The sequence below is a fragment of the Sorangium sp. So ce394 genome (assembly GCF_051474665.1).
Lineage (GTDB): Bacteria > Myxococcota_A > Polyangia > Polyangiales > Polyangiaceae > Sorangium > Sorangium cellulosum_D.
Genome location: NZ_CP150339.1, coordinates 2,592,253 through 2,707,595, shown reverse-complemented (window position 1 = coordinate 2,707,595; position 115,343 = coordinate 2,592,253). Strand labels below are relative to the sequence as shown.

Genomic DNA, 115,343 nt, shown 5'->3' with positions numbered 1-115,343 from the left:
TCGGTCGCGTGGAAGTTCAACGCCGACGGCTTCGGCCCGCCGCCGGAGTGCGACCCCAACACGCCGCCGTCGTTCGATCTGAAGGCGACCACGCCCGTGGACGATGGAAACGGTGGCGCGGGCGCGAAGGCGAGCTTCAAGGCGAACGCCAACGTGAAGGTCGAGGCGAAGTGAGCCGAGGGCCCGCGGCGGGTCGGTAGATCCGGAGGGCGGGGCTCGGGGTCGAGATCGTGGGGGGCGACGTCGCGCCTTGGCGGCGGAGCCCCCGCCTCCCGCTGGGACCGAGCGCGGCCCTGGCGTCGACGCGAGCGCGAGCGCCGGCGCGCGGGGCTCGCGCGCCGCGGGCGGGCGCGGCAGTGTGTCCGGATGCCCGCATGCATGTCAGGCGATGCTCTTCAGCGCCGCACGACAGGTCCCCGACAGCGCCCTGGAAAGGTCATTCACGGCAGCCCTGTCGGTGCCAGCCACGCGCACCCAAGCCGTCTCGCCGGCCCTTTGGCGAAAGGCGAGCGTCGTCGAAGAAGACTCCGCGCAGATCGTCACGGACTCAGAGAAATCGAGCTCACGGAGCCCTGCCGAGCGCACCACCTCGCGAACGTTCGCTGACAAATTCGTTAGATCTGTGCTCGTATACACGAGCTCGTGAGGCAGCGAGCGCTGACGATACGACATGTAAGCATTTTGATGAAGGAAGTTGTTGAAGGACTCTGCCCATAGACAATACTTCTGACCTTCGCATCCTTCGAAGACACGGCCGAGCCCATTGCACTCAAGGTAAATTTGTTCGACAACCGCGCAGCCTACCGCAATTACGACACAGTCCTCCGCCACCGAATTGTCTCCGGAGGCGACGTCCTCCCGATAGAACGAGACGATGCTCGTTATGTCCGTATCCATACCCTCGTGGCTGAAGAGTCGACCGTCGTCGTGGCCCATGGCGGAGAGAAAACGCCTGTAGTCGGGGGGCAATGGATGGCCGGCGAGCTGCTCCAAAAAATCAATTTCGTCGGGCGTCGCACCACGAATGCGCCCCAAAAATCCGGGGTCGTATCGCTCGACGTATGACGTGATATCCTCCATCGGCGCGCCTCCTGCATCCTCATACATTTTAGGCCACAATTAAGCGCTAACGCGGCACCTCGGGGATGAGCTCGGCGCCGAGGCGGAAGATCAAGAAGTCCTTGGTGACGTTGCCGGCGCTGCCGCTGGGCCACAGGAACGGGCTGCCGGCGCTGCGGTCCGGCTCCCACTCGTACCACATCCACCGAGCCTCCTCGTCGATGCCGCAGACGACGGGAAACTCGTTGCCGGGCTCCGGGATCTCGCGGGCGGTGTCGTTCGCTTCGCCGAACACGACGTGGCCGCGCGCGGACGCCTCGGTCGTCACCCAGCCGGCGCTGCTCGTCTGCGGGTCGAGGTCGCCTCGGTTGCAGCTCGCGAGGTGCTGGTTGATGGTCTCCAGCGTCGGCCCGTGCGAGCCGAGGTCGTAGTCCTCGCCCGTCGCGCAGACCTCCCACCCGCCGTTGCCGGTGAAGACGGGCTCGGCGCCCTCGCGGAAGAACTGGCCGATCACGCCCTGTGTCGTGAGCTTGTCGGCGTACGTGATGATGTAGAGGTAGTGCCCGGCGTTCGCGGACTCCGACGGCACGGTGTACGACTCGGGCCCGTGGCCGATGGGACAGGAGAAGATCTCGTCGGCGAGGTTGTTCTCGATGCCTCCGAAATAGTTCAGGAGCTTTTCGCCGGTCCCGTAGCCGAAGCCATACGCGTTGTCGGCCGTGATGATCACGCTCACCGCGCTCGGGAGCCCGGTCCCCCCGCCGCCGCCGGCGATCTCCCCGGGACCGCCCTCGTCGTCGCCGCCGGCGCCCCCGTGACCGGCGCCGGCGCCGGCGTCGCCGGGATCGGAGCCGGCGTCCGAGCACCCGGATGCAGGGAGCGCGATCGCGAGGGTCAAAGCTGAAAGAAGACGTAGGTTCATCGCGTCAAGATCGTCGAAGCGGCGCCCATCGTGAAGGCTCGTCGGATTACCATTTTGCGCCATCCTGGCGTCGCGCAGGATCCTGGCTCGGCAGCGGCGGCCTCGGGGGCGCGGCGCGGGCCACCTGCAGGGTCCGCCACACGGTGGCGCCGAGGATGATGGCGCCGCCCACGGTCGACCAAAACCCGGGGCGCTCCCCGACGAGGAGGAGGGCCCAGATGGGGTTGAGCACCGGCTCCACCAGCGCCAGCAGCGAGGCCTCGACCGCCGGCGTGTGACGCACGCCGCGGCTGAACAGGGCGTACGACAGGCCGATCTGGACCGCGCCCAGGAACATCAGGAGCCCGAGGTCGACCAGCCCCGGGCGGGCGGCGCCCGCCAGCGCCATCGGGAGCGCGCAGAGGCACGCGAGGAGGTTGCCCGAGACGAGCACCGCGGCGTGGTCGTCCGGGAGCGCACGGAAGCTCATGAGGCACAACCCGCACGCGAGCCCGGAGAGGAGCGCCAGGGCGTTGCCGACGAGCTGTCCCGCCGAGAGCTGGTCCACGAAGAAGAGCCCGAGGCCCAGGAGGAACACGGGGACGGCGAGCTTCTCGTTGCGAGAGGGTCGCTCCCCGAGCAGCCGGGGGCTGAGCAGGAGGACGTACACGGGCGAGGTGGACTGCAGGAAGATCGCGTTCGCCGCCGTCGTCAGCTTGGTGGCCAGCACGAACAGCACCATCGTGACGGCGTAGAGCGCCGCGGCGCCGAGCGCGTTCCGCGACGGCCAGCGGCGCGCCCCCGGCATGACCAGGCCCAAGGTCAGCGCCGCGATGAGCGCGCGGCCCGCGATGATCTGCCACCCGTCGAGGGAGATCAGCTTGATGGCGGCTCCTCCGGTGGACCAGAGGACCGCGGCGGCGAGGATCATCAGTCGAGAACGGACCATGAGGACGAGGGCGCCGAGCCTACCCGAACCATCGGCCAGATGCTCAGGCGAGCGGCGTCGCGAGCGCCACCCGCGCGACGGGGCGCAGCTCAGGGCACGATCTTGCGGACGCTGCCCTTCCGCCGCCGAGGCCGCCACCGCCGGGACCGACGCTGCTACCGCCGAGGCTGCCTGTGCCCGGCGAGCGGGCGAGATCGGACGAGCAGGCGCATCAACCCATCACCGCTCATCACGCCTCATCCGGCGAAGAGGCGGTCCGCGCGCGTCGCGCGCGATACGCGCGACGATCAGGCGCAGCTTGCCCGCGCGCCTCGCCGTCTCCGGTCCGCGGCGCTGCCCTGCGGGCCTTGCCAAGGTGAACAGAGCACCCAAGGTTGGATCGGTTCATGGAGCTCAAGCGAAAGCTCGCGATCCTCGCGGACGCCGCCAAATACGATGCCTCGTGCGCCAGCAGCGGCTCCAGCCGCCCCGCCCTGCCGCAGGGGATCGGCAGCACGGAGGGCATGGGCATCTGCCACAGCTACACGCCGGACGGCCGCTGCGTGTCGCTGCTCAAGATCCTGCTGACGAACGTCTGCATCTACGATTGCCAGTATTGCGTGAACCGCCTGTCCAGCGACGTCGAGCGCGCGAGCTTTTCGCCCAGAGAGGTGGTCGCGCTCACCCTCGATTTCTACCGGCGGAACTACATCGAAGGGCTGTTCCTGAGCTCGGGAGTCCTCAAGAGCCCCGATTATACGATGGAGCAGCTCGTGGCCGTCGCCCGGTCGTTGCGCGAGGAGCACCGGTTCGGCGGGTACATCCACTTGAAGGCGGCGCCGGGCGTCTCGCCCGAGCTCCTCGACGTGGCGGGGCGGTACGCCGATCGCCTCAGCGTCAACGTCGAGCTGCCGACGCAGCGGGATCTCGCGGCGCTCGCGCCCGAGAAGACGATGCCGGCCATCGAGGCCGCCATGGCGGAGATCCACGCGAAGATCGCCGAGGCGCGCGACGACCCGAGCCCGCGCAGGCCCGCGTTCGCGCCCGCGGGGCACAGCACGCAGATGATCGTGGGCGCGACGCCGACGAGCGACCAGGAGATCCTCGCCACCGCCTCGCGGCTGTACACGGCGCACGGGCTCCGGCGCGTCTACTACTCGGCGTTCAGCCCGATCCCGCATGCGGACGCCCGGCTCCCGGCCGAGTCCCCGCCGCTCGCGCGCGAGCACCGGCTGTACGAGGCGGACTGGCTGATCCGGTTCTACGGCTTCTCCGCGGGCGAGCTCCTGAGCGCGGCCTCGCCGAACCTGGATCTGACGATGGATCCGAAGCTCGCCTGGGCGATCGCGCACCGCGAGTTCTTCCCGGTCGACGTGAACACCGCGCCCCGGGAGGCGCTCCTCCGCGTGCCCGGGCTCGGGGTGCGGACGGTGAAGCGCGTGCTCGCGATGCGCCGCCACCGGGCCGTGCGGATGGCCGACCTCGCCCGGCTCCGCGTCCCGGTCGGCCGCGCGGCGCCGTTCCTGGTCACCGCCGACGAGCACCGCAGCGCCGCGCGGGATCTCGACCGCGCCGGGCTCGCGGCGCGGGTGCGCCCGCCGGCGCAGCTCGGGCTGTTCGAGGCGCGCGAGGTGGCGCGCTCCGGGGAGCTGTGATCCGCGCGCCCATCCCGCCGACGTTCGAGGCCTTCCGCGACGCCGCCCGCGCGCTGCTCGCCCGCCATGCGGCGCCGGAGGACGTCTTCTGGGAGGACGTGGTGGAGGGCCAGGGCGTCCTCTTCGACGCGGCGCGCCCCGCGCCGGCCGCGGGCGCGCCGTCCTCCCCGGCGCCGGGAGCGCCGTCCTCCCCGGCGCCGCGCGTCCCGGCCGCGTTCATGAGCCTCGCGAGCGCCGCGGCCTGCCATCGCGATCCCGGGCGGTTCGCGCTGCTCTACCGCGCGCTGTTCCGCCTGACCCACGGCGAGCCCTACCTGCTCGACGTCGCCGCCGATCCCGACGTGGCGAGGCTGCGCGCCCTGGAGCAGGCGGTGCGGCGCGACGTCCACAAGATGCACGCGTTCGTTCGCTTCCGGCGGGTCGAGGACGCGGGCGGCGGCGAGCGCTACGTGGCGTGGTACCGCCCGGATCACCGGATCGTGCGCCTCGCCGCGCCGTTCTTCGAGCGGCGCTTCCCGTCGATGGCGTGGTCGATCCTGACGCCGCACGAGTCGGCGCACTGGGACGGCGCGGAGCTCCGCTACGGCCCGGGGCTGCCGCGCGACGCGGCGCCGCGCGAGGACGAGCTCGAGGAGCTGTTTCGCACGTATTACCGGGCGATCTACAACCCGGCGCGGGTGAACCTCCGGGCGATGCGCGCGGAGATGCCGGCGAAGCACTGGAGCACGCTGCCCGAGACGTCGGTGATGGGCGAGCTCGTGCGGGACGCGGCGTCGCGCGTCGACGCGATGCAGGCGGGCCGCAGCGGGGCGGCGAGCGCGGCGGCGGCGTACGTGCCCGGCGCGCGCGAGCTCCCGGTGCTGCGCGAGGCGGCGGCGTCCTGCCGGGCGTGCGCGCTGTGCGAGCGGGCGACGCAGACGGTGTTCGGCGAGGGTCCGGCGGGCGCGGCGCTGATGCTGGTGGGGGAGCAGCCGGGCGACGAGGAGGACCTCTGTGGGCGGCCGTTCGTCGGCCCTGCGGGTCGCGTGCTCGACGAAGCGCTCTCCGGAGCGGGCCTGTCGCGGGGCGGCATCTACGTGACGAACGCGGTGAAGCACTTCAAGTGGGAGCCGCGCGGCGAGCGCCGTCTGCACGCGAAGCCGGTGGGCCCGGAGATCCAGGCCTGTCGCGCCTGGCTTCAGGCGGAGGTCGAGGCGGTGCGGCCGCGCGTGATCGTGTGTCTCGGCGCGACGGCGGCGCGCTCGTTCCTCGGCGGTCGATTCAGCGTCACGCAGAGCCGCGGGCAGGTCTTCAAGACGCCGTGGGCCGAGGCGTGGATGGCGACGTACCACCCGGCGGCGCTGCTCCGCATGCCCGACGAGGCGGCCCGCGCGGCGGCGCGGGCGCATTTCCAGGCGGATTTCGTGAAGGCGGCGAGCTTGGTGGCGGGTGGAGCGCAGGGGAGCGGATAAGGGCGCTGCGGGGCGTCGAGAGCGATGTCGGCGGCGTGCGTGCCAGATGACTTACGGGGACGGCGTTGTTTTCGTTCGAGGATTGAGTTCTTCGTCATGCGTGAGCAGGCGCCGCCGAGAGCATCATTCCCCGCGCACCATGAGCCGCACAGCCCCCGCGCCGGGCCCGACGCGAGAAGAACAGCTCGACGCCGAGGCAAACGATGAGAGAACCGAACCACAGAGGGCACAGAGGACAGAGAAACAAGGGAACAAATGTCTGGCCTTCCTCTCCCCCTCTGCTCTTTCCCTTCCCCTTTCTCCCCTCTCCTCTCTCCTCTATGCCCTTTGCGCCTCTGTGGTTCAATTCTTCACGTCCATACCTCCATTGCTCGCAGCTCCGGCAGGATTGCGGCCTCCAAGCGCCCGCCCCATGAGATCCCCCGAGCATCGCTCTGCAATGCGGTGCACCAAGGGGGGAATCATGAAGAGTTCACTCGTCGCGCTGGTCCTCGGCGCGCTCTCGTTGTCTGCCGTGCTGTCCAGCAGCGAACTGGCGCAAGCGCAACGACGGCCGCCGGAGGGCTCCTATCTCAGGACGTGCAGGGACGTCCGGGTGAATCGAGGCACGCTGCAAGCGATGTGCAGGGACCGGAGGGGGAACTATCAGAGGACGCGCATGGTCGATTTCCGGCGGTGCCGCGGAGACATCGCGAACGACAACGGCCACCTCCGCTGCGGCCACCGCTGACGCGCGCCGCAGCCGGACAGGGCGCCCGCCGCGCGGCGGGCGCCCTCAGCGGCGAGGGAGCGGGGCCCCCGCCGGGATCCGGCCCTCCTCCACGGCGACCACGTACGGCGGCAGGCGGCCCGCCCGCACCGCGCGGACGTCGGCGCGCATCGTCGCCGCGTCGGGATAACGCTCGACCTTGTGGAACGCGAGGGCGCGATCCACGACGTCGCACACCTCGGAGGGCACGCCCGGCGCACACAGCGCGAGCGACGGCGCCCGCTCCGTCGCCGCGGCGATGAGCAGGCGCGCGTCGGCGACGTCGCCGTGGATCGCGCGGCCAGAGAGCAGCCGGAACATCGTGGCGCCCAGGCCGAAGACGTCGGTCCGGCCGTCGATCTCGCGGACCATCCCCGTCGCCTGCTCGGGCGCCATGTACTCGCTCGTGCCGAGCGCCACCCCCGTCCTCGTGGCCGTCTTCTCCGGCAGCTCCCCCATCCCGAACGGCAGCGGATCGAGCACGCGCGCGATCCCGAAATCGAGCACCTTCACCCGCCCGTCGTTCCCGATGTGCAGATTCTCGGGCTTGATGTCCCGGTGCACCACGCCGTGCGCGTGCGCCACGACGAGCACATCGAGGACCCGCTCCGCCAGCGCCATCACCTGGCCCACCGGGAGCGTCCCCGCGCGGGCCATGCGGTCGAAGACCGTCTCGCCCTCGAGCACCTCCATCGCCAGGTAGGCCGCCCCGTCGTCCGCGATGCCCGACTCCAGCACGAGCGGCAGCCCCTCGCAGAGCGGGCCGACCGCGGCCAGGGCGCTGCCGATCGGGCCCTCGCGCAGGAAGCGCTTCCGCAGCTCCTCGATCTGGCTCAACGACGGGTGCAGGACCTTCACCGCCGCGACCTGGCCGTCCGCGCGCCGCCCGAGGAAGACGCTCGCCATCCCGCCGCCCCCGAGCACGCGCTCCACCCTCCAGGTGCCGATCCGCGTGCCGATGCGCTGCGCCGCGAGCTCCTCGTCGTCCATCATCGCGCGCGGAGGTTACCAGACCGCCGCCGGCCCGATCGGGAAACCCCGCCAGCACCGCGAAACACGCCCGCTCCCGCCCCGAGCTACCCCTTCCGCTCCTTCCACGGATCGTCCTGATACAGGTAGTTCGGCTTCAGGATCTTGTTCTCCATGTTGGTGTGGAACACCGCCATGGTCGACGCCGACATCGGCGGCACGATCCACGACCAGTCCGCGTAGACCGGGCGCTCGCATTGCCGCTCCTGCTGCTCGAACTTCTTGAAGTACTCCGAGAGCGTGTGGTGGTCGAGCATCCGCACCTTCGCCTGCCGGAACGAGTGCAGCACCGCGATGTTCAGCTCGACCAGCGCGGCGTCCTGCCACAGCGTGTCGCTGCGCGACCGGTCCAGCCCGAGGCGATCCGCGATCAGCGGCAGCTGGTTGTACCGCGTCACGTCGCTCAGGTTGCGCGCGCCGATCTCGGTCCCCATGTAGAAGCCGTTGAACGGCGCCGCCGTGTAGTGGATCCCGCCGAGATCGAGGGCCATGTTGCAGACCGCCGGCAGCGCGTGCCACTTCAGCCCGAGCTCGGCGAACCACGCGTGCCGCGGGTGCTCGATCGGCACCTCGAGCACCCGCTCCCGCGGCAGCTCGAACCACCGCGGCCGCGCGTCGCCGATCTGGATGATCAGCGGCAGCAGATCGAACCGCGTCCGCTCCCCGCCCGGCCACCCCAGCGAGAGCGCCTGGTCCGTCAGCTCCACGTTCGCCGGATCGCCCAGGATGCCCCCCTCCGGGAGCCGGTAGCCCGCATAGCGGGCGAGCTGCCCGTTCCAGATGCGGATCCGCGGCTCCCCCGGCCGGAACACCGACATCGTCGCCCGGATGTCGCCCCCGTTCGTCGCCAGATCGAGGTGCTCGACGAGCGCCTGGAAGATCTCCTCCTCCGTCGTCAGGTGCCGCAGGTCGCGCACGTGGAGCGTCGACCAGAAGAAGCGCCCGATGCACCGCGAGCTGTTCCGCCACGCCAGCCGCGCCCCGTAGGCGAGCTCGTCGGGCAGGTGCGTATAGGTCCCGTGCTTCTCCAGGCTTGCCCGCACCTCCTGCCAGCGCTCGTCCACGGCCGACGGCACGCCGAGCTCCGCGTAGCACTGGCGCAGGAACGCCTCGGCCTCGGTCAGCGCCGCCGCGGGCGCCGTCGGGGTCAGCTGAAACGACCCGTGCTCGACCGGACAGACGCCGCCGGCCGCACGAACGGCGCCGGACCGCCGGAGCGGCGCCTGCCGGATCGTGCCCGCGGCGTCGACGTTCGAGGTGAACAGCTCCCGCTGGATGGCGTCCGCCGGCCAGCCCGCCGCGCGCAGGTGCTCGTGCGCGTCGCGCATGAAGCCCTCGGGCCCGCACACGAGCGCCCGCGAGCCCGGCCGGTACGGGTACAGCTCGACAACGTCCTCCGCGGAGAGCCGCCCCTCCGCCTGCGTCGCGCGCAGGCGGAGCGCGGCGCCGGGCGTGCGGCCGGCGATCGCGCGCAGCTCCTCCTCGAAATAGAGGAAGTCGGCGGCGCGCGACGCCGACCAGTCCAGGAGGAAGGCCCGCGCCTCGGGGCGGTCCGCCCTCCCGTCGAGCGCCCGCAGCATCGCCATCGCCGGCGTGACGCCGATCCCGCCCGCGAGGAACACCACCCGCTCCACCGGCGGCCCCGGCAGCACGAAGCTCCCCCGCGGCGCCGAGGCGCGCAGCAGCGAGGCCGCGGCGCGCTCGCACAGCCACCGCGAGAACACCCCGAGCTCCTCGCGCTTCACCGTGATCTCGTAGTCGCCGCCCGCGCGCGCCGGCGCCGAGAGCGTGTACGCGCGCGCCACCCAGCGCCGATCGAGGTAGCCCTGCACGAGCACGTGCTGCCCGGGCACGGACGCCGCCGGCGCGCCGCCGACCGGCGACAGCGCGATCTGGAAGATCCCGGGGGCGAGCTCCCGCGCGCCCTTCACCTCGGCCTGCACCAGGCTCGACCCGCCGAACATCTCCTCGATCGCCGGGACGCAGCCGCCGCAGATCTGGCCCGCCCGCGTCCGCTCCGACAGCTCGGCCACCGTCGCGCACCCGCCCTCGATGAGCCCCGTGATCTGCCCCCGCTTGACCCCGGCGCAGTTGCACACGACCTCGTTCGGCTCGCACAGCGCCGCGGACTGCTCGAGCTTCAGCTCGCCGAGCTCCCGGAACGTCGCGAGCTGCCAGCCGGGCAGCGGGGCGCGCGTCATGAGCTGCCGCATCGCCGAGGGGAGGCCCTGCCACTCGCCCTCGACGTGCACCCCCGCGAGCTGCCCGCCCGACACGAGCAGCGCGCGGCGCTTGTCGCGGTCCCCGCACGTCACCCACCGGAGGCTCTCGGCGGGCGCGTCGAGCCACCGCGCCGAGACGCCGCTCCCGTCGAGCGCGCGGAAGAGCGTGAGGATCCGGCCGCCGCCGTCCACGATCGACGAGACGGCGGCCTGCTTGCCGGCCAGCGCGCCCATCGCGGCGCCGTCCTCGACCGTCGCCTCGCGCTGCGAGAGGAGCCCCTGCCCGGGGAGCAGGTGGACGTTGACGTAGTCGAGCGCGTGCCGCTCCGCCCACGCGTCGACGCTCGCGGGCGGGAGCTCGAGCCAGGCCTCGGCCGGCCCCTCGGGGATCCCTTCGGCGGCCACGCTCGCCCAGCCCTCGACCAGCGCCTCGGCCGCCGCCCGCCGCAGGCCCGCCCGCACCAGCGCGGCGACGGCCTTGTCCGCCGGCGTGTCGACGTACCGGATCTCGAAGGTGTCCTCGCGGAGCAGCTGCTGGACCAGGTTGTCGAGCCGCCCCCGCAACCCGGCGGTGAACTCCTCGAAATCGAGCGTCCCGTCCCCGGTCGTGTCCGCCGCCACGAGCAGCGCCCTCGCCTCGTCGGCCGGGATTCCGAGCCCGGTGAGGTAGGGCAGGAGCTCGTCCTCGCTGAGCGCGCGGTTGTTGTCGCGATCGATCTCCTCGAACCTGCGCCACGCGAAGCGCTCGCTGGCGAGGGCGGCCCGGACGGCGCGGGAGAGCGCGGCCGCCACCTCGGCGCCGGTGCGCGCGGCGGGGCCGCGGACGACCGGCGCCTCCACGCCGGGCTGCTCCAGCGCGCGGATCGCCATGCGGGCCACGTCGGCCGGCGCCACCCAGGGCAGCGCGGCGCCTCCGAGCGGCAGCGGCAGCGTGCGACGGAGCCGGATGTCCTCGCGCCAGAGGTTGAGCGCGCTGAGCAGCGGCCCGTGCCACACGGCCGTCACCCGGTGGCCGGAGGCGCGCACGAACGCCTCAGCGTCGCGGATCTGCTGCCCCAGCGGGCTCGAGGGAGGAACGTAGGGCGCCACCCAGAGCAGGTGCGACGCGCCCACCTCCTTCGCCGACGCGACGAACGTCCGCGCGGCGACGTGCGGATAGGCGAGATCCGCGGTGCTCAGCACGAGCGCGACGACCGGCTCCGCGGGCTCGATCGGCAGCGACTGGAGGAAGGAGGCGAGGTCGTTCTTCGGCTCGGAGCAGACGATTTTGAGGAAGCTCATGGTGCTCGGCAGGGGCAGCGCGGAGGAGCGGAGCTCGCCCTTCCGCGCGCCGGTCGATGTCGATGGATGCGGGCAGGCGCGCGATCCCGCCCGCCAGGATACGGCGCAACGCCCGCGTTCCGCGGGCGAAACGTCGGCCCGGCGCGTCAACGCGAAACGTCAGCTCGACGCGTCGCACAGGGTGGCGTCAAGTCGCCAAAACACGCGGAGCGTCAGGGCATCCCGCATTTTGAGTGAAGGGAATCCGTCCGCGCGTAACAATCTGCCCCATGGGGCACTTTGGCGCCCCGGTCAGCGCTCTCACCGTGTCGGGCAGATGGCGCTCCTGTGACCACCGCGCGCAGGTCCGCTCCGGATAGCCGCTGACGACCACCGACGGCCTCGCGCGCTCGCCCGCGGTTTCGGGTCGACGAACTCCGCTGGATTCGCGGGAAATCACGCGAGCGCGGGCGCGGTGGACGAGCGCGCCTGCGGCGCTGGCGCGCGCTCGAGCTCCGCCCGGCGCGGCTCACCACACCTCAACACGGTGTACGACTGCGAACCGGACATACGGGCACGATCCTTGAATTCGCTCGCTCAGCGCAGCCATGAAGACCCTTACTTCCGACCGGCCCCTCGCGATGGTGAGCAAGCAGACGCGGTCCTCTGCCGCGTGCCGTCCCGCGGACTCCGCCGCGCGTCACGCCATCCTGCAGGGGGTGACGATGAAGCCGGCGAACGTGGCGGAAGCGCTGGTGGCGCTGGAGACGGTCGCGGCGCGGCTGCGCGAGAGGAACGACCCCCGGGCGGTGTTCCCCGACGTCTACGCCGTGATCACGCGCCGCGTGAAGGAGGCGGTCGTCGACGGCACGGATCAGAGGTTCCTCGAGCCCGCGTGGATCTCGCGCCTCGCCGGGATCTTCTGCGAGTACTACCTGGCGGCGCTCGCGGCGTCGCTGGACGGGCGCTCGACGGGCGTGGAGGCGTGGGACGTCGCCTTCCAGTGCAGCCGCACCGACGGGACGGCGGCGGCGGTGCACGCGCTGCTCGGCATCAACGCGCACATCAACTACGACCTGGCCCTCGGGCTCTACCGGAACATCGTCCAGCACGGCGCAGCGCAGGACGCCCGCCTTCTCCACCGCTACCGGCACGACCACGATCTTGTGAATGAAATTCTCGCGGCAGCGATGCCGGAAATCTTCGCGATCCTGAGCGATCGTTATGGCTGCCCGCTCGCCCGGATCGCGACCTTTACCAAGGACGTGCAGCGCACGGTGTCGAGCGTCGTGCTCTTCCTGCTCAAGGGCTGGCGCGACCGGGTCTGGAGCGACCTGCTCTCCTTGCTCGACACGGTCGAGGCGGCCGACGCGATGGCCAAGCGCGCTGTGGTCGTCCGGATGAACCAGCACTCCGGGAAGGTCGCCCGCACGTTCGCGGCGGGCAACGGGGCGCTCCGGGTGGGCGCGCCGTTCGTCCGGAGCGCCGCCCTCAAGCTGGCGCTGGCTGCCTGACGCGGGCCATCCCCGCGAGCTGGCCGCAGGCGCCGCCCACGTCGCGCCCCCGCGGCCGCCGCACCAGCGTCGTCACGCCGTGGCCGGACAGCCGCGCCACGAACGCGTCGAGCCGCTCCGCGGACGGCGGGCGCAGCGCCGGATCCGGGCCGGGGTTGCAGGGGATGACGTTCACGCGGCAGCGGAGCCCGGCGACGTACGCGGCGAGGAGGTCCGCGTCGTCCGGGGCGTCGTTGTACCGATCGAAGAGCACGTACTCGAACAGCACGCGCCGGCCCGGCGGCAGCGATCGCGCGAGCGCCTCCTTCAGCGCCGCCATCGAGAAGCGCGCGTTGACCGGCATGATCGCCTGCCGGCGCGCGTCGTCCGGGGCGTTGAGGCTGACGGCGAGCTCCGCCCGCGCCTCGCGGAAGAACGCCTCGATCTTGTCCGCGACCCCGACGGTGCTCACGGTCACGTGCGACGGCGCGAACCGGAACGCGCGCGGGTCGGTGAGCAGGCGGATGGCCTTGAGCACCTCGCCGAGGTTGTCGAACGGCTCGCCCATGCCCATGAAGACGAGGTTCCGGAGCGGCGCGCCGCGGCGCGTTTGTCCTTCGGCGAGCGCGAGCGCCTGCGCGATCCGGACCTGATCGACGATCTCGCCGGCGGCGAGCTGGCGCGCGAGCCCGAGCCGGCCCGTCTCGCAGAACGCGCAGGCCCGGGCGCAGCCGACCTGGCTCGAGACGCACAGCGTGGTGCGGGCCGGCCCGGGGATGAGCACCGACTCGATGAGCGCGCCGTCGCGCGCGCGCAGGACCAGCCGGAGCGTGTCGTCCTCGGACGGCGCCCGCTCGGCGACCTCGAGCGACAGGCCGGGCTCGAGCGCGAGCAGCGCCTCGTGCGCCCACGCTCCGACGCCCAGGGCGGCGAGCGCGGCCGCGTCCCACGCCGGCGCGGGCCGCTCGGCGCCCGGCTCCGCGCCGAACGCGTGGCGCACCACCTTGCCGGCGACCGCGCGCGCCGCGGACGCCGTGCCGCCGGCCTTGCGGAGGAGCTCCGCGAGCGAGGCCGCGTCGTGATCGGCGAGGCGCGCGCGCCAACGTGGGGCGCGCGCGCTCCTCCGGATCAGCGGTCGCGCCGGGACGGGCGCCGGCGGCGGCGGATCGCCGGCGCGGAGGGCCGGCGCGCCCTCTTCGGGGATTTCCGGAACGCGCATGCGCACCAGCTAGCACGCCGCGCGCGGCGCCGCGCGGCCCTGCGCTCGCCGCCCCCGCGCCCGGCGCGGCGCCCGCGTCCGGACGGCCGCCAGCGGGCCGAGCACCCCGGCGAGGCCCCAGCGGCCGCCGGGTCCGCCTCCACAGGTCGTCACGCGGCTGTCAAGGAAGACCCGGCATCCGGACCCGGCCATCCCCTTCGGTGCCAGCAACGGGGACGAAATCTGCCCCCTGTCTGGGGTCATCGGGTGGCCAAGCTGTGGACAAGCGGTTGGGCTTTCAAACACGGCTCAGATGCGTGATTTTTGGGTTGCAGATCGGGCTCGGAGGAGGGAGTTTAGCGCCCGGAAGTTCTGCGGCGCGTCGGGCCGCGGAGTGCCCGAGATCGCAGAAAAAAATCGGTGGCATCGGTGTGGGCGGCGCGTCCATGCCCGGGCTGGCGTTGGCCGGCGCCGGCGCTTGGAGGAGCTGCCGCCGCGAGCGACGCAGGACCCGGCAGCTTCCCAGAAGATGTCGAGGGCCCCCGTCTGGGTATTCCACAAGCTGGGAACAACCTGTGGATTATTTGTCCGTGGTGCGCCCTCCGAGCGGCGGAGGCCGGCTGGGCGGTACACCTGCCGCGGAGTTTTTGTAGCGCTCGCGGCCACACCGGTGGGCTACGTTGCGGGCCGATGCCCCTACGCAACGGCTCCGCTCTCCGCGCGCCGCGCGCGCTGGTCGCGATCGCGGCGGGGGGGCTCTCCGGGTGGCTCGTCGCGGGCGCGGCGGCCGCGCAGGCGCCTCCCCGGGATGCGCAGGCGGAGGCGGCCCTGAACGAGGCGATGGGGGTCGACTACTTCGAGACCCGGTTCGATCAGGCGGAGCGCAAGCTGCGGGCCGCCATCGACGCCTGCGGCGCGTCGGAGTGCTCGCCCGCGATGAAGGCCAGGCTGTTCGTCGCGCTCGGCTCCGTGCTCGCCCAGGGCAGAAAGGAGCTGGGGGACGCACGCGACGCGTTCGCGGACGCCCTGCGCATCGATCCGTCGGCGAAGCCGAGCCCGGATCTCGCGACGCCTGAGGTCTCGTTCGCGTTCGAGCAGGCGCGGGCCGCGACCGGCGTCGCTGCGCCCGCGGCGGCCGGGCCGCAGCTCACGATCGCGCCGCCGCCCGAGCAGCGCATCCGCACGCCCGTCCCGATCTATGTCGAGGTCCCGGCCGAGCTGCTGCCCAGCGTGAAGCAGGTGACGCTCTGGTACCAGGCGCCCGGCGAGCGCGAGTACCGCCCGCTCGTCATGAAGAAGCTGCGCGGCCAGGGGTTCGGGATCAACGTGCCGTGCGCCGCGACCTCCGCGGAGGGGACGCTCCGCTATCACGTCGCGGCCGTCGACGAGGACGGCGCGATCCTCGCGAGCGCGGGCGCGCGCGACGCGCCGCTCACCACGGAGATCGAGGCGCGCATCGCGTCGGCGCCGCCCCGCTGGCCGGGCCACGCGCCGCCGGCGATGTGCGCGGCGCCGGAGCGGGAGCGGCCGCGGCAGTGCCTCGACGACCGGCAGTGCAGCCGGGGGCTCGCCTGCGTCCGCGGCGCGTGCGTCGAGAGGCCCCCCGCGGAGGTCGCGCCCAGCGTCTCGCGGAACTGGGTCGGGCTCACCTTCTCCCCCGACGTCGCGCTGCTGTCCGGCAGGGAGGTGTGCTCCCTCGCGTCGCAGGAGCGCGGCAACTTCGTCTGCCTGCGCGGCGACGGGACCCGGTACGACGGCGCGCCGACGCCGGACGTCGCGAACGACGTGAACCTCGGCTTCGCGCTCGCGACGTCGCGGGTGGCGCTCGCCTACGATCGGCTGGTCCTCGACAACCTCACGGTCGGCGGCCGCGTCGGCTTCGCGGCCGGCGGCACGACGGGCGGCGGCGCCTCGTTCCTGCCGCTCCACCTCGAGGCGCGGGCGCAGTACTTCCTCATGGCGCGGCCGTTCGAGCAGCTCGGCGCCCGCCCGTTCGTGCTCGCCGCGGCCGGGGTCGCGCAGGTCGACGCCGAGGTCGACGTGGAGGTCCTCGAGGACGCGGCCGCGTGCGGGGCCGATCCTGACGACATCACGAGCCCGTGCACGAGGCCCGGCCGCAGCGGCAGGGTCGAGGAGCGCCAGCAGACGCTCGCCGCGACCCGGCAAGCGGGCCAGGGGTTCGCGTCGCTCGGCGCGGGCGTCGCCTATGCGCCGCTCGAGGCCGTATCGCTGAACCTCGCGCTCCGCGCGAGCCTCACCTTTCCTGCCGTGACCGCCGTCCTCTCTCCGGAGGTCGGCCTCTCCCTGGGGTTCTGAATGGCCGATACGTCGGATCAGCGCCGGGGCGCGACGCCCCCGGGCGCGCTGCGCAACCCGAAGATCGACGCCGCGATCGAGCGCGCCGTGCAGCTCGGCGACCCGGCCGAGCTGCTCGCGCTGCTCGATCGCAGCTCCGGGCTCCCTGCCCGGCGCGGCGGGGGGCGCGCGCCCGGGCCCGACCTCGGCCCGAACGCCCCCTTGCCGCGCGTGAACCTGGATCTCGCGCGCGCGGTCGGCGCGGCGATCGCGGACCGCGGCGCGCCGGCCGAGCGCCTCGTGCGGGCGCTCTGCTCGAGCGCCGAGGAGTACGCGCTCATCGTGGCGGCGCAGGCGCTCGCGGCGATCGCGGCGATCGCGACGAAGGACGCGCAGGCGGAGGGCGCGGCCAGGTCGGGGCGGCCGCCGCGCGCGCGGGGCGGCCGGGGCGGGCTCGATCCGCTGGGCGAGCTCGGGCAGCTGGCCGAGGATCCGCGGCGCGTCGTGCGCGACGGGGTCGTGGCGGCGCTCCGCGCCGTCATCGCGGCGCGCGGCGACGCGGTGGTCGGCGAGCTCTCGTCCTGGACCGACGGCTACTTGCAGGCGTACGTGGCGCTCGAGGCGCTCGCGGAGCGCACGCTGCTCACGGGGCTCTCGGCGGGCGCGGAGGTGGTCGCGCGGCTCGAGGAGGCGTTCGCGATCTCGGATCGCTCGCCTCGGGCCGACGAGCGGCTGCAGGGGCTGCGCCTCCTGCGGCAGGGGATGCCCGCGCAGATCGCGACCCTGGCGGGGCGCTTCCCCGAGGTGGTGCGCTGGCTGGAGGAGAAGGCGCAGGCGGAGCGCCCCGAGTCGCGCGACGTCGTGGCGCAGGCGATCGCGGCGCTCCGGAAGGGGTCGTTCTCGGACGCGGAGACCGATCGGCTCGCCGCGGCGCTCTCGGCGACCGCCCCGCCGCCGCGCGACCCGTCGCGCATCGTCCAGGGGACGCGCAAGCGGAGCAAGGGGCGGCGGTAGAGGGGCCGGGGCAGCTGCGAATGGGAGCGGTTGTCGCCCGAGACGGCTGACTCGACGACGCTGGGCCGCTCGTTGTGGCTTTTCAGGAGTGATCCACGAAGGCGACAACGAATCGGGATCCCGGGGGCAGCCGCATGCTCACCAGAGAGACTGTTGCCATGGATGCCCAGCCAGCTCCTCCCGTTCTAATATCGTTGATTGGCCGTGAGTATCATGAGCAGCAGCGTCAATCGATTTCGACACCTACGGCAATTCCCATTCGAACTCGCACTCTTCACAGCGTAGACACAGATTCTCTGAGCCGTTGCCCCTGGCGACATCGAGCCTACCCTGGCCGCAGATCAGACAAGCCCAAATAGCAGCGTAGCTCTGCGTGATTTTTGCGCCCGCGGACCATTCCCACGAACCCCGGCAATCATCTGGTTCGTACCTGACTGCGTAACGATGATTCTGAGTTGAGATGGTGGATCGAGCCTAGCCGACCGCATGAGCCGAGGTACGCCGGGCAGCACGGTCCGGAAAGCGCCTGAGTTGCACGAACAGGCCGTCCGATCCGACCTCGGCGTGGAAGGGCCCTCCCTCGCGTGAGCAGGACGACCGAGAATCGTCGCACGCGATCGTGCGTCGCCGCGAGGAGCGTGCTGCGTCGCCCGGCCCCGGCCGTTCGTAGCGTGGCCCGACCGGCGCACGCCCCGACGCTCAAGCCGCCTGCTGCGACCCCTCCGCCCCGCCGGCGCCCCCCTGCCGCTCCCCGGCGGCCTCGGCGAACAGGAACTGCAGCGCTCCCGGCGCGCGCCGGCGCCACGCGTCCTCGGAGTGCGTCCCGCCCTCGTCCGGGCAGAAGAGCAGGTTCGGCTCGCCGTAGCCCCGCTCGCGCAGGTGCTCCACGAGCCGCGCGGCGTCGCGCAGCACCGAGCCGCCGTCCTCCTGCGCGCCGGCGTCGACGTACAGCCGCGAGCCCGGAGGGACGGGCTGCGACGCGATGAAGTCGAAGATCTTCCGCTCCGCGAACCAGAGCGACGGCGACATGCAGAGCGCGGCCCCGAGCACGTCGGGGCGGCGGAAATGCGCGTAGAGCGCCGCGAGGCCCCCCATCGACGAGCCGCCGATCGCCGTGCCGGCCGCGTCGCGCCGCACCGGGAAGCGCTCCCGCACGGCCGGCACGATCTCGGACGCGATCCAGCCGAGGAAGTCGTCGAGCCTCCCCTCGCTGCCGTCGCCCGGGAACGGCGACAGCTCGGTCAGCCGTTCGCTCCCGCCGTGATCGATCCCCACGAGGACCGGCGCCACCTGGCCTCGATCCGAGAGATCGCGCACCGCCTCGTGCAGGTGCCAGCCGCCGCTGTAGGAGGGATCGTCGTGAAAGACGTTCTGCCCATCGAACAGAAAGAGCACCGGCGACGGCGCGGCGTGCGCCCCCTCGCTGGGCAGATAGACACGGACGTTGCGCTCCCCCTGGAAGCCGGGAATCCGATACGGACCGAGGAGATAGATGATGTGTTCCGACATGGGCTCTTCCAGACGGAGGACCCGCGCAGCCCGATCGATCGCCCGAGCACACCGCCCGTCCCCAGGAAGACGGGAAGTCCTGGATCTGCTTCCGACTTCCCGCCTTCCTGGGAGCTGCCTCCCGATCCACGCGGGGTACCTGCTCCCCACGCCGATCGGAGCCGCTGAGGGCGCGCGCTCGCCGAGCTGCGCGAGCCAGGCCCCTGGACGGCCGAGTCCTGCGGTCGTTCGCGATTCTTCGCCTGCGCGGAGGTCCGTTCCGCCGCCCCCGGTGTGAAGCAATCGCCAGGCCGCCCCTCGTTCGCGGCGTACCGGCCGTGGCACGCGGCGCGGACCTGGGCCGCTTCCGCCCAGATCGCGCCGCGCCGCCGTGGCAGAACGCCTCATGCGTGACAGGCTGCTCCGCGCCGTCAGCGGCCGCGCACGTGCGCGGCATCACGGGTGCTCGGCGCTAGTTGCAGCTCGCGTCGGACGCGCCGCCGAACATCGTGGTCCAGTAGGACCCGTACGTCCCGCCTCCGGTCGCCCGTCCGATGCCGATGACCTTGTAGGACGACCCGAGCATGTTCTTGTTGTGGCCGTCCGAGTTCTTCCACTGGGTGAACGTCTCCTGCGCCGCCGATTTGCCCGCGGCGATGTTCTCGGCCATGGCGGTCCTGCCGGCGGACGCATAACAGGCGTTGGCCGCGCGATCCCACGGCGTCCGGCCATCCTGGCTCGCGTGATCGAAGTAGTTGTGATCGCGCATGTCCTCGCTGTGCCCCTGGGCGGCGCGGCTCAGCGCGGTGCACGCCGAGAGCGCCCCGAGGCCGTTCTGCGCGCGGTACTGGTTGATGATGGACAGGAACGCCTGCTCCTCGGCATCGAGCGGCGTGGTGCTGGGCCCCGCGCCGCCGCACGTCTCGCCGCCTGTACCCGTCGAGCCGCCTTCGCCCGTCGAGCCGCCCACGCCCGTCGAGCCGCCCACGCCCGTCGAGCCGCCCTCCCCCGTCGAGCCGCCCTCCCCCGTCGAGCCGCCCGTGCCCGTGCCCGTCGAGCCGCCGTCCGGCGCCGCGGGGGCGCACGCGACCTGAACGTACATCCGCTTCGCGCTCCTCCTGCACGGATCGCCGAAGGTCGCGTTGTTCGCCCGCACGGTGCAGCTCGACTGCCCGAGGCACGCGCGCTCCACCACCGCCTTCGACGTCGGCGCGTTGCACGAGGTCGCGCGGTAGCTGCCGCAGACCCCCCGCGGCGTGCCGTAGCTCGCGAACTCGACCGCCGTGATGACCTCGCCGGCCGGACAGGAGAGCGAGATATCCGAGCCCTCCGGAGCGGTATCGCAGACCGCCCCCTCGACCGGCTCGGACGCCTCGCCGGAAGGCTCGTGATCGACCTCGGTCGATGCGAGACAACCGACGGCAGAACAGCCAGCGATGAAGGCGAGGACCAGCGTCCGGTGCAAAGCGCTCATATGCATGCTCCTTGTGATTAAGCCCGTCTGAGCTCGGCCCGCCCCGGCCCCGCGGCTCGCGCCGGCAGGTACGCCGGGGCACACGGCGCCATGGCGGGCCACCCCAGTACAGCGTTGTTCAGGGGGCGGAGTAGCGCCCAGCGCGATCCCGCGCAGCGCAGCGCCTCCCTTCAGTTCGCTGACAACACGGTGTCACCTGACCGCTGGCATGTCCAGATACGAAACACCCCCAACCGCATGATTTACCGCCGAATCACTGAACCTTTCCACGACGCGTGGAATCGACCTTCACAAGGCTCCATGAGACAGGATTTCTTCACTCGAGGCCGGTGCGCGACAGGGCGCCAGCAGGACACCCCATCTCCCTTGAGCCGAAGGGTAGGTGTTCGTGCTCCGAGAGGAGACCGAGCCAGCGATCCGTCGATCGATGCCGGCAACACCGTGTCAGCGAGACCACGACTGACCTGCTGGACAGGGCCCCTCCAGCGGCCGACGCTCGACGGGAGCGGCCTTTCCCGGCCCGCGCGGCCCCGTCGCCCATCGGCGCGCTGGACCGAGCCGGGCGCCGCAGCGTCGCTCGGCCGCCACAGCCCGCATCCCGCGGCCCACCTCGACCGCCCGGCGCGCTCGTCCGGGGCGAGCTGCGCGCCATGCGTTGAAAGCCCCCTGACATCCGAGGCTCCCGGCCGATCGTCGCCGCGTCACCCTGCGCCCTTCGGAGCCCTCGCCCGCTCCCGTCCACGGCAGAGCCTGTCCTTGCGCCTCGTGTCGCGCGCGGCGTGGCGTCGCGCGGCGTGGCGTCGCGCGGCGTGGCGGACGGCCGCGCGCGATCACGCGATCACGAGATCGCGCCGCGGGCCCGCACCCTCGCCGGGTCCTGTGCTATGACCGCCCTCCATGCGCCTCAAGGACCGCGTTGTCTTCATCACCGGAGCTTCCCGCGGGATCGGTCGGGCCGTCGCCCTCGCCTGCGCGCGGGAGGGCGCGGATATCGTCGTCGCCGCGAAGACGGAGGTCGCCGAGAACCCGCGCCTGCCGGGCACGATCCTCGACGTCGCCCGCGAGGTCGAGCAGCTCGGCCGCCGCGCGCTGCCCGTCAAGCTCGACGTGCGCGACGACGAGGCCTGCAAGGCCGCCGTCGCCGCGGCCGTCGAGCGCTTCGGGCGCGTCGACGCGCTCGTCAACAACGCGGGCGCGCTCTGGTGGGCCGACGTCGTGGACACGCCCATGAAGAAGTTCGACCTCATCATGGGCATCAACGTGCGCGCGTCGTTCGCCCTCTCGCAGGCCGTCCTCCCCCACATGATCGCGCAGAAATACGGCCACATCATCATGATGTCGCCCCCCGTCGAGCCCGAGGCCTGCGCCCACCACGGCGCCTATGCGGTCTCGAAGTTCGGCATGACGATGATCGCCAACGCGATCGCCGGCGAGTACGCCGAGCACAACGTCACCGCCCACGCCCTCTGGCCCGCGACCGCGATCGAGAGCTACGCGACCATGAACTTCGGCCTCGGCGGCCCGGAGCTCTGGCGCAAGGCGGACATCATCGCCGACGCCACCTTGGCGCTGCTCGCGCGCGAACCGTCGGCCCGCCCCGGCAAGGCGTGGATCGACGAGGCCCTGCTCCGCGAGGAGGGCGTCACCGACTTCTCGAAGTACCAGTGCGTGCCCGGCGTGGAGCCGCCGCACTTCCCCTTCAGCGCGATCCCCAAGGCGACGACCACCAAGAAATGAGGCGCGACGCGTGAGCCGCGACGACGACGAGGACGACGAGAAGGCGCGCCCCGGTGCCGGCGGCGGCATCGATCCCGGGCCCGAGGTCGCCGCGGTCTTCGACGATCTCGAGACGCTGCTCAAGAACGGCGACGTGATCGCCGCGCTCACCGCGCGCGGGATCAACGCGAGCCTCGCGCTGCTCGCCGCCGACGCGCTCCGCGCCTACCTCGCGGGCCGCAAGGCCGAGGCGGCCGAGGACTTCGCGACCGTCGCCGAGGAGATCCGCGGCCGGCTCGCCGTGAACGCCGAGGGCTCGGGGACGGACGCAGGATCGCAGGGGGAACCGTCACGCTCGAACGGGAGGCGCTGAATGAGCACGAGCTTCGAAGCAGAACAGAGGTCGCAGCAGGCAGGCGACGGCGCGCGGCTCGCGCCGCCGTGGGCGCCGGCCGAGGCCATCTCCGGCGCGGACTACTCGGCCGTCGAGCTCGCGCAGGGCGACGACCGCGTGTTCCTCCTCGAGCAGCGCGACCTGCCCGAGCGCGAGCGCTACGTCACCGCGACCGACGCCGCGGGCGTCGCCGAGGCCATCCGGACGATGGTGGTCCGCGGCGCCCCGGCGATCGGCATCGCCGCCGCGTACGGGATGGCCCTCGCCGCGCGCGCCGCCCGGAACGAGATCGCCTCCGGCTACGTCGCCGCCATGCGCGCGGCGGGGGAGCAGCTCGCCTCCGCCCGGCCCACCGCCGTGAACCTCGGGTGGGCGGTGCGGCGCGCCCTCGCCCTGGCCCTGGAGCACGCGGGGCGCCGCGGCGAGGAGCGCGCGCGGGAGCTCGCCGCGCTCGCGCGCGAGATCCACCGGGAGGACGTCGCCGCCTGCCACCAGATGGCCCGCGCCGGCGCCGCGCGCCTGCCCGAGTCGGGCACGGTCCTCACCCACTGCAACGCCGGCGCGCTCGCGACCGGCGGCTACGGCACGGCGCTCGGGGTCATCCGCGCGGCCGTCGCCGAGGGCAAGAACATCCGCGTGCTCGCGTGCGAGACCCGCCCGTACCTCCAGGGCGCGCGCCTCACCGCCTGGGAGCTCCAGCGCGACGGCATCCCCGTCGAGGTGATCTCCGACTCGATGGCCGCGTGGTTCATGCAGAAGGGCGAGATCGGCGCCGTGGTCGTCGGGGCCGACCGCATCGCGCGGAACGGCGACGTCGCCAACAAGATCGGCACCTACGGCCTCGCCTGCCTCTCGCGCCACCACGGCGTCCCGTTCTACGTGGCCGCCCCGTGGAGCACGATCGACCTCGCGACCGACACCGGCGCGTCGATCCCGATCGAGGAGCGGACCCGCGACGAGGTCGCCGTCGTCGGCGGCCGCCGCGTCGTCCCGCCCGGGGTGCCGGTCCGCCACCCGGCCTTCGACGTCACCCCCGCGGAGCTCATCACCGCCATCTTCACCGAGCGCGGCAAGCTGACGACGCGCGAGATCAGCCGCTCCGTGCCGCCGGGCGGCTGACGCCGGCCGCCTCCCCCTCGCGCGCACGCGCCGCATGGGCTAAGGACACCCCTGATGGCGCAGTTCTCGCCCAAGCCTGAATGGCTCAAGGTCCGCGCTCCTGGAGGCGACACCTACCACCACCTCAAGGAGACGTTCCGCAAGCTCGATCTCCACACGGTCTGCGAGGAGGCGCGCTGCCCGAACGTCGGCGAGTGCTGGCGCGAGGGGACCGCGACGGTGATGCTCCTCGGCGACGTGTGCACGCGCGGCTGCCGCTTCTGCGCGGTCACGACCGGCGACCCGCGCGGCGCGGTCGACGTGCGCGAGCCGGAGCACGTGGCCCGCGCCATCGCCCGGCTCTCGCTCCAGTACGTCGTGATGACGATGGTCAACCGCGACGACCTGCTCGACGGCGGCGCCGACCACGTCGCCCGCACGGTGAGCCGCCTGCACGCGCTCCGCCCCGACCTGCTCATCGAGACCCTGGTCGGCGACTTCCAGGGCCACATGAGCGCCGTCGACACCGTCGTCGACGCCGGGCCCGACGTCTTCGCCCACAACGTCGAGGTCGTCCGCCGCATCACCCGCGTCATCCGCGACGTCCGGTCGAGCTACGACCAGTCGCTCGCCGTGCTGCGGCGCGCGAAGGACCGGCAGCGGCGCCTCGCCGCGGACGCGGAGGGGCGCGGCGCGCCGGCGCCGCGGCGGCTCACGAAGAGCTCGATCATGGTCGGCATCGGCGAGACCGACGACGAGGTGCTGGAGGCGCTGCGCGACCTGCGCGAGGCGGGGGTCGACATCGTGACCATCGGCCAGTACCTCCGCCCGTCCTCGAAGCACGCGCCCGTGCAGCGCTTCGTCGAGCCGGACACGTTCGCCGCGTTCGAGCGGGCGGCGCTCGAGATGGGCTTCCTCTACGCCGCCAGCGCGCCGCTCGTGCGATCGAGCTACAAGGCCGCGGAGGTCTTCGTCCGCAGCCTCGTCGACCGCCGCCCTCCGGCGTCGCAGGACGGCGCCCCGGCGGGCGAGGCCCCCGCGGGCGCGCACGTCGAGGCGCTCCTCGAGGAGCGGCTCGCCGTGGCGCGCCGCGAGGCCGCCCGGATCGAGGCGGAGCTCGCGCCCGACGACGACGAGCCCCGCGCGCTCGGCGCTCCGGCGCCCGCCGCGCGGCTCGTCCCGGCGGCGTCCCTCGTCCGCCGCTAGTCCCGCGGGCCGGGTCGGACGAGAAACCGAACGGATTCGCCGCGCGCTGCGGCGGCCGGCGCAAGCGCCTTGACGCTCCCCGGGGATTGTCCGAGCGTTGAAGGCGGCAGGAGGGTCAAAGACCACGATGTCCGCTCCCATCGACAGGCGCCCCCGCGGCATCGCTCCGGGCGGCATCGCTCCCGGCGCGTCACGCCTCGGCGCGGAGACGCCCCGCGCGCGCGTGGCTTCCATCATCGCCCAGGCGGCGAGGGCCTACAGCGCGCGACCCCCGATCGAGGACATCACGATGCCCACCGGCTTCGATCCGGCCGCCGTGGCGCTCTTCGAGACGATCATCGAGGCCGCGTTCCTCGTCGCGAACGCCGACGGCCACTTCGACGAGGCGGAGCGCAAGCGCTTCCAGGCCATCGTCGTGGACGCATGCCAGAACCTCGTCCACGAAAAGCAGCTCGAGGCGCTGCTCGCCGACCTCGGCGAGATGCTGGCCGAGGACGGGATGGAGAAGCGCGTCGCCATGGTCTCCCGCACGATCGGGCGGACCGAGCACCAGCGCGAGGTGCTCCGCGTGGCGGCGTTCATGGCGCAGGCCTCCGGCGGCGTGAGCTTGCACGAGCGCGGCGTGCTCGAGCAGCTCGCGCGCGGGTTCAAGCTCGACGCGGCCGCGGTGGACGAGGCGCTCGCGCAGGCGGCCGAGCCCGGGAACGTCTAGCCGGGACATCGACACCGCGGCGTGCGGTGTGCGACGTGCGGCGAGGCCGCGCGCGGGCCCGTGATCGCCGCGGCGAGTCAATCCGGCGGCGCGATCGCTGCGACGAGTCAACGTCGCGCGTAAAGCGAATGAGCGAACGCCGCGTCTCGGCACTGGTCTCGGGCAGCGCCTTTGATTAGTGTCCACGCGAGCCGATGAGCACCGCGACGTACTCCACCGACCGCCCGCCGAACGTCTCAGGGGCAAGCCTGGAGCCGCAGGCTGCCGTCGCCCGGCACCCGCTCGACACGTGTGCCGACGACGTGATCAAGGTCCTGCGCGACGACGGCTCGCTCGATCCCGCGCACGATCCGAAGCTCGACCCGTCGGAGGTGAGCGCCCTCTACAAGTTCATGGTGCGCGTGCGCCACCTCGACGAGCGCCTCGTGGCGCTGCAGCGGCAGGGGCGCATCGGGTTCCACGTCGGCTCGCTCGGCGAGGAGGCGGCGATCCTCGGCAGCGCCTACGCGACGCGGCCTCAGGACTGGTTGTTCCCGTGCTACCGCGAGTTCAGCGCCGCGCTCTGGCGGGGGCTGCCGCTCCAGCGGTACATCGACAACATGTTCGGCAACGCGAACGACACGGTGAAGGGGCGGCAGATGCCGGACCACTACACCTACCGCGAGGGGCACTTCGGCTCGGTGAGCTCGCCCATCGGCACGCAGATCACGCAGGCCGTGGGCTTCGCGTGGGCCGCGAAGCTGAAGCGCGACGAGCTCGCCGCGCTCGTCTACTTCGGCGACGGCGCGACCAGCTCGTCGGACTTCCACAGCGGCCTCAACTTCGCGGGCGTGTTCAAGGTGCCGGTCGTCTTCTTCTGCCGCAACAACGGCTGGGCGATCAGCGTGCCGACCGAGCGCCAGACGTCGAGCAACACGTTCGCGTGCAAGGGCGTCGCGTACGGCGTCCCCGGGGTGCGGGTCGACGGCAACGACCTGTTCGCCGTCGTGAAGGTGACGCGCGACGCGATCGCGCGCGCCGCGCGCGGCGAGGGCCCGACGCTCATCGAGGCGATGACCTACCGCCTGTCGGGCCACTCGACGAGCGACGACCCCAAGGCGTACCGCCCCGACGCGTGGCTCGACCCGTGGCGCCGGCTCGATCCGATCGCGCGGCTGCGGCGGCACATGGAGCGCGCCCACGGCTGGACCGAGGCGCAGGATCGGGAGATCGAGGCGGCGGTCGACGCGGAGATCAAGGCGTGCATCGCGGTCTCGGAGAAGGTGGCGCCGCCGTCGCTCGACTCGATGTTCGAGGACGTCTATGCGGAGCCGCCCTGGCACCTGGTCGAGCAGCGGGAGCAGCTCAAGGCGGGCCCGAGGCCCAAGGGCCACGGCGGCCACTAGCGCGTGCGGGCGCGGCGTGGACGACGGCGCGGTCGGCGGGGCGGCTCGCCGGGCGGCGCCGATGGCCGGGGTGGCGCCGCCGCCCGCGATCGATAGGGTCCCCAGGGGAGCGGGGGCGCCTGTGAGGTTGCATTCCCACCTTCTGGCCGAGAGACGGAGACGAAGAGCATGCCTCAGATGAACATGGTCCAGGCGATCAACGACGCGCTACGCCACGAGATGCGGCGGGACGCGCGGGTCGTCGTGCTCGGCGAGGATGTCGGCAAGGTCGGGGGGGTGTTCCGCGTTACCCAGGGCCTGTTCGACGAGTTCGGGGACGACCGGGTGATCGACACGCCGCTCTCGGAGGGCGGCATCGTGGGGACGGCGATCGGCATGGCGCTCTACGGGCTCGTGCCGATCCCGGAGATCCAGTTCGCCGATTTCATCTATCCCGCGTACGACCAGATCGTGTCCGAGCTGGCGAAGTACCGCTACCGCTCGGGCGGCGAGTACCCGTCGAAGCTCGTCATCCGCACGCCGGTGGGCGGCGGCATCCGCGGCGGGCACTACCACTCGCAGTCGCCCGAGGCGCAGTTCATCCACGTGGCGGGCCTGAAGGTCGTGTGCCCGTCGAACCCGGCCGACGCGAAGGGGCTCCTGCTCTCGTCGATCCGGGATCCCGATCCGGTGCTGTTCTTCGAGCCGAAGCGCATCTACCGCGCGGCGAAGGGGGACGTCCCCGAGGGCGACTACACGGTCCCGCTCGGCCAGGCGAGCGTGGTCCGGCCGGGCTGGCACGTGACGCTCGTGGTCTGGGGCGCGATGCTCTACGAGGCGCTCGACGCGGCGAACCAGGCGGCCGCGCAGGGCATCGAGTGCGAGGTGATCGACCTGCGCACGCTCTGGCCGCTCGACATCGACACGGTGGTCGAGTCGGTGAAGCGGACGGGCCGGTTCATCGTGGTGCACGAGGCGCCGAAGACCTGCGGGTTCGGGGCCGAGATCGTCGCGCTGGTCAACGAGAAGGCGTTCCTCCACCTGGAGGCGCCGCCGCTCCGGGTGACGGGCTTCGACACCCCCTTCCCTTACACCCTCGAGAACGAGTACCTCCCGCTCTCGCATCGTATCCTTCCGGCGATCCTGGAGACGGCGAGGTACTGACGCATGGGCAAGTACGAGTTCAGGCTTCCGGACATCGGCGAGGGCGTCACGGAGGGGGAGATCGTCAGCTGGCTGGTGTCGCCGGGCGACGTGGTCGTCGAGGACCAGCCGATGGTCGAGGTGATGACCGACAAGGCGACGGTGACGATCACGTCGCCGCGCTCGGGTCGGATCGTGGAGACGCGGGGCAAGGTGGGCGGGGTGGTCCCGGTCCACTCGGTGCTCGTGGTGTTCGATCTCGACGACCGGCCGGCCGCCGCGTCGCCGGCGCCGGCGCCGTCAGGCGCGGGGGCGCACGGCCGGCCTGCGGCGCCGTCGCCCGCGTCCGGGGCGGGGATGCGTCAGTCCGCCGCGAAGACCGGCCCTGCCGAGCCTGCGGCGACGGCGGTCGGCGACATCCGGGAGGACCTCCCGGGGATGAACCTGATGGTGCCGGCGCGGCCCGCGTGGGCGAACGGCAGCGCGGGCGCCGGCGCGGCGGCCTACTTCAACGAGAAGCCGCTGGCGACGCCGGCGACGCGCAAGCTGGCGCGCGACCTCGGGGTCGACCTGCGGCGCGTGCCGCCGACCGGCCCCGGGGGCCGCGTGACGAAGGACGACGTGCGGGCGCTGGAGGCGCCCGAGGCGGCCGAGGTGGCGCCCGTGACGGCCCCGGCGCTGTCCGAGGTGGCGCCGAAGCGGCCGGCGGGCGCGCCGGAGCGGGCGGCGGGCGCGGCGGCCGTGGAGGCCGAGCTGCTGGACGAGGCGCCGGTGCGCGTGGCGGCCCGGCCCGAGGGGGAGCGCGGCCGCGGGCAGCCGGCGGCGCCGGGCGACGAGCGCGTCCCGCTGCGCGGCGTGCGCAAGCGGATCTTCGAGGCGATGTCGCGGTCGAAGCACACGGCGGCGCACTTCACCTTCGTCGAGGAGTGCGACGTCTCCGCGCTGAAGGAGCGCCGCGCGCGCCTGCGCCCGCTGGCCGAGAAGGCGGGCGTCAAGCTCACGTTCCTGCCCTTCTTCGTGAAGGCCGTCGTCGCCGCGCTCAAGAAGCACCCGACGCTGAACAGCACCTTCGACGAGGCCGCGCAGGAGATCGTCGTCCGGAAGAGCTACCATATCGGCATCGCCTCCGCGACCGAGGCCGGGCTCATCGTGCCTGTCGTGCGCGACGCGGATCGCCGGAGCGTCCTGGAGATCGCGCAGGAGATCGCGCGGCTCGGCGAGGACACGAAGGCAGGGCGGGTGAAGCCGGAGGATCTCGGCGGCTCGACGTTCACGATCACGTCGCTCGGCCAGCAAGGCGGGCTGTTCGCGACGCCGATCCTGAACTTCCCCGAGGTGGCGATCCTCGGGATCCACCAGATGAAGCAGAAGCCGGTGGTGCGCGACGGGCAGATCGTGATCGGCGAGGTGATGCTGCTGTCGCTGTCGTTCGATCACCGGATCATCGACGGTCACGTGGGGGCGGCGTTCGCCTACGAGATCATCGGGTATCTGGAGGATCCGGATCGGCTGTTCCTCGAGATGAGCTGAGCGCATCCCCGCCTCGCCGCGCTCGCGAGCCCACCGGGTGGGCTCGCCTGCGCGCGGCGCCGAGCGAGCGCCCCCTGTCTCACCGGGCTCGCGAGCCCACCTGGTCGGCGTCTTCTTCGACGAGCCCTGTCACGATGTCATCGACAGGGCGGCGCCGGTGTGGGCGCGGCGCGCGCTGGTTCGCGGAGGACGGACGATGTCTGGCGCATCGCCCGCTCGAAGCGATGGGCGATGCGCGCCAACGCATGGCAGCATGCGTCGCGATGACCCGTAGCAGGGCGCCTGCGGACACCACCATTCCCGTCTTCTCCAATCACGGTGCGTCGTCCCGTTACGCCATCATCGCGGTCCTCTACGAGGGTTCAGACACCCTTCTTTACCGGGGCGTACGTGAGGGCGACGGCCTTCCCGTGGTGCTCAAGATACTCCGGCGCGAACACGCGAGCCGCCGTGCCCGCGAGCGGCTGCGTCACGAGTACGAGGTTGCTCGGGCGCTCGAGAGCACGGCGATCGTCAAGCCCTATGCGCTCGAGATGCTCGGCGATCAGCCGGCGCTGGTCCTGGAGGATTTCGGCGGCGTGTCGCTCGATCGGCTCCTGGACGGGCCGATGCCGCTCGAGCGCTTCTTCCCCCTCGCCGCCGGCATGGCGGAGGCGCTCGCCGCGGTGCATCGGCACGGCGTCGTTCACAAGGACATCAAGCCTCAGAACGTGCTCCTCCACCCCGCCACCGGCGAGGTGAAGATCACCGACCTGGGGATTGCGTCCCAGATACCCCGCGAGCTCCAGCATCTCGAGCACGTCGGGCTCATCGAGGGGACCCTGGCCTACATGGCCCCGGAGCAGACGGGCCGGATGAACCGCTGGGTCGACGAGCGGACCGATCTGTACTCCCTCGGCGTCACCTTCTACGAGATGCTGACGGGCGCTCTGCCGTTCCGGGCCAGCGATCCCGTCGCGTGGGTCTATTGCCACATCGCCCAGAAGCCGGTCCCGCCGCACGCGCTCGTCCCGTCGATTCCCCCGCTCCTGTCGGAGGTCGTGCTCAAGCTGCTCTCCAAGGCCGCCGAGGAGCGTTACCAGAGCGCGGCCGGCCTGCGGCACGATCTGGACGAGTGCTTCGCAAGGTGGCGGGCGAGCGGCGCCATTCCGCCCTTCGCGCTCGGTCAGCGCGACGTCTCCGACCGGTTCCAGGTGCCGCAGCGTCTGTACGGGCGCGAGCGCGAGGTGGAGGCGCTGCTCGCCGTGTTCGAGCGGGTGGTGACGCAGGGCCGGCCAGAGCTGGTGCTGGTGTCGGGCTATGCGGGCATCGGCAAGTCGTCGCTCGTCGCCGAGCTGCACCGGCCGATCGTGAGGGAGCGGGGGCTCTTCCTCTCCGGCAAGTTCGATCAAACCGCGAGGGACGTCCCCTACCGCGCTTTCCTTCAGGCGTTCCGGGCGCTCCTGCAGGAGATCCTCGGCGCGAGCGAGGAGCAGGTCGAGCGCTGGAGACAGCGCTTCCGGGAGGCCCTCGGCGAAAGCGGCAGGCTGCTCGCCGATGTGCTCCCCGAGCTCGGGCTGCTCCTCGGCCCGCAGCCGCCCGTGCCCGAGCTGCCGCCCACCGAGGCCCAGAGCCGGCTGCACGCGACCCTCCAGCGCGTCGTCGCCGCGTGCGCCCGGAAGGAGCACCCTATGGCGCTCTTCCTCGACGATCTGCAGTGGGCCGACGCGGGAAGCCTCCAGTTGCTCGAGCAGCTCGCCACCTACGCCGGGCCCGAGCACCTGCTGCTGATCGGCGCGTACCGCGACAACGAGGTCGGCCCCGCGCACCCGCTGCGGCTCACGCTGGCCGAGGCGCGCAAGCGCGGCGCCGCCGTCTCCGAGTTCGTCCTCGAGCCGCTCTCCGCCGCCCACGTCGAGGCGCTCGTGGCCGAGACGGTCCACGCGCCGCACGCGCCCGCAGAGCAGGTCGAGCCGCTCGCGCGGCTCGTCTACGAGAAGACGGGCGGCAACCCGTTCTTCGTGCTCCAGTTCCTGCTCGCGCTGCACCAGGAGGGGCTCGTCACCTTCGATGCGGAGGAGGGCAGGTGGCGGTGGGACATCGCCGCGATCCGCGACAAGGGGTTCACCGACAACGTCGTCGAGCTGATGGCGGGCAAGCTGTTGCGGCTCTCGGTCCCGACGCGGGACGCGCTCAAGCTCGCCGCGTGCCTCGGCAGCAGCCTGGACCTCGACACCCTCGCGATCGTCGCGGGCCATCCGGCGGCGGAGCTCCGCGATGCGCTCGAGGAGGCCGTGCGGGAGGGGCTGCTCCTCCGCAGAGACGGCGCCTATCGATTCCTCCATGACCGGGTGCAGCAAGCCGCTTACTCGCTCATCCCGGCGGGACAGCTCGCCGAGATGCACCTGGGGATCGGGCGGCTGCTCCTCTCGGCACAACGCGCGGAGGAGCGCGACGACGCGCTCTTCGACGTCGTCGGCCACCTCAACCGCGGCGCCGCGCTTCTACGTTCCCAGGCGGAGCGGGATGAGGTCGCGGCGCTGAACCTCCGCGCCGGCAGGAAGGCCAAGGCCGCCGCGGCATTCCAGTCCGCCGCCGCGCTCTTCGCCGCGGGCCTCTCGCTGCTCACGCCGGCCTCGTGGGAGGCGCGGCACGAGCTGACCTATGACCTGGCCTTCGAGCGCGCGCACATCGCGTACATCACCGGCAGCTTCGAGGAAGCCGAGCAGCGCCTGGAAGAGCTCATGGCTCGCGCGAGGACCCGGCACGAGACGGCCGCCGCCGCCGCGCTCGTCGCCGCGCTGAACGTCACCCGCGGGAACTACGCCCGCGCGGTGGAGATCGGGCTCTCGTGCCTCCGCGCGTGCGACGTTGATCTGCCGCTCCACCCCACCGACGCACAGATCGAGAAGGAGACCGAGAGCGTCTGGCAGGCCCTGGGCGATCGGGCCATCGAGGACCTGATCCGCCTGCCCCCCATGACGCACCCGGACATCAAGATCACGATGGGCGTCCTGCGGAGCATGTCCCTCCCTGCGTTCTTCGTGGACCCGAACCTGTACAATCTCGTCGTCATGCGCATGGTCAAGCTCAGCCTGCGCCACGGCAACGCCGAGCACTCCGCTGTCGCGTACGCCGCCTTCGCGATGGTGATCAGCTCGAGGTTCGGGCGATACCAGGAGGCTTACCTGTTCGGCAGGCTTGCCCAGGACCTGGCGGACGGGAGCGGCCTCCTGACCACGAAATCGGTGGTGGTCGTCCTCTTCGGACACCATGTCGTCTTCTGGACACGCCACTACCGAGAGACGTATCCGTACACGCGCGACGGCTTCGGCGCCGCGGTCGAGTCCGGCGACCTGAACATGGCGTGCACCAACTGCATCTGGGCCGCGCTGTTCCCGCTGCTCGCTGGCGAGCCGCTGGAGGACGTGCTTCACGAGGTCAAGGAGCGCCTCGATTTCGTGCACAGGGTCGGTTACCCGTTTGCGCACAACGCCCTCCTCGGCGGCCACGCCATGATCCAGACGCTGCGCGGGAGGCCGGTCCGCTTCTCGATGCTGGACGGGTCCGAGCTGGATCCGCCGGCCTTCGAGGCGCAGCTGGAGGAGGCTGGGAAGCTGGAGACCGCTCGCGACTTCTATTACAGCTTGAAGGCGCAGGCGCTCTTCGTGCTCGGCTCTCCCCGAGAGGCGCTGGCGGCGGCGACCCGCGCGATCGCCGAACACCCCCCCAGGGTCGTGCCGCACGCGGTCGTCGCCGAGAGCTTCTATGTTCTCGCGCTCGCGCTCGCGACCCTCTTCAACGAAGCGCACGAGGCGCACGAGGCGCAGCCGTCCCCGCTGGGGGCGCTGCCCGAGCGGCTCCTCGACTGCGAGCGGCAGCTCGGCGAGTGGGCCAGGAGCGGCCCCGACAACTTCCTCCACAAGCACGCTCTGGTCCGCGCCGAGATCGCCCGGCTCCGGGGGCACGAGCCGGAGGCCAGCCGGCTTTACGAGCAGGCCATCGCATCGGCGCGTGAGGCCGGCTTCGTCCAGCACGAGGCGATCGCCTGCGAGCTCGCCGCGGGGTTCTACCGCGCGCGCGACCTCACCACGCCCGCCGACAGCTACCTGCGAAGGGCACGCGCGGCCTACTTCACGTGGGGCGCTCACGCCAAGGTGGAGCAGCTCGATCAGCGTTATCCCCACCTCGCCCCGCGCAAGCCGATCGCCCCCACCATCACCTTCGCCGTGCGAGCCGAGCAGTTCGACGTCCTGCCGGTGGTCAAGGCCTCGCAGAGCATCTCCGGTGAGCTCAAGCTCCCGCGGCTGCTCGAGACGCTGCTGCGCACCATGGTCGAGCACGCGGGCGCCGAGGAGGGGCATGTGCTCCTGCTCCGGGAGGATCGCCTGTCGACCGCGGCGGCGATCGGGGCGCCCGGAGGCGCGGTACGGCTGCTCGGCGCGGGCGAGGCGCGGTCGGATGCGCTGCCGCAGTCCGTCCTCAACTACGTTCGCCGGAGCCACGAGCGCGTGCTGATCGACGACGCCGCCGCCCGGCACCCCTTCATGGAGGACGAGTATTTCCGGCGCAAGCGCCCGAGATCGGTGCTGTGCCTCCCGATCGTGCGGCAGGCCCGGCAGATCGGCCTGCTCTACCTGGAGAACAACCTCGTCACCGGCGCCTTCACCCCCGGCCGGCTCAGCGTCATCGAGCTGCTCGCCTCGCAGTCGGCGATCTCGCTGGAGAACGCGATGCTCTACGCCGAGCTGGAGCAGGAGAACGCCGAGCGTCGGCGGGCGGAACAGGCGCTGAAGGCCAACCAGGAGATCCTCCAGGCCATCGTCGATAACTCGGTGACGTCCATCTACGTCAAGGATCACGAGGGTCGATATCTGCTCGCCAACCGGCATGTGGGCACCTCCCTGGGCCTGCCGAGCGAGCAGCTCGTCGGGAAGACCGACGCCGAGCTCTTCCCTGCGCCCGTCGCCGAGATGATCCGCGAGCACGACCGGAAGGTGCTCGAGGCGGGCGCGCCGATGGAGTGGGAGGAGGAGGTGCCGCTTCAGGGCGGGCCGCACACCTTCCTGTCGGTCAAGTTCCCTCTCGGCAATGGGCACGCGCCCCGCGCGGTCGGCGGCATCTCCACCGACATCACCGAGCGCAAGCGGGCCGAGCAGGCCGAGCGCTTCCTGGCCGAAGCGAGCCGCAAGCTGATGATGCTGGGCTACGGCGCGACCTTCGAGAGCGTGGCGCAGCTCCCGGTGCCCGAGCTCTCGGATCAGTGTGTCATCGAGGTGCTCCTGGAAGACAGGACGCCGGGTGCGACGGCCGTCGCAGGGGTGCCCGGCGAGCAGCTGGGAGCGCTGAAGGACGCGCTGCGCGCTCTGGCAGAGGCGTCGCCGGCCGGATCCGCGGGGGAAGATGGCCGCGCCACGCCGCTGTTGCAGCAGGTGCATTCGCTCGACCCCCGGGTCAGGCCCCCCTGGGATCGGCTCGGCGTCCGTTCCTTCCTGCGGGTTCCGCTGCTCGCGCGCGACCGGTACTTCGGCGTCATGACCCTGCTGGCGACCGCGCCCGAGCGCCGTCATGGTCCCGCCGACCTACAGCTGGCCGAGGAGCTGGGGCGCCGCGCGGCGCTCGTGCTCGACAACGCCCGTCTGTATGCCGAGGCCCAGGAGGCGATCCAGCGGCGGGACGAGTTCCTCGTCGTCGCGTCTCACGAGCTCAAGACGCCGCTGACCTCGCTGCAGATGCAGGTCCAGGCGGTCGAGCGCGCCCTTCGCCGCCGCTCGCTCGCGGACGTCCCCCCGGAGCGGTTCGAGAGGATGTTCCAGACGCTCGGCCGCCAGACGTTGCGGCTCGGGCGCTTGGTCGACGAGCTGCTCGACGTCACGCGGCTGAACGCCGGGCGGCTGACGCTCGCGCGGGCGCCGGTCGATCTGACGGCGCTGGTGCGCGAGGTCGTCGACCGGATGCGCCCGCAGCTCGCGGACGCCCGCTGCCCGATCCAGCTCGATCTGGACGAGCCCGTGGTCGGCGACTGGGACGCGTCTCGCGTGGAGCAGGTCGTCATCAACCTCCTGTCGAACGCGATGAAGTACGGTGCAGAGAGGCCCATCCTCGTCGGCGTGCGGCGGAAGGCCGATCGCGCGCTGGTGGTCGTCCGGGATCAGGGCATCGGGATCGCCGAGGCCGATCAGGGCAGGATCTTCGAGCGCTTCGAGCGCGCGGTGTCGGTGCGGAACTTCGGCGGCCTCGGCCTCGGGCTGTACATCGTGCGCTCGATCGTGATGTCGCACGGCGGATCCATCCGGGTGGAGAGCCATCCGGGCGCGGGCGCGACGTTCGTGGTGGAGCTCCCGCTGAACCCGCCGGAGGCGGGCGAGCCCGGCTAGTCGGGTGCGCAGGGTCCCGATCGGCTGTTTCTCGAGATGAGATGAGCGCCAGGGCGCCGATCCGGGCGCTCGCGCCGCGGCGCCCGGGCGACGGACCCACCGCTCAGTGGCGCGTCCTGAGCAGATCGCGTTCGGTGGGCGCGTTCCTCGCGCTCGTTCCGCGTTCGCCGCGGTCGCCGCGGGGAGCGCGCGCGCTCCGCGGCGCCGGGCGGGGCTCGACCGGGCGCGAGGCCTGCTGCGCGGCAAGGGGGCGCGGCGCGGCCGCCGGGGCGGCGGCCTCCTCGGGCGCGGGGGCGGCGCCCCCCGCCGTCGCGGCGTCCCCCGATCGCGCGGCCGTGCGCGGGCTCGCCTGGGCGGCGATGCGCGCCTGCGCGGCGCGGACCATGGCCCCGGCGCGCGCGTCGACGCTCGCCGCCCGCAGCGCGCCGGGGACCTGGACCTGCGCCCACAGCGCGCCGGTCGACAGCACGACGCCGAGCGCCACGACGAGGCCGGCCGCGAGGCCCAGCTTGCCCCGGCGCGCGGGCTCGGCGCGCGCCGGCGCCGCCGACGCGCCGACCGCGGCCTCGTAGGCGGCGACCATGGCCTCGATCGAGGGGAACCGCTCCGTCGGATCCAGGGCGAAGGCGCGCGCGAACCAGCCCGAGAGCGCTGGCGGCGCCGCCGGGCACAGCGACGACCGCGGCGGCTGCGCGCTGGCCAGGATCGAGGCGAGCACGTCGCTCATGGTCTGGCCCGGGAAGGGCAGCTGGCCCGTGAGCGCCTCGTACGAGACGACCGCGAGCGCCCACATGTCCGAGTGCGCGCTCGTGTCCCCGTCGCATGCGTGCTCCGGGCTCAGGTACGCCGGCGTGCCCAGCACCACGCCGTCGGCGGTGCGACGGGGGAAATCGGCGGGCAGGTCCTTCCGGATCCACTTCGCGATGCCGAAGTCCGCGACCTTGGCGCGCACCTCGCCGCTCCGCTCCTCCTCGAGCAGCACGTTCGTCGGCTTGACGTCGCGGTGCACGATGCCGAGGCCGTGCGCGACCGAGAGGGCCTCTCCGATCTGGCCGAGGAGCGGGGCGAGCTCCGCCGGGGACATCGGGCCCCGCTCCTGCATGAGCTGCCTCAGCGACCGGCCTCGAACGTAACCCATGACGAGGTACGGACCCGCCTCGGGGTCGCTCCCGACGTCGCGCACGGCGACGACGTGGTCCGTCTTCTGCGCCAGCTGCGCCGCGACCTGGGCCTCGAACCGGAAGCGCTCCAGCGCGGTGCCAGCCTGGCTCTCGCGCTGGACGGTGAGGAGCTTGAGCGCGACGTCGATGCGCAGGGCCCTGTCGTGCGCGAGCCACACCTCGCCCATGGCGCCGCGTCCGATCAGCCGCAGGAGCTTGTACCGCCCGGCGACGACCTGGTTGCGCCGGGGGTCCTGCGCGACGTCGCCCCGCCCGGCTGCGGAAGAGGCGGGGCCGGCGTCGCCGGAGCGGCCAGCGCGCGCCAGAGCGGCGCGGGCGCTGATCGGGGGATTGGCGTCAGATTGTCCAACGGAAGCCGATGCTTGCCACACGAGCGGTACCCTCCGTGCCGTCGCCGTGTCCAAGCTCGTTGACGCGCTGATGCGACAACGCTCCTGGCCACCGAGACCGGGGCATGTCGTCTACGATACCACTGGGAGGGCGAAACCGGAATCAGGAATGGTGGAAGCGCCTCGCTCGGGAGTCGCCGGATCCACCATCATGTGCGCAAGGGTGGCGGGTGAGCGCCTGATGGCGGCGACCTCGCCCAGGTCGGAACGTGATCTTGTCGGCCGTGGTGGACGACCTCGATGGTGTTTCCGTCGGCATCGCGCGCGAGCGCAGCGGAGCGGTCAGGGCGGCATGGGCGCTCGCCGGGAGGGCCGGGCGCGCGAGGTGGGTATGCACAAGGGGGCTCGATCCCTTCGAATAGGAAGGACGATGTCTTTGATTGCGCATTGATCCCTTTGGGATTCCGCGACGGCGACAGACGTTACGCCGACTTCATTTCCTCCCGCGGAGCGGGGCATGGTCGCCTCCAGCCCCGCCATGGCGCCGCCACCCCCTGAGCTGGCGCTCTCCTCGGTTTTTCCCGTCATTTCGTGTCGGCATGGGGCGTGCTCGAGGCCGACCGTCATGCCGACGCTCGAGCACAACGCCCTCGTCGAGATGTTCCGTGAGGACCCGGCGCTCGCGCCCCGCTTGCTCGCGACGCTCTTCCACGTCGAGGTGCCGCCGCACGACTCCGCCGCGGTGGTCGAGTCGTCGCTCGACCAGCTCCTCCCCGTGGAGTTCCGCGCTGACCTGGTGCTCGAGCTTCGAGACGCGAGCGGCACGATCGTGCTGGCGATCGTCCTCGAGGTCCAGCGCGACATGGATCCGAACAAGAAGTTCTCGTGGCCGACGTACGTCACGGTCGTGCGCGCCAAGACGCGCTGCCGCACGGTCGTGCTCGTGGTGGCGCCGGACGCCGGCGTGGCTGCCTGGGCGGCGGAGCGCATCGACCTCGGCCTGGGCCTCGGCTACGTCGCACCGCTGGTGCTCGGCCCGGCCGTCGTCCCCGAGATCACCGATCCAGGCGAGGCGGAGGCGGAGACGGAGCTCGCCGTGCTCTCGGCGGTGGCGCACGGCAACGGGCCGAACGGGCTCGCCGTGGTCCTGGCGGCGCTCGTTGCCCTTGGCCGGCTCGACCAGGAGCACGCGATGGTCTACTTTCAGCTCATCTGGAACGCGTTGCGTGAGCCGATGCGGCAGGCTCTGGAGGCGTTGGTCATGGAACGGCAGATCGAAGGCGAGGCGGCGTTTCCCCCGTTCGTGCAGAAGCTCATCGATCGCGGCATGCGCGAGGGCGAGCTCAAGGGCATCCGTGAGGGCAAGCTCGAGGGCATCCGTGAGGGCAAGCTCGAGGGCAAGAGGGATACGCTGTTGCGGCTGCTCGCGCGTGCAGGGATGGCGCTCACCGAGGACGAGGGCGCGCGCATCCAGGCATGCACGGACATCGCGACCCTCGACCGCTGGATCGATAACGTCCTCGGGGCGAAGACTGCCGCCGACGTGCTCTCCTGACGGTCGAGGGATGCGGCCCGACAGGGCGATGAGCCAGACGGGCTTCACCCGCTGAGGATCGCCATGGCGTCAGGCCCCCTCCTCTTTCGCCGTCCCATCCCTGCCTCCTGGTGTCGTCGGGGGCGTCGACGGAAGCGGGGGAGGATCAGACGCCGGGCGGAGCTCGCCGGCGCGTCACGCGCGTCCGTACCGTCGTTGTCCGTGCACCACCACGGCGCGCGCCTCGCGCTCGGCGTCTTGCGTCTTGATGGCCTCGCGCTTGTCGTAGATCTTCTTCCCCCTCGCCAGCGCGATCTCGACCTTGGCGAAGCCGCTCTTGAAGTAGAGCCGGGTAGCGACGGCGGTCATCCCTTCACGGGCGATCGAATGGTCGATGCGCTGGATCTCGCGCCGGTGGAGCAGGAGCTTGCGCGCGCCCTTCGGCAAGTGGCCGAAGGCGGCGCCGGCCATCGCGGCGATGCTCACGCCGTGCAAGAACGCCTCGCCCCGCAGGACCGTGCAGAACGAGTCGGTCAAGTCGGCCTTGCCGTCGCGGAGCATCTTCACCTCGCTCCCCTTGAGGACGATCCCCGCCTCGAACCGGTCACCGAGATCGTAATCGAAGCCTGCGCGCTTGTTGCGCGCGATGAGGACCTCGCCCGGCCTGACCTTCTCCTTCGGCACGGAGGGACCTTAGCACGACGCTGCCGTCTCCCCCCCGGACCGTGGAGCAGCGCGAGCCCCCCTGCCCGGCTGCCTCGAACGGCGATGCGCGCACCATGGCTCCACCAGCGCGATCTCCGTAGCCGCGGGGCGGCCGTGGTTCGGAGCCGGGGGCCGCTCCGCGCAGCCGGGAGAGCGGATGCCGCTACCGCTGCCGAGCCGGAGTCGGCCAGCCGCGGAGAGAGACGCCGCCGTGCCCGGGTTCATCCCGATCTTCGCCCATCCGGGCAGCAAGCTGATCCTGCGAGAAACGCGCGTCATCACGGGCCCGGGCGGCGCCGGAGGCATGGGAGGCCGAGGCCGACACGGCGGGCAGGGCGTGCAAGGAGGCCCGCCGGGGCAGGCGCCGGAGCTGGGCGGCGAATGCGCGTGCGGAGGAGGCTACGGCGGCTGGGGCGGCACGGGCGGCTACGGCGGCGGGGGCTCCCGCGGGCCCTCGATCGGTATCGCGTATGCCGATGACGAGCAGCTCACGCTTCATGGGTGGTGAACGCTCGCGATGACCTCCGCGTACCGCTCGGCCCTAGCGCAGACCCGAAGAGCGATCTGGTAGTGATCATACTCCCACACGGCGAGAGGCGATCCCTCAATCTGCAACGCGCGCCGAAAGTCGCAGGCACGGCTCGCTTCTCCGATGTAGTCGGGCTCGGAGCACGTTCCAATGAACGGCGTAGGAGCTCACTTGGTCATCGCTGCCGGGTCCGCAGGCCCCGTCCCGCCTGTATCCTGCACCGACTGAATCACAATCCCGGCATTGGGAACGTACTTATACACCAGCTTCTTGTTGCAACCCGTCACGCCATACAACGACGAGCTGATGATCTTCACATCGATTTCGCTGGCAGGGCAGGACAGCTCGAATGCCACCCGCTCCCTCAGAGAAGCCCAGCTGCCGCCTTCGAGCGTCATCACATCGCTCTTCCCGCAGCCGGAGACGATCTCCGAGTACGTCGTGTTCGGCTGAATCGTGAGCTGATCCTCGCTACAGCCCAGCGACATCGCAGCCTTCGGCTTGGAAGACGGCCACCCGCACCCCGGCGCGGCCACGACGATCGTCGCTGCCGCAAGCGATAACAACGGCAGCCGCGAGGCCAAGACACGAAGCGCACGCCCAAGAAACGCTCGTCCCATACGAGGCCTATAGCAGCTCCCTGAATCGCGTGTCAACGATTCAACGGCAGGGCGAGCGCGTCAATCCGCGCGAGCATGCATGTGACGGTGCGCGCGACAGCTCGCTCCTCGGCCGCCGATTCCGGGTGAGCTCGGAGCTCGCGGGGCTCGGTCCGAGCGCGATGCTCGTCCTCGTCGCCGCGGTCGTCGCCCCAGGGCCAGCCGCCGCGTCGACGGCCGCGAGCTCCGTTCCGAAAGCGGGCAGGAGCTGGTCGACGTGGTGCTCGACCCGGTGCCCTCGCGACGGCCACCACCCAACGCGTCGCCTGGTCCCCCAAGGGCTGCGAGGCGAGCGCGCCGGCGGCCACCTGCCGCGTCGAAAAATTCCTCCCGAGCACGATCGAGCAGGCGCGCGCGACCATTGCGAAACCGACCCACCCCCCACGCGTAGCACCCTCGAACGACGCGCCACGGGCCATCGCAGGCCGAGGCGGGCGCCATGCTGGCGCCCGCGGCCGCTCCGGTCTCCGCGGCGTGCTGGAGGAGCGCCCACTGCCACGCGGCTCGCCGCGGCAAGGGCGATCCAGGTCGCGTCATCTCAATCACCGCTTCTGGAGGATGTTCATGAAGATTCGGAATCGCGCGCTGTCGGCCCTGCCCCTCGTCCTCACCCTCGCCGCCGCTTGCGGCGACAGCGACGGCGGCGACACCACCGGCGCCGGTGGCATGGGCGGGGGAGACGCCAGCGGGTCCGCCGGCGGGGATGCGGTCACGAGCTTCGAGGTCACCCTCGAGAACGTGACGCCCGCGCGGGAGTACCGGGTGGCCGGCGTGTTCAACACCCCCGTCGGCGAGAGCATGCCCGGCCCGCTCTTCCCCGAAAAGAGCTTCGAGCTCCGCGTCGGCGCCCTACCGGGCGACAGGCTGTCGTTCACGACCATGTTCGGTCAATCCAACGATCTGTTCTATGCGCCCGACGGCGCCGGGATCGCGCTCTACGACGAGAAAGGCGCCCCGGTGAGCGGCGACGTGACCGACCAGGTCCTCCTGTGGGACGCGGGCACCGAGGCCAACGAGGAGCCAGGCGCCGGGCCGAACCAGGCGCCCCGGCAGACCGGCCCCGACACGGGCGCTCCGGATCCGGACAACACGGTGCGGCTGGTCGACGATGACTATACCTACCCGCCGGTCGAGGAGGTCATCCAGGTGACCGTGACGCCGGAGCCAGGCAATGAGTTCACGATCCGGATCACCAACATGTCAAAGGCGGGGACGCTGATGCCCGAGGGCGGGGAGCCGGCCGCCGTGCCGCTGTCGCCGGGGCTCTTCGTGGTGCACACGATGGACAACCCGCTGTTCACGGTCGGAGAGGCGTACCCCGACAACGGCCTGGAGGCGCAGGCCGAGGACGGGAACCCGACGATGCTGCACGAGGGAGCCATGCCCCGCGCGGGGCTGACCTCGCCGGTGGCGCCTGGTGTCGCGGTGGTCCACGGGTCCGGAGCGCCCCTGTTCATGTCGGGCGAGGCGGACCGGGGCAAGGGCCTCGAAATGCTGGCCGAGGACGGGAACCCCACCGCGCTCGCGGCGTCGCTGGAACCCGAGGTCGGGGGCGAGAGCGGGATCTCGTCGGTGCTGGTCTACAACACGCCCGTGGGCGCCTCGATGCCGGGGCCGCTGCTGCCCGGCGCGAAGCTCAGCTTCACGGTGACCGCGCGGCCCGGCGAGCGGCTGAGCTTCGCGTCCATGCTGGGGCAATCGAACGATCTGTTCTTCGCGCCGAGCGCGCAGGGGATCGCGCTGTTCGACGCGAGCGGCGAGCCGGTGAGCGGCGATGTCTCCGACCAAGTCACGATCTGGGACGCGGGCACCGAGGCCAACCAGTGGCCCGGCGTGGGCCCCGACCAGGCGCCGCGCCAGGCCGGGCCGCAGATGGGCGCCGACGATCCCACGGACCAGGTGCGCCCCGTCGACGACGGGTATGCGTATCCCGCGTCGAACCAGATGCTGAAGGTGACCATCACCCCGGCGCGGTAGCGGGAGCGCGAGCCTCGACCCCGCCGACGTGACGTCCGACGAGGTAGCGCTCGGCGGCCCGGGCGAAGCATCCTGTGCCAGAACGGGCCAACGCTTCTCCGGATGTCAGGGAGCGGAAGGCCCGGAGCGCAGCGGCCCGGTCGCCCCGCGCGCATCGCCCCGGAAACCCACGCGCCCGCGATCGCGGGCCGGCGCGGCACGGCCGATGCTGGGCGGGGCGGCATGATGCGAACCCTCCGAACCTGCGCTCCGCTCCTCGCCCTGTCTCTGGCCGCGCTCCTCGGCTGCGAGACGTCCACCGAGCCCACCCCGAGCCCCGAGCCCGGGGACGAGGCGTGCCGCGACGGCGACAAGCCCGGATGTGTGGTCGCCTCGGACAAACAGCGCATCTCGACCCCGGACGTCCCTCCGGAGGACAAGACCGCGCTCGTCTCGGGCAACTCCGCGTTCGCGCTCGACCTCTACCAACAGCTCCGCGAGGAGCCCGGCAACGTCTTCTACTCGCCCTACAGCATCTCGACAGCGCTCGCGATGACCTGGGCCGGCGCGAAGGGCGAGACCGAGACGGCCATGGCCGACACGCTGCGCTTCGGCCTCGGGCAGGACAAGCTCCACCCGGCGTTCAACTGGATCGACCAGGAGCTCGAGAGCCGCGGTCAGGGCGCCCAGGGCGCCGACGGCGAAGGCTTCCGCCTCAACGTCGTGAACGCGCTCTGGGGGCAGATCGGCTACGGGTTCGAGGCGCCCTTCCTGGACACGCTCGCGCTGAACTACGGCGCCGGAATGCGCGTCGTGGACTTCGTGGGCCACAAGCAGGAAGCGGTCGATCTCATCAATGGCTGGGTCAGCGACCAGACCGAGGGCAAGATCGAAAAGCTGGTGCCCATCGACGCGATCACCGCCGAGACGGTGCTGGTCCTCACGAACGCCATCTACTTCAACGCGGCGTGGCGCACCCCCTTCGAGCCCACCGCGACGGCGGATGGGCCGTTCGAGAAGGCCGATGGAACCGAGGTGACGGTGCCCCTGATGCACGCCAGCCTGGAGATGCCGTACGCCGAGGGCGAGGGCTACCAGGCGGTCGCGATGCCCTACGACGGGGACGAGCTGTCGATGGTGATCGTCCTGCCGGCCAAGGGCACCCTCGACGCGTTCGAGGCGTCGCTCGACGCGGCGAAGGTCGACGGCATCGTCGGCGCGATGAGCGAGCACCTGGTCGAGACCACGATGCCCAAGTTCAAGTTCGAGTACGAGCTGAGCCTCAAGAAGACGCTGGAGGCGATGGGGATGGAGATCGCGTTCACGTCCGGGGTCGCGGACTTCACCGGCATCAACGCCGAGGGACAGCCCTACATCCAGGACGTCCTCCACAAGGCGTTCGTCGGCGTGAACGAGGCCGGCACCGAGGCGGCGGCCGCGACCGCGGTCATCGTCGGCGACGAGTCGGCGCCCGTGCCGGCGTCGCTCGCGCTCGTGAATCCCTTCCTGTTCCTCATCCGCGACAACGCGACGGGCAGCCTCCTGTTCGTCGGCCGCGTCGCCGATCCCAGCGCGAGCTGACCCGAAGGGCCCCGCTCCGGGCGCGTCCGCGCGCCAGGCGCCGGGCGCCCGCGATGGCGAACCGCCGCCATCATGGCTCCACCAGCGCGCGCGCCGCTCGACCCGCCCGCGCCCCCGCCGGCGCGGGGGCCCGCGGCCCGGACCCCGGGGCGCGGCCGCGCCGCCTCCCATAACATCGCGTCCGTCACATCCTCCGCGGGCCGGGTCTGCCTCAGCGACACCCGAAAGGAGACCCGTATGAGACGCGCAGCGCCGATCCTCCTGTCCATCACCACCCTGGGCACCCCCCTGGGCACCACCCTGGGCACCGCCATGGCCCTCGCCGCGTGCGAGGCCGCCGACGTCGAGCCGCTTGCCCCCCTCGCCGAGGCCCCCGCGCCGCTCCAGGCCGTGGCGCCGTTCTCGGTCGTCATCGCCTCCGATCCGCAATACTGGTGGAGCGAGGACGACCTCGTGGGCGAGGACGCCGCGGAGGCCAAGCTCTCGTCGGCGGACATCAAGGCCCTGGGCAACAAGACCAACCGGGATCAGGTCAAGGCGATCAACGCGCTCGTCAAGGGCGCGACGCCCCCAGGCTACAGCGCGCCAAGCGCCGTCGTCGTCAACGGCGATCTCACCTCGTTCGCCCGCCCCGACCAGTGGGCCGCGTACGAGGATCAGTATGAAGACGACCTCCTTGTCGACGTCTTCCCGGGGCTGGGGAACCACGACTACGGGAGCAACGTGCACGACAGCTGCGGCGCCTCGGCGCAGGACATCGCCGAGGCCTGCGGGTATTGCGCGGCGAGCCCCGGCTGCGACCTGTGCGAGCTCGTGGGCGCCTGCGATTGCGACAAGGGGTGCGCCGAGTGCGACCGGATGACCGGCGAGGGATCCAACTACTGCGGCAACGAGTCGCGGCGGTGGATGGAGCGCTGGATCAAGAAGCACCGCGGCCAGCTCGAGGCTTACGATCCGGGCAGCGTGGCCTACTCGTTCGTGAAGAACGGGATCCGCTTCATCCAGCTCCACAATCACCCCACCTACGAGGAGCCCGACTTCCACATCTCGAAGTCGATCGACTTCCTCCGGAACGAGCTCGCCGACGCGGTGGGCGAAGGGCAGCGCGCCGTCATCAACATGCACGATTTCGGCGACGACATGTCGACCACGGACGCGGAGTTCATCGGCGCCATCACCGGCTTCGAATACAACGTCCTCGGCATCTTCTCGGGGCACATCCACAGCCAGGCCGGCCACAGGGGGAACATCGCCGTGAACGGCGTCCAGATCCCGTGGTTTCGCACCGGCTCCGCGACGTACAGCTACTTCCTGCTCGTCCAGTTCGACGGCGACAGCATGGATGTGAGCGCCGTCCATAGCGAGGGCGGCGTCCCCGCGCAGGTCACGGCGTACACGACCTCGGACTGCGACCGTTACGGCGTGGGCAACTGCGCCAATGTCAAAGCGCCGTCGCACCACCCCTACCCCGTCAACCCTTGCCCGGGGGGCACCCAGCCCGACGTCGCGCCGGGCTCGGCGTCGAGCTACCGCTGCGCGGTGGTGCCGGCGCAGCGGATCACCGACGGCCACACCGAGGACAAGGCCGAAAAGGACGATCATTTCGGCCGGGCGTTGGCCACGGCGGACTTCAATGGAGACGGCTACGCCGACCTGGCCGTGGGCGCGCCCTACGAGGACATCAACGGCGCGGACGACGCGGGCGCCGTCAACGTGATCTACGGATCGATCCTCGGGCTGACGAGCGGCGGAGACCAGCTGTGGCACCAGGACTCGCCGGGCGTGGTGGGCAGCGCCGAGAACGACGATCGCTTCGGCTATGCCCTGGCGGCCGGCGACTTCAACGGCGACGGCTTCGACGACCTCGCGATCGGCGCGCCCGGCGAGGACATCGGCGGCGACGACGACGGCGGCTCGGTCTACATCCTCTACGGCTCTCCGTCCGGGCTCACGAGCGCCGGCAATCAGGGCTGGGACCAGGACAGCCCGAACGTGGCCGGCGGCGTCGAGGGCGGCGATCACTTCGGCTGGTCCCTGGCCACCGGCGACTTCAACGGCGACGGCTACGCCGACCTGGCGATCGGCGCGCCCGACGAGGACGTGGACGGCCACGACGACGGCGGCGCGGTGCACGTCTTCCGCGGTACGGCGGCGGGCCTGTCGGCCGCCGGCGATCCGATGTTCCACGAGAACAGCCCGAACGTGGCCGGCAGCGTCGAGGAAGGGGACCGCTTCGGCTGGTCGCTGGCCGCCGGCAACTTCAACGGAGACGGCTTCGACGACCTCGCGATCGGCGCGCCCTACGAGGATCTCGCCGGGCACGGCGGCGCCGGCGCGGTGCACGTCTTCCGCGGTACGGCGGCGGGCCTGTCGGCCATCGGCGATCCGATGTTCCACCAGGACAGCCCGAACGTCGCCGAAACCGTGCAGGACGGCGATCACTTCGGCTACGCGCTCGCCTCGGGCGATTTCGACGGCGACGGCAAGGCCGACCTCGCGATCGGCGTGCCGCACGAGGATTTCGCCGGGCACGGCGGCGGCGGCGTGGTGCACGTCTTCCGCGGCACCGCGTCGGGTCTCGCCGCCGCGGGGGATCCGCTGCTGAGCCAGGACAGCCCGAACGTGGGCAGCAGCGTCGCGGACGGCGATCACTTCGGCTGGGCCCTGGCGTCGGGGGACTTCGACGGCGACGGCAAGGCCGACCTGGCGGTCGGCGCGCCGCACGAGGACATCGACGGCCACGACGACGCCGGGGTGACGCACCTCTTCCGCGGCACCGCCACGGGCCTGTCGACCCTCGGCGACCCGGCGTACACGCAGGACAGCCCGGGCGTGGAGGGCAGCCTGGAGGACGATGACCGCTCCGGGTACGCGCTGGCCTCCGGCGACTTCGACGGCGACGGCAAGGCCGACCTGGCCATCGGCGCGCCCGGCGAGGACATCTCTCGCGGCGGCGACGACAACGACGGCCACGTCAACGTCCTGTATGGCTCGACCGCCGGCGTGGTGGCCGACCGCGATCAGGTCTGGCACCAGGCCTGGTGAAGGGCCCGGCGTGAGGCGGCGAGACCGCCTCCCCACGCCCGCGCTCGCGCCGGCCGCGCCTGCATCGTGAAGCGCGCCCACGGTATGCTCCTCCCCCAGGAGCCCCTGCTTGTCCGCTGAAGACCACCGATCCGAGCCATCCCCCGGCGTCACGGTCGATCCCCAGCCATCCCCCGGCGTCACGGCGGACGCCGCGCCGTCCGCCGGCGCCACGGCCGACGCCGACAGCCTCTCCGGCGGCGGCTCCACCGCTTCCTCGCCGTCCCTCGCGTTCCTCCGCCAGATCGCCCGCGTGCCCGAGGTCGTCCCCGTCGCCCCGATCGACGCCGACGAGAGCGGCGACTTCCTCGCCGCCGGCGAGGATCCGCCGCGCTTCGCGCTCCGCCGTCGCCTCGGGAGCGGCGGGTTCGGCACCGTGTACGAGGCCTTCGACCGGAAGCGCGGCGCGCTCGTCGCGCTCAAGGTGCTGCGGCGCCCGGACGGGCGGGCCATCGCCCTGTTCAAGCAGGAGTTTCGCGCGCTGGCCGGGATCGTCCACCCGCGCCTCGTCCGGCTCTACGAGCTGCACCGGGACGACGCGCGCTGGTTCTTCACCATGGAGCTCGTCTCGGGCACGGACGTGCTCACGCACGTGCGCCGCGAGGGAGGGCCGGACGAGGCGCGCCTGCGCGCGGCCTTCCGGGAGATCGCCGAGGGGCTGGCCTTCCTGCACGACGCGGGCAAGCTCCACCGCGACATCAAGCCGTCGAACGTGATGGTCGACGCGGCCGGCGCCGTGAAGGTCCTCGACTTCGGGCTCGTCGCCGATCTCAACGCCCCCACGGCGCCCGTGCGGGCGGGGACGCCGAGGTACATGGCGCCGGAGCAGGCCGCGGGGCTCGCGGTCGGGCCGGCCGCCGACATGTACGCCGTCGGCGTGATGCTCCACCAGGCGCTCACCGGCCGCCTGCCCGCGCAAGGCGCCATGGCGCCCGCGCCGGGGCCCGCCGCGAGGGACGCGCCCGAGGATCTCGACCGCCTCTGCCGCGAGCTCCTGGCGCACGATCCCGCGGCCCGACCCACGGCCCGCGAGGCTGCGGCGCGGGTCCTCGGCCAGGCCGCCGGCGCCCCGATCGCGCGGCGCCCGGCGCCGGCGGCCCCCTTCGTGGGCCGCGCGGCCGAGATCGGGCGGCTCCACGCGGCCCTCGACGAGGCGCGCGCGGGGCGCACGGTGGTCGCGCTGCTCCGCGGATCGTCGGGCATCGGAAAGAGCGCGCTCTTGCAGCGGTTCCTGGAGTCGGCCGGGGGCGAGCCCGGGGCGGTCCCGCTCGCGGGGCGCTGCTTTCAGCAGGAGTCGGTGCCGTACAAGGCGCTCGACGGCGTCGTCGACGAGCTCGGCCGGCTCCTCGCCCGCGCGGCGCCGGAGGAGCTCGCCGCGTGGCTGCCCGACGACGTCGTCGAGCTCGGGCGCGCCTTCCCGGTGCTGCGGGAGGTGCCGGCGATCGCGGCGGCCGCGCCGCGGGAGCGCGCGGCGCCGGACGACGCGGAGCGCAGGCGCCGGGCCTTCGCCGCGCTGCGCGAGCTGTGCGCGCGCCTCGGCCGGGCGCGCGCGCTGGTGCTCGCGGTCGACGATCTCCAGTGGGGCGACCTCGACAGCGTCGCGCTGCTCATCGAGCTGATGCGCCCTCCCGCGGCGCCGCCGCTGCTCTTCGTCGCCTCGTACCGCGCGGAGGAGGCCGAAACGAGCCCCGTCCTGCGCGCGCTGCTCGCGGCGCTGCGCGAAGGCCTCGCGGCGGACGTGCGCGTGCACGAGATCGACGTCGGCGAGCTGCCCCCCGCCGACGCCGCGGCGCTCGCGGGCGCGCTGCTCGCGGGCGCGGGCGCGCCCGGCGGCGCGGCGGCGCGGATCGCGGCGGAGGCCCACCACAGCCCGCTCTTCATCACCGAGCTCTCGCGCCTCGCGGCCGAGCGCGGCGACCTCGGCGGCGCCGTGCCCGACCTGCCCGCGCTGCTCGCGGGGCGCATCGAGCGGCTCCCCGCGCCGGCGCGGCGGCTGCTCGAGGTGGTCGCGGTGGCGGGGCAGCCGATCGCGCGGCGGACCGCGGCGCGCGCGGCCGAGGCGGAGGGCGAGGCGCTGGACGAGCCCGAGGCGCTCTCGCGGCTCGTCGCCGCGCAGGTCGTGCGCGTGCGGGAGGCGCACGAGCGCGAGGAGCTCCTGCCGTACCACGATCGCGTCGGCGAGGCGGTGCTCGCCGCGCTGCCGCGCGCGCGCCGCCGCGAGCACCACCTGCGCCTCGCGCGGGCGCTGGAGGGCCAGGGCGGCGCCGAGCCGTCCCTGCTCGTGCACCACCTCCGCGGGGCCGGGCTCGACGCGGAGGCCGCGGCTCGCGCCGTCGAGGCGGCCGCGCAGGCGCAGGCGGCCCTCGCCTTCGATCGGGCGGCGCGCTTCGCGCGCGAGGCGCTCGAGCTCGGCGAGCCTGACGCCGCCGTCGCCCGCGGCGCCCGGCTCGCGCTCGCCGCCGCGCTGGCGAGCGGCGGCCGGGCGCGCGATGCGGCGGAGGCGTACCTCGATGTCGCCTCGCGCGAGCCGCCGCGCGAGGCGCTCGCCCACCGGCTGCGGGCGATGCAGCTGCTCCTCGCGGGCGGGTACGTGGACGAAGGGCTATCGGTGCTCGACGGCGTCCTGGCCGAGCTCGGGCTCTCCAGGCCGGCGTCGACGCTCGAGGCGCTCGCGCAGGCGGCCGCCCTGCGCGCGCGGCTCTGGGCCCGCGGCCTCGCCTTCCGCGAGCGCGCGGAGCGCGAGATCCCGGGCCGCGACCTGCTCGCCATGGACGCGTGCCACGCGGCCGCGAGCCTGGCCGTGACGGCGCCCGTCCAGAGCGCGCCGTTCGCGGCGAGGCACCTGCTCCTCGCGCTCGACGCCGGCGAGCCGCACCGCCTCGCGCGGGCGCTCACCCTCGAGGCGATCCACGCCGCGCTCCGCGGCCAGCGCGACGGCGGCCGGCGCGCCGCCGCCTTGCTGGCGCTCCTCGAGCGGGTGGCCGCGCGCTCGCCGCGCCCGGAGGCGCGCAACTTCCACCTGCTGGCCGAGGGCGTGGCCGCGTTCGCCCGCGGCGAGATCGAGCGCGCCGAGGTGCTCCTCGGGCGGAGCAGCGCGGCGCTCGGGGCGCACGGCGGCGAGAGCGGGAGCGGCGGGAGCTTCGCGCACGCGCTCCTGGCGACGGTGCTCTGGCTCCAGGGCAAGATCCCCGGCCTCGCCGCGATCACGGCCGATCTCCTCGCCGAGGCGCGCGAGCGCGGCGACCGCTACCGCGAGACGATGATCCGCCTCAACGGCGCGTACCTGCTCGACCTCGCCGCCGATCGGCCGGCCTCGGCGCGCGCCACGGTGGACGCCGCGATGGAGCGCTGGTCGCGCGCCGGCTACCACCTCCAGCACTTCCGCGAGGTCCTCGCCCGCGGGCGGATCGCGCTCTACGAGGGCGACGCGGCCGCGGCGCTGCGCTTCGTCCTGGCGGCGACGCCGCCGCTCCTCGGCTCCGGCATGGTCGCGATCCCGCTGGTGCGGGGCGAGCTCCACTACCTGCGCGCCCTCGCCTCCCTCGCGGTCGCCGCGCGCGGCGGCGCGCGGGCGGTCGCCTTGCGGGCCCTCGCCCTCGCCGACGCGCGCGCGCTCGATCGGCGCGACGTCTTCTGGGGCCCGCCCGTCGCCGCGATGATCCGGGCCAGCGTCGCCGCGCAGCGCGGCCGCGCGGCCGAGGCCGCCGACCGCATGCGCGGCGCCGAGGCCGCGCTCGACCGGCTTGGCGCTGCCCTGCTGGCGGCCGCCGCGCGCCGCGCGCGGGGGGTCTGGCTCGGCGGCGACGAGGGGCGCGCGCTCGTCGCCGCGGCGGACGCGTGGATGGAGGCCCGCGGCGTGCGGCGCCCCGAGCGGTTCGCCGCCACGCTGGCGGGCTAGCGCCCAACGCACTTGCGAGGCCTCGTGCGTTCACCGTAGAGCGACGAACGGTAGTGGTCAACTTTGCCCAGAGAGAGTCCACATGAAGGCGGGAAGGCGAGAAGATCATTAAGGTTTTCTTCCCGACTGCCCGCCTTCATGTTCAAATTTTACCACCGCTCGACGAACGGGGTGAAACCGCTCGAAAGAGCAGAGCCAGCCCGCGGGAGAGGACGATCCATGAAACTGTACTTCAGCCGGAACTTGAATCCACGCGTCGCCGTCGCCGTGGCGCGCCACCTCGATGCTCCCGTGGAATACATCCACGCGGCGCCTCTCGACCCGTCGCAGCAGGAGAAGTTTCGCGCGCTGAACCCGAACCTGCGCGTGCCCATCCTGGTCGAGGGGAGCCAGTCGCTCTGGGAGACGGACGCGATCGCGTGCCGCCTCTCGCAGCTCACGGGCTCGGACTTCTGGCGCACGGGCGCCGCACAACCGGAGATGATCCGCTGGTTGAGCTGGGGCACGCACAACTTCGTCGCCGCGTGCGACAAGGTCCACTTCGAGCGCGTGACGAAGCAGCGCTACGGGCTCGGCCCCATCCGCGACGACCTCGTGGCGGAGGGGCTCTCGGGGTTCGCCGAAGCGGCGACGCTGCTCGACAAGGTCCTGAGCGGCAGGGACTGGCTCGTCGGGAGCGCGGTCTCGTACGCGGACTTTCGCATGGCGTCGGTGCTCCCGTTCGCGGATCTCGCCGGGCTGCCGCTCTCGGACTACCCGCACGTCGCAGCCTGGCACGCGCGCCTGTGGCAGCTCGACGCCTGGCGCGATCCGTTCGCCGGGCTCGACGCCCCGGAGCTCCCGGAGGTCCCGCGCTTCGACGCCGCCGGATCGAAGCGTTAGCCGCTCCCGCGCGCCCGCGGCGGCTGTCAGCGTCGCCCGGCGCGTGGCTCAGCGTGACACACGCCGCTCCCGGATCGCGGCCGAACCCGTCGCTCTCTTCTTCAGCGGAGCGGCATGGCGTTTGCCGAGCTCACCGCCATGAACACCATCTCTCGCTTCGGAGTGCTCTGCGCCACGGTGTGGATCGCGGCGTGTGGGACAGAGGTCTCGACAGGAGGGGATCCCCAGGGGCCCTCGATCCCCGATCCGCCTGGCGGGGCGAGCAGGCCGGACGACGCGCCGGGCGGCACCGATGGATCGGCCCAGGGCGCGTCCTCCGCGCTGCGGCTCCGCGTGCCCGGCGGCGAGCGCGTGACCGTCGACAGCCTGGTCGTGACCTCGGACGCCCCGGCGGTGCTGGACGTCGAGAGCGCGACGGGCCCGCTCATCACGCTGGCCACCGGCGACGCGGCGCTCGCGTCCGCGGTGGCGCTCGACGAGGGCGGCGAGGTGCTGGACGCGAGCACGGGCACGGCGGGGTGCTCGCTCCCGATCCCGGGCGAGGAGCGCGTGCTCGTGGTGCCGGACGCCTACCCGAGCATCCAGACGGCCATCGACGCCGCGGCGTATGGCGATACCGTCTTCGTCCAGCCCGGGGAATACCACGAGCACCTCCGCCTGCGCTCGGGCGTGAAGCTGGTCGGCGCGGGCGCGACGACGACGGTGCTCGACGGTGAGGGGCTGAGCGAGAACCTCATCGACTACACCGGCGCCCAGAACGCCGTCGTCCGGGGCTTCAGGCTGCGGAACGTGGGATCGGCGGGGGACTGCTCGCGCGACGTGCTGAATTGCTCGGGCAACTGGTACTCCGCGGCCGTCTACGCGGACGGCCACAGCGGGGATAACTGGGAAGAGTGCGCGCGTCCGTCGCTGCTCCTCACGCAGAACATCATCGAGGGCAACGAGGTCGGCGTGATGCTCTACTTCCACGCGCTCGCCGTGGTCCGCAACAACGTGTTCATCGGGAACGGCCATGGCTTCGTGGGGAGCCACCTGCAGGATCACGCGGTCGTCGCCCAGAACGTGTTCTACGAGAACCGCGATCACGCGATCGTCGCGGACGCCGCGGAGCTCGACGTCCTCAACAACGTGATCATCGCGAACGGCGCCGCGCTCGAGCAGGAGCACGTGCAGCGCGGGCGCGTGCGGTGCAACGTGCTCTTCGGGAACGAGCGCCTGGGCAACGTGATCGTGCCCGGTCAGGACGGGAACATCGAGGCTGACCCGTTCTTCGCGGACCTGCTCGCGGGCGACTTTCACCTGAGCGCCGGCTCGCCGGCGCTGACGGCCGGCTGCCTCGGCGACGACGGCGCCGAGCCCGTCGCCGCGGGCGCCCACGGCGGCGCGCTCGGCGCGTGGTAGCGCCCGCGGGCGGAGCGAGTCACCCCTCGCCCAGCAGCCCCGCGCGCCGGCCCGCCTCGACGAGCTGATCCTTCACGATCTGGAAGCGCTTGCGCAGCCGCTGCGCCTCCCGCTTCAGCGCGGCCTGGTCCACCGCCTCCTCGCCGAGCATCACCCGCGCCACGTCCTTCCACTCCAGCCCCTTGTCGAGGCGCAGCACGAGCAGCATCCGATCGTCCGGCGGCAGCGCCTCGCGCAGCTCCATGAGCTTGTCCTTCGCGTCGGTGCGCAGGTACGGCCGCGTCTCGGTGCGCACCTGCTGCTCGATCGCGCTCAGCTCCGTCGTCCCGAGCGAGGGGCGCACGCGCCGCTCGCGGGCGCGCCTGTCGCGGGCGTGGTTCTTCGCCGCGTTCCGCGCGATCGTGTAGGCGAAGGTGCGGAGCGAGCACTCCCACGCGAAGGTCGGCAGCCCGCGCAGGATGCGCTCGCACCACAGCGAGAAGACATCGTCGGGGTCCTCCTCGCGGCGGAGGAGCGCGGTCAGGAAGCCGAGGATCTCGGGCCCGTAGCCGCGGATGGCGAGCTCGGCGGCCCGGGCGACGGCGCCGCTCTCGCAGCGCTCGCGGACCTCGCGCTCGAGGTGCTCTCGGTCGAGGGACATCGTGGGGCCGAGGGTATCACCGTCCGCCGACGACCCGCAGCCGGCGATCCCGCCGTCCCGCGGCGGCGGCGCCGCAGGCCCACGCCGCGGAGAGAGGGTCGACGCGAAGCCGGAACGCGCGGCCGGACCGCCGTCACCGCGTCACGGCGCGAGCGCGCACCAGAGGCCGTCCGACGCGCGGCCGCACAGGTCGGCGCGGCCGTCGCCGTCGACGTCGCCGGGCTGCACCGTCGCGCCGTACCGCGCGGCGAGCCACCCCTGGGCATCGCCGAAGGCGCCGATCGACGCGGGGCGCGCCGCGCCGAAGCCGAGGCGGTTCGACAGGGCGCACAGCGCGCCGGAGGCGCCGCGGCCGCAGAGGTCGGCGGCGCCGTCGCCGTCGATGTCGCCGAGGCCGAGGCTCCCCCAGTGGCTCGGCGCCGCGTCGAACTCCGACCCGTCGCCGTAATCCGGCGCGCCCCCGCGGCTGTACGACCAGACGTGCGGCCGCACGAACCCGGCGCCGGAAGCGCTCGCCACCGCGCACACCACGCCCGACGGCCCGCGGCCGCAGGCGTCCGCCGCGCCGTCGCCGTCGATGTCGCCGAGCTGGATCGTGGCGCCGTACTGCTCGGGGAGCCAGCCGTTCGCGTCCGACATCTCGGCGAGCCAGAGCGCCGCCGCCCCGAAGCTCCCGGCGGTCGTGTTGATCGCGCAGCGCAGGCCGTCGGCGCCGCGGCCGCACACGTCGGCGTAGCCGTCGGCGTCCACGTCGGCGAGGTGGATCGAGCGGTAATAGCCCGGCGCGTCGTCGAACCCCTCCGCGTCGGAGAAGCTGTGCGTCCACCAGCCGCCGCCGGAGGCCACGAACGCGTCGCCGGCGGCGTTCGCGAGCTGGCAGAGGATGCCCCAGACGCCGCGGCCGCAGATGTCGGCCTTGCCGTCGCCGTCGATGTCGGCGAGCTGGATCGTGTTGCCGTAGCGCGCGGGTTGCCAGCCGTTCGCGTCGGAGAACTCCGTCGTGTACCGCTGCGCGGGGAGGAACCCGCCCGCGCCATTGCTGCGCGCGCAATACACGCCGTCGGCGCGCCGCACGCACGCGTCGGCCTTGCCGTCGCCGTTCACGTCGCCGAGCCGGACCGTGCGGGTGTAGGACTCGCTCGTGCCGATCTGCGCGTCCGAGAAATCGTTGCCGTACGACCAGCGGGTGGGCGCCGAGAGCTGGATCGCGAACCGCTGCGCCTCGGCGCCGCTGCAGTCGACCATCTGCACCGGCGTGCCGTTCGCGGCGTTGCCGCCGGCGACCGCGAGGCACCTCCCCTCCAGGCCGCGGATCTGCCCGCCGTCCAGCATCGTCCACGCCTGGCCTCTCGTGTCGGCGCAGCTCTCGAGCACCACGGGCGCGCCGTTCGACGCGCTGCCGCCGGCGACGCCGAGGCAGCGGCCGCCGGGGCCGCCGATGCGGTCCTCCGCGACGGTCCATTGCTGCGCCGCGGCCATGGAGCAATCGGCGAGGACCACGGGCGCGCCGCTCGACGCGCCCGCGGCCGCGAGGCATTTGCCCCCCAGCGCGCCGAGGCGGCCCGAGACGCCCGCGATCGCCGAGGCCACGTACCGGCGGCGCGCCCAGGCGCGATAGCTCGAGTTGTCCGGTTCGCAGGTGGTGCCGGTGCCGCACGCGCTCATGTCCGTGCAGGTGAATCGGTCGCATTGCGCATACCACCGGAACGCGTCCCAGGTGATGTCGAACTCCTCGTCGGAGACGTTCGCCTGCTCGTTCGACATGTCGTAGCCCCGGTAGGTCTGGAGCGCGTGCCCCGCGGCGTAGGCCTGCTGCGCGGCGAACGCGAACAGCGACGTGTGATAATGATCGGTGTGGTCGCCGGCGTGGCCGTGGTCGCTGTTCAGCGTGCCGACGCGGCTCGCGCGGAAATCGGACATCAGGCGAGCGAGGACGTCGATGAGCTCCTCGCGGGTGTAGTCGACGGGGAGCTCGTCGGAGGGGATCTCGCCGGCGGGGTCGTCGCACGCGTCGTCGGCGGGGTCGTCGGAGGGGCATTTGTAGTCGCACTCGTCGCCCGTGCGGTCGACGCGCGTCAGGGTCGGCGCGCCCCCGTTCCAGAGGTCGCTCAGGAGCGCCGTGTCCGGGGACGAGGGGAGCCGCAGGAACACGAGCCCGACGCGGCCGGCGCTCCCGTCGAGCGCGCAGCGCACGAGATCCTTGCCCAGCACCGCGGCCTCGGCGCAGCTCCAGCTGTTGGCGAGGCCGGCCATCGCCGCGTACGCGGCCTTCATCCCGGCCTCCCGCTCGCCCATCACGTCCAGGCAATTGCCGCCAAGGCCCGCGGTGACATAGACCGTCTCCACGGAATTCCCCGCCTGGATCGAGTCCGCGATGTCGGGGTTCATGAAGAGCAGATCGTCGTCCTGGTGCGCGACCACGTAGAGATCGCGCTCGGGCGCGGCGAGCGCCTCGCGAGCCGTGGTGGCCACGCTCTCGCGCTCCACGAAGAAGAGGTCCTGAGCGTCGCTCTGCCCGGCATAGAGGCTGTCCAGCGTGGTGTCGGCGAGCGTGCGGACGACGGCCGGCGGGGCCCCGGGGTCGATGCGGCGGCCGGCGCCGGATCCGGCCCAGATGCTCACGATCGCGCTGTACCGGCCGTTCGCGTTGGCGGGGCCGAACACGTACCGCGCGAGCCACGTTTGCAGCGTGGTCCCGGCGATGCCGCTCGTCGGGCCGGCGCCGTCGACGAGCAGGCCCGCGGGGCTCGACGTGTCGAAATGGAGGCCGGGGTGCTGGTGGGCGGTCGTCCAGGAGCTGACGCCCATGGGCACGTGGTACGCATAGGCGATCGGGGGCGCGGCCATGCGGCCGGTGACGGCGATCCACCGGGTGGCGTGCGCGGCCGACAGCGGGGCCGCGAACCGGCGGCGAACGTAGGCGGCGGTCTGCACGAGCTCGCCCCCCGCCCGCGCGAAGGGCCAATCGTCCGCCCAGCCGACGGCGCCGCCCACCTCCCCGTCGTGCTCGTCGTAAGCGAGGATCTCGGCACGCGCGCTGGCCGGGGCCGCCGTCGCGGCCAGCAGGCCGCCCAGCGCCGTCAGGGTCCGCGCCGCCTTGGTCCACAGGTGTGCTCTCAAATGGATGCGAGTCATGGCTCCGCTCCTCGGGTGAGGCCGGCCCTCCGCCGGCGTTCCCCGAGGCAGACCCGCGCCGGCGCGAGGTGTGAACCGAAATTCGACACGCCGGTGAGGCCGCGGCGGAGGGTGGTATCGAGCGGCTTGTCAGCGCCCCTGCGCGTCGCGGCGACGCGGATATCCCACCAGGTTGCCAGGCCCGCCCGATGTCGGACGCCGAGAGGAACCGCGTCGAAGGAGCCACTCGCGATCGGCGCGATCTCCCTCACCGGCGCTCCCCCGCATGGGCCTTGGCCGGCGCCGCGCCTTCTGGCACGCTCGTCGTGTCTCCTCGCGGCGGTGTCCTCACCGGCGATGCGCCCGCGCCAGCCGAGCGCGACGTGTCCAGTCCGGGTCCGCGCGCCCCGGGGAGCGAGGGGGGGCATGCCAACGAACGTCGTCATCGAGAGCGCGATCCGCCGTGCCGCCGTGCTGCTCGCGATCGCCGCGCTGGGCGCGTGCAGCGCGGAGACGCCGCCGTACGAGGACCTGCCGCTGCGCGACGCGCTGAGCGCCGCGCCGGAGGTCCTCGCGGCCTTGCCCGAGGAGGCGCTCCACGACGTCGCGGCCCGGCTGGAGGAGGCGCACCGCGAGCAGGGGGAGGAGACGCCGATCCTCGATGCGGAGATCGCGAGCGCCCCGGCGCTGGTCCGCAGCGCGGACGCGGCGCGGGAGGAGCTCGGGAAGGACGCGATCGTCCTCGGCGCGCTCGAGCCGTCCGCCGAGGGGTTCGTGCTCCGCTCCCTCGCTGCGGAGCGCGGGTCGGAGCGGCCGCTGGCCCGGCCCGTCCTCGCGGGCCAGCCGGCGTCGCCGGAGACCGCGGGGCTCGAGGACGCGGCGCTCGGCGGCCGGGCCGGCGCGATCGTGGCGGACCTCGCGCGGCGCGCGGGCGCGCGCGAGCTCGTCCGCGTCACCGGGCTGCCGGCGGGCGTGGTCGCCCAGGAGGGGGCGGTCTACGTCAACGCCGCGTGGCTGGTCGCGCTGAGCGCCCTCCCGCCCTCGGACGCGCCCGCGCTCGAGAGCCCCCAGGGCGGCGTCGCGCTGCCCGAGCTCCCCCGGAGCGAGCCGCAGTCGGTGCGCGCCAACCCGTATCACCTCCCCGGGTCGGTCGCGGAGTGCGCCGCCGGCGTGCGGGACGTGTGCACCTGCGTCGAGGCCGGGCGATGCGAGCACGAGCGCACGGATCCGCGCTTCGCCGACGCGCAGGCGGAGTGCGCGTGGGTCAACGCCGGCGCGATGAACGCCGAGGCGCTCTGCGTGCTCGCGCTGATGAGCATCGAGGGGGTGAAGGAGTGCGTCCTCGCCGCGGGCAGCGGCGCGTGCGCCGCGCTGCCGATCGCCGACCGCGACGGCGCGCTCGCCTTCGCCGCGGACGCGGGGTGCATGGCCGTGCTCGACCGCTGCCTCCAGTACGGCGAGCCGACCTCGCCGGCCGGCGTCCCCATCGGCGCGCCGAGCAGCTCGTCCGGCGACGGCGACTGCGGCACCTGCGGCGGCGGCTGCGCCGGCTGCAACGAGGACATCGCGGGCTGCAACGAGAACTGCAGCGACTGCAACCAGAACTGCAGCGATTGCAACCAGAACTGCCGCGATTGCAACCAGAGCTGCAAGGACGGCGATCCGACGGCGGGCAGCGGCTCGGCCACGAGCTGCCGGCTGAGCGCGGGCGGGCGTGACCTCGGAGGGGGCCGCCCTGGCGCGCCCGTGCCCCTCGGCGGCGCGTTCTGGCTGCTCGTGCCCGCGGGCTACATGCTGCTGCGCATCCGGAGGCGGGCGTGAGCCGGGCGCTGATGCTCTGGCTGGAGCGCCACGGCCTGCCGCCGTGGCTCGCGCCGACCTACGCGGTGATGGTCGCCGTCGCGGGGCTCCTCGGGTCGGCGGCGTTCTTCTGGCTGGTGCGCCGGGACCGGGGCGACGTCGGGGTCGAGGGTCGCGCGCTCCTCTGGGGCTACGTCGCCGCGCTCCTCGGCGGCTACGCCTTCGAGGCGCTGCGCGCCGTGCCCGAGGCGCTCGCGCGCGGCGCGTGGGGTCCGGTGCTCCACGCCGGCCGGGCCGCGTACGGGGGCCTCCTCGCGGGCGTCGCCGTCGCCGGCCTGGTCCTGCTCCGCCGCGGCGCGCCGGTGCTGCCGTTCCTCGACCGGCTCGTGCCCGGGCTCGGGATCACGTACGCCAGCGTGCGGACCGGGTGCTTCCTCGCGGGGTGCGACTACGGCCGCGTCACGGCGGGCGCGCTGGGCGTCCGGTTTCCCGCGGGCAGCCCGGCGGCGGCGGATCACGTCGCCGCCGGCTGGGTGCCCCTCGGGGCGCCGAGCCTGCCCGTGCACCCGACGCAGCTCTACGAGGCGGCGCTCGGGCTGCTGGCGAGCGCGATCGCCGCCCTCTGGCTCGTCCGGGGGCACCGGGACGGCCGCGCCTTCGGGACCTGGCTCGCGCTCTACGCTGCCGGCCGGTTCTTCGTCGAGCTCCTCCGCGGCGACGCGGGGCGCGGCGTGTACGGGGGGCTGAGCACCGCCCAGCTCGTCTCGCTCGCGCTCCTGCTGGGCCTCGCGGCGGCCGTCCTGCGCGCGCGCCGTGCCCGCGGGGGTCGCGGCGGCGCCGCCGCGGCCCCCGCGCTGATGGCGCTCGCCGCCCTGAGCCTGGCCTCGGGCGAGGCCGCGGCGCAGCCGGCGCGCTCCGAGCCGCCGCCGGCCGCGAAGCCCGCCGCGGCGGGCTCGGCGCCGCCCGTGGCGCCGCCGCCGCGGGCTCCGGCGGCGCGGCCGGCTCCGGCGCCCTACCCGTACCCGCCGCCTCCGGCGGGCGCGTATCCCGTGCCCTACCCGTATCCGCCGCCCCCGCCAGGCGGGTATCCCGCGCCTTATCCATACCCGCCGCCTCCAGCAGGCGGATATCCCGCGCCCTATCCGTATCCGCCGCCTCCAGCGGGCGGATATCCCGCGCCCTATCCGTATCCGCCGCCTCCGGCAGGCGCGTACCCCGCGCCGTATCCGTACCCGCCGCCTCCGGCCGGCGGGCCTCCCCCGCCCTACCCCTCCCCGCCGCCCTCGGCGGGCGGGTCCCCCGCGTCTCCCCCGCCCTCGGCCGCGGCCGCCGCGCGGCCGCCCGGGCGCACGCCGAAAGCGCCTCCGGAGCCCGCGGCCGAGGAGCCCGGGACAGGCCCCCAGGCGGAGGCCAACGCGCGCCGAATGGCCCTCTCGCTCGGGATCTCCGGCTACTTCGTTCCGGCGCGCTTCGCGGTCAAGGATGGCATGTCCGTGGATCTCGACGTGCTCGCGCGCCTGCGCCTGAGCGAGACGCGCCGCTTCGAGATCGGCGTCGAGCTCCGGAGCGTCTCGACCACCGACGTCGACCAGGTTGCGGCCGGCGTGCCGCTCCGGCTCGTGATGGGCGTCGGCTCGCATCTGGAGATGTCGATCGGGATCACGCCGGGCTATTACCGCATCTTCTTCGACTCGCCGTATTTCGAGAGCGTCGGCGCCTTCGGCGGCCGCTTCGCCTGGGGGATCCAGCTCCCGATCACGCCGCACCTGTTCGTCGGTGTCTCTCCGGTGAATTTCCTCTTGCTCGGCTCGAGCGACGTGGATGCGCTCGTGGCCTACGAGCCCGGGCTCTGGGTCGGCGCCGGGCTCTTGTGATGGAGCTCGCCGGAGCGCTCGGGAGCTGATCGAGAGGCCCTGATCGAGCCCGCCGTCACGGCCGGGGTGCGGCGACCTCTGGCTCTCCCTCGTCGCCAAACAGGAGCTCGACCCGGGGCTCCAGCGCTCGAGCTCCATTGCCGGTGCAGAACGTCTCATGGTATCGTCGAGCCCCGCCCGCTCAGCGGGGATGTTTTACCTATCCTCGCATCCGGCATACATCGGAACCTGAACCTCAATGAGTGACGATCCTCAGCTCGCACACTGTACAGCACGAATCGGAACGGTCCTCCGGGGCAAATGGCGCATCGATTCGCTCATCGGCGTGGGCGGGATGGCTGCAGTTTACGAGGCGACACACAGGATCGGCCGGCGCTGCGCGATCAAGATCCTCCATCCGGAGATCGCGGTCTCCAAGGAGCTTCGAGCCAGGTTCGAGCAAGAGGCGCTCGCGGTGAACCAGCTCGGCCACCCCGCAGCCGTCAATGTCGTCGACATCGATACGAGCGAAGATGGCTCGCCGTTCTTGGTGATGGAGTTGCTCGACGGCGAATCGCTCGGCAAGCGCGCCCACCGCTCCGGCGGCATCGAGGAGCGCGAGCTGCTCCGCGTCGCCTCGACCGTGCTCGAGGTGCTCGACGTCGCGCACGGGCTTGGCATCGTCCATCGAGACATCAAACCCGACAATCTGTTTTTGACATCGTCAGGCGGCGTCAAGGTCCTCGACTTCGGGATCGCTCGAATGAGGCAGGGCGGCTCCAATGTTCGCACGCGCATCGGCGCGATGCTCGGGACTCTACCTTACATGTCGCCCGAACAAATCGCTGGTGGCGAGATCGATGGGCGGGCCGACATCTTCGCCGTCGGCGCGACGATGTTTCGAATTTTAGCGGGACGCCGTGTGCACGAGGGCTCCACGGAGAGCGAGCTCCTCATCAAAATGGCGACGCAGCCCGCGCCGGCCCTGCGCACCGTTGCGCCCTCTGTCAGCCCGGAGGTCTGCGCCATCGTCGATCGCGCGCTCGCCTTCGATCTGTCGCGCCGCTATCCAACGGCCCGCGCCATGCGGGAGGACATCGAGCGAGTCTTGGGCGCCAGTGCTCCCCCTCACGCGCCGACCCCAGCGTCGATCCGAGCCGACGTGTCGTCTGCGATCAGCGTCGATGGCCCGACGATGGCCGCTCCTGCTCCCAGCCAAGCGATGCAGGCACCCATGGTCGTGTCCGTGCCGCCGCAATCTGTCGCGACCAGCCCACAAGCGGACTCGAATTCGCCATTCTTGATGATCGCAGTGATTGGCTCTTTCGTCGTCGCCGCTCTTCTTGCCGCTGTACTATTCGTCGTTCGTTCGCGAGGCTCCGCCGAAGACGCTCGCGAGAGCGCGGACGATGAGACATCTCAAGAGGACAAGGCGAGCGGCAGCTCTCGCACGATGGCCACGTCTTCCAGTACCAGCACGCCATCCTCCAGTACCAGCACACCATCCTCGACCGCTGGGCCCTCGCCGACATCCCCGACCGCTGCGCCCTTACCTACGCGCCGGCCCGCCCCCAATGGCAAGTATCGCCTCCTCATGAAGGACGGCAAGTATCCATTTTGCGTCACGTCGAAATTGAAATACGCCTATCCAGTACGCACGAATGATGAGGGCGTCAAGGTGTGCAGCGGCACCCCCGACGGGCCCATTCCGATTGACGGCCTCAAAGCCTACCACCCCTCCGAGCTCCAATGGGAATAGCTCTGTGAGGAGCGGCGGCCTCATCTTGTACCGTGTCGGCGTGCCGAAGAGCACGCCGCCGCCCAGCTCCCCGATCGCCCGCCCTCGATGTCTTCATCGCGCCTTCGGGGCGGGGCTGGAGGTCCCGACGATGCGGGCGGCGCAGAGACGGGCGGCGACCGGCGAGCTACGGCTCGATGCGCTGTGGTCATCCTTGTAGGCTGATGTCGGCGCACGGGACCAGGTCCCCGAACATCGCGGAACTGCACAGCTTTTCCGTGCGGTGGGCCGATTGTGCATGATGTCCACTCGGACGGCGGTGCGGTTCCTCCGCTCTCGGCACCTTTGTGCGTGTACACTCCTCGGCATGCCAGGGATAACTCCACCGAGGGGGCGCTCAAGCACCGACGACGTCACGGTGCCGATGCTCGGGAAACAACGCGACGCATCCGTCGTTGAGCTCTCAAGCTCGGCCCTTGGGGAAGAAATCGAGACTGCGGCACGGCCGTGGTCGGACGACGCACCCACGCTGGTGCGCTCGGACGACAAAGCGCCAGCGCTGATCGGGAGCTTGATCTCGGAGCGGTACCGCGTCCACGAGCTCATCGGGCAGGGCGGCATGGGAGCCGTGTACCGCGGCGAGCAGGTGCACCTCCGCAAGCAGGTCGCGATCAAGGTCCTCCACCCGAGCGCCCGGAACCTCCCCCAGATCGTGGCGCGGTTCGAGCGCGAGGCGATCGCGGGGGCGCATATCCAGCATCCGAACGTGGTCTCGGCAAGCGACTTCGGTCAGCTCGCGGATCGGTCGCATTTTCTCGTCCTCGAGTACGTCGAGGGCGCCCCGCTCCAGGACGTGATCGCCTCGGCGCCGCTCCCCGCGCGACGCGCGCTCCACATCGCGAGGCAGATCGCGTCTGCTCTGGAAGCGGTGCACGCGAAGGGGATCGTGCACCGCGATGTGAAGCCGCAGAACATCCTTCTCGACGCCCGTGATCAGGTGAAGCTCATCGATTTCGGCCTCGCCAAGGTGAACGTAGAGCTCCTGTCCACCGAAAGCCGCGAGGCCACGCGCAAAGGCCACGACCTCACCGCTGCCGACCAAGTCCTCGGCACGCTCAGGTATCTCGCGCCGGAGGCCGTGCGCGGCATGGATGCCGTCGATGCTCGCGCAGATCTTTATGCGCTTGGAATCATCTTGTACGAAATGCTGTCCGGGAGAGGCCCGTTCGACGCGAGCGACGGCCAATCTTCGTTCCGGCAGCGGCTCCTCGAGGATGCGCCCCCGCTCCGCCAGCGTGCTCCGGGATTAGGGTTCCGCCCCGACGTGGAGGCGATCGTGATGTGGCTCGTCCAGCGAGACCCAACCCAACGCTATCCGACGGCTACCAGCGTGATCGCGGCCATCGACGCGGCCATCGCGGCGATGGAGGGCGCGCCGAGGGAGCTCGAGCCGACCGTTACGATGCACCACGGCGCTCCGGGGCACCCGACGAGCGCGACATCGCGCGCGTCCGGGTGGACCTCGCCGGCGATGCGGCCGTGGCTCATTGCGTCCGTCGTCGTATCGCTCTTGCTCAGCGTCGCGCTCTTGATCGCCATCCTGCTCAGCTGACAGAGGCTCAAAAAGGCCGCATCGAGCCTCGGCACCGGCGTCACCAAGCCAGTCGGTGCGCGCATCGACTGGGCGAGCCTGCTCCGCAGGGTGTACCTCGTGGACGTGTTGGCCTGCGGGGTGGCAGGCGGGCGCGGCGTGGGGCCGGGCGGCCGCGGGCGATCACGCGGTCCGCTCCGCCTCGTGGAGCTCCGTGGTGAACCGCTCGACCAGCCGGTGGGGCGTCTCGTTGAACAGCAGCCGGAGCACGTCCGGGCGCGCGTAGTGTCCCGTCGGGTCGGCCGCCGCCTTGGCGAGCGAGATCAGGCCGAGATCGACGTCGGCGTAGATCAGGCCCTCTGCGCGCTCGTCGAGCGGCTCTGCGAGCGCACGGCCATCCGGGCCGTAGATCATCGCGAAGCCGCCGCCGGACACGAGGAGCTTGGCCCGCTCCGGCGAGTCGCAGAGGAGCGCCGTCATCTCCTCAGATACCGTGGCGCACGCGGCGACGACGAAGCACTGCCCCTCGACGGCGTAGATCCGGCTGGCGGCGGCGTTCACCTCGGGGCCGAACGAGTAGGCCATGTCCCGGTAGACCGAGAAGCTGGGCCACGAGGCCGCGTGCACCTGCTCGCCCTGGATGAACATCGCCTGCTTCACGAGCGGCTGGATGTGCTCCCAGCAGTTGAGCGCCCCGAGCCGCCCGATCGCGGTGGCGTGCACCTTCAGGTCGCCGCCGTCGCCCTCGCCGAAGACGGTGCGCTCGGCGTGCGTGGGCTTGAGCTTGCGCCGCGCGGCGATGAGCCCGCCGTCGGGGCCGAGGAGGGCCTGTCCGAGGTAGAGGCTCGAGCCGGCGCGCTCGCTGTAGCCCATCACCACGTGGATGCGGTGCCGCGCCGCGGCCTCGCGTAGCCGCGCCATATGCCGCTCGCCCACCTCGAGCGACTGGTCGGCGTAGCGCTGCACGAACTGCATGCCCCAGGCCGGTGATCCGAGCCAGATCCAGAACGGGTATCCGGGCAGCCACGCCTCCGGAAAGGCGATGAGCGAGGCGCCGTGGCCAGCGGCCTCGGCGATGAGGCGCACGGCCTTGTCCACGCCGGCGTCGAGATCGAGAAAGGCTGGGGCGGCCTGGACAGCCGCGGCCTTGAATCGGGGATGGGTCATGGTCATGGCCCATCCATAGCGCCCTCGCCGCCACGCCGCCGACCGGCGCGTGCGTCTACGCCAACGCCGACCGCGACGCGCGCCGCGAGCTCCTCGCCATGGCGCTGATGCTCATCGACACCTGGTCAGGCCGCGGGCCGCGTTTCCTGGCGCCGCAGGTGCCCATCCAGGGCGACTCGAGCACTTCCCACGACGCGTGGACGCGCGGGCTCGTCATTCGATGAGGCGCGCGCCAGCGTACTCGGGCGCGCCCTCCAGAAGCTGGCTGAGATCTCGCGCAGCGCCGGAGAGGAACCCCCTGAGCCAGGTGCGGCGCTCACGTAGCCTGGCGACCGGCGTCGGCGGCGGGAGGGCGCGCAGGCGGCCGCCCGCTCCCCCGCCCTTCGCGCCGGATCAGTGGCTCCAGCTCGTGCCTTCCGCGATCTTCTGACCGGCCGGGCCGAACGTCGTCTGGAGCACCGACTTGCCCTTGATGCGGACCTTGGTGACCGTCTTCGGGATGGACCAGCTCACGACGTCATCGCAGCTCGGCTGGATGAAGCCGCCGCCCGGGTAGTACACGCCGGCCTTGCTCTTCGTCGCGCCGATCTGCACCCAGCAGCCCTCGACCTCGTCGAAGCCGTAGAGCGTCGCCGTCGTCGTCGTGTGCTCGCAGACGCTCTTCGACTTGGGGGCGTTGACGCTGTACGCCATCGCCGTCTGGGTCGACGCGAACGCGTTCTTCACGTTCGTGACCTCGACGACGTAGTTGCCCTTGCTGCTGTAGTACGTGTTGTCCGGCGACTCGCGGAGGGTGAAGCTGCCGACGTCGCTCGAGTTCGACTGGGCCGCGGTCTGGTCGACCTGCAGGGCGGAGATATCGACGCACAGCGCCTGCGAGGTCTCTTCGACCTCCTCCGAGCCGGCCAGCTCCGCGTCGAGGTCCGTCGCGTCGGCGACGCAGCCCACGAGCGCGAACGAGGACACGAGCGACGAGGCGAGGAGGATCATTGCACGCTTCATGATTGAGCTCTCTTTCAGGTATTTAGTTGAACGACACGTGATCTGACGCGCGGGCGGTCCGCCGCGGGTGCGACGGAGTCGAGGCCATCCGTCGCCCGGGTCGCCCTGCTCGCCGCTTGGGCCGCGCCGAGCGTCACGCAACGCCTATAAACAGGAAGCGTGCCACTCCCCGATCCCGGCGCTCGGCCGCGCGCACGCCGGCATTTTCGCGCCTTCGCGCGCTCCGCGGCCCGGGCGGTCCGCGCCCGCGCCGGCGCGCTGAGGGCGCGCCCCCTCAGCCTGGAGGCGCCGCCCTCCAGGGCGGAGTCGTCAGGGGGAGATCGGAGCGCGCCGGAGCGCAGGCCGGCGTGGGACGGCGGGCGGCGGCGCCGGCGCTCAGGGCGCGAAGGACACGTGGAGCGTGTACGGCCGCCCGTCCGGCGTGCTCGCGCCGCGCTCGTCGTGGCGCGCCGCAGTGGGGGGCGCAGTGGGGGGGCGAGCGCGCACGCAGCGCCGGCGGCGGCTACCCCGGGCGAAGACGGTGCCGTAGGTGGTGCGGGGCAGCATCGGCAGGTCGATCCAGCTCACGCCGCCGCGAACGCGTAACTCGACGATCGCTCTGATGTCGTCTTCCAGGAGGCAGCAGATTGCATAAGAAATCATCAGCCATCTGACGCAAGCGTAAAGATTCGACCTTGACGCCCTCGAATTGTGTGCTTTCCATCTCCCCGAAACGACGCTCCTTCGTTTGCGTCGTTTCCCGATCCGTTTCGCTTCATTCCTGACGAGGTCAATCGGCAATGCGGCTACACCGTACACGCGCGCGTCTCTGGCTCCCGCTCTTCTTCCTTCCCGCCTGCGTATCTCTCGATTCGCCCGACTCCGACGAGGCGGTCGCGTCGCAACAAGCGGCCCTCACTGGCACGGATTTGACCCCGGCGTCCACGGTCGACGTCAGCGACATGCGGGGAAATCCCCCGGGGGTCGAGGGCATCGACAAGGTGCACGACGGCGACGTCAACACCAAGCTCTTCATGCCCCACCGCACCGACTGGATCCAGTACCGGATGCAGGCTCCGTCGATCATCGTCTCGTACGACATCACCTCGGCCAACGACTTCCCGGACCGCGATCCGAGCAGCTGGACCTTCGAGGGCTCGAGCGACGGCCTGAGCTGGAGCGTGCTCGACACGAGGACGAACGAGTCCTTCACCTCGCGGCACCAGACCCGGTCCTTCACCTTCTCGAACTCGAACGCGTACCTCTACTATCGCTTGAACGTCAGCCAGAACCTCGGCGGGGGCAACGCGCTGCAGCTCGCCGAGCTGCGCGTCGGCGGCTCGCTGGCCGCAGGCACCATGCCCGGCGCTCCGGTGCTCGCCGCGCCGAGCGTGGACTCCGACGCCGTCACGCTGACCTGGGCGCCCGCCGCGAACGCGTCCGGCTACTACGTCCAGCGCGTGAACGACGACGGCAGCGGCACCACGGAGATCTTCACGAGCTCCACCAGCTACACCGACACGAACCTGGCTCCAGGCACGAGCTATCTCTATCAAGTGCAGGCGGTGAACGGCGCGCTGCGCGGGTTCCCGTCCGAGGTCTCCGCGCGCGCCACGACGGCGGGGGTCGCCGTGCTCCAGGACATCACCGCGCTCTCCTCGTCCGTGCCCGTCGAGCAGCACCCTGGAAACGGGGTCGCCGGCGAGGATGTCACGAAGGTCACGGACAACAATCCGTTCTCGAAGTACTACGAGCCGAACGCCAGCACCTGGATCCGGCTCGAGACGCCGAGCGCCGTGGTCACCAGCTACAGCCTGACGTCCGCCAACGATTTTCCGGGCCGCGATCCGAAGGACTGGACGCTCGAAGGCTCGAACGACGGCACGAGCTGGACCGTGCTCGACACGCGGACCAACCAGTCGTTCACGAACCGCCACAGCGCGCGCACGTATTCCTGCAACCCCGAGCGGCTGGAGTTCAGCCGATACCGCCTGCACATCCAGGACAACCACGGCGCCGGTGACACGCAGCTCGCAGAGTGGCGGCTCTTCGGCACGAGCAGCGCCTCGCTCGCCGCGCCCGCCGCGCCGGGCAGCGTGAGCGCACAGGCCCTGTCGGGCAATCAGATCCGCGTCACCTGGACGGACAACGCCGGGCAGCTCAACCCCGAAGCGTCGTACCGCGTGGAGCGAGCCACGAACTCGAGCTTCACCTCCGGTCTCGTGGTCGGGACCACCGGCGCCGGCAGCACCGAGTTCCGCGCCACGGGCCTGGCGCCGAACCAGACCTACTATTTCCGCGTGAGCGCGCAGAACGCGGCGGGCAGCTCGATCGAGGTCGGACCCGCGAGCGCGACCACCACCGCGAACACGCCGCCCGCGTCGTTCGTGGAGAACGGCTGGTACGACGGCCAGAACCGCACGGTCACCTTGGCCTACTCGGACGCGAACCTCGCCGCGTACTTCGACCAGTACGTCCCGAACCCGTCCGGCGCCACCTGGGTGACCCCGATCGTCAGCGAAGCCTGGGGCTACGCGAAGGACACCTACGGCAGCATGGTCGACCCGATCCTTCACATGATCGGAAACCAGGACAACGCTCCGGGTGAGGTTCCCGGCACCCTGGCCTACAACGTCGGTGGAGTCGTGTACGCCTCGGACAGCGCCGCCTCCTATCGAAACATCATCTTCACCGTGAGCAGCGATTGGTCGGTGCCGGACTACGGCTGGGTCGTGCAGTCGCTGATCCACGAGATGGGGCACATCGTCGAGAGCAACAACAACGGCATCGCGGGCTCGCCCGCCTTCAATGCCTGGGGTGACAGCAAGTGGGCCGAGATCTTCGGCTACGACGTGTTCCTGCACCTGACCACGATCTCCCCGAACCTCGCGCCGGAGATCTACGCGGACAACGTGTCCCACACCGATGGATTCGGCGTTTATTGGTTCCGCGACTGGTACTATCCGCTCTATACTGGCGATTTCGGCAACACGGACGCGGACCACAAGGGCAGCCGGTTCCTGTCCAGGTTCTTCCAGCTCCTCGCCGAGCACCTGCCCACGATCAACAGCACGTACGGCAATCGCCCGCTCAACCTCGGCGAGTTCATCCACTTCTGCGCGGGCGCCGCGGGGGTGGATCTCGAGGACGAGGCCCGGCTCGCCTTCCGCTGGACGCCGCAGCTCGAGCTCGAGCTCGCCAAGGCGCAGACCGAGTTCCCCGGCGTCTCGGCGCTCTACCTCGGCAATCGCGCGCCCGGCTTCACGCTCGATCCGATCACGCGGAGCGCCACGCTCAACGTGGCGCTGTCCGGGCAGACGCTCGCGGGGACGGCGACCGATCCGGACCTCGGCGATACGCTGACGTACTCCAAGCAGAGCGGCGCGAGCTGGCTCACGGTGGCGAGCGACGGCGCGCTGAGCGGCACGCCCCCTTCCGCCGGGCTGAGCACGGCGGTCGTGCGGGTCACGGATCAGGATGGCCTCTTCGATACGGTCGAGCTCGTCTTCGAGGTGACGGACGGGACCTGCACGCCGGAGAGCGACGCGCAGTTTTGCGCGCGTCTCGGCGCCGGATGCGGCAGCCTGAGCGACGTCGACAACTGCGGCGCGCCGCGGAGCGTGAGCTCGTGCGGAAGCTGCACGGCGCCCGAGACCTGCGGCGGCGGCGGCACGCCGAACGAGTGCGGCGATCCAGGCGGCAGCACGCCTTGCGGCGGCCTCTGCTCGAGCCCCGTCGTGTTCTCGACGCAGAGCTACCACTCGGGCAACCTCGGCACCGCGGCCACCTGCCACGAGACCACCGTGAACCTGCAAGGGCTCAACTGCGGCAACTTCGCCGCGGGGCGGACGTTCCTCATCAACGGCGTGCTCGTGACCTGCAACGGCGCCAACGTCACCTTGCCGGCCGAGCGAAACGGCGGCTATTGCATGCAGGCCAGCGCCGGAAACCAGCCGTGGGCGTATTTCTCGACGTTCTGATCTCCCCCGGCGCGCCGCGATCGTCCTTCGGAGCTAGCGCGGGAGCACGCTCGCTGGGCGCCGGCCCGCCACACGGAACAGCGCGACGGCGGCAGCGGTCCACGCGATCAGCGTGACGACCGACCCCTCGACGCCGTAACCACCGCCGCTCAGCCACGCCGGACCGGCCGGCGTCACCTGAATCCAGCCGCGCGCCGCATGACCGGAGACGGGCACCGACATCATCGCATCGAACAGGTAGTTCCAGGCGAAGTGCATGCCCATGGCGATCCATACGCGGCGGGTGAGCAGGTAGACGCCGAGCAGGCCGGCGCCGGCCGATGCCGTGGCCAGCACCGCGAGGACGCTCACGTTGTCGTTCGGCAGGTGGGCAAGCGCAAACAGCAGTACGTTCGATGTCACGGCGATGCGGAGCCCCCACCGCTCCTCGACGATGCGGAACAGGATGGCGCGGAACACGAGCTCCTCGAAGGTCGCGACCATGATCTGCTCCGGCAGCGGCTTGAAGATGGCGCGCCAGTCACCCAGGCCCTGCATCTGCAGGGCGCCACACAGCAGCAACACGCCGGCCACACCGACCGCCAGCGCCGCGCCGACGCCGAAGCCCTTTCCCAGCTCCGGCAGGATGCGTGGCCCGGCAGCTTCGAGCGGCTCGCGCTTCTCCACGTTGCGCACGTAGAAGCGGTAGCCCGCCATGCATCCGGCCGCGGCCAGCAGCGTGGGCCACACCACGCGCATGGGTTTGGGCACGATCTCGGACAGCATCAGCAGCAGCGCCATCGTGCCGATGGAGGCAAGCACCGCGAGCAAGATGCGGACGAAGGTGTTTGCGAGAAGGCGCTTGCCCAGCGAAGGGCGGAGCGCTGCGTCAGGAGCGGCGGTGCTCATTGGTCCTCCTTGGTTGAAGTGCTCCGGAAACCCTCTGCGCGCCGCCCTCCGAGGTACCACATCCGTTCGCCGCGCCACACCTCCCTGTGCCCACGATCGCGCGTCTTTTACCGACGCGCCCGGTCGCCGCGCACGGCGTGAGGTGTCGTGCGCCGATGGGCGACCGGCCGTCGACGCGGCGAGGGGTAGGCGCGCGCCGCCGTGGGTGCGAGGCGGCGCGCTCAGAACATGGCGCGGGGGTTGGGCGCGTCGGCCGGGATGTCCTGCAGCACGTCCCAGTGCTCGCAGAAGCGCCCGTCGGCGACGCGGAAGATGTCGACCACCGCGACCCCGCGCGGCCGCCGCGGGTTCACGAGCTTGTAGTGCACCACGGCGTACTCGGCGTCGGCGATCATGCGCTGGATCTCGACCTGCGCGCCGTGAAGCGGCGTCTCGCCGTCGCGGAAATAGGCGATGAAGGCCTCGCAGCCGTTGGTCCCGGGCGCGGCGCGCGCGTCGGGGTTGTGGTCGACGAAGTCGGCGGTCAACAGCGCGCGGACGGCGTCCCAGTGCCTGCCGACCACGGCGTCGTACAGCTCGAGCAGCATCTGCTTGTTGCGTTCGGGGTTCATACGGAGGGGGCGTGCCTTTCTGCACCGGGGGCATGGTCGCTCGCCGGTGCGCGCTCACCCTCGCAGCGGGGCGCGCGGCGGGCTTGAATCTGCGCGCCAATCGTCGGCGCCGATCGTCGGCTGCCGCGCGCGCGCCGCGCCGTGGGCGCGTGCTAGCGCGTGCGCGCGACCGCGCGATACGCGCTCGGCGGCATGCCCGACGCGGCGCGGAACTCGCGCGCCAGGTGGGCCGCGTCGCTGAACCCGTACGCGTGCGCGATCTCGGTGAGCGGCCGAAGCGAGCCGGCGATCGCGACGGTGGCGTCGCGCGTGCGCACGCGGCGCGCGAGCGCCGAGGCGGTGGTGCCGTGCGCCGCGAGCCGGCGCTGCAGCGTGCGGACCGACTGCCGCGTGGCGTGCGCGAGGCCCTGCGGCGTCCACGGCGCGTGCGGATCGCGCGCGATCGCCGCGAGCGTGGCGGCGACCGGGTCGTCCGCGGCGCTCGGTGGGTGCAACGTCAGACGCGCGGGCGGCGCCGGCGCGGTCCGGCGCGACCACGCGAGGCGGAGCGCGACCGGCGGCTCGGCGAGCGACGCGGGCCCGAGCCAGCGGGCGTCGCAGGCGAGGTCCCGCCACGGTCCGCGCGCGACGCGCGCCGCGACGACGAGCTCGCCGTGGCCCATCCGGCGCAGCAACGCGGCGAGCACCCCGGTGATCATCACGGTCTGGCTCGCGGGGGCGAGCGCGCCGGCGTACGGCTGCGCCGCGAGCTGCAGGGCGCCGGCGCCGTCGAGCGCGAACCGCGTCTGGTGGCGCACGCCCCACGCGCGCTCGAGCGCGCTCCAGCGATGCGCGAGCTGCGCCACGCTCGCGGCGCCCTCGAGCAGGTAGAGCGTCGGCGAGAAGGTCAGCGCGTCGAGCCCGTCGCCCAGCGCGAAGACGGCGCCGAGCCCACCGACGCGTGCGCGCTCCGCGACGAGCGCCCGCAGCGGCGCCGCGGGGCTGAGGGCCTGCAGGGCGGGGTCGGGCGCGCGCGCGACGTGCGCGTCGCGCGGGCGGACGCGCTGCGCGAGGTGGATCAGCTGCAGGCTGACGTTCTGCGACACGGGGCGTGGGCGCAGCGACAGGCGTGTGGACGGCCGCGGGCGCTCGCGCGCGAGTGTGGCACCTGCGCGCGCTGGCCGCCACGGTCGCGCGCGCCCCTCGACGCATGGCAGGGGCCGCCTTCACTCCACAGCCTGCGGGGCCAAGGGTTTCGCATCTGGTGCAACCGATCTACATGCGACCCATTTTTGGACTCAAGTATTCCAGGAGATCACTCTCTCCGCATTCAAAAGAGATGGCCAAGAGTTGAACCATTGGCCACTCAAATTGTAGCTTTTGCGAATATTAAATTCCTCCTTGTCCAGCATGAGGCTCCGCAGGCTCGGCACATGCGTATGCGCGTGAACCCACAACCGAACTGGAACAAAATAAGACTCTGAACTATCCGTCTTCAAAGGATCCTTGGTGCCGTTGGCGATGACGTTCTCGCGGAACACCTGGAAGGTGTACTTCCTCGCAGAGCGCAGGATCGAAAACTCACCGAGCTCATCGATCACGCCATACCGCTGAAGCGCGCTCGGCCAATGGTCGTTCAAGTTGTTCCCGTCCTCGTCATCTGCGGGATCCGGTTTATGCCATCCTCGGCCCCATTTGTTCCTACCATATTCGTAGGTCACCGATTTTCCTGGGACCACTTGTATTACGTTTTCCAGTGACGAGGCGGGCCTCGTGTCGTTGTACTCGTCGAGGATGTGACCATGCTCGAAGACGACGGACCCTCGTCTCCCCGTGCGAACGCGATCGCAGTCCTTGAACTCGCCGAGATCGTAGAACTGCGCCTTGGTCCACCTCCGCTCGACATCGTGATTACCCGGCATCATCAGGTCGAAGAGCTTGGGTGAGGCTGCGAATCGGCTGCCCTCCCAGCGCGCCCGGACCCTCTCCATGGCGCGCTCGGACCGCTCGGCTCGCGCAATGAGGATTGTCTGCTCGGGTATCGTCGCGTACACCACCGGACCCGAGGGTCCCATGAAGAAGTCATTAATGTCTATTGGCCTGGAGTAACTACCCTCCTGGACGTAGACCTCTTCTCGCCCCGTCCATTCATAATAAATCCCCGGGGATGCCTCCGTCTCCCATATCTCGACGAAATCCCCGAGCTGGACGATTCGAGCCTTGCCTTTCGCGGCGACGCGGATCGTTTCCAGCGTATCGATGAGATGATTACAGCTTTCGGGCGCGCCCGAAGGCGAGAACATGTCGCCCTCGTCGCGAATACCAACATGACAATCGGGAATGAACACCAGCAAGACGTCCTTGCTGGTCAATATCTCGTCCGGGTACTCGCGCTCGTAATCGAACCACGGCTTGATGAATTTGTGCGCCTTGATTGAAGGAGACAGATTATTTTCCTTGAGCGCCGCGATCACGTCATTGATGAGTTTGTTCTCCCCGATGGTGATGTCGGCGTCGGAAGAATGCATGATCCGGCAGATCACCATCGTCGAGCCGCTCACGAGCCCGAGGAAGTATCCTGTCGCCGTCCAGTGACCGACGTCGAGCACGTAGGCAGATGGTGCGCGGTCGTCTTTACAAGGCCGTATGCTCGAAGGAGGGCTCGACGGATAATTTTGCCCGGACTCGTAGTTCTTGGACGCCCGATCCTGAACGCACACCATGGTCACAACCCTTTCTCCAGCGGTGCTCGAGCACCTCGGGTACCGATGTGCCGATCCCAGTACTGCATGCCGTCCGTCATGGTGGCGGCCTGCTCCCAGGCATGCTCGAACTGGGGATGTAACAGGACGTTGTGTTTTTCGGGCGTGGGAATGGATGGATTGGTGAGGACCCTGAAGATGTCGGCTTGCCGATGGTACTCCGGGCTGATCGTCACCATGTGGAGGACGAACGTGACGATGTCGTTCTCGAATTCGAATCCATAATCACGAGCGATCGCAATACAATGCTCGGCGACCTCTCGCGCGTGACGCCCGAGCAGGCCGTCGCTGGGGACGTGCTCGCGGATCGTCCCGGCGACGCGATCTTCGAAATCCGCCTCAGCGAGGATGTCGACCTGTCCTTGATGAACACGCATCATGATTGACAATCATATAACACGTAGAAACCGCCGCTGACAAGCGCGCAGACGACTCCCTGCGCACCCGAACGAACCGCCCCTCGGGAAAAGCGACGCAATATCAACGACCTATTCGCGCATCGAGTGGGCCGCCTTCACTCCACAGCCCGCGGGAGCTCGTCCAAAGGAGGTCGCCAGTGCGGACCGGTACCGGCATCACCAAGCCAGTCGGTGCGCGCATCGACGGGGCGAGCCAGCTCCGCAGAGTGTACCTCGAGACCTGTTGGCGTGCCCGTGTGGCGGGCGGCGGTGGCTCGCGGCCGATCGCGCGCTCCCCGCCCTTCGCGCCGGATCAATGGCTCCAGCTCGTGCCTTCCGCGATCTTCTGACCGGCCGGGCCGAACGTCGTCTGGAGCACCGACTTGCCCTTGATGCGGACCTTGGTGACCGTCTTCGGGATGGACCAGCTCACGACGTCATTGCAGCTCGGCTGGATGAAGCCGCCGCCCGGGTAGTACACGCCGGTCTTGCTCTTCGTCGCGCCGATCTGCACCCAGCAGCCCTCGGCCTCGTCGAAGCCGTAGAGCGTCGCCGTCGTCGTCGTGTGCTCGCAGACGCTCTTCGACTTGCCGGCGTTGACGCTGTACGCCATCGCCGTCTGGGTCGACGCGAACGCGTTCTTCACGTTCGTGACCTCGACGACGTAGCTGCCCTTGCTGCTGTAGTACGTGTTGTCCGGCGACTCGCGGAGGGTGAAGCTGCCGACGTCGCTCGAGTTCGACTGGGCCGCGGTCTGGTCGACCTGCAGGGCGGAGATGTCGACGCACAGCGCCTGCGAGGTCTCTTCGACCTCCTCCAATCCGGCCAGCTCCGCGTCGAGGTCGGTCGCGTCGGCGACGCAGCCCACGAGCGCGAACGAGGACACGAGGGACGAGGCGAGGAGGATCATTGCACGCTTCATGATTGAGCTCTCTTTCGGGTATTTAGTTGAACGACACGTGATCTGACGCGCGGGCAGTCCGCCGCGGGTGCGACGAGTCGAGTCCATCCGTCGCCCGGGTCGCCCTGCTCGCCGCTTGGACCGCGCCGAGCGTCACGCAACGCCTATAAACAGGAAGCGTGCCACTCCCCGATCCCGGCGCTCGGCCGCGCGCGCCGGCATTTTCGCGCCTTCGCGCGCTCCGCGGCCCGGGCGGTCCGCGCCCGCGCCGGCGCGCTGAGGGCGCGCCCCCTCAGCCTGGGGGCGCCGCCCTCCAGGGGGAGTCGTCAGGGGAGATCGAGCGCGCCAGAGCGCACGCCGGTGTGGGACGGCGGGCGGCGGCGCCGGCGCTCAGGGCGCGAAGGACCTCTCGTCGGCGACGTCAGCGCTTCTTCTCGAAGGACACCTCGGGGTACTCGGGCGAGGGGCCGTCGAGCAGCGGCGACGCTTCGCCGCGCACGTGCGCCTCGACGAAGGCGCGCGTGTACGCGTTCGTGATCTCGACCGCGCGGGCCGGAGCGAGCGTGCCCAGCTCTTCGGGGAGGGCGCCTGCGCCGAGCAGGTGCTCGATGACGACGGGCAGGTCCGAGAACGTGAGGTGGGCGGCGCCTTCGACCCGCGCGAGGTAGCCCTGGCCCTTCAGCGCGCCGTAGGTCTCGTCGACGCGCACGTCGTCGACGTGGCCCTCCGCGAGCATGATCAGGAACGGCTGCGCGAGGCTCCGGCCTCCGGCGCCGCTCTCCGGCCCGACGAGGGTGCCGTCGAGGTTGAGCCCGGCGTCGAAGCGGTCGTCGACGGCGCACGCCTCGGCGGCCATCGCGCCGCCGAAGGAGTGGCCGAGGACGCCGACCCGATCGAGGTCGAGCCGCCCGGTGAGCAGGCCCTCGGGGTCGCGCTGCGCGGCGGCCGTGAGCTCGTCGAGCACGAAGCGCGCGTCGTCGACCCAGACCGCGACGTGCTCGTCCATCGCCTCGAAGAAGGCGTCGATCTCCTCCGGCGTCGCGTCCATCCCCGGCGGCGTCCCGACGACCGAGCTGAAGGGCACCGCGCGGCCGTCGGGGAACAGCGCCAGCTCGGTGTCGTGGGTGTGGCTGATGGCGGCGACCACGAAGCCGTGGCTCGCCAGGTCCTCGACGAGGCTCGTGTAGTCGGCGCGGAGCATCCCGAACCCGTGCGAGAAGAGGAGCACCGGGTGGGGCGCGCCCTCGTCGGCGAGGGGGACGCCGGTGCGCGCGTGCGTGACGAAGCTCGCCTCGAAGCCGTCCTCGACCGGGAGGCCGGTGCTCGCGCGGCGGCTGTCGCCCTCCTCCGGCGCGAGGTACGGCGCGAGCTCGCCGGCGCCGCAGGGATCGGCCGGATACCAGAGCTGCACGAGGAGCTGCCGGCGGTCCTCGGGATCCTCGGTCGCCTCCTCGCCACGCGCGCCGTCGGTCAGCGCGCGGACCTGCGTGCCGACCGGGTGCGGCCCGGTCGGGCGGGGAAGCTCGAAGAGGCCGTCGCCGGGCGGAGCGTCGCCCCACCCGGCGCAGGCCGGATCACCGTCGCGCGGCGGCACGGCGTCATCGTCGCCGCAGCCGGCGAGGAGCGCGCAGGCGGAGAGAGAAGCGAGCAGCCAGGAGGCATGTCGAGAGAGGCTGTGATGGATCATGTTCGGTTCGTGCTCATACCGTGTTCGAGACCGGCGCGGCGAGCGCGATTGTGGCGGTGTGGCCCATCACCGGGCACGGCCATCTCGGTCCCCGACGGCCGCATCGCAGCTCGGCATCGGAGGCCACGCCGCGACGGCGCCACACACCTCGAGCCCGAGCCCATCCGTCCTTCCGGCGCGCCAGAATACGCGCGCCGTCCGGCGCGTTGAGCCGGGCGTGCCCCCGAAGCCTCGCCCGGCCCGGCCTCGCCTCGGCGCGTCGACCCCTCGACGGCTCGCCCATCGCACGCTCGTGGCCCTGGTGTCGCTGCTGCTCGTCGGGGGCGCTGCCCTGGCCGGCGCGCGCCTCTGGGTCCTGCGGTCGGCGCGCATCTACCGCGAGCTCGACGCCGTACCGCGGGGCGAGGTGGCCATCGTCCCGGGCGCGCTCGTGTGGCCGGACGGAACGCCGTCGGCGGTCCTCGAGGATCGGCTCGCCGCGGCCCTCGAGCTGTACCGCGCCGGCAAGGTGCGGCGCGTGCTGGTCTCCGGGGACCACGGGCGTGTCGGGTACGACGAGCCCAACGCCATGCGCGCGTGGCTCGTCAGCCGGGGCGTGCCTTCCGAGGACGTGTTCATGGACCACGCGGGCCTGCGCACGCTGGACACGATGCAGCGCGCCGCGCGCGTCTTCGGCGTGCGCGACGCGGTCGTGTGCACCCAGGGCTTTCACCTGCCGCGCGCCCTGTACCTGGCGCGCGCGGCGGGCTTCCCCGCGGTGGGCTACGCCGCCGACCGGCGCGTCTACGCGAACGCCGACCGCGACGCGCGGCGCGAGCTCCTCGCCACGGCGCTGACGCTCATCGACACCTGGTCAGGCCGCGGTCCGCGTTTCCTGGGGCCGCCGGTGCCCATCCAGGGCGACTCGAGCGCTTCCCACGACGCGTGGACGCGCGGGCTCGTCGTTCGATGAGGCGCGCGCCAGGGTGCTCGGCGCGCCCTCCAGAAGCTGGCTCGATGGCTCACGCCGCTCGAGGAGACGCCGCAGACGCCGCGGGCCTGCCGCCGGACCTCCCCATCGTCGCCTTCGATTTCGAGCCGCAGACCGTCGACTACATGCGCCAGGGTCGCATCAAGGCCACGCACGTCCAGCGGCAGTACTACACGGGGTATCTGGGGCCCTATATCGTCTACGGCATCAAGGCCCTCGGCCTCGCCGCGACCCGGCAGATGCTCGCGCCGCAGCTCGTCGACGGTACCCGGTTCGACCTCGGCGTCGACGTGGTTCCGGCGGAGAAGGTGGACGCCTTCTACGGCTTCCTCGACTCGATCGGCGCGGAACAGTAGCGCTGTCGTGGCTCGAGGGAGGCCTCGTGCGGCGCCGGGGCCGTCCCGCGCGCGGGGGGGGGAGCGCGCGCCGCGGCGGCTCGGACATCGTGCAGGTCGCTCCCTCGGCGATCTCGTTCGACCGCGGCAGAGAGCTCATCGCTGCCGTGCGCCTCACGCCGAAGGCCGTCTACCGCTGGTATGCGTGTGGCCTCGCGCGCTCGACGTTTGCGGCGCGGTTCCAGGGCCTCCTTACTTGCCGCCCTCGACCTGAAGCCCCTCGGCCCGCATCGCCCCCTGCACCGCCGGGCGCGCGGCCACCCGCCGCTGGTACGCGAGCAGATTGGGGAAGGCCGACAGGTCGATCTTGACGAAATTCGCCCAGTTCGTGACCGTGAACAGGTAGGCGTCGGCCACGGTGAACTGCTCGCCGAACAGGTAGGGCCCCTTCGCGAGCCCCGCCTCGATCACGCCGTAGCGCTTGCGCAGGTACTCTTCGCGCTCTTGCCGCTGCTCGGGCGACGTCTTCGGGGAAAAGAGCGGTCCGTAGGTCTTGTGCAGCTCAGAGTTGATGTACCCGAGCGTCTCTAGCACGCGGTAGCGAGCCATCGTGCCCGGCGGCGGCACGAGCTTCGCTTCGGGCTTCTGGTCGGCCAGGTACTGGACGATGGCCGGTCCCTCGGTCAAGACCTCGCCGCCGTCGAGCTCGAGCGCGGGGATGTACCCCTTCGGGTTGATGGCCCAAAAGTCGCGGCCCGACGACGTCTTCTTGGCCGCGAGGTCGACCTTGTCGAGCGTCAGCTCGATGCCGAGCTCGCGGGCGACGATGTGCGGAGACAGAGAGCAGCCACCGGGAGAGAAATACAATTTCATAGAGGCATCCTTCGAATGATAGCGTGTTGGTGAGAACCCCGAACGGCCCCGCCCCGGCGACGCGCCCCCGGGTGTCCGGGGCGGCGAGGGGCGGGCGGACGCGGGGGCCGGCGAAGGCCCCCGCGCGCCCCGGCGAAGCCCGTCGCTTCGGCGAGGGCCGCGGCGCGCCAGCCCGATCGCTCGGGCCGGCGCCGTCGAGACCAGCAAGCTAGCGCGCGAAGTTACTCCTGGATACTCGCTAGGTGCCAGAATCCTGAAAAAGGGGTATCTTCGGGGTTACCCATGGCGCTGCCGGTTCGAAAAAATCACGTCCCTCCGCCGCCGCTCTGCCCGCTGACGCTGTGCATGGCGCTCTTGCGCGGGGCCTGGGCGCCGAACGTCATCTGGTCGCTCAGCGGGCAGCCGCGCCGGTTCGGCGAGCTGCGCGTCGACATCCCGCAGATCTCGGCGCGGGTGCTGAGCGCGCGCCTGCGCGAGCTCGAGGCCAAGGGCGTGGTCAGCCGCCGCGTCATGCCCACCTCGCCGCCCTCGGTCGAGTACGAGCTCACCCCGCTCGGCCACGAGCTGGTGCCCGCGCTCCGTGCCATCGCCGAGGTCGGCGGAAAGCTCAACGGCCGAGGGGGGCCTCACGCCGTGCCGGGGCCCGGGGCACGCGCGCGCAGGCGCGCGGCCGCCCCGGCGCGAAGCCACGTTGCCTGAGCGCGGGCACGGACGCAGCAGCGGATCTCAGAACACCGTCGCAGCGAGCGACACGGTCGCTCCCCACCTCGGCCGCAAGCTCGCCGACGGCGCGCCGCCGAGGCCCACAGGATCATCGCGGTCGCTCCGCTCAATGAACGCAGACGCGCGCTGCGTGACCGCCCTCGTGAGCTCCCATTCCAACTGCGCCGCGACGCGCGTCATCAAAATCATATCCCCCGCCCGAGGCGCCCCTTCAGGCACGCCCAGATCGCTCACCACAACCCGCTCCGCCAGCACGACCGTGCCGCTGCCGCCTGCGTAGATTTCACGCGTGATCGCTACCCGCCCCTCCGCTGCGATCTGGCCCCCCACGTCGCCCGCGCTCCCTGTCGGATCGAGCCGCGAGAATGTTCCAGCGCCGATCGCCGCGCCAGGCCCACGCTCCCCAGCGACAACTCGGTCGAGAGAGCTCCAGCTCGGTACGAAAGGCAGCGCCGTCGACCGATAGACGAGATCCCCGAAGATCGTCGGCATCATGACGCTCGGGACGCTGTCCTTCTCGCCCTCCTCCGACGACGGCGCCTCCGCCGGCAGCGTGGCGTCATAAAGATGCGCCGGCACAGCGATGCCGATGCCGCCCCGCGCCCCGAGCGACAGCCGTCTCGACAGCGAAATGCCCGCGAGCGACAGCACATCAAGCTCGATCGTGAGCGCCGCCAGATTGGTACGCCCCTCCTCCCCCCGCTTGAACGGCGCGTCCTGCTGCGCCACGTTCAAATCGATGATCGCCGCATGGACCGGCCGCTCGGGGCTCCGGTCGAAGAACTCGACGATGACCATCTCGACCCCGAGATCGCGCCGCGTGGTTCCCTCCTCGTAGCGCAGCACGTCGGCCTCGACGGCGAGGCTCATCAGGTTCATCTTCGCCGGCAGCACCGTGAACATGCCCGGGAGCGCGAACCGGCCGCCCACCGACATCACGCCGCGCTGCGATCGCCAGAAGCGATCGGTAAACTCCACAGGCCTCTGGTACGAAAACCGCTGCTCCAGGACGACCGGCGTAAGCTGAAGCGTCGCGCTCTCCGCCGCGCGCCACTCGAACGCCCGAGCGCCGCCCGTCGATCGCGCCGCGGCGAGGCCAGCCGCGCCCGCGCGGACGATCAAGCCGCGGCGCGCGTCGAGCATCGAAGGCGAAAAGAGGCCCAGGCCTGGCGTCCTCGCGTCCGGCTCCGCGGCCGTCCACCCGATCCACCCCTCGCCGTCGATATACGGCCGCAGCCCGCCCCGCGCGCCATCGCCTCGCGTCCCCGCGGCGAGCGCGTCGACGCCCAGCGACAGCGACGCTCCCCAGCGCTCGTCCTTCGCGATCGCGATCGAGTGCGGAGAAGCCTCCTCGCCAGCCACGGCGCTCGCCCCCGGCTCGTCCTCGCCGCGCGCGGACCCGCCCGCGCCGATCTGCGTAAGGAGCGCGCACGCCCCGGTCAGCGCGATTCGCTGACGACGCGAAATCGACTGCGCACGCAGGCGCTTCTGCGCGGGGTCTGGACGCATCGACGTGGGGCCCAGAGGGCGCCTAACAACTCCCGTGCCCGCGCCGAGCCCGCCTCCTTCCCAGCTCCGCCGCGAGCGCACCCACCAGCGCCGCGACCACGCCTCGGCATCCGCGGGCCTGCGTTCCTGGCTGGACGCGCGCCGATCGCCGGAGCGTCTCCCGGCGGAGATGTCTTTTCAGCCAAGCAGTGCGGCGGGAGAGAGCCACCGGAAGCGGCAATCCTTGTCACAGCGAGGTCGTCGCTCATCTCGCCTCCTCGCCCCCTCGCCCCCTCGCCCCCTCGCCCCCTCGCCCCCTCGCCCCCTCGCCCCCTCGCCCCCTCGACCGCCCCCATCCCCCCAACGGAACGAGCCAGCGGGGGAGGGCGTGCGGCGCGGGCGGGGGGCGGCGGGGCAGGCCCCCACAAACCCGAGCGCCGGCCCGCGGCGAAGCGATTCGCCCCCCGATCGCCTCACCCGTTCCCCTGGCCATAGCCACCAAAAGGCGCGAGTTTGTGGGACCGCCCCGCCGCCCCCCGCCCGCGCCGCACGCCCTCCCCCGCTGGCTCCGCCGCAGCCGGCGGGGCCTCCGTCACCGTTGCCCCGGCTCCACCGCGATCTCGTCGAACCGCTCCGCCGCCGCGTGCCGGCTCCCCGGCTCCCGCGCCGTCCCCGGCCGCAGCAGCTGCACCGTGCGCATCCCCGCCGCCGCCGCCGCGTCGAGCTCCGCCGTCACGTCGGACAGGAACAGCACCTCTCCCGGCTGCACCCCGAGCGCCTCCGCGATCCGCTGGTAAGCGCCCGACTCCCGCTTCGGCCCGGTCGTCGTATCGAAGAACGCCGTGAAGAGCCCTGTCAGGTCCCCGGATGTCGTGTGCTGGAACAGGAGCTTCTGTGCCTCGACCGACCCGGAGCTGAACACCGCGAGCGTCGCCCCGAGCTCCCGCCATCGCCGCAGCGCCGGCGCCACGTCCGCGTACACGTGGCTCCGGAGCCCGCCCGACTCGTACGCGCTGCGCCAGATCTTCCCCTGCAGCGCCTTCAGCGACGTCTCCTTGCGATCCTCGTCGATCCACGCGCGCAGCGCCGCCGCGAGCTCGCCGTCGCTCACCGCCTCAGCGGGCGCGCCTCGCTCGCGCGCGACCGCGCTCCGGGCCGCCTCGACCTCCGGGCTCCCGGCGTGCGCCGACACGTACGCGGCCAGGTCCCGGCGCGCCACCGAGAACAGCGTCTCGTGGACGAAGCGCACGTCCGTCGTGGTCCCCTCGATGTCGACCAGCACCGCCCGCGCGGGTTGGATCGACGCCGTGATCACGCCGCGAGCCTCGGGAAGCGCGACGCGATGTCCGACCCGGTGTGCTCGGCGACCCACCCCCTCGGATCGGAGAACCACCGGATGCAGGTGAACGACGGCGCAGGCCCCATGTCGAACCAGTGCCGCGTCCCGGCCGGAACGCTGATGAGGTCGCCCTTCTCGACCAGGAACGAGAGCACGCGCTCCCCCTGATGGATGCAGAACAGCCCGCGCCCCTCGACGAAGAAGCGCGCCTCGTCCTCGGTGTGGATGTGCTCGTCGAGGAACTTCCGCCGGAGCTCCGCGTGGTTCGGCGTGCTCGGGGAGACCGAGATCACGTCCGCCGTGACGAACCCGCACGCCTCGGAGAGCTGCTTCACCGGGCCGGCGTACGCCTCGAGGACCTGCTCCGGCGACGCCGACGGCGGCAGCGGGCGCTCGGCCGACCAGCGCTCGAAGCGGATCTGCGACGCGGCGGCGACGCGGGCGATGTCCTCGAGCGTCGTGTATTCCTCGGCCTTCGTCGGATCGCTCTCCCGGTACACCCGCAGCAGGCTCATGAGATGCTCCCTTCCAGCAGCGCGCAGTCGAGCATGAACTCGAGCGCCTCGATGTGGCGGATCGTATCCGCGATGTCCGCGCCCCAGGTGTAGAGCCCGTGGCCGGCGATGAGGTAGCCGTGCACCGGCGGGTGCGCCGACATGAACGCCTCGACGTCCTCGGCGAGCTTCCGGATGTCCTGCGTGTTGACGAAGACGGGGAGGAGCACCGCGCGGTCGTGCGTCGTCACGCCGGAGAGCGCCTTCGCCACCTCGTAGCCCGCGAGGGTCACGTATCCCTCCTGCGCGCACCGGCGCGAGAGCACCGTCGCGGCCCGCGAGTGGGTGTGCGCGACGGCGCCGATGGCGGCGGAGCGCCGGTAGAGCTGGCAGTGCAGCGCCGTCTCGGCCGACGGGCGGCTGGCGGACGGCCCGACCAGGCGGCCCTCGGCGTTGACGACCACGATGTCCGACGGGCCGAGCGCGCCCTTCGGCCGCCCGGACGCGGTGATCGCGATGGTGCCTTCGCCGAGCCGGGCGGAGAAGTTGCCGCTCGTGGCCGGCGTCCAGCCGCGCTCGTAGCACCAGCGGGACAGCTCGATGAGCTCGGCTGCGACCGAGGAGAACGAGGTCAACGACGTCCCGCGCGCGCTCACCGCGCGACCATACCAAAGCGAGCCCGGCCGATCAACGCGCCCCCCGGCGGCCCGAGCCGCGGAGTCCGGGACAGCCGCGCTCGGCGCGCGCCTGCCCCCGCGCGCCCCCGCGCGCCCTCGCGCGTCACGACGTCGGCAGGCGGCCCTCCGCGCGCCGTCCAGCGCGTTCGCGGGCGCCGCGGAGCAGGCCGGCCCAGAACCCGAGCCCGTGCGCCGCGTGCATTGCGGGGAAGATGGCGCAGAGCAAGGGGAAATCGCCGGGCGAGGCGCGCCGCGAGAGCCGGAGCGACTCCGCGATCACGAGCGCGGCGTACGCGAGCGACGCGAGCGCGAGCGCGGGTCGGACGGACGGCAGGAGGGCGGAAGCGAGGGCGAGCAGCGCGGCGGCGGTCACCAGGAAGAACGGCAGCATCGGCCGGAGCGACAGGAGCCTCCGGCGGCGGAGCAGGGTGCGGGCGCGCCCCTTGCCATAAGCGAAGTACTGCCGCGCGAGCGGCGGCAGGGACGATCGCGGGTAGTAGTACGCGACGATCTCCCGGGACAGGTAGACGGCGCCGCCGGCCTCGATGATGCGCTGGTTGAGCTCGGCGTCCTCGTTGGTGATCGCGTCCGGGTCGTACAGGCCGGCGATCTCGAACGCCTCGCGCCGGAAGGCGCCGTTGAAGACCGACTCGACGAAGCCCTCGCGCGAGGGGTCGCGGTAGGCCGAGCCGCCGACGCCGAGCGGGCTCGAGAGCGCCGCGCAGAGCGCCCGCTGAAAGCGGTTCCGGTGGCGCGCCCGCGCGGCGCCGCCCGCGTTGAGGGCGCCGGTCCTCCGGAGCGCGGCGACCGACGCGGCCACGTAGTCTTCGGCGTACTCGGCGTGCGCGTCCATCCGGACGATCACGTCGCCTCGCGCTCGGCCAATGCCGATGTTCATCGCCGCGGCCTGGATCCGGGCGGGGTTGTGGAGGAGCGTCACCCGCGGCTCCTCCGCCGCGACCCGGCCGACGATCTCCCGTGTCCTGTCGCTCGAGCCGCCGTCGACCACGAAGATCTCGAGGAGCTCGGGAGGATAACGCTGCTTCAGGGCGCAGCGGAGGACGTCCTCGATGTAGCGCTCCTCGTTGTAACAGGGAATGACGATGCTGCACCGCGGCCGCTCGGCGAGCGGGCGCAGCGAGAGGCGGCCCGAGAGGGGCGCGCTCGCCGATCGATCCATGAACTCCCCCCGTCTCTCTCGGGTCGAACCGACCCGACGCTGGACTGTGCGAGAGGCGGATACAAGCGCGGGGCCAGGAGGCGCCGCGGGGCCGACCGGAGCAACCTGTGCGGCGCGGGAGGGCCGAAGACGCCGGTGAGCAGGCCGCTGGGCTCGGGCTGCACACCGGCGGGCGAGGTCTTGCGGAGCTGCCCGCTCGCGAAGGTCCCTCATCGCCATCGGCCTCACCACCGACGAGGCGGTGAAGGATTACCTCCGGGGACGGTTGGCGTCGCTACAGGAGGACTGACGCGCGCGGAGCGACGTCCTCTGGGCCGCGGTAGATCCAGGTGCGTAGTCCGACGGACGTGACGGCTCGTCCCGGAGCGACGCTCCGGCCCAGTCTGGCGTGACGTGGACCGGAGCGTCGCTGGCGCGCGCTCGTCTCCTCACCAGGGGAGCGGCCCTGCGTCGTCCGAGAAGGTGCCAGTCGGTCCATCGGGGCCGAGCAGCGCGAGCCGCACCGGCTGGCGCGCGCCTTCGGCGACGGTGCGCGTCCCGCTGTGGTTGTTGAGATCGGTCGCGACGTAGCCGGGGCACACCGCGTTGACCTTGATCGGGGTGCCGGCGAGCTCGTGCGCGAACGCGATCGTCACCGCGTTGAGCGCGCTCTTCGACGGGCTGTACGCGACGCCGCCGACGCCGCGGTACGGCGTGGCGGGATCGCTCATCACGGTCATCGAGCCGAGGCTGCTCGACACGTTGACGATCCGCCCGGCAGGCGCCTCTCGGAGGAGCGGCAGCATCGCCTGGGTCACGGCGATCACGCCGAACACGTTGGTCTCGAACACCTCGCGCACGTCGGCGAGCGAGGCCACGCTCGGCCTCCCGCTCCGGGAGATCTCCTCGACCGTGACCCCGCTCTGCGCGCTGCCCTTGGCGATGCCAGCGTTGTTGACGAGGACGTCGAGCCGGCCGAGCTCGCGGCGGATCCGCGCTGCGGCGGCCGCGATCGAGTCGGCGTTCGTGACGTCGATCGCGATCGCGCGCGCGTCGCCCGCGATCTGCTTCGCCGCGGCCTCGCCGCGCGCGAGGTCGCGCGCGCCGACGAGCACCGTGTAGCCGCGCGCCGCGAGCTCCTTCGCGATCGCGTGGCCGATACCTTTGTTGGCCCCCGTGACGAGGGCGACGGGTTTGTCGTTCATGTCCCCTGGATAGCGACCGCCGCGGGCGCTGCCTTGGCGATTCTTGGCCGGTCGAGAGGGCGCCAAGAACGCCCAAGCCGGCGGCCAAGAGCGCCCAAGCCGGCGGCCAAGAATGCCCAAGCCGAGGGGGCGCGGCGGTCGTAGAATGGGGGCGTGACGACCCGTGCCGACGTCCTTCCTGTCCCCGTGCCCGGCGTGCGCGCCACGCGCTGGTCGACCGACGAGCTCTACGCCGGCATGAAGGAAACGTACGCGATCGGTCGCATCGAGGTCGGGCGCTCGGAGTGGTGGAGCCGCGGGAAGGTGTGGAGCTGCGGCCCGGGCTCGCTGCAGATCCTGCAGCCCGGCGACGTGCACCGCGACGTCTCGCGCGACGGCCCGGGCACGGGCCAGTGCGTCACGCTCTCGGCGCAGATGGTCGAGGGCGCGATCGGCAAGGTCTGCGTCCATACACAGCTCGCCGCCGATGACGAGCGGGGCGCGGCGTTCCACCGCCTGCATCACGCGGTGCGCGCCGGCGCCCATCGTCTCGAGATCGAGGCCGCGGTCGCCGAGGCGATCGCCGCGCTCGCGGCGCTCGGTGACGCGCAGCGCGAGCACACGCGACCGGTGCGCCGCGCGATCGAGCTCCTGCGAGAGCGGCTCGCCGAGCCGGTGACGCTCGACGACCTCGCCGCGCACGCCGGCCTCGACAAGTACCACCTGAGCCGCGCGTTTCGCGCGCAGGTCGGCATGTCTCCGTACGCGTACCTGACGCGGCTGCGGATCATGCGCGCGAAGGAGATGCTCGCCGCCGGCGTGAAGCCGCGCGACATCGCCCCGAAGGTCGGCCTGTACGACCAGAGCCAGCTCAACCGGCACTTCCGGCGCATCGTCGGCACCACGCCCGGCCAGTACGCGCGCAGCGCCTAGAGCGGCGGGCACCCGCTTCGGATACGGGCCCATCTCGGCGTTCTCGGTGCTCAGCGCAGTGGAGTGCGCCTGCGCGCCGAAAACGCCGATCTGGGCCCGTCTCCTGTGCGGGTGACCGCCGCTCTGCGAGCGTTCGGGGCGCGAGGTCAGAATTGCGAGAAGAAGTTCCAGATGGCCGAGCTCGCGAAGCTCGGCTGCTGGTGGTCACCGGCAAACTCGCAGCGGTGCACCGGGTAGCCCTCCCGGCACCCTTGATAGGCCACGCACGAGCTGGGGCCCACGGGGGTCGTCTCGGTGCTGCAGCCGTTCTTGCGCACGAAGACGTCGAGCGCCGCCCTTCCGGCCGAGATGGGGACGACGCTGTCGGACACGCCGTGCGACATCCAGACGGCGACGGGCTGGGTGTTGGACTGGTTGCAGCCGCTGTAGAGGGCGCCGGACATCGGCGCGATGGCTCGGAAGACGTCGGGCATGTCACAGCCGAGCGCGTTCGACATCATCCCCCCGAAGCTCCACCCGGTCGAGAAGACGCGGCTCTTGTCGACGCACAGGTTGGCTTCGAGGTGGTCGACCATGGCGCGGGCAAAGGCGATGTCGCGCCCGTTCGTGTTGGCCCAGCCGTTGTCGATGCCGTTCGGAGAGACGAAGATGGCGCTGCCGTTCGCCAGCGCCTTGAGCCCATAGTACCCGTTGTTCACGACGTCATTGGCCGAGCCGCCGCGCCAGTGCCAGCCGAACACCAGCCGGTACGCCTTGTTCGGGTCGTAGTTCGCCGGAATGTCGAGCACGTACTGGCGCGTGGTGCCGTTGACGTTGATGGTGCGGTTACCGCTGGCGAGGGAGGTGGGAATGCCGCAGCCGGCGCTGCGCGTGCCGCCGGTGCTGCCGCCGCCACCGGAGCCGCCGCCGCCGCCGCCGGAGCCGCCGCTGCCGCCGCTGCCGCCGGAGCCGCCGGTGCCGCTGGTGCTGCTGGTGCTGCTGGTGCTGCTGGTGCTGCCGGTCCCCGAGCCCACGGGCGTGAGCCGGAATTGCTGATTGGTGCCGCCGTTCGACGCCCATTGGATCACGGCGGTGCCGTCCGCGGTGCCGCGGCCGTAGACGTCCAGGGACTTGCCGCTGTGGCGCGCGGTGATGCGCACGACGCCGCTGGCGACGTCCGTGAACGACCACTGCTGGTTTTGCCCCGTCCAGCAGGAGTATTGCTGGACGGCGGCGCCGTCGCCGGTGGAGGCGCCCGTGACGTCCATGCACCGGTTGCTGTTGACGTTGCGGATGCGATAGTAGCCGCCGCCCGCCGACTCCATGCGGAACTGTTGCCGCGTCGAGCCGTTGCAGCTGGCGATCTGGATGGCCGCTCCATCAGCGGTGCTGCCCCCAGCCACCTGCACGCATTTCCCGCTCTGGACGCCGACGATCGTGTAGACCGCGTTCGTATCGACCGTGATGGCGCCCTCGAGCGAGCCGTTCTCCTCGATCTCGGCGTCGTACGCCCCGTCGGGGCCGACGACGCACGACACGGCGAGGACGCCCGTCGCCGCCGCAATCAAGCCCTGCTTGGTTCCGAACCTCATCTTGTCCTCCTCGTCCTGTCAAGGATGTGAAACTGCCATCTTCTCACTGCTCGACGCTGCCCTCGCGTGGGTCGGGGTCGCTCGCCGCGTGCTCAAGGCTCCCGAGCGGGCCGCCGCGTCGGCCACTGCCGCTGCGGATGAACGTAGAGACGCGCGCAGGGTGGATCGGTTCGCTCTGCGCGCGCCAGGGTCGGTCGAACCGCCTTGCTCCGAGGAGCAAGGCGGTTCGAGAGCGAGCCACACTAGGGCAGGTTGGCAGAAGAGATCTGCCAGGTCCTGTCGGTGCAGAAGCGGCAGTTCGGGCCGACGAGCATGCCCTTGCCGGTGGCCGATTCGTCGCCCTTGAGCCACCAGTTGAGCCACGCCAGGTTGACCTGAGTGAACTCGCCGCCGTTCCGGGCCCACAGATCGCCCCCGTGATCCGCGCCGACCTTGGCGAACATCATGACCGGGATATCACCCAGGGCGGCGATGTTCTGGAAGTCTCTCGCGCCGTTCTGGTTCGCACCCAGGCTATCCGCCGTGCCGGTGACGATCAACACGGGTGTGTGGATCGAGTTGTAGAACGACTGATTCGCCGAGAAGGAGCCGCTGCTCGTGTGTCCCCAGGTCGTCATCCTGGGATCTGCAGCGGTCCCCGCCGCCATCAAGCCGCCGCAGGAGAAGCCGTTCGCGGCGACCTTCGTGGTCTCGATTTTCTGGTAGTAGGCGCTGCAAGGCTTCTCATTCTGGGCGATCACCCAGTCGACGTAGCCGCGCAGCACCTCGCCTCCGCTCCCGAGGTCGCGGTTGGGCTGCGTGTTTCCCGGTGTCCCGTCCGCCACCACGAAGTAGCCATGCGAGGCGATTTCGGCCATGGCCGCTTGATTCGCGAGGCCGTCTCGCGAGCATCCGCCCTGCCCCCAGACGAAGATCGGATACTTGGTGGCTCCGCTGAGATCCGCCGGACGGAAGATGGTGCCCTGGTTGATGCCCGGGTCTGCATTCGTCTCGACGATCACCTGATGAGGGCCGCTCCCCGACACGTTTCGACCAGCCGGTCGCGACGCGGTGCACGTGCCGCCGGTGCCACCCCCGCCGCCGGTGCCGCCCCCTGCGCCGGTGCCGCCGGTGCCGCCGGTGCCGCCGCTGCCGCCGCTGCCGCCGGCGCCGCCGCTGCCGCCGCTGCCGCTGGTGCTGCTGGTGCTGCTGGTGCTGCCGGTCCCCGAGCCCACGGGCGTGAGCCGGAATTGCTGATTGGTGCCGCCGTTCGACGCCCATTGAATCACGGCGGTGCCGTCCGCGGTGCCGCGGCCGTAGACGTCCAGGGACTTGCCGCTGTGGCGCGCGGTGATGCGCACGACGCCGCTGGCGACGTCCGTGAACGACCACTGCTGGTTTTGACCCGTCCAGCAGGAGTATTGCTGGACGGCGGCGCCGTCGCCGGTGGAGGCGCCCGTGACGTCCATGCACCGGTTGCTGTTGACGTTGCGGATGCGATAGTAGCCGCCGCCCGCCGATTCCATGCGGAACTGTTGCCGCGTCGAGCCGTTACAGCTGGCGATCTGCATGGCCGCTGCATCAGCGGTGCTGCCTCCAGCCACCTGCACGCATTTTCCACTCTGGACGCCGACGATCGTGTAGACCGCGTTCGTATCGACCGTGATGGCGCCCTCGAGCGAGCCGTTCTCCTCGATCTCGGCGTCGTACGCCCCCTCGGGGCCGACGACGCACGACACGGCGAGGACGCCCGCCGCCGCCGCAAGCAAGCTCTGCTTGGTTCCGAATCTCATCCCGTTCTCCTCGTCCTGTTAAGTAAGTGAAACTGGAATCTTCTCACTGCTCAGCGCTGCCCTTGCGTGGGTCGGGATCGATCGCCGCGTGCTCAAGGCTCCCGAGCGGGCCGCCGCGCTGGCCATTGCCGCGCAGAGTGGATAAGTTCATCTCGCGTGCGCCAGGCAACACGATGAGGGTATCTATTGTTCCGGGCTGGCAGGCCCGTCAAGCCGATTGTGCATCGCGAGCGGGCCTGATCCTCATAAAGGTGCGATAAGCTCAGATGCGGAGTCATGATGGCAACTCGACGCCGACATGGGGCCGAGTGCTCGACGGGCGCGAGCGCCAGGCGCGCGAATCTCGTGCGAATCTGGTCGAAGATCGCCTGCGACCAGCGGGCCGCGCCGGCCGCGCCGGCCGCGCTCGGCATGCGAGCGCGCTCGAAAAGCTGTAGTGAGATGGACGGCTGGCGTCGCCGTACGACACGACCAGATGTTGATGGTGCAGCCCCCCGGAGAGGCCTGCTGCTGGACGGGATACGCCGGGTCGATCCCGGGGTTCCCGCCGCTGCCGGCTGCACCGAGGTCCCACCACGGCTGGGATCGTTGGTGCAACCAGGATCGCCACTGGCCAGGACCGGGATCCCAGCCGCGAGCGACATGACCGATCGCTACTTCACGACCGTCTCCTGGATGCGCATGACGGCCCTTCCGGAGCAAAGCAAAAGCATGATGACCGCTCGGCAGTGTGAGCGTTCACATGCGGGATGTCAACGTCGATCGACCAGCCCGCCGCTCGGCGATCGAGGCACGCGCTGCTGTGAGCATTCACAAATTCACCCAGCCAGCGCGCTCGCTTGCTGAGCCCGGCACGCATCCAGCTCTCCCCTGCTTCCGCGCTCAGCGTGGGCCCCGGTCACTCGGCATAGGCATTGGCGGGACCATGCTGCACGAGGAGAGACTGCAAGAGGCGCAAGGGGACAGAGATGGAATTTTATTCTTCTCCTCCCCGCGCCCCTTGCGCCCTCGCGGTCCTCTTCTCCATGAATCGATGCTTTGCCGAATTTCGGCATGAGCGGCGCGCTAGCGCCCGCGGCGCACCACCCGCGCGATCTTGCGCGACAGCACGTCCGGCGCGACCGGGTAGCGGACCACGTCCGCGGCGCCCGCAGCGACGAGCGCGTTCATCCGGTCCGAGGAGAGCCCCGCCGCGCACACGACGGCCCGCACGCCGGGCGCCGCGCGGCCGAGCGCCTCCAGCAGCGCGCACGCCGCCTCCACGTCCGCGCCCGCGTCGATCACGGCCACCCCGAGCCCCGACTCGACGAGCGCGGCGGCGTCGGCCACCTCGGTGAGGTGGATCCGCTGCGCGTCGAGCCCGATCTCGCACGCCTCGCTGAGCCCCTGGCCCGCCGGCGCGAGCCGGATCAGCCCGACGGCGCGCTCCGGCACGGGCGCGAGCGCCGCCGTCTCGCCGAGCGGCCAGGGCGGCGCGCGCTCGCCCCGCTCCCCGAGCGGCACGCCCGCCTTGCGCTCGGGCAGCCGGCGCGCCTCCGCCTCCCGCGACATCGCCTCGTCGAGCCGCGCCCGCGCCGCGGCGGCGCTCTCCGGCCGCCGCTCCGGCAGCTTCGCCAGCAGGTCCAGCCGGAGCCGCTCCAGGAGCGGCGGGACCGGCGGCGCCCCGGGCGGTCGAGCCAGCGGCGGCGGGATCGAGAACATGTGCATCGCCATGAGCTCGATCGCCGGCAGACCGGTGAACGGCGGCGACCCCTGCAAGAGCACGGTGAGAATACAGCCGCACGCGTAGAGATCGGTGCTCGGGCCCACGGCGAGCGAGCGGCACTGCTCGGGGCTCATGTACTCCGGCGTGCCGGCGACCATGTCGTTCGAGGTGAGCGTCGGGCCGGCGTCGAGCGGGTCGTCGAGGTGCGCCAGGCCGAAGTCGACGACCTTGGCGACGCGCTGCCCGTCCTGCTCGGCCAAGAGCACGTTCTCCGGCTTGAGATCGCGGTGCACGATGCCGCACGCGTGCGCGGCGCCCACGCCGTCGAGGATGTCCCCGAAGATCTCCGCCACCTCCGCGAGGTCCATGACCTCGCGCGACGCCCGGAGCCGCGCGGCGAGCGACTGCCCCTTGAGCAGCTCCATCACGAGGTAGATCTGCCCGTCCTCGCCGTCCTCGTCGCCCCCGAGGTCGAGCACCTTGACCACGTTCCGGTGCACGAGGCGCGAGGCGGCGCGCGCCTCGCGGAAGAACCGCCGCCGGCTCTCCGGGAGCAGCGCGATGTGCGGGTGCATCGTCTTGACCGCGACCGGAACGCCGAGCAGGACGTGCTCCGCCTCGTAGACCTCCCCCATCCCGCCGGCGCCGAGCAGCCGCACGAGGTTGTACTTGCCGCCGAGGACCCGCCCGACGCCGGCCCGCTGCGGCGGGCCGGCCTCCGGCACGTCCGAGGGGAGCGTCTCCGCGTCGGCCATGCGGCCGGTGCGCTGGTGCGGGTCGGGCACGAGCTGGGTGCCCGGGGCGCGCGCGCCCTTCAGCACCGTGCGGCCGGGGTCCCCGTCCGGCGGCCGGCGCGCGTCCCCGTCCGGCGGCCGGCGCGTGTCCCCGTCCGGCGGCCGGCGCGCGTCCCCGTCCGGTGGCCGGCGCGTGTCCCCGTCCGGCGGCCGGCGCGCGCCGTCGCCGCCGCTCACGGCGGCGCCTCGCGGAAGCCCACCGCGATCTGCGCCGTGACCGGGCCCTCGCCCGCCTCGCGCCACGGGCTCACCCGCACCGACAGCGCCCCGAACAGCGCGCCGCCCGCCTCCGCGCCCGCCGACAGCCCGCCGAGCACGTCGTTCGCCCCGTCGTCCCGGTGGACGAGGTGCAGATCCAGCGCGCCGTGCAGCCGGAGCCACGGCGCAGCGTCGGCCGCCGCGCCCGCCAGCAGGAAGCCCTGCGACGGCGGCGCGGCCGGCGCGCCGCCGCCCTCGCCGCCCGCCGCGCCGCCCTCGCCGCCCGCAGCGCCCTCCCCGCCGCCCCCCGCGCGGATGCGGAGGCCCGCGTCGACCACCCACGTGAGCCGGCCCGCCGCGCCGCCGAGCGCGACCCCGGGCTCGATGCGGACCGGCGGGCCCCCGTCGGCCAGGGGCACGCCCAGGCGGAGCGTGGGGCCGAGCTCGAGCGCCGAGCGGTCGAGGCGCACGGCCCGGAAGCGCGCGCCGAGCCAGCCGGCGCTGCCCACCCCCTCGCCGTCGCCGGCGGGGTTCGAGCGCAGCGCGGCGTCGAGCCCCAGCGGCCCGATGGCGCCGCTCGCGCGCACCTGCCCCGCCGCGACCCAGCCGCCCCCGGCGCGCACCGCGGCCGCGCCCACGGCCACCACGGCGGGCGGCGTGGGCCCGAGCCAGAGCGCGTCCGCCGCCGCGGTCACCGGCAGGAGCGGGAGGTACGCGCCCAGCACGGGCGCGGCCGGCGGCGCCGGGACCGCGGCGCGCGCCGGCCCCGGCTCGGCCGGCAGCTCGACGTCGCTCGTGCCCAGCACGCCGCCGCGGCCGTCCGCGACGTCGAGCCGGACGCGCAGCGGCGCGCCGGGGCGCGTCGCCTCCGGGGGCAGCGGGATCCGCGCGGTCAGCGCGCCGCCCCGCTCGTCGCCGGTCAGCGCGGCGGAGCGCGCCCCGCCCGGCAGGTGGGCGACGATCCGCGGCGCCACCCGCCGCGCGACGTCGACCCCCGCGACCCCGTCGAGCGCCACCCGGGCCTCGAGCGCCGGCCCGCCCGCGGTCGCCACGCGCGCCGCCTGGATCGACGCGCCCACCGCCGTGTACCGGACCGGGAGCGACGTCACCGCGTCGGGCCGACGCTCCGCCTCGGCGCTGCCCCGCTCGCGCAGCCGCAGCTCGCGCGGGGCGCGCTGGAGGAGGTCGATGCGCTCGGGGACGGGGCCGAACGGCCCGTCGTCGAGCGAGAGCTCGAGCGCGGGCGACGGCGTGAGCTCGACGATCCCGTACGGGTTCGCGGTGATCTCCCGCGCCGCCGGGGCGACGCCCCCGGAGACGCGCGCGGCGACGAGGTGGAACCGGCGCACCGCGCCGACGCCCAGGTACTCTTCCCGATCGATGACCCGGACCCGGAGGAAATAGGCGCCGGCCGGCATCTTCTCCGCGCGGAAGGACACGACGTCCGGCTTCACCTCCTCGCGGACGACGAGGTCGTTGAGCTCCGGGTCGCGCGCGACCTCGACGCGGTAGCCGGCCGCCCCGGGCGCCGGCTTCCACGACGCCGACAGGACGCCGAGCCCCGCCGGGGCGAGCGCGATCGGCGCGACGTCCGCGGTCGTCCACTCGGGCGGCGGCGGCAGCGGCCGCGGGCGCGCGGGCGGCGCCCTGTCCGAGAAGCGGGTGCCATGGTCCTTCGGGACCACGACGGAGACGCCGCCCGAGCTGACCCCCGTCTTGCCGTCGAACACCGCGACCGTCGTCCGCTCCCCGCGCCGCTGCACCACGGTGTCCCGCGACGACGCGCTCACCCGGCCGCCCCCGCCCGTGGCGACCTCGACCGACTGGCCGCGCAGCGCGGCGAGCGCGGCTTTCACCTCGCCGTCCGCGAGCTCCACGGCCGCGGGCGGCGTCTTCGATACCCGCGTTCGGCTCGCCGTACCGTAGATGACGACGAGCGTATTGGGCGCGAGCAGCACCCGAGTCCGATCCACAAACTCGATGTCTGCCCGCCCCTCATCGAGCGTGTTGACGCTCGAGTTCGCGACGAGGGGCATCCCCGGCGCCGCGGGCGCCCAGCCGCCGCCCGCGGCCCGCGCGCGCACGTCCGGGTGCATCGCCCGGATCTTCGCGTCGGGGATGGACGTCACCTCGGCGGGGAGCACCAGCGTGAGGCCCTCCGCGAGCGCCGTGCCCGGGCCGCACGCGACGCGGTTATATCGCTGGATCAACCCAACATGCCTGGACGAGCCGTAGAGGACCTCTGCGATGTGGTCGCACGTCTCTCCGCGCTGCACGCCCCATTGGATGACCGCCTCTGGATATCCCGGCGTCGGCTCTTTGGCGCTCGACGCGCCGACGTAACCAACGTGGCTGGCACAACCGAGGAGCACCGCGATAGCGACGGACTGGCCACTTGACGATGCCACGCCCGGCGCACGCTACCGGATCGAGATCGGCGTTGCAAGAGACCAGGCAATGGGATACGAGCAGACCGATGGCGTTTTGGTCGGCGCGCGCCATCGCGCCCCTCCTGGCCTCCCCGCTGCTCGTCGCGGCCGCCTCGGCTTCCATGCCGGCCGCGGCGCAGGAGGCCACCGCGCTCGACAGGCTCGCTCCCGCGCCCGCGGGCGACGGGCTAACCACTGTCCCTTCTGCCGGCGTATCGGGCGAGCTCCGGCCGGCGGTCGGACTGCTGTTTTCCTATTCTCATCAACCGCTCAGCCTGCGCGGGACGGCGCCCGCCGGCGCGGTCGCGTGGGTGGACCGGCAGGCGATCCTCCATGCGCTCGCGAGCGTGGAGCTCTTCGGGCGGGTCAAGCTCGACCTCGACGCCCCGTTCGTGCTGGATCAGGGCGGCGCGTCCGGCGCGCTGGGGGACGTCCGCGTCACGGCGCCCGGCGGCGGCGCCGCGCTCGCCGATCTCCAGGTGGGCGGCCGGGTGGCGCTCCTGCCGCAGGAGGGGCTCTGGCCGGCGGCGGCGCTCGGGCTCTCGGTCTGGCTGCCGACCGGCGACGCGGCCTTCGCCGGCGCGGGCGCCGCGCGCTACGCGCCGCGGGTGATCGTGGGGGCGGAGCACCCGGGCTTCCGCTGGTCGGCCGCGGCGGGGGGCCGGTTCCAGCCGGCCTCGGCGGACAGCCTGACCGGGAGCGAGGTGTTCTTCGCCGCGGGCGCCGGCGTCCGCAAGGGCCCGCTGCAGCTCGGGTCGGAGCTCTCCGTGTGGGCGGCCGCCGGCGAGGCGTCGGCGCTCCGGGTGCCGGGCCGCGCGGGGGCGGAGCTCCTGCTCACCGCGCGCTGGTCGCTCGGCCCGCTCACGCTGGACGCGGGCGCCGGCCCCGGCTTCGGGCGGCTGCCCGGCACGCCCAAGGCGCGCTTCTTCGCGGCGATCGGCGTCGCCGCGGACGCCCTGCCGGCGCCGTCCTCGGCCGCGCCTCGGGCCCCCGCGGGCGCGCCTGCGGCCGCGGACGGCGGCCGCGGCGCCGCGCGCGCGCCGGCTCCGGCCGCCGATCTCGACGGGGACTCGGTCCCCGACGCGGAGGACGCGTGCCCCCGGGTCATCGGCGAGGCGCGCCCGCCGGCCGCGGCGGGGGCTCGGCAGGCGTTCCGGCGCGGCTGCCCGGCGGATCGGGACGACGACGGGATCTACGACGTCGACGATCGCTGCCCGGACGAGCCGGGGGTGAGCAGCGCCGCGGCCGACGGCGCGCCCGGGGGCGCGGGGGCCCGGCCGACGTCGAGGCACGGCTGCCCTGCGGACACGGACGGCGACGGCATCCCCAACGCGGCGGACGCCTGCCCCTACGAGCGCGGCAAGCCGAGCGAGGACCGCGCGACGCACGGCTGTCCGTTCGCGGTGCGCATCGAGGGCTCGCAGATCGTCATCCTGCAGCAGGTCCAGTTCCCGACCGGCAGGGCCGAGATCGAGCCGGAGAGCTTCGAGCTGCTCGCCGAGGTCGCGGCGGTCCTCGAGGAGCACCCCGAGATCGCGCGGGTCGCGGTCGACGGCCACACGGACAACCAGGGCACCGACCAGGGGAACCTGCGGCTCTCGCAGCGCCGCGCGCTCGCCGTGGTCGCGTGGCTGACCGCGCACGGCATCGACGCCCGCCGCCTCGAGGCGCGCGGCTTCGGCGCGCGCCGGCCCCTCGCCGACAACCGCACCCCCGACGGCCGGGCCAGGAACCGCCGGGTGGAGTTCCAGATCCGCAAGCGCACGGACGAGGGCGCGGCCGGCTGGAAGGACGGCCCCCTTGAGTGATCCGGCGCGCGCCGGGGGCGCCGCGTGAGGGCGCTCTCGCTCAAGGCGAAGGCGATCGCGCTGTTCGCGGGGATCGCGCTCGTCCCCGTGGCCGTCGCCGTCACGCTCCTCGCCGACGTGAACCGGCGCGCCGTGCGGACGTCCGAGGAGGCCTTGCAGGCGGCGATCCTCTCCGAGGTGGCCTCGGTCTCGATCCAGCTCGTCCGGGACGTCGAGAGCGACGTCGTCGCGGCGGCGGCCATCTTCGGTCATGCCGCGGGCGGCGCGATCCGGGACGAGGATGCGGTCGCGTCGGTGCGCGCCCTCGTCGCGACGCGCGCGCTTGTCGACGCGGTGCGGCTCGAGGTGCCCGACGCGGGGATCGGCACCGTGATCCGCAAGGCCTCGTCCGGCGCGGACGTCCCCGCGGCGCCAGCCGCGCTGCGCCGGCTCGCGGACGAGCGCGGGGTCGGCTTCGGCGTGGTCGGTCCGGCGCGGGGCCTCCTCGTGGCCCGCGTGCGGTCCTCCGGCGGGGCGGGCGCCGCCGGCGCGGCCGATGCGCCCGCCGGCGCGGCCGACGCGCCCGCCGGCGCGGCCGATGCGCCCGCCGGCGCGGCGCCGCCTTCCCCGGCCGGCCCTGCCGGCTACGTGGTCGCGGAGGTGGCGCTCGACGCGCTCGGGCGCGATCTCGCGGCGATCGCCGCGCGCCGCTTCGGCGGCCGCGAGGTGCGCTTGCTCATCGCGGGCCACGATCGCCGGGCGATCGCGGCGTTCGGCGTGCCGGGCGCGGCGCCGGGCGCCGACGTCTCGGCCTTGCCGCTCTGGGGCAAGCTCCCGCCGGGCGCGGTGTGGACCGACAAGATCAGCGTGCTCGGCCCGCACGACGAGGGCGGCCAGCGGATGATCGGCGCCATCGAGACGCTCCCCGACCTCGGCTGGGCGGTCGCGATCTGGCGCCCGGAGCCGGTGGCCTTCGCCGCGCTCGACGAGATGCGGCGCCGCGGCCTCGGGGTCGCCGCGGGCGCGCTCGCCCTCGCGCTCGTCCTCGCGGTCTTCACCGCCCGCCACGTGACGCGCCCGGTCCTCCACCTCGTCGCGCAAGCGCGGCTCATCGGCGCCCGGCGCTGGCGCGAGATCGCGCTCGGCGACGGGCTCCGCGGGCGGCGCGACGAGATCGGCGAGCTCGCCGCCTCGCTCGGCCGCATGGCCGCGGATCTCGAGCAGGGCGAGGCCGAGATCGCGCGGGAGGCGAAGCTCCGCGGCGATCTCGGCCGGTTCATGGACAAGGCCGTCGTCGACGCGATCGTGCGGGGCGAGCACCCGCTCGCGCTCGGCGGCAAGCGGGCGGCGGTGTCGGTGCTCTTCGCCGACGTTGTCGGCTTCACGCCGCTCGCCGAGTCGCGCGACGCCGAGCGCATGGTCGCCCTCCTCAACGAGCTCTTCTCGATGCTCACCGAGATCGTGTTCCGGCACGGGGGCACGGTCGACAAGTTCATCGGCGACTGCGTCATGGCCGTCTGGGGCGCCCCGCTCGCGCAGGCGGATCACGCGCGGCGCGCGCTCGCGGCCGCGGAGGACATGATGCGCTTCCTCGAGACGGCGAACGAGGAGTGGCGCGAGCGATACGACGTCGAGGTCCGCCTCGGCATCGGCGTGAACTCCGGAGAGGCGATCGTGGGCAACGTCGGCTCCGACAAGCGGATGGAGTACACGGTGATCGGCGACGTGGTGAACGTCGCCTCGCGGCTCGAGGCGATCGCGGCGCCGAACCAGGTGCTGGTCTCGGAGGCCACCCGGTCCCTCGCCGGCGACGCCTTCCCCCTGCGCGCGCTGGGCGAGCGCAACCTCACCGGGCGCAAGACGACCACGGCCGTCTACGCGCTCGACCCGGACTGACGCTCGCCCGGCGCGCCCGCGGGGCGCTCAGCCGTGCACCGCGTTGATGATGCCGTCGAAGAACTCGGCGCAGCCGATGGCGTCGAGCATCCGGCTCCAGCCGATGTCGTCGAACGGCTGCGGCAGGCCGTGGTTGGTCAAGAGGACGCCGATGATCTTGAGATCCGGATCGACCCACACGAACGTCCCGGCGCCGCCCGCCTTGCCGTACGCGCGCGGCGACAGGCGCATGCCGCCGTTCGAGAAGCGCCTCGTCCAGAGCTCCCAGCCGAGGCCCTTCGGGGTGAAGAGCAGGTTGTTGATGGGCGAGGTGTCGGTCGCCGCCGCCGTCACCTGGGGCGTGTTGTTCTTCTTCATCTTTCGCACGAGGTCGGGCCGCAGGACCTCGGCGCCGCCGTAGGCGCCCCCGTTCATGATCATCTGGCAGAACACCGCGATGTCCATCGCCGTGGAGAAGACGCCGTCACACCCGGTGACGCCGCCCAGCGCGAAGTCCTGCTCGTCCTGCACCTCGCCGCGGACGACGTAGCCCCGGAGGGGCGAGTACCCCGTGGCCGCGATGCGCTCGAGCAGCTCCGGGGGTGGGCAATACATCGTGTCGTTCATGCCGAGAGGCTCCCAGATCCGGGCGCGCGCGACGGCGTCCAGATCGTCCCCCGCGGCGGCCTCGATCATGCGCCCGAGGAGGCGGTACGTGAGATCGCTGTAGAGCACGGACGTGCCCGTCGCGTACTCGAGCGGCGTCTCGGCCATGATGCGCCACGCGGTCTCGTCGTCCGGCTCGTCCAGGCACTGGTTGTCCATCGGCAGGCCGGCCGAGTAACGGAGCATGTCGTAGACGGAGATGCCCCCCTTTCCGTTGGCGGCGAACTCCGGCAGGTAGCTGGCCACCGGATCGCTCAGCTCGATCACCCCCTCCTGCACGAGCGCGAGCGCCGAGGCGGCCGTCGAGAGCACCTTGGTCATCGATTGCAGGTCGAAGATCGTGTCGAGCGTCACCGGCTCGTCCGCGCCGGCGACCTTGCTCCCGAAGGCCCGGTGCCCCACGACGACCCCGTTCCGCGCGACCAGCGCGGTGGCGCCGGGGAACAGGCCCTCGCTCACCCGGCGTTGAATCCGTGCGAACACGTCCTCGAGCCGTTCGGAGCTCATGCTCACGTCCTCGGGCTGCCCCGGGGTGAGCGTGGTGCAGGTGGCGCCTCTCCACGGGTCCGAGCCGAGCGCGGGCGCCGCGGCGGCGACCGCGGCGAGCTGGGTCATCCCTTGCAAGAAGTGCCTGCGGTTGAACGCTCGTCGTTGATCGATCATGGCTCTTCCCAACCTTGCTTTCATAAGGAACGAATGGTTCCACGGTGTCGCCTCGGCGGCGCCGGGCGCATTCAACGTGGGCGTCTGTCGCGAGGAGTCGCAATTTACACGCCAGCGTTGCCTGTTTTCTTCCCCTCCTGCTGCATCGCCGACGAGATCGACTATCTCGCTGCCTTTTCAGCCGAGCGGCTGGGCGCGTCTCTGCCATTTGGGTTGGCACGGCGGCAATCGAAGCGCAATCGATTGCGGGATGACGCAAGCCGATGTGCGCTCCCCGCGACATCCAGGACGCCCCTGGAGGAGCGTGGACGAATGGACAGCACGTTTTCGACCGCGCTTCGAGGCGACGGCGGACACCGCGTTCGGGCGTCGCTCCACGGGCGCGCATCGCCTCCGGGCGGCGCGCCCGAGCGGCTCGATCGACGCGGACGTCGCCTCTCGAGGTGCGCGCCACGACGTCAGGCGGCCAGCGCGAGAGGAGACCTCCACGCGAGCTGGGTCGAGGGCGGCCCCGCGATCTGCCCGCTACCGCATCTGCCGCCCATTCGCCGATTCCGATCTGTCTTTTGCCAGCCAGCCCTCGTCGTCGAGTGGATGGTTTAGAGAGCAGCATTACGGATTCGGCGCGATGGCAGGATACCGACGGAGCTTCCCTGTCGCGACGCCGCCGCGCGCCGCGATACCCTCTGTCCTTTCCCATCTCGGGACGGGCGGGTGACCCGCCCTCACCGAGCGCGCGGCTCCCCGGCCCGCCGGTGCGCCAGGATCGAGCCGCGCCAGCGACGCCGGTGCTCCGCGGTCGCGTCTGCATGCTCCGGCGTGCACCTGCGGGTCTCCGCATGCACCTGCGGGCCAGGGCATGCACCTGCGGGCCAGGGCATGCACCTGCGGGCCAGGGCATGCACCTGCGGGCCCCGGCATGCACCTGCGGGCACTGGCATGCACCTGCGGGCACTGGCATGCACCTGCGGGCCGCAGCATGCGGCACCCGCGGAGACACGACCGCAGAGGAGGGTCCGGCTACCGCTCACGGCGGATCTCGAGACGACCGCTCAGGCCGCCCATCGCGCGGCTACCGCCTGATTTCTCGGTGAAAGCTGGTCGCGCCGCACGACGCGCGGCCCAGGCGTCGTCAGCCCGGATGAGCTCGCCAGCAGATGACGGGACGGGGAGGAGGCGGTATAAAACTGACCACCCCCGCGGCCGGACAGCATCGACGCACCGCCCCATCCCTTGCGCGGGCAAACCTAAATCGATATCATATGCGCTCGAGATAGACAACGGCAGAAGAGCACTACGACAGAGAGCCCACGCGGCCCCACGTAGCCTGTCGTGTCTTGTCTCATTGTCACAGCCCCAGTGAGGCACCTTTGTCGCCGGGACGACAGAGCCACTGAACTCTTTCATGATTCTGCTGTCCCGACACCGACTCTGACGTTGGCATCAACCGTGAATATGCTCCAACGCGAGGGCCGAACGGCTCTGCAAGTGGGGCGCATGAGCTCCGGGACGGCATGAGCGAACATTGATTTCGCAGCGCGCAGGGCTGTTCGCAGCAGCGCGCCGCGCGGGAGGGCTTCGTTATAGAAGCCCGCTCGGTACAACATGGCTGCATCGAGACCGGCGCGAGAGCGCCGGCGGGCGACCACAGGTCGAGATCGATCCATGCGGATGAGCACCCGACGGACGGGGCCACCCGAGCGCGCGATCGATCCATGGAACTCGTGACTGGCTCATGACGAAGCGGTGTTCTGCGTTCGTTGAACGTTAAACCAAACAAACGAAACAAACAAACCTGTTTCCACGAGGATAAACGAACATGAAGTCGATCAAGTCTCGCGTGCTCTCTGGTGTTGGCGCTGCTCTCGTTGCCCTCAGCCTGTCGACCACCGCGCTGGCGTCGTGGGATACGCCGGTCGCCAGCGACGCGCCGAACTACACCAATGTGGCCGCCGGGCTCGTGTCCGTCGCCGCCCAGCTCACCGATGTCCTGGATCTGAACGATGAGGTCATCAACGCCGAGCACATCAAGATCGTGTACCTCGACGACGTCCTCAACGACGCCGACATCGACATCCTCAACCACACGCTGAACAACCTCGTCCTGAACCTCCAGATCCTCAACCTGCAGAACGTGCTGAAGGACGTCGACGTCCTCAACGGGATCAAGATCGGCGACGTCCTCAGCAACAACGACGTCGATGTCAGCGATGTCGTCGGCGTCAAGGTCTTCGACGTCAACGGCATCAAGAAGCTGCTCGTGTTCGTCAAGTAGCTCTGACCGCGCGAACGCGGGCGGAGAGAGAACGAAGCCCGGGAGGTCGGCCGCCTCCCGGGCTTGGCTCGCTCAAAATGACCGACTACCCGGTCATCTTGACCGGCTGCGCGGCGCTCCGTCCCGCGCGACGGTCGCAAAATCCGGCGATCGCGGCCTGGCCTCCGGGGTGCTCTCGGGTGCCCCCGTGGTCCGCTCGCCCGCGCCGCCCTCGGTCCCCGAGCGCGCTGCCCGGCCGAGGGGCCCGGGAGGCAACCGCGATGCATCATCGGATGGACGTGCTCTCACCCGCGTTTCGCGCCGACCCGTATCCCTGGTACGCCGAGCTGCGCCGCGCGGCGCCGGTCTGCCAGGTCGAGCCCGGCGGAATGTGGGCCGTGAGCCGGTACGAGGACGTGCTCTTCGTCCTCAGGAACCCGGAGCTCTTCTCGTCGCACGGCTTCAAGGCGGCGTGGCAGCCGCCCTGGGTGGGGTACAACCCGCTCGCCAACTCGATGCTCGCCCTGGATCCGCCGGCGCACACGCGCCTCCGCGGGCTCATCCACCGGGCGTTCGGGGCGCGCACCGTGGCCCGCCTCGCGCCGCGCGTCCGCGCCGTCGCCGAGGAGCTCGCGAGCGGCCTCGCGGGAGAGCTCGACGTCATCGACGCGCTCGCGATGCCGCTCCCGGCCTTCGTCATCGGCGAGGTGCTCGGGCTCGACCACGGGCTCCGCCGGCACTTCAAGCGCTGGGCCGACGACATCCTCTCGGTCACGCCCGGCCCGGAGCCCCCCGCGCACGCCGAGCGCGTCCGGACGACGATCGCCGAGCTGACGGGGTACCTGAGCGACGTCGTCGCGGCGCGCCGCCGCGCCCCGGCGGACGACACCGTGAGCGACCTGATCCGCGCCGAGGCCGACGGACAGGCGCTGACGGACACCGAGATCGTCGACTTCCTCGTCTTGCTCCTGCTCGGTGGGCTGGAGACGACAACCCACCTGCTCGGCAACGCGCTCCTCTTCCTCGCCGATCATCCGGAGATGCTGCGGCGCCTGCGCGACGCGCCCGACCTCGTGCCGCTCTTCCTCGAAGAGGTGCTCCGGTATGACGGTCCGAGCCAGTCCGTGCCCCGCCTGACGACCCGGGAGGTGGCGCTCGCCGGGGCGACGCTGCCGCCCGGGGCGCTCGTGCTCGCGCTCGTCGCATCGGCCAACCGCGACGAGCGGCAGTACCCCGAGCCGGATCGGTTCGACCTGCACCGCGGCTCTCACGGAGGGCTCCAGTTCGGGCACGGCATCCACTTCTGCATCGGCGCGGCGCTGGCCCGCATGGAGGCCCGCGCGGCGCTGGAAGCGCTGGTCGCGCGCTTCGCCCGGATCGAGCGCTGCCCCGGGGAGATCGTCTACAACCGCACCCTCACCGTGCGCGGCCCGGTCGCCTTGCCGCTGCGGTTCGTCGCCGGGCCGGCGTGAGGCGCGGCAAGTTGACCAGACCAACGCGCCGGGAGGCGCAGGGCGCGTCACCCGCTCTCTCCGGCCGCGGCAAAAGGGCCCTGCCGCGCCTGCCATCTTGACAGAGGTCGCGCTCGCGCTATCCTCGCCACACCGGTCCGGAACAGGATCCGTCATTCCACCGACCGTCGAGTCATGACGGGCCGCGCAAGCGCCAGGCGACGATAGACGCAGAGACGTCCCCGTGCCGCACAGGCCGGGGATGACGAGGTCGCGCCATGCGAAAGGCGGAAATCGACGCCCTGGTGCGCGCGCATCGGGGCCGTGCCCGTCCCGTCGCCTTCTTTCATGTGCTCCGCCAGCCGGTGCTCGAGCCGGACGATCATGCCTTCTTGTCCGAGCACATCGAGGAGCTCGGGACATCCGATCTCCTGCGCTGGAGGGCGCGGTGCGAGAGCGGCTTCAGCGGGCCAGTGATTCAGCAGCTCGCCCGGCTCGCGATCCGGGATCCGGCGCACTTCCAGCACGAGGTGCTGGGCGTGCCGCGGCTCACGCTCGCTGAGGAGGAGTGGATCGAGCTCTCGGATCTCGTGCGCGGCAAGGTCCCGGCGGCGATCTACGAGCGCGTGCTCGCGCGCTGCCGGCGCGAGCCCGTCCAGTGGCCCTCGGAGTTCGTCCTCTCGCCGAAGGTCCGCAGTGAGCCGCTCCTCGACGGCGACGAGCTCGACGGCCTCGCCGAGCGCCCCGCGCTGCGCGATCTGCCGGTCGCGAAGATCCTCGCGGCGCGGCGGGCGGGGTTGCTGTCGCTCGACGACGGCCCGCTGGCCGCGCTCGCGATGGAGCGCGCGCGCGGGTCGGACGAGGACTGGAGCGCCCATATCCGCCGTTTTCCTGCCGTGCTCCGGGACGCGATCCTCGAGAAGGCGCGGCGGACGCCGCGGGGGTCGGAGCGGGCGAACCTGCTCGTCTGGCTGGAGGCGCACGGCGTGGCGCGGGCCGCGCTGCTCGACATCGCGCTCGGGTCGATCCGGGCGGGGGGCGACGCGTATGCCGTGCTCCCCTGGCTCGCGCGCCAGCTGACGACGCGGGCCGCCTGGGACAAGCACGGTCTGGAGACGCTCTCTGCGCTGATGTCGCGGCGCGCCTTCTCGGAGATAGGCGAGCTCGTGACGCTCGCGTGGAGCGAGGCCGGCCAGGGCGGCAAGGAGGTCTCGCGCGGCTTCCTGGAGGCGATCCAGGTCGCCTTCGCGCTGGTCCTGCTCGGGATGGCGCGCGAGGCGCTCGCGGCGGGCCACCAGGAAGGCGCGACGGCGGCGCTGTCGGCGCTCGCGTGCCTCGACCCGCCGTCGCGGGTGAGCCGCGCGGTCCACGAGCTCCGGCGGGTCCCGGGCGCGAGCGAGGACGTCGCGGAGCTCATCGCGGTGAACGAGCGGCTCGTGAAGCACAGCGACGCGCGCGACGCCTCCCTCGAGGGGTTCGTGGCCGCGCTCCACGCGATCGCCGACGCGTCCTGCTGAGCGCCGCCGGCGCGGCGCCGCTCGCCGCCGCGGCGGCGACACAGCGGCTCGCAGCGGGCGGCGCGCGACGTAGCGCGCGACGCGGGCGCCGGCGGCGCGTGACGTAGCGCGCGCCGCGCTCGACGCGGGGATTCGATGGGGGAGCGCCGTCGCCCTCCCTTCGAGGGCGGGGGCCGACTGCCTTCCTTCCATCGCGAGGGCCGGCGGTCGCCTCCTCTTCCCACGCGGTGGTCGGCCGCTGCCTTCGCTTCCCATGCGATCGCGGCCGATCGCCTTCGCTTCCAATGCGGGGACCGGCCTTGCCTCCCCTCGAACGTCGACTCTGTGAGGAGCACGCCGATGTCGTTCATCAACTATGCGACCCGGGAGATCTACTGCAAGATCGTCTATTACGGGCCCGGGCTCTGCGGGAAGACGACGAACCTTCAGTACGTGTACGATCGGACGGTGCCGAGCGCCAAGGGGCGGCTCATCTCGTTGAAGACGGAGAGCGATCGCACGCTGTTCTTCGATTTTCTGCCGCTCGATCTCGGGGGCCTGTCGGGCTTCCGGACGCGCCTCCAGCTCTACACCGTGCCGGGCCAGATCTTCTATCGAGCGAGCCGGAAGCTGATCCTGAAGGGGATGGATGGCGTCGTGTTCGTGGCGGACTCGCAGCGCGCCCGGCTCGACGCGAACCTGGAGTCGATGGCCGATCTCTGGGACAACCTCGCCGAGGAGGGCCGCTCGCCCGGGCGGCTGCCGCTCGTGATCCAGTACAACAAGCGGGATCTCGACGGGATCGCCGACGTCGCGGAGCTCCGCGCGCTCCTCAACCCGGGCGGAGCGCCCGATTTCGAGGCCGCGGCGGCGAGCGGCCGCGGCGTGTTCGACACCCTGCGGGCGATCGCGAAGCTCGCCCTCAAGGAGATGGATCGCGGGCGCCGCTGAGGCCTTTTGCGCGCAGATGGGCTCGTGCACGAGGGCACGGCGCCGTATCCTCGCGTTGCGTCGAGGCCGCCGCCTGCGCCTCGACCTCCTCGTCGTCCCCCCTTTCCCAGCAACCCCTCGTCGTGGAGGCGAGCCATGCCTGACGACCGTCTCACCGCCGCCGAGCTCCGCGAGATCTGGGCGGTCCTGTCCCCCGCGGAGCGCGTCGAGAGCTTCGAGCACGTCGACCGGAGCGAGGTCCACAGCTTCTTCCTGAGCCTGTCCGGGCAGGAGCAGGCGGCCATCCTGCTCGCGATGAAGAGCGGTGAGCGGCAGCTCTGGATGCGGCTCCTCGCGCCCGACGACGCGGCGGACGTGATCCAGCTCGTTCCGCCGCAAGACCGCGACTCGTTCCTCGAGATGCTCGACGAGCCGACGCGGCGTGAGGTGACGGCGCTCATGGCGTACGCCGAGGACGCGGCCGGCGGCCTGATGAGCCCGCGGTTCGCGCGCCTGCGGCCCGACATGAAGGTCGGCGAGGCCATCCGGTACCTGCAGCGGCAGGCCCAGGAGAAGCTCGAGACGATCTATTACGCGTACGTGCTCGACCAGGAGCAGCGGCTGCAGGGCGTGGTGTCCTTCAGGGACCTCTTCGTCGCGCCGGGTGACAAGCTGGTGTCCGAGGTCATGCGCCGGGACGTCATCTCGGTGCCCGACACGCTAGACCAGGAGGCGGTCGCGCGCGTCATCGCGCACCACGATCTCAACGCGCTCCCGGTCGTCGACGCCGAGGGCCGGATGAAGGGCATCGTGACGGTCGACGACATCGTCGACGTCGTGCAGCAGGCGGCCACCGAGGACATCCAGAAGCTCGGCGGCATGGAGGCGCTCGACACGCCGTACATGCAGACCAGCATGCTGGCCATGGTGAAGAAGCGCGGCGGCTGGCTCTCGGCGCTCTTCCTCGGCGAGATGCTCACCGCGAGCGCCATGGGGCATTACGAGGAGGAGATCGCGAGGGCGGTCGTGCTCGCGCTCTTCGTCCCGCTCATCATCTCGAGCGGCGGCAACTCCGGATCCCAGGCGACGACGTTGATCATCCGCGCAATGGCGCTCGGCGAGGTCACGATCAAGGACTGGTGGCGCATCGTCCGACGCGAGCTCACCGCCGGGCTGTCGCTCGGCGTCATCCTCGCCACGATCGGTCTGGTCCGCATCCTCGTGTGGCAGGCCATCTTCCACACCTACGGGGAGCACTACCGCGAGGTGGCCGCCACCGTCGCCATCAGCCTGATCGGCATCGTCACCTGGGGAACGCTCGCGGGCTCGATGCTGCCCTTCGCGATCCGCCGGCTCGGCTTCGACCCGGCCAGCGCCTCCGCGCCGTTCGTCGCGACCCTCGTCGACGTCTCGGGGCTCGTCATCTACTTCAACGTCGCGCAGATCGTCCTCCAGGGCACCCTGCTGTGATGCTCGGCCCCCGGCGCGGCCCGCGCGCTCGAAGATCGTGACGGTGAACCTCGTGCCGAACGACTCGGACGCGTGCTACGACGCGTGCCTGGACGACGGCGAGCTCCCGCTGAGCCAGCGCGCGCAGGCCTGCACCGCCGAGCGCCTCTAGCCGCGCCGGCCCCCACGACCACTGCACATCTGTCCACATGCTGTGGACTTTCTGTGGACAATCGAGCCCGGCACGCCGCCGCGGCGCGTGAGCTGCGAGGCGCGGGTTCCTCGGAGGAGCCACGGATCCGGACCCGTGCCCCGGCCGGCAGCGACAAGGATTCTCACGGAGGAGCTCGCTCGGCGGCCCGCGCAAGGGTCGCGGGGGATGTCGAGAGACCACCGACAAGGTCGGGTTTCACGGCCCTCCGCCATCGGGCGTCAGCGGGAGCCAGAGGCGTTCTCGTGCGCCGCGAAAACTCCGATTTGTCGAAAGCGCACGTTTTTTTGAGGCTCTGGTGATTGAGTCCGAGCTGCCGGAGCAACATGGAGGTCGTTCCTTGATCCTCGCTCTCCGGGGCCTCCGGTCGAATGATCCGCCGGCCCCGGAGAGCGAGGACCTTTCGCGGATCGCCTCGTGCGCCGCGCGTTATGAAAGGATTTTTCCATGCGAGCTTGCTTATCCGCAGCAACGGCCACTGCCCTCGTGCTCCTCGGGGCGTGTGTCATGGATGACGCGTACGGGCCTGAAGGAGGGCTCGAGCAACAAGAGGCCTTGGATCAGCCGCTGACGGGCGACGGGCTGACCGCGACGCTGACGTACGCGTCGGACTGGGGGAACGGGTACTGCGCCGACGTCGCGATCCAGAACACGGGAACGGCGGCGACGACGACCTGGCGGATCGCCATCGACATGAACGGCTCCGCCCTGGCGAACTCCTGGAACGCCGACGCGCGCGAGAGCGGATCGCAGCTCGTCGCGACGCCGAAAAGCCACAACGCGAGCCTGGCCCCCGGTGCATCGACGAGCTTCGGCTTCTGCGCCACGGCGAGCGGTTCCACGCAGCGCCCGGCGCTCGCGAGCGTGACGGCAGGCGGGTCGGGCAGCAGCGCCAGCAGCAGCAGCGCCAGCAGCAGCAGCAGCGCCAGCAGCAGCAGCAGCGCCAGCAGCAGCAGCGCCAGCAGTGGCGCAGGCGGCAGCGGCGGCTCCGGCGGCAGCGGCGGCTCCGGCGGCAGCGGCGGCTCCGCGCCGAGCGGCCACTATCAGATGGAGGACCTCGATCGCGGCGTGGTCGCCGTCAAGGTTTCCAACGGCGTTTACGTCGGGTGGAGGATGTTCGGTTACGAATACGACCCGGCGAGCCCAAACGCCATCTCGTACGACGTTTACCGGAACGGCACGCGCATCGCGAACGTCACCAACAGCACCAATTACCTCGACACCGCCGGCACCACCTCGTCGACGTACTCCATCCGGGCCGTCGTCGGCGGCGCCGCTCAGGCAGCCTCGCCCGCCGCCGCCACCTGGGGTCAGAACTACCTCCGCATCCCGCTCGAAAAGCCCGCCAACGGAGCGACGCCCTCGAAGTGCGACAACGCGGGCGAGAGCTATTCGTACTCCGCGAACGACGCGAGCACCGGCGACGTGGACGGCGACGGACAATACGAGATCATCCTGAAGTGGGATCCGTCGAACGCCAAGGACAACTCCCAGGCCGGCTGCACCGGGCCCGTGTACCTCGACGCCTACAAGCTCGACGGGCGGCGGCTGTGGCGCGTCGACCTCGGGAGGAACATCCGGGCAGGCGCGCACTACACGCAGTTCGTGGTGTACGACTTCGACGGCGACGGGAAAGCGGAGGTCGCCGTGAAGACCGCTCCAGGCACGCGCGACGGGACGGGCGCGTACCTGCGCCGAGGGCCCGCCGCCTCCGACGACGACGCGGCGGACCACAGGAACGGCGCGGGGTACGTGCTCAGCGGCCCCGAGTACCTGACCGTGTTCGGCGGGCCCGACGGCGCAGAGCGCGCGACGGTGGCGTTCGACGTGCCCCGCGGGACGGTCTCGTCCTGGGGGGACTCGTACGGCAACCGGGTCGATCGGTTCCTGGCGAGCGCCGGATTCGTGAGCGACCTCGGGAGAGGACAGGAGGCGAGCGGCCGGCCGGCGATCCTGATGGCCCGCGGCTATTACACGCGCGCCACGATCACCGCCTGGAGCTTCCGCGACGGCAGCCTCACCCAGATCTGGAAGGCGGACAGCAACGCGAACACCGCCTACACGGGCCAAGGCGCCCACTCGATGGCGGTGGCCGACGTCGACGCCGACGGTGCGCAGGAGGTGATTTACGGCGCCTCCACGATCGACAGCAACGGCACCCGGAAGTGCTCGACGAACTTCGGGCACGGCGACGCGCTGCACGTGAGCGACTTCGTCCTCTCGCGTCCAGGGCTCGAGGTGTTCATGCCCCACGAGGACGGCAGCAAGCCGACCTACGACATCCACGACGCGAACACCTGCGCGGTGCTCCGGCAGGGGCCGGTCACGGGCGCCGACACCGGCCGCGGCGTGGCGGGCGACGTGCTCGCGAGCAACGCCGGCGCCGAGATGTGGACCAACTCCACGGGAGGCCTCCTGTCCGCCACCAGCGGGTCGAACGTCGGGAGCCAGCCTGCCTCGGCGAACTTCCTGATCTGGTGGGACGCGGACGAGCTGCGCGAGCTGCAGAACAATACGTCGATCACGAAGTACGGCGGAGGCTCGCTGCTCAGCTGCAGCCAGTGCGCCTCGAACAACGGCACGAAGTCGACGCCGGCGCTCACGGCCGACCTGCTCGGCGACTGGCGGGAAGAGATCGTGTGGCGCGAATCCAATGACGCGGCGCTGCGGCTGTACACGACGACGAGCGTGACGACGCGGCGGATCTACACGTTGATGCACGATCCGCAGTACCGCATGCAGATCACCTCGGAGCAGACCGCCTACAACCAGCCGCCTCACCCGAGCTTCCATATCGGCGGCGGGATGGCGGCGCCCCCCAGGCCGGACATCCACGTGAGGTGACGCCGACCGCGCGCGGCGGGCAGGTCGCCCGGCGCGAGGCCGCGGCGCGGCCTGCCCGCCAGCGCGCGAGGGCGTGACGTCGAGCGGTCGGGGCGCCGCGCGCGCCACCGGCCGAGCGAAGCGTCGGGGCGCGGGAGCTGCGGGCCGGAGGCGCCGGAGCTGCGGGCCGGGAGCTCACTTGCGGTACTGCGCGAGCAGCAGGCCGGCGTCCGCGGTGCCGTCGGCGACGAAGCCCGCCATGGTGCGGGCGCCGGTCTCGTTGAAGTGAGTGCCGTCGACCGAGCCATCGGCCCGGACGAGGAAGAAGTCCTCGCCCGCCGCCACGCACCCGATCGAGTTCAGATGGGCGAGGGTCTTCTCGTTGAGATCGATGACGGGCACGTCGAGGTCGCCCCCGAGCTCCCGCATGGCCTTGGCATAAGCTGCCAAGCCGTTGCCGAAATCGTGGCTGTCCCCGGTGCACGATCTCCGCGGGGGCGGGGTGACGAGCACCGGGACGGCGTCGCGCGCCTGCGCGCCCGTGATGTACTGCTCGAGGTACGATTTGAAGTCCGTCGCGGGGTCGAGGTAATAGGGAATCGTGGCGCCGTCGTGCTCGTACGTCGCGTTCCTGTTGCTGTCGTTGGTGCCGAACTGCACCAGCAGGTAATCGCCGCGCTGGATGTCGTCGAGGATGTCGGCCAGACGCTCCTCGTCGATGAACCGGCGCGCGGTGCGGCCGCCGATGGCCCGGTTGTCGATGTGCACCCGCGCGTCGAAGAACTCTCCGAGCATCTGGCCCCAGCCCGCCTGGTGAATGGGGCTGTTCACGTACGTCTGAACGGTCGAGTCGCCGGCGATGTAGACCGAGACGTCGGGCAGCGCGGCGGCGCCGCCGCCGCCTTCAGAGCCGCCTGAGGCGCTCGTGGGCCCTCCGGCGGCGGCGCCGGCGCCCGAGCCGCCGGCGCCCGAGCCGCCGGCGCCTGCGCTGCCGGCGCTCGCGCTGCCGCCGCCCGAGCCGCTGGCGCCCGTGACGCTGCCCGCGTCGCCCGCGCCGCTGCCGCTCTGCGCATGCGCGGGGGGCGGGTCGTCGGCGGCGGCTGGGTCACAGCCGCCGGACGCGAGGCCGGCGACGAGGAGAGGAAGCACGACGGTCAAGAAGAGGGGGCGCGTTCGCATGACAAGCTCCTGCAGGAAAACAGCGGATGGAGGAAGTGCGCCTCGGTGCGGGCGGCGGGGAGACAGGGGGGTAGCCGCCCGACCGCGGATGCGCAGCGGGGAGGCACTCGAGGGGCGAGGCTCGGAACGAGGTGGGCGGTGAGAAGCAGGGTCGCATGGTCGAAATCGTGCGAAGCGCCGCCAGGCACCGCAGTGCTCTCCACGTGGGCCGAAGCGGGCGCGATCAATCACGGGTAGGCCGGACGTCCTGTGAGAACCGAACCTGTTTCACCAGGGTGCAAAATTACACATTGGAGACGTCGCAGGTCTCCGCGGATCTCCGTCGCAGGTCTCCGCGGATCTCAACCACGGTCGGGTCAGCCCAACCTCGCTGACCTCAACCACGGTCGGGTCAGCCCAACCTCGCTGACCTCAACCACGGTCGGGTCAGCTCAGCTCAATCCAGCTTCAGGACGCAAAATTGCACCGTGAATGAAGCGACGACCTCAACCACGGTCGGGTCGGCCGCCTCAACCACGGTCGGGCCGGGTCAACCCCAACCACGGTCGGGCCGGGTCAACCCCAACCACGGTCGGGCCGGGTCAACCCCAACCACGGTCGGGCCGGCCCAACCTCAACCACGGTCGGGTCGGCCCAACCCCGGGCCGGGTCATCCTCAACCCCGGTCGGGCCGGCCCAACCTCAACCACGGTCGGGTCGGCCTGGTCCGGTCCCGCCAACCCCACCGCAACCACGGTCAGCTCGCCCGGCTCGCCCGTCGGCGTGAGCGGCCGTCAGAGCTCGACGCCGAGGAGCACGCCTGGCCGCAGCCGGTAGCGCGCAAGGACGGTCTCGGTCCCCTGAGCAAGCGACAGGTCGTAGCGGACGCGCGCCGGATCGAGCTCGACGAAGAGCTCCGTGAACACCCGGAGATCCCGGCTCAGCGGCAGCTTCGCCACCGGGCCGGCCACCAGCACGAGCGCGTTCGAGGCGCTCGCCTCCGCAGGCGCGTACCCCGACGCCCCCGCGCTGCCCGGCCTCGGCGCCGCGTCCACATGATCGACACCCGCACCGAGGCGCACCCCGAGCTCGATCGGCATCACGCCCGTGGCCACCGGGTAGAGCCAGCAGACGTCCGCCCGGAGCGTGATCGTCCGGAGATCCAGGCCGATCCGCGGCTCCTCGTAACGCCGCTCGAACTGGTACTGAAAGCGCGCATCGAGGGCGACCCGGTGTCGGCCCCAGCCCCCGCCGAGCGCCACGCGCACCCCGGGGCCGTGCGTCAGACCCACCTCGGCGGAGTGCGCCGTCACCCCGTAGAACACCCCGAGCTCCAGGGCGCGCCGCGACGCCGCGGGCGCCGCCGCGGGGGCCGGCGCTTCGGCGGGAACCTCAGGAGGCGCCGTCTGGCGGAGGATGAGCGCGCGCGCCTGCTCCCGATCCAGCGAGGCGCGCGCATCCACGCGCAGCGACCGCAGCGACAGCTCCACGACCTGCGCCACGGACTCGCGATCGAGCTCGTCGAAGCGGCCCGAGAGCTCGATCGAGCGCACCAGGAACCGATCGGCCACGGGATCCGTGAAGTAGAGCGCCGCGCGGCGCGGATCGCTCACGTCGATCCAGCACGAGAGGGTCACGCCGGACGAGGCTCGCGTCGCGAAGAGCGCCGCCGCGTCGAACCGCGGCGCGATCCGGAAGCGGACCGCGAACGCGGAGAGCGCCTGGGATTCGAGCGCCGTCCGGATCGCGCCGAGGTGGTCCGCAGCGCCCGTGAGCGCGATCTCCACGACCGGCGCTCCGGGCACCGGCGCTCCGGCCACCGGCGCTCCGGGCACCGGCGCCCCGGGCACCGGCGCTCCGGACACCGGCGCTCCGGACACCGGCGCTCCGGGCACCGGCGCCCCGGGCGCCCCCGCCGTCCCGTCGCGCGCCAGGGCGCTCGCCGAGGAGAGCGCCGCGGCCGCGGCGACCGCGAGACAGAACGCCCCGCGCTGCGCGATCGCCCGCCGCGTGATCACCCTCCGAGCTCGGCGAGACGGCGGCGCGCGTGCTCGACGTACGGCGAGCCCGGGTGCTCCCGGAGCAGGCGCCGCCAGTTCTGGGCCTCGTCGGCCGAGCGGCCGAGCGCCCTCAAGGCGCGCCCGCGGCCATACAGCGCCTCGACCGAGAGCGGCCGCGCGCCGGCCACGCCGAGGTACCGGTCGAACTGCGCGAGCGCCGCCCCGGGCGAGCCGGTGTTGAGGAGCAGGCTGCCCAGCGACACGAGCGAGAGCGTGGCCTCCGGCGACGTCGCGAAGCTCTTCTGGAGCGAGCGATAGAGCTCGATGGCGCGCTGGGAGCTCCCGGCGCGCCGCGCGTCGTTGGCCTCCCGGA

Annotated in this window: 79 protein-coding genes (2 of these 79 only partly in view); 41 read left to right on the top strand and 38 right to left on the bottom strand. The window is 72.0% G+C overall.

Annotation, left to right across the window (positions count from 1 at the left end):
• Positions 1-174 carry the end of a VWA domain-containing protein gene (locus tag WMF33_RS10070; protein ID WP_437336953.1) on the top strand. Its footprint begins 933 nt before the window's first position, so only the last 174 of its 1,107 coding nucleotides appear in the window; its start codon lies beyond the left edge, outside the window; the stop codon is at positions 172-174.
• Positions 175-381: 207 nt separating this feature from the next.
• On the opposite strand, the gene WMF33_RS10065 is transcribed toward WMF33_RS10070, so the two are convergent.
• The 3 genes from WMF33_RS10065 to WMF33_RS10055 are packed head-to-tail and all read right to left on the bottom strand — an operon-like array spanning position 382 to position 2,909.
• Positions 382-1,080, bottom strand: coding sequence for an SMI1/KNR4 family protein (locus WMF33_RS10065; RefSeq protein WP_437336952.1), 699 nt, complete (start codon positions 1,078-1,080; stop codon positions 382-384).
• Between the two features lie 46 nt (positions 1,081-1,126).
• Positions 1,127-1,981, bottom strand: coding sequence for a hypothetical protein (locus WMF33_RS10060; RefSeq protein ID WP_437336951.1), 855 nt, complete (start codon positions 1,979-1,981; stop codon positions 1,127-1,129).
• Positions 1,982-2,027: 46 nt separating this feature from the next.
• Positions 2,028-2,909: a DMT family transporter gene (locus tag WMF33_RS10055; RefSeq protein ID WP_437336950.1), complete on the bottom strand. Its 882-nt coding sequence runs from the start codon at positions 2,907-2,909 to the stop codon at positions 2,028-2,030.
• A 386-nt stretch (positions 2,910-3,295) separates the two neighbouring features.
• On the opposite strand from WMF33_RS10055, the gene WMF33_RS10050 reads away from it, so the two are divergent.
• The 3 genes from WMF33_RS10050 (at position 3,296) to WMF33_RS10040 (ending at position 6,724) form a co-directional block, all read left to right on the top strand.
• Entirely contained in the window at positions 3,296-4,543 is a 1,248-nt protein-coding gene (locus tag WMF33_RS10050) for a putative DNA modification/repair radical SAM protein (protein WP_437336949.1), read from the top strand.
• On the top strand, positions 4,540-5,994 hold the full coding sequence (locus WMF33_RS10045; RefSeq protein ID WP_437336948.1) for a UdgX family uracil-DNA binding protein: 1,455 nt from the start codon (positions 4,540-4,542) through the stop codon (positions 5,992-5,994). Before WMF33_RS10050 ends, WMF33_RS10045 begins: the two co-directional genes overlap by 4 nt.
• Before the next feature lie 463 nt (positions 5,995-6,457).
• Complete coding sequence (locus WMF33_RS10040; RefSeq protein ID WP_437336947.1) at positions 6,458-6,724, top strand: CVNH domain-containing protein; 267 nt, start codon at positions 6,458-6,460, stop codon at positions 6,722-6,724.
• Positions 6,725-6,769: 45 nt separating this feature from the next.
• Here the strand turns inward: WMF33_RS10040 and WMF33_RS10035 are convergent, their stop codons facing one another.
• Complete coding sequence (locus tag WMF33_RS10035; RefSeq protein ID WP_437336946.1) at positions 6,770-7,735, bottom strand: serine/threonine-protein kinase; 966 nt, start codon at positions 7,733-7,735, stop codon at positions 6,770-6,772.
• A gap of 83 nt (positions 7,736-7,818) precedes the next feature.
• Positions 7,819-11,274 (bottom strand): nitric oxide synthase oxygenase, encoded by a 3,456-nt coding sequence (locus WMF33_RS10030; RefSeq protein WP_437336945.1) that lies wholly within the window; start codon positions 11,272-11,274, stop codon positions 7,819-7,821.
• A gap of 587 nt (positions 11,275-11,861) precedes the next feature.
• Between WMF33_RS10030 and WMF33_RS10025 the strand changes: the two genes are divergently transcribed.
• Positions 11,862-12,767 carry a DUF5995 family protein gene (locus WMF33_RS10025; RefSeq protein ID WP_437336944.1) on the top strand — a complete coding sequence of 302 codons (906 nt, stop codon included), beginning with the start codon at positions 11,862-11,864 and terminating at the stop codon, positions 12,765-12,767.
• On the opposite strand, the gene rlmN is transcribed toward WMF33_RS10025, so the two are convergent.
• Positions 12,745-13,965 carry a 23S rRNA (adenine(2503)-C(2))-methyltransferase RlmN gene (rlmN, locus tag WMF33_RS10020; RefSeq protein WP_437336943.1) on the bottom strand — a complete coding sequence of 407 codons (1,221 nt, stop codon included), beginning with the start codon at positions 13,963-13,965 and terminating at the stop codon, positions 12,745-12,747. The two genes, WMF33_RS10025 and rlmN, sit on opposite strands and share 23 nt — an antisense overlap.
• Positions 13,966-14,634: 669 nt before the next feature.
• Between rlmN and WMF33_RS10015 the strand changes: the two genes are divergently transcribed.
• Positions 14,635-16,260: a hypothetical protein gene (locus tag WMF33_RS10015; protein ID WP_437336942.1), complete on the top strand. Its 1,626-nt coding sequence runs from the start codon at positions 14,635-14,637 to the stop codon at positions 16,258-16,260.
• Positions 16,261-17,253, top strand: coding sequence for a hypothetical protein (locus tag WMF33_RS10010; protein ID WP_437336941.1), 993 nt, complete (start codon positions 16,261-16,263; stop codon positions 17,251-17,253).
• A 699-nt stretch (positions 17,254-17,952) separates the two neighbouring features.
• Here WMF33_RS10010 and WMF33_RS10005 read toward each other — a convergent pair.
• Together WMF33_RS10005 and WMF33_RS10000 are read right to left on the bottom strand one after the other, a co-directional pair.
• Positions 17,953-18,762 carry an alpha/beta hydrolase gene (locus WMF33_RS10005; protein ID WP_437336940.1) on the bottom strand — a complete coding sequence of 270 codons (810 nt, stop codon included), beginning with the start codon at positions 18,760-18,762 and terminating at the stop codon, positions 17,953-17,955.
• 451 nt (positions 18,763-19,213) lie between these two features.
• Positions 19,214-20,215, bottom strand: coding sequence for a CAP domain-containing protein (locus tag WMF33_RS10000; protein WP_437336939.1), 1,002 nt, complete (start codon positions 20,213-20,215; stop codon positions 19,214-19,216).
• Positions 20,216-21,112: 897 nt separating this feature from the next.
• On the opposite strand from WMF33_RS10000, the gene WMF33_RS09995 reads away from it, so the two are divergent.
• The 9 genes from WMF33_RS09995 (at position 21,113) to WMF33_RS09955 (ending at position 35,734) form a co-directional block, all read left to right on the top strand.
• Entirely contained in the window at positions 21,113-21,952 is an 840-nt protein-coding gene (locus WMF33_RS09995) for an SDR family oxidoreductase (RefSeq protein WP_437336938.1), read from the top strand.
• Between the two features lie 10 nt (positions 21,953-21,962).
• Entirely contained in the window at positions 21,963-22,304 is a 342-nt protein-coding gene (locus WMF33_RS09990; RefSeq protein WP_437336937.1) for a hypothetical protein, read from the top strand.
• Positions 22,305-23,444 (top strand): S-methyl-5-thioribose-1-phosphate isomerase, encoded by a 1,140-nt coding sequence (mtnA, locus tag WMF33_RS09985; protein WP_437336936.1) that lies wholly within the window; start codon positions 22,305-22,307, stop codon positions 23,442-23,444. It begins immediately after the preceding gene.
• Between the two features lie 54 nt (positions 23,445-23,498).
• Complete coding sequence (gene lipA / locus WMF33_RS09980) at positions 23,499-24,629, top strand: lipoyl synthase (RefSeq protein ID WP_437336935.1); 1,131 nt, start codon at positions 23,499-23,501, stop codon at positions 24,627-24,629.
• Positions 24,630-24,756: 127 nt separating this feature from the next.
• Positions 24,757-25,341 (top strand): tellurite resistance TerB family protein, encoded by a 585-nt coding sequence (locus tag WMF33_RS09975; RefSeq protein WP_061625210.1) that lies wholly within the window; start codon positions 24,757-24,759, stop codon positions 25,339-25,341.
• 194 nt (positions 25,342-25,535) lie between these two features.
• Positions 25,536-26,726, top strand: coding sequence for a thiamine pyrophosphate-dependent dehydrogenase E1 component subunit alpha (locus WMF33_RS09970; RefSeq protein WP_437336934.1), 1,191 nt, complete (start codon positions 25,536-25,538; stop codon positions 26,724-26,726).
• A 168-nt stretch (positions 26,727-26,894) separates the two neighbouring features.
• A complete protein-coding gene (locus WMF33_RS09965) occupies positions 26,895-27,869 on the top strand; it encodes an alpha-ketoacid dehydrogenase subunit beta (RefSeq protein WP_061625212.1) in 975 nt (324 codons plus the stop codon).
• A gap of 3 nt (positions 27,870-27,872) precedes the next feature.
• Positions 27,873-29,378, top strand: coding sequence for a dihydrolipoamide acetyltransferase family protein (locus tag WMF33_RS09960; protein WP_437336933.1), 1,506 nt, complete (start codon positions 27,873-27,875; stop codon positions 29,376-29,378).
• A gap of 263 nt (positions 29,379-29,641) precedes the next feature.
• Complete coding sequence (locus WMF33_RS09955) at positions 29,642-35,734, top strand: AAA family ATPase (protein ID WP_437336932.1); 6,093 nt, start codon at positions 29,642-29,644, stop codon at positions 35,732-35,734.
• 103 nt (positions 35,735-35,837) lie between these two features.
• On the opposite strand, the gene WMF33_RS09950 is transcribed toward WMF33_RS09955, so the two are convergent.
• Positions 35,838-37,082, bottom strand: coding sequence for a serine/threonine-protein kinase (locus WMF33_RS09950; protein ID WP_437336931.1), 1,245 nt, complete (start codon positions 37,080-37,082; stop codon positions 35,838-35,840).
• A gap of 787 nt (positions 37,083-37,869) precedes the next feature.
• Between WMF33_RS09950 and WMF33_RS09945 the strand changes: the two genes are divergently transcribed.
• Positions 37,870-38,799: a hypothetical protein gene (locus WMF33_RS09945; protein ID WP_437336930.1), complete on the top strand. Its 930-nt coding sequence runs from the start codon at positions 37,870-37,872 to the stop codon at positions 38,797-38,799.
• Positions 38,800-38,973: 174 nt separating this feature from the next.
• Here WMF33_RS09945 and smpB read toward each other — a convergent pair whose 3' ends face one another.
• Positions 38,974-39,462 (bottom strand): SsrA-binding protein SmpB, encoded by a 489-nt coding sequence (gene smpB, locus WMF33_RS09940; RefSeq protein ID WP_437336929.1) that lies wholly within the window; start codon positions 39,460-39,462, stop codon positions 38,974-38,976.
• A 232-nt stretch (positions 39,463-39,694) separates the two neighbouring features.
• On the opposite strand from smpB, the gene WMF33_RS09935 reads away from it, so the two are divergent.
• Positions 39,695-39,991 carry a hypothetical protein gene (locus WMF33_RS09935; protein WP_437336928.1) on the top strand — a complete coding sequence of 99 codons (297 nt, stop codon included), beginning with the start codon at positions 39,695-39,697 and terminating at the stop codon, positions 39,989-39,991.
• Between the two features lie 188 nt (positions 39,992-40,179).
• Here the strand turns inward: WMF33_RS09935 and WMF33_RS09930 are convergent, their stop codons facing one another.
• The gene (locus WMF33_RS09930) at positions 40,180-40,632 is read right to left on the bottom strand and encodes a hypothetical protein (protein ID WP_437336927.1); all 453 of its coding nucleotides are present in this window, start codon (positions 40,630-40,632) and stop codon (positions 40,180-40,182) included.
• A 603-nt stretch (positions 40,633-41,235) separates the two neighbouring features.
• Here WMF33_RS09930 and WMF33_RS09925 point away from each other — a divergent pair.
• The 6 genes from WMF33_RS09925 to WMF33_RS09900 all read left to right on the top strand — a co-directional run bounded on the left by WMF33_RS09925 (position 41,236) and on the right by WMF33_RS09900 (position 53,473).
• Positions 41,236-42,648 (top strand): spondin domain-containing protein, encoded by a 1,413-nt coding sequence (locus tag WMF33_RS09925; protein WP_437336926.1) that lies wholly within the window; start codon positions 41,236-41,238, stop codon positions 42,646-42,648.
• A 225-nt stretch (positions 42,649-42,873) separates the two neighbouring features.
• The gene (locus WMF33_RS09920; protein ID WP_437336925.1) at positions 42,874-44,208 is read left to right on the top strand and encodes a serpin family protein; all 1,335 of its coding nucleotides are present in this window, start codon (positions 42,874-42,876) and stop codon (positions 44,206-44,208) included.
• Positions 44,209-44,445: 237 nt separating this feature from the next.
• Positions 44,446-47,253, top strand: coding sequence for a hypothetical protein (locus WMF33_RS09915; RefSeq protein WP_437336924.1), 2,808 nt, complete (start codon positions 44,446-44,448; stop codon positions 47,251-47,253).
• A 109-nt stretch (positions 47,254-47,362) separates the two neighbouring features.
• Positions 47,363-51,190, top strand: coding sequence for a protein kinase domain-containing protein (locus WMF33_RS09910; RefSeq protein ID WP_437336923.1), 3,828 nt, complete (start codon positions 47,363-47,365; stop codon positions 51,188-51,190).
• 219 nt (positions 51,191-51,409) lie between these two features.
• Positions 51,410-52,072, top strand: coding sequence for a glutathione S-transferase family protein (locus tag WMF33_RS09905; RefSeq protein WP_437336922.1), 663 nt, complete (start codon positions 51,410-51,412; stop codon positions 52,070-52,072).
• A 138-nt stretch (positions 52,073-52,210) separates the two neighbouring features.
• Positions 52,211-53,473, top strand: a complete 1,263-nt coding sequence (locus WMF33_RS09900) for a NosD domain-containing protein (protein WP_437336921.1) — start codon at positions 52,211-52,213, stop codon at positions 53,471-53,473.
• 19 nt (positions 53,474-53,492) lie between these two features.
• Here WMF33_RS09900 and WMF33_RS09895 read toward each other — a convergent pair whose 3' ends face one another.
• The gene (locus WMF33_RS09895; RefSeq protein ID WP_437336920.1) at positions 53,493-54,113 is read right to left on the bottom strand and encodes an RNA polymerase sigma factor; all 621 of its coding nucleotides are present in this window, start codon (positions 54,111-54,113) and stop codon (positions 53,493-53,495) included.
• A 141-nt stretch (positions 54,114-54,254) separates the two neighbouring features.
• A complete protein-coding gene (locus tag WMF33_RS09890; RefSeq protein ID WP_437336919.1) occupies positions 54,255-57,248 on the bottom strand; it encodes a ricin-type beta-trefoil lectin domain protein in 2,994 nt (997 codons plus the stop codon).
• 405 nt (positions 57,249-57,653) lie between these two features.
• Here WMF33_RS09890 and WMF33_RS09885 point away from each other — a divergent pair, with 405 nt between their 5' ends.
• The 4 genes from WMF33_RS09885 to WMF33_RS09870 all read left to right on the top strand — a co-directional run bounded on the left by WMF33_RS09885 (position 57,654) and on the right by WMF33_RS09870 (position 64,230).
• Positions 57,654-59,048, top strand: a complete 1,395-nt coding sequence (locus WMF33_RS09885; protein WP_437336918.1) for a hypothetical protein — start codon at positions 57,654-57,656, stop codon at positions 59,046-59,048.
• Positions 59,045-60,901, top strand: coding sequence for a prolipoprotein diacylglyceryl transferase (locus tag WMF33_RS09880; protein WP_437336917.1), 1,857 nt, complete (start codon positions 59,045-59,047; stop codon positions 60,899-60,901). Before WMF33_RS09885 ends, WMF33_RS09880 begins: the two co-directional genes overlap by 4 nt.
• Before the next feature lie 238 nt (positions 60,902-61,139).
• The gene (locus tag WMF33_RS09875; protein ID WP_437336916.1) at positions 61,140-62,639 is read left to right on the top strand and encodes a serine/threonine protein kinase; all 1,500 of its coding nucleotides are present in this window, start codon (positions 61,140-61,142) and stop codon (positions 62,637-62,639) included.
• Between the two features lie 403 nt (positions 62,640-63,042).
• On the top strand, positions 63,043-64,230 hold the full coding sequence (locus tag WMF33_RS09870; RefSeq protein WP_437339462.1) for a serine/threonine-protein kinase: 1,188 nt from the start codon (positions 63,043-63,045) through the stop codon (positions 64,228-64,230).
• Between the two features lie 162 nt (positions 64,231-64,392).
• Here WMF33_RS09870 and WMF33_RS09865 read toward each other — a convergent pair whose 3' ends face one another.
• The 3 genes from WMF33_RS09865 to WMF33_RS09855 all read right to left on the bottom strand — a co-directional run bounded on the left by WMF33_RS09865 (position 64,393) and on the right by WMF33_RS09855 (position 67,020).
• Positions 64,393-65,382: a carbon-nitrogen hydrolase family protein gene (locus WMF33_RS09865; protein ID WP_437336915.1), complete on the bottom strand. Its 990-nt coding sequence runs from the start codon at positions 65,380-65,382 to the stop codon at positions 64,393-64,395.
• 387 nt (positions 65,383-65,769) lie between these two features.
• Complete coding sequence (locus WMF33_RS09860; RefSeq protein ID WP_437336914.1) at positions 65,770-66,378, bottom strand: hypothetical protein; 609 nt, start codon at positions 66,376-66,378, stop codon at positions 65,770-65,772.
• Positions 66,379-66,753: 375 nt separating this feature from the next.
• The gene (locus tag WMF33_RS09855; protein ID WP_437336913.1) at positions 66,754-67,020 is read right to left on the bottom strand and encodes a hypothetical protein; all 267 of its coding nucleotides are present in this window, start codon (positions 67,018-67,020) and stop codon (positions 66,754-66,756) included.
• A 299-nt stretch (positions 67,021-67,319) separates the two neighbouring features.
• Here WMF33_RS09855 and WMF33_RS09850 point away from each other — a divergent pair, with 299 nt between their 5' ends.
• Positions 67,320-70,337, top strand: coding sequence for a fibronectin type III domain-containing protein (locus tag WMF33_RS09850; RefSeq protein ID WP_437336912.1), 3,018 nt, complete (start codon positions 67,320-67,322; stop codon positions 70,335-70,337).
• Between the two features lie 33 nt (positions 70,338-70,370).
• On the opposite strand, the gene WMF33_RS09845 is transcribed toward WMF33_RS09850, so the two are convergent.
• The 7 genes from WMF33_RS09845 to WMF33_RS09815 form a co-directional block, all read right to left on the bottom strand.
• A complete protein-coding gene (locus WMF33_RS09845) occupies positions 70,371-71,225 on the bottom strand; it encodes a CPBP family intramembrane glutamic endopeptidase (RefSeq protein WP_437336911.1) in 855 nt (284 codons plus the stop codon).
• 221 nt (positions 71,226-71,446) lie between these two features.
• Positions 71,447-71,836, bottom strand: a complete 390-nt coding sequence (locus WMF33_RS09840) for a nuclear transport factor 2 family protein (protein ID WP_437336910.1) — start codon at positions 71,834-71,836, stop codon at positions 71,447-71,449.
• Between the two features lie 152 nt (positions 71,837-71,988).
• Positions 71,989-72,921 (bottom strand): helix-turn-helix transcriptional regulator, encoded by a 933-nt coding sequence (locus tag WMF33_RS09835; RefSeq protein ID WP_437336909.1) that lies wholly within the window; start codon positions 72,919-72,921, stop codon positions 71,989-71,991.
• Positions 72,922-73,113: 192 nt separating this feature from the next.
• A complete protein-coding gene (locus WMF33_RS09830; protein WP_437336908.1) occupies positions 73,114-74,538 on the bottom strand; it encodes a hypothetical protein in 1,425 nt (474 codons plus the stop codon).
• A 2-nt stretch (positions 74,539-74,540) separates the two neighbouring features.
• Entirely contained in the window at positions 74,541-74,957 is a 417-nt protein-coding gene (locus WMF33_RS09825) for a hypothetical protein (RefSeq protein ID WP_437336907.1), read from the bottom strand.
• 331 nt (positions 74,958-75,288) lie between these two features.
• On the bottom strand, positions 75,289-75,897 hold the full coding sequence (locus WMF33_RS09820) for a hypothetical protein (protein WP_437336906.1): 609 nt from the start codon (positions 75,895-75,897) through the stop codon (positions 75,289-75,291).
• A gap of 400 nt (positions 75,898-76,297) precedes the next feature.
• Positions 76,298-77,563: an alpha/beta hydrolase family protein gene (locus WMF33_RS09815; RefSeq protein WP_437336905.1), complete on the bottom strand. Its 1,266-nt coding sequence runs from the start codon at positions 77,561-77,563 to the stop codon at positions 76,298-76,300.
• 217 nt (positions 77,564-77,780) lie between these two features.
• Here WMF33_RS09815 and WMF33_RS09810 point away from each other — a divergent pair, with 217 nt between their 5' ends.
• Entirely contained in the window at positions 77,781-78,515 is a 735-nt protein-coding gene (locus tag WMF33_RS09810; RefSeq protein ID WP_437336904.1) for a SanA/YdcF family protein, read from the top strand.
• A gap of 44 nt (positions 78,516-78,559) precedes the next feature.
• Positions 78,560-78,889, top strand: a complete 330-nt coding sequence (locus WMF33_RS09805; protein WP_437336903.1) for a hypothetical protein — start codon at positions 78,560-78,562, stop codon at positions 78,887-78,889.
• A 231-nt stretch (positions 78,890-79,120) separates the two neighbouring features.
• Here the strand turns inward: WMF33_RS09805 and gstA are convergent, their stop codons facing one another.
• Entirely contained in the window at positions 79,121-79,741 is a 621-nt protein-coding gene (gene gstA, locus WMF33_RS09800; protein ID WP_437336902.1) for a glutathione transferase GstA, read from the bottom strand.
• A 282-nt stretch (positions 79,742-80,023) separates the two neighbouring features.
• On the opposite strand from gstA, the gene WMF33_RS09795 reads away from it, so the two are divergent.
• Entirely contained in the window at positions 80,024-80,440 is a 417-nt protein-coding gene (locus tag WMF33_RS09795) for a winged helix-turn-helix transcriptional regulator (protein WP_437336901.1), read from the top strand.
• Between the two features lie 27 nt (positions 80,441-80,467).
• Here WMF33_RS09795 and WMF33_RS09790 read toward each other — a convergent pair whose 3' ends face one another.
• The 6 genes from WMF33_RS09790 to WMF33_RS09765 all read right to left on the bottom strand — a co-directional run bounded on the left by WMF33_RS09790 (position 80,468) and on the right by WMF33_RS09765 (position 86,826).
• Positions 80,468-81,367: a hypothetical protein gene (locus WMF33_RS09790; protein WP_437336900.1), complete on the bottom strand. Its 900-nt coding sequence runs from the start codon at positions 81,365-81,367 to the stop codon at positions 80,468-80,470.
• Between the two features lie 1,177 nt (positions 81,368-82,544).
• Positions 82,545-83,267: an acireductone synthase gene (mtnC, locus tag WMF33_RS09785; RefSeq protein WP_437336899.1), complete on the bottom strand. Its 723-nt coding sequence runs from the start codon at positions 83,265-83,267 to the stop codon at positions 82,545-82,547.
• Entirely contained in the window at positions 83,264-83,806 is a 543-nt protein-coding gene (locus tag WMF33_RS09780) for a 1,2-dihydroxy-3-keto-5-methylthiopentene dioxygenase (protein ID WP_020733945.1), read from the bottom strand. Before WMF33_RS09780 ends, mtnC begins: the two co-directional genes overlap by 4 nt.
• Positions 83,803-84,441 carry a methylthioribulose 1-phosphate dehydratase gene (locus WMF33_RS09775; RefSeq protein ID WP_437336898.1) on the bottom strand — a complete coding sequence of 213 codons (639 nt, stop codon included), beginning with the start codon at positions 84,439-84,441 and terminating at the stop codon, positions 83,803-83,805. Before WMF33_RS09775 ends, WMF33_RS09780 begins: the two co-directional genes overlap by 4 nt.
• A 124-nt stretch (positions 84,442-84,565) precedes the next feature.
• Positions 84,566-85,642, bottom strand: a complete 1,077-nt coding sequence (locus WMF33_RS09770; RefSeq protein ID WP_437336897.1) for a glycosyltransferase family 2 protein — start codon at positions 85,640-85,642, stop codon at positions 84,566-84,568.
• A gap of 428 nt (positions 85,643-86,070) precedes the next feature.
• Entirely contained in the window at positions 86,071-86,826 is a 756-nt protein-coding gene (locus tag WMF33_RS09765; protein WP_437336896.1) for an SDR family oxidoreductase, read from the bottom strand.
• A gap of 153 nt (positions 86,827-86,979) precedes the next feature.
• Here WMF33_RS09765 and WMF33_RS09760 point away from each other — a divergent pair, with 153 nt between their 5' ends.
• On the top strand, positions 86,980-87,738 hold the full coding sequence (locus tag WMF33_RS09760) for a helix-turn-helix domain-containing protein (RefSeq protein WP_437336895.1): 759 nt from the start codon (positions 86,980-86,982) through the stop codon (positions 87,736-87,738).
• A gap of 146 nt (positions 87,739-87,884) precedes the next feature.
• Here the strand turns inward: WMF33_RS09760 and WMF33_RS09755 are convergent, their stop codons facing one another.
• The 4 genes from WMF33_RS09755 to WMF33_RS09740 all read right to left on the bottom strand — a co-directional run bounded on the left by WMF33_RS09755 (position 87,885) and on the right by WMF33_RS09740 (position 96,186).
• Positions 87,885-89,309, bottom strand: a complete 1,425-nt coding sequence (locus WMF33_RS09755) for an RICIN domain-containing protein (RefSeq protein ID WP_437336894.1) — start codon at positions 89,307-89,309, stop codon at positions 87,885-87,887.
• Between the two features lie 242 nt (positions 89,310-89,551).
• Positions 89,552-91,081: an RICIN domain-containing protein gene (locus tag WMF33_RS09750; RefSeq protein WP_437336893.1), complete on the bottom strand. Its 1,530-nt coding sequence runs from the start codon at positions 91,079-91,081 to the stop codon at positions 89,552-89,554.
• 1,065 nt (positions 91,082-92,146) lie between these two features.
• Positions 92,147-93,757, bottom strand: coding sequence for a protein kinase domain-containing protein (locus tag WMF33_RS09745; RefSeq protein ID WP_437336892.1), 1,611 nt, complete (start codon positions 93,755-93,757; stop codon positions 92,147-92,149).
• Positions 93,754-96,186, bottom strand: a complete 2,433-nt coding sequence (locus WMF33_RS09740) for a FecR domain-containing protein (RefSeq protein ID WP_437336891.1) — start codon at positions 96,184-96,186, stop codon at positions 93,754-93,756. Before WMF33_RS09740 ends, WMF33_RS09745 begins: the two co-directional genes overlap by 4 nt.
• Positions 96,187-96,254: 68 nt before the next feature.
• Between WMF33_RS09740 and WMF33_RS09735 the strand changes: the two genes are divergently transcribed.
• Together WMF33_RS09735 and WMF33_RS09730 are read left to right on the top strand one after the other, a co-directional pair.
• Positions 96,255-98,015 carry an OmpA family protein gene (locus tag WMF33_RS09735; RefSeq protein WP_437336890.1) on the top strand — a complete coding sequence of 587 codons (1,761 nt, stop codon included), beginning with the start codon at positions 96,255-96,257 and terminating at the stop codon, positions 98,013-98,015.
• Positions 98,016-98,039: 24 nt separating this feature from the next.
• A complete protein-coding gene (locus WMF33_RS09730; protein ID WP_437336889.1) occupies positions 98,040-99,890 on the top strand; it encodes an adenylate/guanylate cyclase domain-containing protein in 1,851 nt (616 codons plus the stop codon).
• Between the two features lie 27 nt (positions 99,891-99,917).
• Here WMF33_RS09730 and WMF33_RS09725 read toward each other — a convergent pair whose 3' ends face one another.
• Entirely contained in the window at positions 99,918-101,198 is a 1,281-nt protein-coding gene (locus tag WMF33_RS09725) for a serine hydrolase domain-containing protein (RefSeq protein ID WP_437336888.1), read from the bottom strand.
• Between the two features lie 1,819 nt (positions 101,199-103,017).
• On the opposite strand from WMF33_RS09725, the gene WMF33_RS09720 reads away from it, so the two are divergent.
• The 6 genes from WMF33_RS09720 (at position 103,018) to WMF33_RS09695 (ending at position 111,833) form a co-directional block, all read left to right on the top strand.
• The gene (locus tag WMF33_RS09720; protein WP_437336887.1) at positions 103,018-103,473 is read left to right on the top strand and encodes a hypothetical protein; all 456 of its coding nucleotides are present in this window, start codon (positions 103,018-103,020) and stop codon (positions 103,471-103,473) included.
• A 260-nt stretch (positions 103,474-103,733) separates the two neighbouring features.
• Positions 103,734-104,924, top strand: a complete 1,191-nt coding sequence (locus tag WMF33_RS09715) for a cytochrome P450 (RefSeq protein ID WP_437336886.1) — start codon at positions 103,734-103,736, stop codon at positions 104,922-104,924.
• A 257-nt stretch (positions 104,925-105,181) separates the two neighbouring features.
• Positions 105,182-106,420 (top strand): hypothetical protein, encoded by a 1,239-nt coding sequence (locus WMF33_RS09710; protein WP_437336885.1) that lies wholly within the window; start codon positions 105,182-105,184, stop codon positions 106,418-106,420.
• 339 nt (positions 106,421-106,759) lie between these two features.
• Positions 106,760-107,350 (top strand): GTP-binding protein, encoded by a 591-nt coding sequence (locus WMF33_RS09705; protein WP_020733929.1) that lies wholly within the window; start codon positions 106,760-106,762, stop codon positions 107,348-107,350.
• Between the two features lie 135 nt (positions 107,351-107,485).
• Entirely contained in the window at positions 107,486-108,799 is a 1,314-nt protein-coding gene (mgtE, locus tag WMF33_RS09700) for a magnesium transporter (protein ID WP_437336884.1), read from the top strand.
• A gap of 745 nt (positions 108,800-109,544) precedes the next feature.
• Positions 109,545-111,833 carry a cellulose binding domain-containing protein gene (locus tag WMF33_RS09695; protein ID WP_437336883.1) on the top strand — a complete coding sequence of 763 codons (2,289 nt, stop codon included), beginning with the start codon at positions 109,545-109,547 and terminating at the stop codon, positions 111,831-111,833.
• 174 nt (positions 111,834-112,007) lie between these two features.
• On the opposite strand, the gene WMF33_RS09690 is transcribed toward WMF33_RS09695, so the two are convergent.
• The 3 genes from WMF33_RS09690 to WMF33_RS09680 all read right to left on the bottom strand — a co-directional run.
• Positions 112,008-112,991, bottom strand: a complete 984-nt coding sequence (locus tag WMF33_RS09690) for a rhamnogalacturonan acetylesterase (RefSeq protein ID WP_437336882.1) — start codon at positions 112,989-112,991, stop codon at positions 112,008-112,010.
• Between the two features lie 773 nt (positions 112,992-113,764).
• Positions 113,765-114,988: a hypothetical protein gene (locus tag WMF33_RS09685; RefSeq protein ID WP_437336881.1), complete on the bottom strand. Its 1,224-nt coding sequence runs from the start codon at positions 114,986-114,988 to the stop codon at positions 113,765-113,767.
• Positions 114,985-115,343 carry the final stretch of a tetratricopeptide repeat protein gene (locus WMF33_RS09680; protein ID WP_437336880.1) on the bottom strand. It continues 745 nt past the right edge of the window, so 359 of the gene's 1,104 nt are visible here — the last part of the coding sequence; the start codon falls outside the window, past its right edge; the stop codon is at positions 114,985-114,987. Before WMF33_RS09680 ends, WMF33_RS09685 begins: the two co-directional genes overlap by 4 nt.

Coding starts and splice junctions, on each gene's coding strand:
- WMF33_RS10065 (WP_437336952.1), bottom strand. CDS start 1,080: ATGGAGGATATCACGTCATACGTCGAGCGATACGACCCCGGATTTTTG.
- WMF33_RS10060 (WP_437336951.1), bottom strand. CDS start 1,981: ATGAACCTACGTCTTCTTTCAGCTTTGACCCTCGCGATCGCGCTCCCT.
- WMF33_RS10055 (WP_437336950.1), bottom strand. CDS start 2,909: ATGGTCCGTTCTCGACTGATGATCCTCGCCGCCGCGGTCCTCTGGTCC.
- WMF33_RS10050 (WP_437336949.1), top strand. CDS start 3,296: ATGGAGCTCAAGCGAAAGCTCGCGATCCTCGCGGACGCCGCCAAATAC.
- WMF33_RS10040 (WP_437336947.1), top strand. CDS start 6,458: ATGAAGAGTTCACTCGTCGCGCTGGTCCTCGGCGCGCTCTCGTTGTCT.
- WMF33_RS10035 (WP_437336946.1), bottom strand. CDS start 7,735: ATGATGGACGACGAGGAGCTCGCGGCGCAGCGCATCGGCACGCGGATC.
- WMF33_RS10030 (WP_437336945.1), bottom strand. CDS start 11,274: ATGAGCTTCCTCAAAATCGTCTGCTCCGAGCCGAAGAACGACCTCGCC.
- WMF33_RS10025 (WP_437336944.1), top strand. CDS start 11,862: ATGAAGACCCTTACTTCCGACCGGCCCCTCGCGATGGTGAGCAAGCAG.
- rlmN (WP_437336943.1), bottom strand. CDS start 13,965: ATGCGCGTTCCGGAAATCCCCGAAGAGGGCGCGCCGGCCCTCCGCGCC.
- WMF33_RS10015 (WP_437336942.1), top strand. CDS start 14,635: ATGCCCCTACGCAACGGCTCCGCTCTCCGCGCGCCGCGCGCGCTGGTC.
- WMF33_RS10010 (WP_437336941.1), top strand. CDS start 16,261: ATGGCCGATACGTCGGATCAGCGCCGGGGCGCGACGCCCCCGGGCGCG.
- WMF33_RS10005 (WP_437336940.1), bottom strand. CDS start 18,762: ATGTCGGAACACATCATCTATCTCCTCGGTCCGTATCGGATTCCCGGC.
- WMF33_RS10000 (WP_437336939.1), bottom strand. CDS start 20,215: ATGAGCGCTTTGCACCGGACGCTGGTCCTCGCCTTCATCGCTGGCTGT.
- WMF33_RS09995 (WP_437336938.1), top strand. CDS start 21,113: ATGCGCCTCAAGGACCGCGTTGTCTTCATCACCGGAGCTTCCCGCGGG.
- mtnA (WP_437336936.1), top strand. CDS start 22,305: ATGAGCACGAGCTTCGAAGCAGAACAGAGGTCGCAGCAGGCAGGCGAC.
- lipA (WP_437336935.1), top strand. CDS start 23,499: ATGGCGCAGTTCTCGCCCAAGCCTGAATGGCTCAAGGTCCGCGCTCCT.
- WMF33_RS09975 (WP_061625210.1), top strand. CDS start 24,757: ATGTCCGCTCCCATCGACAGGCGCCCCCGCGGCATCGCTCCGGGCGGC.
- WMF33_RS09970 (WP_437336934.1), top strand. CDS start 25,536: ATGAGCACCGCGACGTACTCCACCGACCGCCCGCCGAACGTCTCAGGG.
- WMF33_RS09965 (WP_061625212.1), top strand. CDS start 26,895: ATGCCTCAGATGAACATGGTCCAGGCGATCAACGACGCGCTACGCCAC.
- WMF33_RS09960 (WP_437336933.1), top strand. CDS start 27,873: ATGGGCAAGTACGAGTTCAGGCTTCCGGACATCGGCGAGGGCGTCACG.
- WMF33_RS09955 (WP_437336932.1), top strand. CDS start 29,642: ATGACCCGTAGCAGGGCGCCTGCGGACACCACCATTCCCGTCTTCTCC.
- WMF33_RS09950 (WP_437336931.1), bottom strand. CDS start 37,082: ATGGGCGAGGTGTGGCTCGCGCACGACAGGGCCCTGCGCATCGACGTC.
- WMF33_RS09945 (WP_437336930.1), top strand. CDS start 37,870: ATGCCGACGCTCGAGCACAACGCCCTCGTCGAGATGTTCCGTGAGGAC.
- WMF33_RS09930 (WP_437336927.1), bottom strand. CDS start 40,632: ATGGGACGAGCGTTTCTTGGGCGTGCGCTTCGTGTCTTGGCCTCGCGG.
- WMF33_RS09925 (WP_437336926.1), top strand. CDS start 41,236: ATGAAGATTCGGAATCGCGCGCTGTCGGCCCTGCCCCTCGTCCTCACC.
- WMF33_RS09920 (WP_437336925.1), top strand. CDS start 42,874: ATGCGAACCCTCCGAACCTGCGCTCCGCTCCTCGCCCTGTCTCTGGCC.
- WMF33_RS09915 (WP_437336924.1), top strand. CDS start 44,446: ATGAGACGCGCAGCGCCGATCCTCCTGTCCATCACCACCCTGGGCACC.
- WMF33_RS09905 (WP_437336922.1), top strand. CDS start 51,410: ATGAAACTGTACTTCAGCCGGAACTTGAATCCACGCGTCGCCGTCGCC.
- WMF33_RS09900 (WP_437336921.1), top strand. CDS start 52,211: ATGAACACCATCTCTCGCTTCGGAGTGCTCTGCGCCACGGTGTGGATC.
- WMF33_RS09895 (WP_437336920.1), bottom strand. CDS start 54,113: ATGTCCCTCGACCGAGAGCACCTCGAGCGCGAGGTCCGCGAGCGCTGC.
- WMF33_RS09890 (WP_437336919.1), bottom strand. CDS start 57,248: ATGACTCGCATCCATTTGAGAGCACACCTGTGGACCAAGGCGGCGCGG.
- WMF33_RS09885 (WP_437336918.1), top strand. CDS start 57,654: ATGCCAACGAACGTCGTCATCGAGAGCGCGATCCGCCGTGCCGCCGTG.
- WMF33_RS09875 (WP_437336916.1), top strand. CDS start 61,140: ATGAGTGACGATCCTCAGCTCGCACACTGTACAGCACGAATCGGAACG.
- WMF33_RS09870 (WP_437339462.1), top strand. CDS start 63,043: ATGCTCGGGAAACAACGCGACGCATCCGTCGTTGAGCTCTCAAGCTCG.
- WMF33_RS09865 (WP_437336915.1), bottom strand. CDS start 65,382: ATGACCATGACCCATCCCCGATTCAAGGCCGCGGCTGTCCAGGCCGCC.
- WMF33_RS09860 (WP_437336914.1), bottom strand. CDS start 66,378: ATGAAGCGTGCAATGATCCTCCTCGCCTCGTCGCTCGTGTCCTCGTTC.
- WMF33_RS09855 (WP_437336913.1), bottom strand. CDS start 67,020: ATGATTTCTTATGCAATCTGCTGCCTCCTGGAAGACGACATCAGAGCG.
- WMF33_RS09850 (WP_437336912.1), top strand. CDS start 67,320: ATGCGGGGAAATCCCCCGGGGGTCGAGGGCATCGACAAGGTGCACGAC.
- WMF33_RS09845 (WP_437336911.1), bottom strand. CDS start 71,225: ATGAGCACCGCCGCTCCTGACGCAGCGCTCCGCCCTTCGCTGGGCAAG.
- WMF33_RS09840 (WP_437336910.1), bottom strand. CDS start 71,836: ATGAACCCCGAACGCAACAAGCAGATGCTGCTCGAGCTGTACGACGCC.
- WMF33_RS09830 (WP_437336908.1), bottom strand. CDS start 74,538: ATGGTGTGCGTTCAGGATCGGGCGTCCAAGAACTACGAGTCCGGGCAA.
- WMF33_RS09825 (WP_437336907.1), bottom strand. CDS start 74,957: ATGATGCGTGTTCATCAAGGACAGGTCGACATCCTCGCTGAGGCGGAT.
- WMF33_RS09820 (WP_437336906.1), bottom strand. CDS start 75,897: ATGAAGCGTGCAATGATCCTCCTCGCCTCGTCCCTCGTGTCCTCGTTC.
- WMF33_RS09815 (WP_437336905.1), bottom strand. CDS start 77,563: ATGATCCATCACAGCCTCTCTCGACATGCCTCCTGGCTGCTCGCTTCT.
- WMF33_RS09805 (WP_437336903.1), top strand. CDS start 78,560: ATGGCTCACGCCGCTCGAGGAGACGCCGCAGACGCCGCGGGCCTGCCG.
- gstA (WP_437336902.1), bottom strand. CDS start 79,741: ATGAAATTGTATTTCTCTCCCGGTGGCTGCTCTCTGTCTCCGCACATC.
- WMF33_RS09795 (WP_437336901.1), top strand. CDS start 80,024: ATGGCGCTGCCGGTTCGAAAAAATCACGTCCCTCCGCCGCCGCTCTGC.
- WMF33_RS09790 (WP_437336900.1), bottom strand. CDS start 81,367: ATGTTCACGGTGCTGCCGGCGAAGATGAACCTGATGAGCCTCGCCGTC.
- WMF33_RS09780 (WP_020733945.1), bottom strand. CDS start 83,806: ATGAGCCTGCTGCGGGTGTACCGGGAGAGCGATCCGACGAAGGCCGAG.
- WMF33_RS09770 (WP_437336897.1), bottom strand. CDS start 85,642: ATGGATCGATCGGCGAGCGCGCCCCTCTCGGGCCGCCTCTCGCTGCGC.
- WMF33_RS09765 (WP_437336896.1), bottom strand. CDS start 86,826: ATGAACGACAAACCCGTCGCCCTCGTCACGGGGGCCAACAAAGGTATC.
- WMF33_RS09755 (WP_437336894.1), bottom strand. CDS start 89,309: ATGAGGTTCGGAACCAAGCAGGGCTTGATTGCGGCGGCGACGGGCGTC.
- WMF33_RS09750 (WP_437336893.1), bottom strand. CDS start 91,081: ATGAGATTCGGAACCAAGCAGAGCTTGCTTGCGGCGGCGGCGGGCGTC.
- WMF33_RS09735 (WP_437336890.1), top strand. CDS start 96,255: ATGGCGTTTTGGTCGGCGCGCGCCATCGCGCCCCTCCTGGCCTCCCCG.
- WMF33_RS09725 (WP_437336888.1), bottom strand. CDS start 101,198: ATGATCGATCAACGACGAGCGTTCAACCGCAGGCACTTCTTGCAAGGG.
- WMF33_RS09720 (WP_437336887.1), top strand. CDS start 103,018: ATGAAGTCGATCAAGTCTCGCGTGCTCTCTGGTGTTGGCGCTGCTCTC.
- WMF33_RS09715 (WP_437336886.1), top strand. CDS start 103,734: ATGCATCATCGGATGGACGTGCTCTCACCCGCGTTTCGCGCCGACCCG.
- WMF33_RS09710 (WP_437336885.1), top strand. CDS start 105,182: ATGCGAAAGGCGGAAATCGACGCCCTGGTGCGCGCGCATCGGGGCCGT.
- WMF33_RS09705 (WP_020733929.1), top strand. CDS start 106,760: ATGTCGTTCATCAACTATGCGACCCGGGAGATCTACTGCAAGATCGTC.
- mgtE (WP_437336884.1), top strand. CDS start 107,486: ATGCCTGACGACCGTCTCACCGCCGCCGAGCTCCGCGAGATCTGGGCG.
- WMF33_RS09690 (WP_437336882.1), bottom strand. CDS start 112,991: ATGCGAACGCGCCCCCTCTTCTTGACCGTCGTGCTTCCTCTCCTCGTC.